The sequence below is a fragment of the Azospirillum sp. TSH64 genome (assembly GCF_003116035.1).
GTDB lineage: Bacteria > Pseudomonadota > Alphaproteobacteria > Azospirillales > Azospirillaceae > Azospirillum.
In genome coordinates, this window is the sequence record NZ_LGQW01000015.1 from 5,927,218 (window position 1) to 6,026,987 (window position 99,770).

Genomic DNA, 99,770 nt, shown 5'->3' on the forward strand with positions numbered 1-99,770 from the left:
ATGGCTGTGCTCCTCGGTCTCCAGCCGGTGGGGCCAGCCCTGCTCGACCGCATCGCGGAAGCGGTGGAGGGAGCCGACGCCGGGGTTGCCGCCCCAGGAGAAGATCAGCTTCGCGGCACAGCCCATGCCGATCAGCTGGTCGTAGATCAGGTCCGGCGTCATGCGCACCAGCGTCAGGCCGCGCCGGCCCTGCCGGATGATCTCATGCCCGGCGGCATGGGGGATCAGGTGGGTGAATCCTTCCAGGGCGACCGTGTCGCCGTCGTGCACGAGGCTCGCCACCGCCTCGCGCAGGGGCGTGATCTTCGCCATTGTTTCCTTCCTTTCTTGCTCAGGTCTGATGAAACCTCAGAAGACCGATTGGCCGGTCCGACGCAGATCAGTGCGCCGCGGACAAAGCTTCTCGCCCGACGGGCTCCTTACGGGTGCGGATCAGCCCAACGGCCAGCGCTGCAACCAGCAGTGGGATGGCTATGGCGACGTAGTAGCCGGTGATCCCCCCAGCTTGGAGGAACCAGCCGCCGGCTGCTGAACCGATGATCGAGCCCACGCGCCCCATGCCGATCGCCCAGCCCGTGCCAGTGGCACGCAAACTGGTCGGGTAAACGTTGGCAATCAGATAGTTGAGCGCGATCTGTTGGCCGCCGACACCAAACCCGGTTGCCCCAACCAGCACGAACACCAGTGCCCAGTTGTCGCCGGCGGCGAAAGCCAGAGCCAAGCAGGTGGCAACACCGCAGGCAAACATGGCGAGGAGGATGCGTCGGACATCAAGCCGCGCCAGCGCGATCGACAGCGGAATGGCGCAGGCGATGAAGACGCCATTGACCGTCACCGTCCCAAGAGCAGCCCGTTCGGTCGCCAAACCGGCGGAGATCAGCACGGTCGGCAGCCACAGCAGCAACATGTACCAGGCGATCCAATTGAAGAAATACGTCGCCCAGATGGCCAACGTCCGCAGCCGCCATTCCGGCGCCAGCAGGGCTGACACACGCGATTTCTCCAGGCGCGCCGGAACGACAAAGCTGGTGTCCGGCGCAGGCCGCTCACCGGTCGTCCTCTCCAGCAGCCGCAGGATTTGCTCACGGTTCCGCTCCTGATCCTGGGCCACCAGGAAGTGCGGCGATTCCGGGAGAAGAAGGCCTGCCACCACCAGAAGCGCAAGGGGGGCCGCTCCGCCGGCAAAGAAGATACCTTCCCAACCGATCGCCGGCAGCCAGGAGGAAGCCAACAGCCCACCCAGCATCGCCCCGGCCGGGAGGCCCAGCAGAATACCGGTCATCACGGTTCCGCGCCGGCGAACCGGGCTGTATTCGGCAACCAGCGACAGCAGAACCGGCGTCATTCCGCCCATTCCGAGGCCGGCGAGGAAGCGCAGGACGACGACGTGCTCGGGAGCGGTGGCAAAGCCAGTGGCCAGTGAGCTGATGCCGAATAGAAACAGCGCGGAGAGAATGGCAGGCTTGCGGCCGAGACGATCACCGATCGGACCCAGCGTCATCGCTCCCACCATCATTCCGATGGTGCCGGCCATCAGAATGCCGGCCAACCCGCCTTTGGGGGCAAGCCCGAACGTTTTGGCAACCGACGGGCCGGTATAGGCAATCGCCTGTGTATCGAACCCGTCCAACAGCGCGCAGAGAAAGCAGAGAAGATAAAGGCGCCATTGGAAGAAGCCGATCGGCGCCGCGTCGATGTAATCCTGTAGGTTCTTTTGCAACGATCTCGTTCCTCAACAAGAGAGGGACGACGTCCCGCACCGCTAAGGCCGGGACGCCGCTGTTGTGGTTGGCGGGAGCAGCAGCCCGGTCAGTCGATGCTGCTCGCGGCCGGCAGTGGGCCGGCGAAGGACGAGGAGGCAGCCGTCCGATGAGCTGGCTGCGGAGCCAACCGGCCTTTCACCACCATGAACAGCCCGGCCAGGATGGCCGGGATACCGACGATGGCGAAGGCGGTCGGCAAGCCGAGGCCGCTGGACAGAACGGTGCCGCCGACCATGGAGCCGAGAACCGATCCGCTGCGCCCGACGGCGTTGGCCCAGGCCACGCCGGTTGCCCGGTTCGCCGTCGGGTAGAAGCCCGCCGCCAGCGCGTTCACGCCAACCTGCGCACCGGCCAGGCAGAAGCCGGCGCCGAACACGGCGGTGGCAAGCAGGGCAGGGGAGGTGGTGGCGCTGCCGATCAGCGCGATGAACAGGGCGGCGGTCGCGTACGCGATTCCCAAAACCTTGTGCGGGTCGACACGATCCATCGATGCGCCGATCACCAAAGCGCCGACGGTGCCGCCGAACTGCAGCATCATGGTCATCAGCGAAGCATCCTTCAGGGTCATGCCTGCGCTGCTGATCACCGTCGGCAGCCAGCTCGACAGCAGGTAGAAGACGAGCAGACTCATAAAGAAGGTCAGCCACAGCAGCAGCGTCCCGGCGACCAGCCCTGGCTGGAACAGCTGCCCCACCGGCGAGCCTGCCGGCCTGTGCACGCCAATGAAGCGCGTGCCGGTCAGTTCCGCCTCCGGAGCGATCCGCTTCAGGATTGCTGCCACCCGCTCTGCCGGGGCATTCCGCAGAACGAGAAAGCGCACCGATTCAGGCAGAGCCAGCAGCAGGACCGGCACCAGCAGCAACGGCACGACGCCGCCGAGCAGCAGAACCGACGACCAGCCGTAGCCGGCCACCAGCTGTGCCGCCGCCAGCCCGCCCAGCGCCGAGCCGAGCGTGAAGCCGCAGAACATCAACGTGGTCAGGAAAGACCGCCGCTTGTCCGGGCAAAACTCTGAAGTCAAGGTGATGGCGTTGGGCATCGCCCCACCCAGCCCCATGCCGGTCAGGAAGCGAAGCACCGTCAGTTCGGTGATGTTCGTCGCCCAGGCGGACGCCAAGCTGGTCAGCCCGAAGAACAGGACGGTGAGGATCAGCGCGCGCTTGCGCCCGATCTTGTCGGCCAGAGGCCCAAAGATGAACGCCCCGATCATCAGCCCGAACAAGCCGGCACCGAACAGTGGCGCCAATTGGGCCGGCGCCAGCTGCCATTCGGCGCGCAGCGCCGGAGCGATGAAGCCGATCGCCGCCGTGTCTAAGCCGTCGATGGCGACGATCAGGAAACAAAGGCCGATCAACGTGACCTGGAATGCGGAAATCTTGTGGGCATTGATGAAGTCCTGGACGTCGATGACGCGTGGTGTCGATGACACGGGCGTTCCTCCCTGTTGACGCGATGGACCGGAAAAAAGGCTGCGTCGTTGCGCAGTGGACCCACCCGCGTGCTCCCGCGGAGCAGGGCAACGCTTTAGGGTTGATGGGTCGGGATGCCGACGGTTCGGCCGACGCCCACTTGGCAGTGGGCGCCCCTCACGTCATTTGGCGATGGGTTTGTCTTCCGCTCTCGGCGGTCAGCCGAGGGTGTTCAGCCGATGCTGCCACCGGCAACGAAGCAGGTTTGGCCGGTGATGTACGATGCGTCGTTTGACGCGTAGAAGCAGATCGCAGCGGCGATTTCCTCTTGGGTGCCCATCCGTCCCATCATCGTGTCGCGCATGACCTGGTCGTAGGTTTCACGTTGCCAGATCGTTTCCTGTTCACTCATCGGCTTTGGATTGCGCGGGATGGCACGTTGTCCATTGTCGACGGCGCCCGGGGAGACCGCGTTGACGCGGATGCCCTTGTCCGCCAGTTCCATCGCCATACAGGTGGTCATGGCATGCACCCCGCCCTTCGCGGCGGAGTAGGGGACACGGTAAATTCCGCGGGTGGCGTTGCTGCCGACATTGACGATGCTGCCACCGCCTTGCGCGATCATCACCGGGATCACCGCCCGGCAAGACCAGAGGGTTGGCCAGAGTGAACGGTTAATCTCCTTCACCATCTCCTCCTCCTGGTATTCCCAGAAGGGCTTCATCCAGATGGTGCCGCCGACATTGTGGACGGAGATGTCGATGCGCCCGAACGCCTCGATCGCGGCATCGACCATGGCTTGAGCGCCGGCATAGGTTTCCAGATCGGCGGTGAGTGCCAGTGCCGACGCCCCCTGGCTCGCCAGCTCCTCCGCCACCTGATGCACCAATTCGGAACGGTCGACCAGCAGCAGCCTGGCTCCTTCACCTGCCGCCCGTGCGGCAACCGCTCGCCCGATGCCCTGGGCGGCACCGGTGACAATCATCACCTGATTGTCGAAGCGTCCGCTCATGGTCATCGGCCATTCCCTTCGCTGGCGGCGAATTTCTCATAATGGAAGCTTGCCGGGGTCAGGCCGCAGTCGCGGAAATGGGTGCGCACGGCCTCAACCATCGGCGGTGGGCCACAGAGGTAAACGTCGACATTCCCGCCGTTCAGATGCTCCGGCTGGAGATGGTGGGTGACGTATCCCTTCAACGGATGGCTGCTGCCCTGGTCGGCCACGCAGGTGGTGAAGGTAAAGCCTGGGATTCGCTCTGCAAATCTCTGCAGCGCCTCGACCTCAACGAGATCGTGGTCCAGGGTGACACCGTAGATGAGGTGAACCGGGTGCGAATTGCTGCCTTCCACCGCAGCGATGCGGTCCAGCATCGACAGGAAGGGCGCCAACCCTGTACCTCCGGCCAACATCAGTACCGGCCGTCGGACCTCGCGCAAATAGAAGCTGCCGAGCGGTCCGGTCAGGGTCAGACGGTCGCCCGGCTTGGCCCTGCCTGTCAGGTAGCCGCTCATCAGCCCGCCCGGCACGTTGCGGATCAGGAAGGTCGCAAGCTCTGCCCCTGGCGGCGAACTGAAGGAGTAGGAGCGCGTCTGTCCCGTGCCAGGCACCTCGATGTTGACGTACTGTCCGGGCAGGAAGGCCAGGCGCGCGGCATTGTCCAAGGCCAGGGACAGTCCGATGCTGCTGTCCGACAGGCGGGTGACGGACACCACCTCGGCCGAGACGTTCATCGCCCTTGTTTTGCAGATGTCCGACGATGCGGCGATGCGCAGGACGATGTCGGATGCCGGACGCATCTGACAGGTCAGACAGTAGCCCTCCTCCGCCTCCGCGTCTGTCAGGGCATCCTCGATGTAAGAGCCGCCGTCATAGCGCCCGGCCTCGCAAAAGCTCTTGCAGGTGCCGCAGGCGCCGTCGCGGCAGTCGAGCGGGATGTTGATGCCTTGCCGATAAGCAGCATCCGCGACCGTTTCACCGAGGTTGGCATCGATGAAGCGGGTCAGCCCGTCCTCAAAGGTCAGCGCGATGTGAAAGCTCATGAGTCGTCTCCCTGGCTTTGAGACGCACAGAAGGGCGTCGGGCCAGTTGTCGCCCGTCCGGGATGATCGATCCCGCCCGGCCGATCAGATGTGGTAGATGTCGATGACGTGGTGGATGTAGTCGTTTTTCAGAACCACCGTCTTCTCTTTGATCAGTGGTGTCTCACCCGAAACATCCAGCGTGTAGAAGGACGTGCCGAAATAGGTGTCGGTCGCCTTGTAACGGAAGCTCAGCGTGAACCAGTTGAAGCGCAGCTTGCAGACACCGTCACGCTGCTCGATGACTTCGAGGTTGCTGATATTGTGCGAGGTGCGCGGTTCCGGCAGACTGGTGGCGCTCGACCGTTCCGTCTTGATGCGGAACACGCGATCCTCAAGGCCGCCGCGGTTGCCATAATAGATCAGGGAGATCTCGCGCTGCGGGTCGGTGGTCAGCGCGCCGTCATCATCCCAGGCGGGCATCCAGAACACAGCGTCCGGTGCGTAAAGCTGCACCCAGTCGTCCCATTGTTTTTCATCGAGCAGGCGGGCCTCGCGGTGGAGGAAGGCCTGCAGAGTCTCAGGAGTGATGGTCATGCGTTCCCCCGTCAAGCCAGCGTCTTCAGGCCGGACGATGCCTCTTCCACCGCCACGGCGCGGCGCATGGTGTCGAGCCAGTGCTGGTGCTGGACGACGAACAGCCCCTCGTCTTCGGTGCGCAGGCCGCTCATCAGCGGCTGCAGGTCGATGGCCTTGGCCGCCTCGTCGGCACCCTCCACCCAATGGGCCGCTCCGCGTGACAGGTCGTTCCAGGGGGCAGCGCTGCCGAGATAGCCGGTTTGGCAGGAGCGGAACTCCTCCAGGTCATCGGGGGTGGCCATGCCGCTGGCGTTGAAGAAATCCTCATACTGGCGGATGCGGCGGGCGCGGGCCTCCGCACTCTCGTTCTTCGGCGCGATGCAGTAGATCGTGACCTCAGTCTTGTCGACAGACAGCGGCCGATAGGTGCGGATCTGCGAGCTGAACTGGTCCATCAAGTAGACGTTGGGGTAGAGGCACAGGTTGCGCGAATTGCCGATCATCCAGTCGGCCCGCGCGGCCCCGTACTGTGCCGCCAACTCGTCCCGGCGCTCATAGAGAGGGCGGTCTTCGGGATTGGCCCAGCGGCTCCACAGCAGCAGATGACCATTCTCGAAGGAATAGAAGCCGCCGCCCTGCTTGGCCCAGCTTCCGGCGTCCATCGCCCGCACGCTGTCGCCGGCGGCGGCCGTCTTGCGGTGGTTGGTGGTTGCCGCATAGTTCCAGTGCACGGCGCTGACGTGATAGCCGTCGGCTCCATTCTCGGTCTGGAGTTTCCAGTTGCCGTCATAAATGTAGGACGAGGAGCCGCGCAGCACCTCCAGCCCATCCGGCGACTGGTCGACGATCATGTCGATGATCTTGGCGGCCTCACCCAGATGCTCGGTGAGCGGTGCCACATCGGCGTTCAGGCTGCCGAACAGGAAGCCGCGGTAGGATGCGAACCGGGCAACCTTTGTCAGGTTGTGCGATCCCTCCCGATTGAAGGCGTCAGGGTAGCCGGCGGACTCCGGGTCCTTGACCTTCAGCAGCTTACCAGAGTTGTTGAAAGTCCATCCGTGGAACGGACAGGTGTAAGTTGCCTTGTTGCCGCGCTTGTGCCGGCACAGCATCGCGCCACGGTGGCTGCAGGCGTTGATGAAGGCGTTGAGCTCGTTGTCCTTGTTGCGGGCGATGATGATCGGCTGCCGGCCGATGAAGGTGGTGAAGTAGTCGTTCTTGCCGGGGATTTGGCTTTCGTGGGCGAGGTAGATCCAGTTCCCCTCAAAGATGTGCGTCATCTCCAGTTCGAACAGCTCAGGGTCGGTGAAAATGTCGCGCCTGCACCGATAAATGCCCTGCTCTTTGTCCTCAACGACAGCGCCGTCCAGCCGCGCCATGAGATTGGCAGTCATGATCTGGTCCTCCACAAGATGGCGGGAATGGGGCCGGGCATGGCCCCCCGGAAGATCAGGCGGCCGTGGCGCGCGGACGCTCAGGAAGCGTGTTCAACACGCCATCCAGTGCGGACGGGAGAACGAAGTCGAAGGTGATGGTGGCGAAGGGCCGGTTCACGCCCATGTCGTGGAGGGCGGTCGGGTCCGTGTGGTGCTCGACCCCGGGGATCAGGCCGTCGCGGGTGGCGAAGGCGAAGTCGTCATGGACGTAGGGATCGTCCTTGATGTTGATCTGCGTCGTCAGCGTCCGATAGCCCGGTGCCGACACGAAGAAGTGAATGTGCGCCGGACGATGACCGTGGCGGCCCAGTAGGGTCAGGAGTTTTTGGGTCGGCCCGTTGGGCGGGCAGCTGTAGCCCGACGGCATGATGCTGCGGAAGCGGTAGCGCCCCTCGGCATCGGTGACGATGGTGCGGCGCAGGTTGAAGTCGCTCTGCGACTGGTCGAAGTAGGAGTAGTTGCCACGGCTGTTGGCGTGCCAGACCTCGACCTGCGCACCGGCAACCGGGTTGCCACGGGTGTCGAGGACCCGGCCATCCATGAACAGGATTTCGCCGTCGTCAGTGTCGTCGTCGAGCCGGGCTTCGCCCTGGCAGACGGGAGCACCGGCCACATAGAGCGGACCCTCGATGGTGCGCGGGGTGCCGCCGTCCATTCCGGCAGCACGCTCCTTCTCATCCTGGCGCAGGTCAAGGAAATGCTCGACACCAAGACCCGGCACCAGCAGTCCGACTTCATTGGACTTCCCGAGCTCGGTGACATAGCTGCAGGCCGACCAGAATTCTTCGGGCGTGACGTCCATCTCGTCGATCAGCACGAAGAGATCGAGCAGCATGCGGTCGACGACCGCTTTCACCCGCTCGTTAGCCGGAGCAATTTGGGTGCCGGAGATGCGCTTCGCGAACTCTTGGATCTGGTTCTTGTTCATCGTTTTCTCCCTAAACTTCGGTTATGGGTGCCTCAGCGGCGGGTAGGCGGCGACCGGCTCAGCGGTCATCGTCGCGGATGGACGAGGGATGGCGACACAAGGCGGTAACCGTCATCGCCATGTAGGGGAAAAGCGGCAGCGAGGTGAGCAGCGCGTGAAGTTCGTCCGCGCTTTCGACATCGAAGATGCTGACATTGGCGTAGCGGCCAGCGACACGCCAAAGGTGCCGCCACTTGCCCTCGTGCTGCATCTGTTGGGCGCGTTCGCGCTCGACCCGCTTCAACTCGTCTGCCACCTGTGGCGCCATGTCAGGCGGCAGGCGGACATCCATTTCGACCTGGAACAGCATGGTCTTGGCCTCGATCAAGGGGGGTGTGCGAGTGTTACCGGCCGTCACGCCGGAAGAAGGCGATGCGGTCCTCGTCCAAGTCGATGCCGAGGCCCGGCTTGTTGGGGATCTGAAGGCTGAAATCGCCATAAGCCAGGGGTTCGGTCAGGATTTCCTCGGTCAGCAGCAGCGGACCGAACAGCTCCGTGCCCCAGGCGAGCCGCGGGAACGTGGCGAAGAGGTGAGCGGAGGCGATGGTGCCGATCCCCCCTTCCAGCATGGTGCCGCCGTAAAGCCCGATCCCCGCCGCATCCGCAATGGCACTGACGCGCGCTGCAGCCTGGAGACCGCCGGACTGGGCGATCTTGACGGCGAAGACATCGGCTGCCGCCTGCGATGCGATGGCGAAGGCATCCTCTGGCCCGTGAAGACTTTCGTCGGCCATGATCGGCACGATGAAGCGTGCGGCCAAGCGTGCCAGTGCCGAGCGATTGCTGCGCGCCACCGGCTGTTCGATCAGATCGACGCCTGCGTCCTCCAACATTGCAATTCCGCGCGACGCGGTGGCTTCATCCCAGGCTTGGTTGACGTCGACGCGCACGCTTGCTCGGTCGCCCAACGCGCGTTTGATCTCAGCAACATGCGCGACATCGTCAGCCACCGGACGCTTGCCGATCTTCAGCTTGAAGATGTTGTGCCGCCGCAAAGACAGCATGCGCTCGGCTTCGTCGATGTCCTTGGCCGTGTTGCCGCTGGCGAGCGTCCAAGCGACCGGCAGCGTGTCACGGTGACGCCCACCCAGCAGTTCGGAAACCGGGAGGCCGAGCCGCTTTCCCATGGCGTCCAAGAGCGCCGTCTCGACCGCCGCCTTGGCAAAGTGGTTGCCAACAACGGCTCTGCCGACCTGCGCCATGGTTGCGGCAACGCGGGTGGGGTCGCTGGTTCGCAGCACCGGGGCTATGTAAGTGTCAATCGCCAGCTTGATACCTTCGGGGCATTCTTCGCCGTAGCTCAATCCCCCGATCGTTGTCCCCTCACCGATGCCCACAACGCCGTCGGAACAGCGAAGCCGGACTACGACGATGGTCTGCCGGTGCATGGTGGCCATCGAGAGCACATGCGGCCGAATGGTCGGCACATCGACAATGAGGGTCTCGATGCCGTCAATTCTGGTCATCCTGCGGCTGTCCTCGGCAAAACTTTGTTGTGCCACCACGCTATCTGTTGCCATGCGCATTGTGAAAGACCGTGTTGGTCTGGTTTGATACCCTCCAGGTATGGTATGGCGCGGCGGCCTTATCTCACGGCCGCCGTGCTCAATGAGGGAGAGGCTCGTTCATGGAACTTCGGCATCTCCGCTACTTCATGGCAGTCGTGAACGAGCGGAACTTCACGCGTGCGGCAGAGCGCCTGAACATGGCGCAGCCGCCGTTGAGCCGACAGATACAGCAATTGGAAGAGGAGCTTGGCCTTCAACTCATCGAACGGGACAGCCGTCCCCTGCGTCTGACGGAGCCAGGGCGCTTGATCTATGAACAGGCGGTCCACGTGCTGGAGCGCGTCGATGAAATCAAGGCGTTGGCTCGCCGCCTGCGCCACGCCGAGCATAGCCGCTTCACCATCGGCTTTGTGGCGTCCACACTCTATGGCTGGCTGCCAGAGATGATCCGCCGTTACCGCTCGATCCGTCCGAATGTGGAAGTCTCGTTGGTGGAGTTGACAACGGTCGAGCAGGTCGCGGCGCTCAAAGAGGGTCGCATCGACGTCGGCTTCGGCCGCATTCCGCTGGAGGACGCCGCCATCACGCGGACTCTGCTCCGCTACGAAGCCATCATTGCCGCCATACCGTCAGGGCACCGACTGCTGGAGCAGGAGCGCCCGCTCCGTCTCGACGACCTGACAGCCGGAACACTGGTTGTTTACCCCAAAACTCCGCGACCGAGCTTTGCCGATCAGGTGCTCGCGCTCTATCGCTTCCGAGGGTTAAAGCCAGACACCATTCTGGAAGTGCGGGATGTGCAGACGGCGTTGGGTTTGGTGGCAGCCGATGTCGGGTTTAGTTTGGTGACCGCTTCCGTACAGCATTTGCGGCGGGACAAAGTCGAGTATCGTCCACTTGAAGAAGCACATGCTGTCTCGCCGCTTTTCATGAGCCACCGGGTCAACGACACGTCTCCAGAAATTGCAATAATGCTTGATGCGATCCGCGATGTTTATCGCGCCAACCACGTTGAAAACGAACTTGGTGTCTGAGTGTGAAGTTGCTCAGTGCAGAATGTTGTGCCGGACATCAGGTGTACATCGCCCATCAAGCGGCCGATCAGCCGCTCGATGTGACCGCCAACATGCGGAATCTTAAGGGGCTGCGGCACCGTCCTGATCCCATGCCGCATCAACCTCCGAGCGGGAGCCGGGCCGATGAGGGCGGTACCGCGCGGCGGTGTCATTTGGCGCTCGGCATCTCGAACAACTTCGGAATCGGCACCCCGGCCCGGATGTTCCGGATCCAGCCTTCCTCCTTGAGCAGGTGGGCTTGCGCGGCCGCCAGCACCGTAGCGGCCTGCTCAAGGGGGACGACGACCACGCCGTCGTCGTTGCCCAGCACGATGTCGCCGGAGCGCACCGGGACGCCCGCCACCGAAATCGTCCCATCGATGATACCGCCGAAGCCGTGATGCGGCCCGCGCGGCACGACCGACCGGCAGAACATCGTGAAACCGGCTTTGCGCATGTCCGCGACATCGCGGATGGCACCGTCGATGACGGCGCCCCCCAGCCGGCGATGGATGGCTTCCTCCGCCATGACGCCGCCCCATACCGCCGTGTCCTCGACACCGCCGGCATCGACCATCACGATCTCGCCCGGCCGGGCGCTGCTGATGAGCGCGCAGATCGGGCCGCAATCCCCGACCATGGTCGTCACCGTCCGGGCTTGGCCGCACAGGACCTGACCATCCGCGATCGGCTTGATCGCGGCGTTCATCACCTGGGTGCGGTTCATGCAATCGGAGGCGACCGCCGGCGGGATCGCCCGCCAAGCGTCGAGTTCCTCGTCGCTCAGGACCCGGAACTGGGTGTCGTGCTGCTGGAAGGCCATGGCTCGTTCCTGATGATGGAGGGCGGGATCCTGCTTAGGAAGCCTTCGCGTCCCAGCCCGGGTTGACGTTGTTCCGCAGCCGTCCCTCGAACAGGAAGTCGAGCAGGATCTCGGCGGAGAAAACGCGCATGTCGCGATAGCCGGCCTCGGAGTAGAAGGCGGCGTGCGGCGTCAGGACGAGACGCCCGGCAAGCCAAGCCTCCTCCGCCTGCCACGCCGCGATCAGCGGCGGCGGCGGCATGGGCGGTTCCTTGGGCAGCACGTCGAGACCGGCGGCGGCGAGATGCCCGCTCTTCAGCGCGTCGTGGACCGCGTCCACGTCGACGAGGCCGCCGCGCGCGATGTTGAGCAGGATGCCGCCGGGCTTCATCGACGCCAGTTCCGGCTTGCCGATGATGTTGCGGGTCTGTTCGGACAAAGGCACGTGCAGGCTGACCACGTCGGAGCGCGACAGCAGTTCCGGCAGGGTCTTGACCCGCTCGATCCCGAGGCCGAGTTCGTGGCCTTCCGGGAGATAGGGATCGACGTAGATCACCTTCATGTCGAAGGCGGCGGCCCGGCGCATGATCGCGGTGCCGATGCGGCCCATGCCGATCGCGCCAAAGGTGGCGCCCCGGATGCGGCGCACCACGGGGACGTCTTCGGCCAGGAAGCCGGCCACGAGATCGGCCCTCAGCCGCGCCTCGTAGGAGCCGAGCCCGCGCACGAGGTGCAGCAGCATGGCCAGGGCGTGGTCGGCGACCTCCGAGGTGCCGTAATTGGGCACGTTGCAGACCGGAATGCCGCGCGCCCGGCACGCCGCGCCGTCGACGTTGTCGAACCCGACGCCGACCCGCACGATCACGCGGCATTTGTCGAGCTTCGCGACAACCTCCGGCGTGATCCGCATGCGGTGCCAGACCAGGATCGCGTCGCAGGAGCGCCAAGCCTCGTCCGGGATGGTCGCCGGGTCGGTCTCGTCGAACACAAGGTAGTCCAGCCGGTCTCCCGATACGCCGCGCTCGATGTCGAGGTCGCGGAGATGAACGTCGGGGACCAGGACCTTGAGAGGGTGGGTCATGGGGTTTCCTTGAGGAAAGGGCCGTCACAGGACCTTTTCGAGAAAGGCTTTCAGCCGTGGGTCGGTCGGATTCTGGAAGAGCGTCCCGGGAGGGCCGTGCTCGACGATCACGCCACGGTCGGTGAAGAAGACCTCGTCCGCGACCTCCTGGGCGAAGCGCATCTCGTGGGTGACCAGCACGCAGGTCATGCCCTCGCGCGCCAGATCGCGGATGACGTTCAGGACCTCGCTGACCATCTCGGGGTCGAGCGCGGCGGTGACCTCGTCGAACAGGATGACCTTGGGCTGCATGGCGAGCGCGCGGGCGATGGCGACGCGCTGCTGCTGGCCGCCGGACAGTTCGCCGGGATAGGCGTCCTGCTTTCCGGTCAGCCGGACCTTGGCGAGCAGGGCGAGCGCCCGCTCGCGCACGGCGGCCGGGTTCTCGCCCAGCACCTGCACCGGCGCCATGGTCAGGTTCTGCAGCACCGTGCGGTGCGGGAACAGGTTGTACTGCTGGAAGACCATGGCGACCTGATGCCGCAACGGCACCAGCGCCTTGTCGCTCGTCAGCGTCTCGACCGCGAAGGGGCCGACGCGGATCGTTCCCCGGTCGATCGACATCAGGCCGTTGATGCAGCGCAGGATCGTCGATTTGCCCGAGCCGGACGGCCCGATGATGCAAACCACGCCGCCGTCGCGGACGGACAGCGACACGCCCCTGAGGACCGTGACGGGGCCGAAGGATTTGTGGACGTCCCGGATCTCGATGAGCGGGGCGGATTGCTGGGAATGCCGGTGATGGGTCATTGGCGAACTCGCACCCGTTGCTCCAGCCACCGCGTCAGGATGGCGATCGGGAAGCAGAAGAGGAAGAAGAGGAACAGCACGTAGAGATAGATTGCCGTCGCGTAATGCGCGCCGTCGCTGGCGATGACGGTGCGGGCGACCGAGAGGATGTCGTTGGCGCCCGTCACCACGACCAGGCTGGTGCCGATGAACAGCATGGCGTAGGTCGTCATCAGGTTCGGGGTCATGAACTGGATCGCCTGGGGCACCACCACGCGGCGCAGGATCTGCAGCCGGCGATAGCCCAGCGAGCGGGCCGATTCCCATTGGCCGGTCGGAACCGCCTCAACGCCGCCGCGGAACACCTCGGCGATGTTGGCCGTCACCGGCAGCGCCAGCCCGATGATCGCCTTGATCACGGGCGAGAACGAGAAGATCGTCCCGAACGCCTCGATCTCGAACGGCAGCAGATAGAGCATCGCGTAGAGCACGACGAGCCACGGCGAGTTCCTGAGCACGTTCATGAGCAGGACCGACGGGGCCCGGACCAGGAGGGATTGGGAGATCATCCCGATGCCGAGCGCGGTGCCGGCGACGGCGGCGATCATCATCGCCCAGATGCTGATGACGATGTTGGCGGCGAAGCCGCCCTCGAACCGGCTGAAGTCCGGGGAGCCGCTGAGAAGCAACGGCGTCCGCGCGGCGAGCGCCTGGAGGACGCGTCCGGTCTCCGCGCCGTAGACGGTGACGAGAAGCGCCGCGAGGACCAGCGTGACACCGGCGGTGCCCAGCGCGAAGAGCTTGAGTTCCGCGTTCATGGCCGTCACGACCCGTAGCCGGGGATGCGGAAGGCGGCGGCGATACGGCGCACCACCAGCACGGCGAGGCTGGCGATCACGAGGTAGATGACCCAGATCAGCAGCATGACCTCCAGGTTGCGGAAGGTTTCCAGCATGATCTGCGTCGCGCCGTACATGATGTCCGCCACGGCCACGAGCACGGCCTGGGACGAGGTCTTGATCAGGCTGACGATGTTGCTGGTCATGGGCGGGATGCTCATCCTGAGGCCGATGGGCAGTTCGACGTGGCGGAAGGTCTGCAGCCGCGAATACCCCAGCGAGCGGGCGCCCTCGACGGTCTGGGCGGGCACGGCGAGCAGCCCTGAGCGGATGATCTCGACGGCGATCGCGCCGTTGTAGAGGCCGAGCGAGAGCACCACGCAGGTGAAGCCGGTGAACAACGGGATCCGTCCGCCCGTCACCGGATCGGTGAGCGTCAGGCCGATCTCCGACAGCATGAAGTACAGGAAGAACAGCTGGACGAGCGGCGGCGTGTTGCGGAACAGTTCGACGAAGATCGTGACCGGCGATTGCAGGAACCGCACCTTCAGATGAAGAAGGGCGGCGCCGGCGATGCCGATTACGAACATCAGGACCATGCCCAGCAGGCTGAGCAGGATCGTCGTGCCGACGCCGCGCAGCAACCATGTCTGATAGAGGGGATCGAACAGCCAACTGAAATCGAGCGTCATGCCGGAATCCACACTGTCTGACGTTTGGCGGGTTTCTGCATGCGTTCAGTCCCGGCCGTTACGGATGAGCGGAACCGCGTCGAACTCGTCGAGCCGGTTGATGCCCAGCAGCGCCATGGTCCGGGTGATCTCGTCCTTCATCAGGGACAGGGCATGCTCCACGCCGATCCGGTCGCCAGCCGCCGCCGCCAGCAGGAACGGCCGCCCGACGAAAACCAGTTGGGCGCCCAGCTTGACCGCCTTCAGGACGTCGCTGCCACGCCGGACGCCGCCGTCGAACATCACGGTCAAGCGGTCAACCTGATCGGCGATGCGCTCCAGCAGGTCGAGCGAGCCTTGGGCGCAGTCGATCTGCCGGCCGCCATGGTTGGAGACGATGACGCCGTCGACGCCGATCTTTTCCGCCATTCGCGCGTCCGGAGCGGACATCACCCCCTTGAGGACGAGCTTGCCCTTCCAGCGCTGCCGAAGCCGTTCGATGTGCGTCCAGGACAGGCTCGACCGCCGGCCGATGTCGCGGACGAGCGTCCGGGAGAACACGGGCGGCCCCCGCTCCGCATCCATGTTCTCGAAATGCGGCGCGTTGCGCGTCAGCAGGCTGCGCAGCAGCACGCGCCACAGCCAGACCGGCCGCGTCACCCCCTGCCACGCCAGATCGGCGGTCGGCCGCACCGGCGAGCGGAAGCCGTGGCGCGCGGCGAGTTCGTGCTGGCCATGCACCGCCGTATCGACGGTCACCACCAGCGTGTCGAAGCCGGCGCGCTCCACCCGCTCGACCAGCGGAAGGATGCGCGCCTCGTCGCCGGGAATGTAAGCCTGGAACCAGCTCGTCGCGCCGGCTTGGCGCACCTCCTCCAACCGGGTCAGCGAGGCCCCGCTCAGGATGAACGGAAGCTTCGCCCGCGCCGCCTCCTGGGCGAAGAGCACGTCGCAGTCCGGCGCCACCAGCCGGCTGAACCCCATGGGCGCGATGCCGAACGGGCTGGCGTAATCGACCCCGAAGATGCGCGTCGACGCGTCGGTCCGGGAGACGTCGACGAGAACGTTCGGGATGAAGGACCGCTCGGCGAAGTTTTGCAGGTTCCGGCGATGCGTCGCGCCGTCCTCGGCGTGGCCGGAGACGTATTTGAAGATCGCCCGTGGCAGCCTCCGTTCCGCCATCGGTTCGAAGTCGTTCAGGCACAGGGCCTGCTCCACGACCCGTGGCGTTCGCCGCGACGTGACCTCGATCTTGTGCATGCTGTCTTTCCGATCATGCGGACGAGCCGGCCGCGGTGGAGGGCCTCAGTTCGCCGCGGCGGCCTTCACCTTCGCGTCGGCGGCCCGCTTGGTCACGTAGTCGCTGACGCCGAGCTTGTACTTCTTCTCGCCCTCGACCATCAGCCCCGACGCCTCGGCCCGGATGATGGCCTTGTTGACGGCGTTCAGGAAGGCGGGTTCGTTCTTGCGGACGCCGCCGCCGATGGGGATGTAGTCGAAGGTGTCGAGCGCGATCTTGTACTTGTCGCTCCAGCCCTCCTCGGCGACCTTCATGTGAAGGTTCGGGCCATCATACGCGATCGCGTCGCACCGGTTGTCCTGGAAGGCCTTGTAGATCTCCGAGGTTCCGGTGAACAGGACCAGATCGGCGCCGTATTTCTCGATCAGCGTCCGGTTGTAGACGTTGCCCTGGCTTCCACAGAGCTTGTGTCCCTTGACGTCTTCCCAGGATTTGTACTCCGCGCTCTTCGGCGTCAGCAGCACCATCCCGGCCATCAGATAGTATTCCGCCGTGTAGTCGATGATCTTCTCGCGCTCGGCCGTCTTGCCCAGCGTCGCGAAGATCACGTCGATGCGCCCGGCGTTCAGCAGCTCGATGCGGTTCGAGGCCACGACCGGAACCAGTTCGATCGCGGTCTCCGAGCCGAACATGTCCTTGGCGACGGCGCGCGCGAGATCGATCTCGAAGCCGGTCAGTTCGCCCTTCTGGTCGAGGAAGCCGAAGGGCACGTAATCGTTCCGGATGCCGGCGATCAGCTTGCCGCGCTGCTTGACGCGGTCGAGCTGATCGGCCTTTGCCTCGGCGCAAAAGACGAGGCTGGTCGCCAGCAGGGAGAGGAGGGCAAGCGGCTTGGCGAAACGAGGCGTCATGAAGATCCCCTTTTGCTTGAGCGCACGAGAAATCGATGGGATCGGCGCTTCGGAGCTTATGATCGCGTTGTCTTTCATAATGTCATAATAGATAATTTGCCCCTGAGAATAAGCTGAACTTATGGCTGGGTCCGATGAACGTCCGACAGATCGAGGCCTTCCAGGCAGTCATGGCGAGCGGCAGCGTGACGCGTGCGGGGGAGCGGCTGAGCATCTCGCAGCCCGCCGTCAGCCAGTTGATCGCGCAATTCGAACGGAGCTGCGGCTTCCGCCTGTTCAACCGCCAGGGCAGCAAGATCACGCCGACCCGCGAGGCCGAAGCGCTCTACAACGAGGTCCAGCGCATGTTCATCGGTGTCGGCCAGATCGCACGGGTGGCGACGGCGCTGCGCGACCAGAACTGGGGCTCCGTCAGCGTCGGCGCCTTCCCGGCTATCGCCCGGCGTGTGCTGCCAGAGATCGTGTGGAGCTTCTGCGAGGCGCATCCAGACATGCGCTTCCGTCTGGAAAGCATGCGCTCACGCAGCCTGATCGACGCGGTCGCGGCCCAGCATGTGGATTTCGGCCTGAGCATCCTGCCGGGCGACCGTCCCGAGGTGGTCAGCGCGCATCTGCACCGCCTGCGCGGGGTCTGCATCCTGCCGGCCGGGCATCCTCTGGCCGAGCGGCACACCATCCGCGCCCACGACCTCGCGAACGAGGATTTCATCTCGCTCGGTCCGCAGGATCATTCGCGCTTCATGATCGACCGTGTGTTCGACGAACTCAAGGTGCCCCGGCGCAGCCGCATCGAGGCCGGCCAATCGGAGACGGCCTTTTCCTTCGTTGCGGCCAAGGCCGGCGTCGCCGTGGTCGACCCGATCAGCGCCTTCAACAACGACGACACGCGCATCGCCGTCCGCCGGTTCGAGCCCACCGTCGAATTCGACATCTGGCTGATCCGGCCGAAGGCGGCGCGCTCGTTCAATCTGGTGGACAGCTTCGTCTCGTTCACGCTGGAGCGGCTGGCGGTGTTCGCGTCGACCCTCAACGCAGCTTGAAGGCCGCTCCAGCGCCCGTCCGTTCGGCGGCACTACGACCTCTTCCGCCCCGGGGACCGCGACCTGCACCCCCGCTGGTCGCGGTCCGGGACCGGCTGCTGGAGGTGACCGCGCCGGACCGGTAGCGGACCCTCATTCCCCACCGGAATGGGCCGGCTTACGGCGCCGGACGGGCGCCGCGTCCGAAACAGAGTGCGGACCGCCTTCATCAAGGCGGACAATCGGCAGCGGTCAGCCCACCGGGACGGCGATGAGCATCAGCGGGACATGATGCTGGCAGCCGTACATGTCGCCATCGCCGGACGAACCCTGGGCGCGCGGGCGCCTGATGGTGATCTTGATCGCGTTGGCCATGTCGATCTCGAAGAAGGACGACACCTGCGAGACGTCGATGCCGTAGGCTCTGGCGACCGACTCCGCGCTGATCGCACCGGTCGCGCGAACGGCCTCGTAGCGATCCTTGTCCTTGAACAGGATGTCGAAGGTGATCCGGTAGGGGCCCGCATTCTTGCTGCGGACGATGTCGGCCAGATCCTTGAGCGGGCGCGTGTTCATCTCAGAGATCCTCGTAGCGGACGGGGAACAGTTCGGTCGGGGTGTCGACCTTCATCAGGTGGTAGGCGCTGAACTCGTAGACCGGTCCCAGATCCAGGTCCGAAGGGGAATAGGGGAAGGCGAGGTTGCCGGATGTGTTGATGATGCCCGGATAATGGTAATGCAGCATCGCGCCGCTGATCTGGTGGCACGCCGCATGGGCCAGTTCCTGGTCGGCGGCCGTCACCTCGATCACGAGGCCGATTTCGCGCTGGGGCGCCGTCTCCGGCTCCAATTCCTTCATCACGCCGTTGCCGCCGTAGACGTGGAAGGCCACGGCGACCGGCGCCGGGGCGAAGTAGTCCAGGGCCTTCCGGCGGACGTCGTCCAGGATCGCGTCGAGCGCCCGGATCGTGGTCGGGCAGCGGATGCCGGCGATGGCAATGGAGCGGTAGCCGGCAAGCCTGGCCCCTTCGAGCTTCACGTAGTAATCGGTCGTTTCCGTCAACGTGGCGCCGCGCACCCGGACCTGACGCTCCCCGACCTGCTCGAACGAGCAGCCGGACAGATCGATCTCATGGCCAGGGCCGGATTGCTTGAAGGGGTTCTCGCGTTCGTACAGCGAATGGGCGGCGACGGATTTGACCGAGGCGCGCCTCGCCGTGCTGCCGGGCTCCAGCAGGAAGCTGTCCTCATCCACCGTGCCGAGCATCACGTCCATGGCGAAGGGCTCGGCCGAGAAGGCACCGCATTCGAGAATCTTCCCCATATGGATCGCCAGCGCCGGATCGGCCCCGCGCCAGATCGGGAAGGCGGCGATCACCGAATCGTCGCAGGCCCGGCCGGCGATGACGACGTCCGCGCCGCCGTCGAGCGCTTCGCAGATCGGCTCGTGCCCCATCTGCGCGACCAGCGTCACCGTCTCGTCCAGAAGCTCCGCGGTCAGGGGGGTACCGGCTTCGAAATCGACGATCTCGCCCGCCGTGACCGCCCGTTTGGCCCGCTCGATCGGGATGTCCGAGCGGATGGTCGCGAGCCTGAAGTTCAGGCCCTGCTCCTGGGCGATCTCGCGGACCAGCCGGGCCGTCCGCTCGACCTGGACGCCCGACCCGGCACCGCCGACGCTGCCGACGATGACCGGGATGCCGGCCGCGCGGCCGGCGCGGATGAGCGCGGTCAGTTCCCGCTTGATGCTGACGTCCGACACCAGCGGCTTGCCGGAGCCGAGATAATGCGGTCCCGGATCGGTCGATCCGGCGTCCACCGCAATGACGGCCGGTCCCAGCGACATGCCGCGGGCCAAAGCGTCGTCGCCGAAACCGTATCCTAGCGTCCCCGTCGGGGTGAGCACTGTAATTGCGGTCATCAACCACCTCGAATCGTCAACGAAGGGGGGATCGGGCAGGCACTTCGTTCCTGCCGGCGATCCGGTTGCTCCGCTGGAATTGAGGGCTCGGGCGCCGGTCGGGTCAAATCGCTTGTGGCGGCTCAGCCATAACCAGGGGATATGCCCGCCGCAGCGCTATTCCGGCGCGCCGATCAGCTTCGCGAGCTCCGCGATCCTGGCCGCCAGCCGGGTGCGGACATGCGCGATCAGTGCTTGCGAACTTAGCGAGATGTCGCGGAAGCTCGGCGTGACGACCCAGATGTCGTAGGTCACCAGCGGCCGGAATGGGCGCACGACAAGCTGGGACGGAGCGAAATCGACCGTGCTCAACGGATCCACGATGGCGACGCCGACACCGGCGGCCACGAAGGAGCAGCAGGCTTCGGTCAACTGCGCCTTCAGGACGATGTCGCGTGCGGCACCGCATTCGGAAAAGGCCTGATCGACCTTGAGCTGGGCCCGGTCCTCCTCGGCCATCGCGACGAAACGCTCGCCATGCAGATCCCCGGCTTCGATCACCGGGCGACCGGCCAGCCTGTGACCGGCCGGCAGGATGCAAACCGCGTCCATCGAGCACAGCCTGTCGAAACGGACCCCGGGACGCTCGGACGCGACCATGCCGAAGCCGACATCGACCCCCTGCGAGGCGACCCGGTCGACGAGAAGCCAGGAATTACGGCTCGACAGCGTCACCCGCAGCCCCGGCTTCGACCGCAGGAAGTCCGCCAGGATCGGCGGCAGGACGCGGGTCGCGAGCGACGGAAAGGCGACGATCTCGATCTCGCCATAGTTGAACTGCCGGATGGCGCGGGCCCGTGCCGACACGGAATCGACGCCGAGAAAGACCCGTTCGACCTCGGAGTACAGCATCTCGCCTTCGGCGGTCGGAATGACGCCGTTCTTCTGCCGATGGAACAGGGAGAAGCCGCAGGAGCGCTCCAGCAGCAGGATCAGCTTGCTCACCGCAGGCTGGGACAGATGCAGCTTTTCCGCCGCCCGCGTGAAGCTTCCCAATTCGACGATGGCCTTGAACGCTTCGAGCTGCCGGATGTTCATAACCGGAGGTTATCGTGGATCGCCGCGCGGCACGAGCGTCCCTTTGGGTAGCGTCGAGCGGTTGTTCCGGTGCTCCGTAGGGCACCATGGGGGCTCTGTTGCAAAGTTTGCCGGCAGGCGCGAGACGAGGCGTTGGTGCACGGATGGCAGCGGGCACACTGGGCCTCTCTGCGACCTTGGTTCAGGTGGGGCGGACGGAGTTCGGGCGCGCTTGATCGATCATCCGATTCAGGATGGTGACGCCGATGGTGGCCTCGGCTTGCTGGCCAGGCAACATGCGGGCACGAAGCTGGTTGCCAAGGATGCGCTTGTAGCGCGCCATCGCGGTTTCCGCCTTGCTCCGCTTCCCATAGCCGGTGTGCCCTTGCCATCCCAGGCGACCGTGCTCGGCGATGCTCTGGATGTGGCGGTCCCGCTGTGTCGGCTCGGTGGCGGCTGTTACCCTGGGCACCGCCGTAGCGCGCGGAGGGATGACGACCGTGGCGCCGGCATCCCGGGCGGCGATGGTGCCGCTGGTCTGGCCAAGCAACGGGCCGACCTGGGAGGCGTCGCCGTCGTCGGTGGTCGTCAGCGTAGCGGCGACGATGGTGTTGGTGGTCGCATCGACGGCCAGATGGAGCTTCCTTCAGCTCCGGCGCCCGCGCACGCCATGCTTGTCGCGGTGCCACTCGCCGGCCCCATAGACTTTGAGCCCGGTGCTGTCGATCACCAGGGTGACCGGACCCGCCGGCAAAGCCGTCGCCAACACCGATTTCCGGCGGGCCGCCCGCCGGCTGATCGTGGTGTGGTCAGGCACCGGCAGGTCCAAGCCCAGGAGAGCAAGTAGCGAACTGAGCAGCCCTTCGGTCTGGCGCAGCGGCTGATGGAAAACCAGGCGCACCATGACCGCAGTGTCGATCGCGGTCTGCGAATAGCGCGCCTGACCGCCTGGCGTCTTCCGCGGTGGCGCTCGCCACGCGGCGATCGCCGCGTCGCTGACCCACAGCGTCAGGCTGCCGCGCCGCCGCAGGCCGGCCTCATACGCCGCCCAGTTCGTCACCTGGAACCGCATCTTCGGGATGTGGTGCCGCCGGTCATCGTTGTGTTTGTTCGGCATGCCGAGGATGACCAATTCACGGGAGATCGTGGAGACACCCTTTTACAGGACTACCCGCGATCAGCAAATCCACCCTTCGCCGCCTCCGTGCACCAACGCCGGTTAGAGCTTCAAACCTTCAAAAAAGGTCTTGAGTTCCCGAGCGAGGGCATCGGGTTGCTCTTCCGGAATATAGTGGCCGCTCTTCGCTATGACACCACCTCTAACATCCTTGCCCAATGGTTGCATGGCCTCGAAGATGTTTGGCGCACTGCCCACATCTCCGCCAAGCGCCAAAATTGGAAGTTGGAGTTTGTGAGCGAACAGTTGCTTGTTCTGCTCCATATCCTCAATGACCGCCCGGTAATAGCCCAGCATACCGCGCATGCCGCCAAGCATCCCGTAGACGCGTTCATATTCCTCAATGTCGGTGGCATCGAAAGTTGCCATGGCGTTTGCCGTTTTCCGATTGAAGAACCATTCGATGAGGACACGTTCCCGACCCGCCAACAACGCTTCCGGCAGGTCCTCGATCATGTTGAACAGGAAATGCCAATTCCGCCAGTAATCGGGATCAGCGACCTTGATCGTCGGCTGCAGGGTGACGCCGGGAATGTTCGCGTCAAGGAACACGACACCGCCCAGCTCCTTTTCAAATTCATGCGCATAGGGATAGGCAACCCAGGATCCGACGTCATGGCCGACGAGAAAATGTCGTTCGACGCCCAACGTCTTCAACAGGGAATTGACGCGACGGGCCGTCGTTTGGGTGTCGTAACCCCCAATGGGTTTGTCGGAATCTCCTTGTCCGGGAAGATCGAGTGCGATGACGTGAAAATCCGACGCAAGCAGCGGCATGACCCGGCGCCACGCGTACCAGCTCTGCGGGAAGCCTGCGATCAGCACCACCGTTGGTCCCGATCCGCCGACCACGCAGTGGAAACGCAATCCCGATGCCGCGATCAGCTTGCGCTGGAACGGCACCCCTCCCAATTCCATAGTCCTCGACATGATGGCCCTTCGTTGGTTGGAACTCACAGCGGGTCGCACCCGTTCTGTGGCGGGGCAGGTTGATCAGACCGACTGAACGATTGCGATCAGTTCGACCTCGACGGGAGCGTTGTGCGGCAACTCCGCGACGCCGACGGCGCTTCGCGCATGAGCACCTGCCAGTGAGCCGAAGCGCTCCAGGAACACATCAGACGCCGCGTCGATGACGGCACCCTGGCTGTTGAAGCCTGGAGCGGAGGCGACAAATCCCGTCAGTTTGATGACACGCTGGATGTTCGCCTCGCCCACACTGTCCGAAAGCGCGGCGATGCACGCCTCGGCGCAAAGCCGAGCGGCAAGGCGGGCGGTGTCCAGATCGACTTCCGCCCCGACCTTTCCACGAACCTGCAATTCTCCGGCGATGCGGGGCAATTGTCCGCTCACATACGCGACACCAGCATGGACGACGACGGGCGTGACGCGTGCGCTCGGTGTGGCGGTTGCGGCACCGGTTGTCTTGTTCATGACCATGTTCCGTGTGACTTGGAGTGCATCAGTCGAAATGGGTCATATCGGCTGGAAGAGGTTGGCCGAACCATTTGACGAAGATGGTGTTGAGCTTGCCGTTCTCGATGTTCTTGCGAACCCAGTCATTCACCCAGCCAAGAAGTTCCGGCTCTCCCTTGCGCACGCCGACACCCATCGGGTAGGTCTTCATGGTGAATTTAAAGTCGAGATCGAGCGACTTGTTCTGCTCCTTGATCACGGCAAGATCGGAGAGCGTCGATGCCAGGTATTTCTGTTGACCGGTTAGCATGGCGGTCTTCGTCGTCGCCTCATCGGCGTATCTCACAACGGTGACGTTCGGGACGCCCTTCGTAATCCGCGCAAGCTCAATGTCCGCGGTGACGCCGCTGGCGACGGCAATCGCCTTGCCTTCGAGGTCGGCCGGATTGCGAATGGTCTCCTTGCTCGGTCCGGCAATGTTCAGGGGTATGGTGCCGTAGGGTGCGGAAATGTCGATTACCTTTTTCCGATCCTCGGTGATGGAAACCGCGGCAACGACGATATCGACCTTGTTGCTGATCAGGAAGGGGATGCGGTTGGGCCCGGAGACATTGACCGTCTCCAGCTTCACTCCGAGATCTTTCGCCAACAACTCAGCGGTTTCAAGATCGGAGCCGATGGGTTCGGCCTTGTCGTTGATCGAGCCGAACGGCGGGTGTGAAAAATCAATTCCAACGATGATGCTGCCACGGCTTTTGATCATGTCCAGTTTGCCGGCGGCCGACGCTGGCAGCGCGGCGACCAGCAGAGCCGCCATTCCCACGCCCATGCAGGAAAACCATTTCAACATCTTACTCTCCTGTTCGTAGGTTGTTGTTGCAAGCCGTCTCCAAAACAGCGGGAAGAGCTTGCTTGTTTTTCGAGATACAGAGTATCTGGCCGACGATTTGGCCGGAAAGGCAGGGATCACTCAAATCGTTGATTAAAGATCGCTCTCGACGAATTGCGTGAGTTCTTGAGTCTGTGGGTTGGCGAGCAGACTTCTGTCTCCCGTTTCCCAGACCCGTCCCTGATGCATGAACACGATCTGGTCGGCGACCTTCCGCGCAAACCCCATTTCGTGCGTCACCAGAATCATGGTCATCCGTTCGCGTGCGAGCGATTCAATCACCCGCAAAACCTCGCCGGTCAGTTCGGGATCAAGCGCCGAAGTAACCTCGTCGAGCAGCAACACACGTGGCTGCATCGCCAGGGATCGCGCAATCGCGACACGCTGCTGTTGCCCTCCGGACAGCTGTTCCGGATAACAGGACAGCTTGTCGGACAGACCGACACGATCCAACACATGCTCCGCCAATTTCCCGGCATCGCTCTTGGAGAGCTTGCGCACCCGGATCGGCGCCAACATGACGTTCTGAGCAACGGTGAGATGGGGGAAGAGGTTGTAACTTTGGAAGACGATGCCGACGTCTTGCCGAAGCCGACGGAGATCGACGTTCATCTTCCCCAGCTCCCGTCCGCAGACGGTCAACGAGCCGCTGGCGATTTTTTCAAGCCCGTTGACGCAGCGCAAGGCCGTGCTCTTCCCCGACCCCGAGCGACCAAGCAAGGCGACAACTTTGCCCTCTTCGACCGACAGCGAGATGCCCTTCAGAACTTCGAGGGTGCCGAAACGCTTGTGAACGTCTTCAAACTTGACAATCGGATCCGTCATTTCGCAGCCTCTCGTGTTTTCCCAAAAGAGCGTTCCAGTCGTCTGCTGAGTTTGGAAAGAGGAAAGCAAATAAGGAAGTAAAGGGCTCCCGCGATTGTGAATACAACAAACGGTTCATTGCTGTTATTGTTCACGATGCGGGCTGAGTAGGTTAGTTCCATGAAGGCCAACACCACTGCATAAGAGGTGTTTTTCACGATTTGGACAAAAAATCCGATGGTCGGAGGCGTAGCGATCCGTACCGCTTGCGGCAATATGACGAGGCGCAGGGTGTCGAGGCTGGTCAGAGCAAGGCAATCCGCCGCTTCCCATTGCAGACGCGGCACTGCGCGGATGCAGCCCTTCCAGATCTCGGCAAGAAACGCTGCCGAGTAGGCCGTCATGGCCAAGGCGGCGGCTGCCAAGGTTGGCGGGTCGAAACCGGCGAGCCCCGCACCGAAATAGACGGCAAACATCAAAATCGGCAATGGGATGCCTTGCACGACGTTGATGCCGAAGCCGGTGGCCAGGCGTGTCGCCATCGATTTTGCGGTCAGGCCGAGAGCCAAGGGAAGCCCCAGCAGAGAACCGCCGACAAAGCCGATCAAGGAGAGCAGGATCGTCCAGCCAGCGCCTTGCAGGATGAAGAGTGATTGTTGCGTGGTCAGGTTGAGCATTGCGGCCTCACAAGGGGGTTCGCAGGCGGCGGTAACGTGTGAAAACCAAAAGACCAACACTGGACAACGCTGCACGCATCAGGCCCGTCATTCCGATGTAGAGCGCGGCAACGATCATGTAGATCTCAAAACTTCTGAATGTGAACGACTGGATGTACCAAGCAACACCCGTCAATTCCTCAGCCGAAATTTGATACATGATTGATGTTGAAAGCATCATCAGGATCGATTGTCCGACCAATGCCGGAAACACCCGTTCAATCGCCTGAGGCAACTCGATGGCTGTGATCCGCTGCAGAGGCGACAGCCCAAGGCAGTCCGCCGCTTCGATCTCTCCATGTGGCGTCGCTTCCAACCCGGCCCGGATGATCTCTCCAACATAGGCGGCAAAGTTGATGCTCAGCGCCAGGACGGCGGCCATGAAGGGAGACAACCGCAGTCCGAGGGATGCGAGCCCGAAAAAGAGCCAGAATGCTTGAATAAGGGATGGAGTGTTGCGGATGACCTCCACATACACGGCCGCGATGCGGGCGATTGTTGGGGATCCATAGACGCGGGCCAAGGCGCACAACACGCCAAACGCGGCCCCAGGGATCAACGACGCGACCGTCATCACGAATGTCCAGACGACACCCCAGGCGATTGCCGGCCAATAGTCGCTGAGGAAGCCGAAATCAAGCTCTCCAGCCATCGGAGCCTCCCGGTGATGAGCCGGAATGGCGCGCGGAACCCAACCGTCCGAGCGGTTCCAATCCGGCCGCCAGGAAGGCTTCGGCGGCCGGTTCACCCGTCAGATGATCGAGGAAGCGATGAGCCAGCTCGGGCTGGTCGGTCTGCGCGAACACCGCTGCGGCGAAATGGGTGTAGGCACCGTAGGGTTCCGGAAAGGGGCCGACGATGTCGGCCCCGGCGACCACCATAAGCTCGCTCATCTGCTGCACGGCCAGTTCAGCCTCACCGGAAATCAACAGTTCGGCCGTGAAGCCCTTGGGTATGACGATCGCCTTCCGACCGATTTCCCGGGAGATGCCAAGTCTCTCGACAAGAGATTTGAAGAAAATGCCGCTGGCACCGGATTGCGAGTAGACGATCGACTTTGCCGCGAGCAGCGCGTTGACGAAGGCGTCCGGTGTCGAAACATCGATAGCCTCGGTGCCGGCCCGCTTGGCCAAACCCACTGCCGTTCGCGCGACGATCACGCGGCTGTCCGGCAGCAGGGTTCGATTCCCGGTGAGTGCGTCGAGCGCCGTGTCGATCGCGACAATGACATCCGCCCTCCGCCCCGCCGCGATTGTCTGAAGAAGGACGGTGGTGGGATCGTATATCATGGCCAACCGGTGGCCGGACTGCGCTTCAAAGGCGGGCCCGATCCTCTCCTTGAGCGGACCGAGGATTCCAAGTGTGCTCATCACCGAGAGTGACCGGTTGTTCATGGTGAATCATCACCTTCCAATGTGGTGGGTGTGCCGGTGCATTGCGCAGGTCGATGCGCGGAATGGACTGAAGACGCAGCTGGTTGCCGGATGGAGCGAAGACCCGTTTCGCCCGTCGGCGTTGCCATCACCGGTTAAATATCCATGACATATACGAGTCCGTCAAGACGGAAGATCATGGTCGATAAGAATCTTAAGTAGACGCATGGATCACACAGGCTGAATGCCCGCAGAAGGCTGCTCGGGACAAGGCTGATGTCGCGTCCCCGCCGCGCCGGAAACGGAGGGACGCGTTGAAGCGCCAACGTGCAAATGCGTACGAAACGCAGTACGCGACGTGGATCGGCGACGTGGGTCGGCCGTCCCCGGAGGCTGGGTTCGGCGGAAAGGCCGATCGATCGTCGGGACCCGGCCCGTCAGGCCAGGGGTGATCTCAACTCGGACAGGTTGGGGCGCAGTGGACCAACCGACTTGTTTTGCAGCAGCCGAACCAGGCGACGTTGGGTGTATTTGGCATGATCCGGCAGCAATTCGATGAGCGCGGGCCGGTCACGCCTGGCGACAGCTTCGATGATCTGATTGTGCTGGTCGAGATTGGCGGCGAACTGTTCGGACTGGAATTCGGGATCCGCTTGTTCTGCTTGGTAAATATACACATTCAACCTGCGGACATGCCGATGCGTCGATTCGGCGAAGTCGTAAAACAGCGCGTTGCCGATGGTGTCATGCATCCGCAGATGAAAATCCTGGTTGAGCTGCGTGATCGCGAGAAAATCCCGACGCTTCACGCTGTCGGTATATCGGCGCTGGATCGCCATCAGGTCAGGAGCCAGCGACGGATCGTCCAGACGGCACATCTGACCGAGAATGGACTCGGCAAGCTGGTGCGCGACGACGATCTCGCCCATTTCGTCGAAGTCGAGTTTGCGCACATAAGTACCGCCGCGCTGCGGCATGATCTTCACGAAACCCTCCGCCACCAAGCGGTTGATGGCTTCCCGGGCCGGCGTCCTGCCCAGTTTGAAGCGGTCGATCAGGATGCGCTCGTCGATGCGGCTCCCCGGTTCAAGCGTCATGTCGATGATTCGCGAGCGGATCACATCCAACGCGGCGTCGGTCTGCGATATCAGGCGTGCGTCATCGGATGCGCTGCTGAACACCGTCCGGTGAGAGTCCTCGGTCACCGGTATGTCGGCCATCACCTTCCGCCCCCCTTGCCCGCGCCGTTTCGTGGTCGATTTCGGAGTTGTTTCTTTGGTCATGCCTGCCTCTTAGGGGCGCGTATATGTGTGCATCGCAAACGCCGGTCAAATACGGCAATTGCCACCATTCCTGTTGTGCCCGAGCCATCCCTGTTTGTCGATCATCAGTTTATTGCTGCCGCCCAACGGTGCGGGACGCGCTTGACGCTCTCGCTACGGAGGAATATACGTCGCATATACGAACCACATTCTGAGGCGAACATGCAAACCGCTTTCGAGTTGTTGGAAGCCGCAGCCGGGCGGACGGTCCGGCGCGATATCGGACGTCTTGTCGCTTTTTCGCAGGGCAACCTGGAGAAAGCCGCCAAATCCATTGCCGAGCATCCAGCGCCACATGTCGGAATCATCGCCGGCTTCTTCGTCCGTCATGCGGAACCGCCGTCGCCGGAAACCGACGGGCTCAATGGCCTGGGCCAGTTGGCCGCCGGGTTGACGGAAGCCGGCATCAAGGTGACGGCCATTTCCGACGCTCCCTGCGCCAAGGCTGTGTGGGCGGTAACCAAGGTCCTGCCGCACGATGTCGGGCTTGAGATCGTGTCGGTGAGTCCCCAGTCCGTTCGTCAGCTCCGCCACAAGCTGGAGGCGGACGAGTCACCGATCACCCATCTGATCGCCATTGAGCGTTGCTCCCTTGGTTCGGATGGCAAGCCGCACCGCGAGCATGGTTGGGATATATCGGGCGACACCGCGCCGCTCGACTATCTGTTCGAAGATGCCGGATGGAAGGCGCCCTGGAAGACCATCGGCATCGGCGATGGCGGCAACGAGATCGGCATGGGTGTCCTGCCCGCCGACATCGTGGAAAAGGATATTCCCAACGGGGCCTTGATCGCGGCGCGCACCGGCGCCGATTTTCTCATCGTGGCCGGTGTCGCCAACTGGGGCGCCTATGCGTTGCTGGCAGCAGTCGCCGCTGCACGTCCCGATCTCGCTCCCGCCCTGCTCAAGCATTTCAACGGGAAGACCGAACACGACATTCTGGACGCCGCCGTCAACATTGGCCAAGCCATCGACGACAGCCGCGTCGACCGCCCCGGTCAGCTCCAGATGACGATTGACCGCCTGCCGCTCGCCGATCACGTCGCGGTGGTGGAGGAGATGGCAGCGATCGTCAGGCCGTCCTAAGGCAAACCGCCGTCTGGCACCCGTCCACGCCGGCCCTTGGGATCGGAATGGACGGAGCTGGACCCACCAAGCCGGAGTTGCGCATGTCCATCCCCTGCCTTCGTTCCTTCGACGGGCGTCTCAGCGCGCACATTGGATTTCTGTTCACGGAACAAGCGTTCGCCGAGCGCCCGGAGGCGGCCCGCCGCGTCGGCTTTGGCGCCGTGGAGCATCCGAACCCGTTCGACACTCCGGCGCCGGAATTGGCGCGTCGCTTGTCGGATGCCGGGCTGCGCTTCGCGCAGACGGGGTTTCCCGCCGGTGACGTGACACGTGGCGAGAAAGGGTTCGCGGCGCTTCCCGAACACGTCGCCCGGTTCCGCTCGAGCGTCCAGCCGACCTTGGATTATGCCGAAGCCATCGGTTGTCGCCTTGTTCATGCAATGGCCGGCGTCAGGCCCGCCGACGTGGCGAACCCGTTGCTTTGGGAAACCTATCTCGAAAACCTGGCCTTCGCGGCCGACGCGGCTGCCACCAGAGGGATCGACATCCTGATCGAGCCAATCGGCCCGGGCTCCATCGCCAATTACATCATCGACGATCCCGGTTTGGCGATCACGGCGATCCATGACCTCCGGCGTCCCAACGTGGGGCTGCTGATGGACATCTATCATTGCGTGTCCCTGGGTCACGACCCGGTTCGGCTGATCACCGAACACGCGGCGATCATCAAGCATGTCCAGATCGCCGATTTTCCCGGCCGGCACGAGCCTGGTTCCGGCACCATCGCCTTCGATCCGATTTTCGAGGCGCTGAAGGCCGTTGGCTACAGCGGCTACATCGGCTGCGAATATCACCCATCGCTGACGACGGCCGCCAGTTTTTCATGGTTGCCGGCCGCTCCCGGCGATGCGGGAGCTCAATTCACAGGAGTGCGATGATGAGTTCCCCCCGCATTGCGTTGCTGCACGCGACCCCGGTGGCCATGGAACCGATCCATGACGCGTTCGCCCGTCTGTGGCCCGACGCCGAATTGGTCAACCTGCTTGATGACGGGCTGAGCGTCGATCGAGCGAGGATGAACGAACTTACCGAGCCGATGACCGAACGGTTTGTCAGCCTCTGCCGGTACGCCGAGAGCACCGGAGCGGACGGACTGCTCGTGACATGCTCGGCCTTCGGCCCGGCGATCGAGCGTGCCGCGCGCGACATGAGCATTCCTGTCCTGAAACCCAACGAGGCCATGTTCCAGGCGGCGATCAAGGCCGGGAACCGGATCGGCATGATCGCGACCTTTCCGCCTGCCCTGGCGACGATGCAGGAGGAATTCGCCGAGGAATCACAACGGCTGGGAGCATCGGCCCAACTCACGTCCATCGTCATTCCCGAAGCGATCGAGGCACTTCGCCACCATGACGTCGAGACGCACAACGGGCTGATCGCGGAGCGCGGGAAGCAGTTCGAGGGGTACGATGCCGTGATGCTGGCGCATTTCTCGACCTCGCGGGCGGCACCGCTCCTGCGAACGAAGATCGGTGCGCCCGTCCTGACCGCCCCGGACGCGGCCGTGGCCAGGATGCGTCAGCGCGTGCTTGGAACGTCGCCTCAAACCTTGGGAGGCCGGTGATGCTTCTTGGCGTGATTGCCGACGACTTCACCGGTGCCACCGACATCGCCAACACGTTGACCAAGGGGCTCCCCGGGTCATGTGGCCTGATGACGACCTTGTTCCTGGGAGTTCCGTCGAAGTCCGCCGATCCGGCCTGCCAAGCCGGCGTGGTGGCGCTGAAAAGCCGATCGATTGGTGCTGCGGATTCGGTTCGGCAATCCGTGGACGCATTGCGGTGGTTGCAGGCGCAAGGGTGCCGTCAGATCTTTTTCAAATATTGCTCGACTTTCGATTCCACCCCAGCCGGCAACATTGGGCCGGTCGCGGACGCTCTCAGCGATGCGCTCAACGTCTCGGGAATCGTTGTCTGCCCTGCCTTTCCTACAGCCGGACGCACGCTCTATAACGGGAACCTCTTCGTCGATGGGGTTCCGTTGGCCGAGTCCAGCATGCGCGCCCATCCGCTCACCCCGATGACCGACAGCAATCTGTGCCGCTGGCTTGGTTTGCAAACGGAGCATCCGGTCGGCCTAGTGCCATGGGAGATCGTGCGGCGTGGCTCTGGAGCAATCCGCAACGCGTTGGACGCCGCCGCTGCCCGTGGTGAGAGATTGATCGTCGTTGACGCGATCACGGACGAAGACCTTGTCGCAATTGGGCGATCCTGCGCCGACGCGCCGCTCCTGACCGGCGGCTCCGGGTTGGCGCTTGGGTTGCCGGACAACATCCTTCGGTGGTCGGATGCCGTGACGGACAGGCGGGATTTCCCGTTGGTCAGCGGCCCGGAGGCAATCCTCGCCGGCAGTTGCTCGAAGGCGACGTTGGCGCAGATTGCGCGGCATCGGATCAGCCACCCCGCCGTCAATGTGCCCGTGGCCGACGTCATGACGGGCAAGGTCGACGTGGAGCGCCTTGCTGCGTTCGTGCGTGAGAATTCCGGTCGGGCGCCCCTGATTTACTCGTCCAGCGAGCCGGAACAGGTCGTGGCGGCGCAGACGTGTTACGGCACGGACGCCGTGGCGAAATCGCTTGATGCGTTGTTTGCCGATTTGGCGTGCCGATTGGTTGAGGGCGGTCTCGCCCGTCTTGTTGTTGCGGGTGGTGAGACATCGGGGGCGGTGGTGTCGGCACTTCATCTCGACGCCCTGAGGGTTGGACCCGAGATTGCCCCAGGTGTTCCCGTCGTCGCGACCCACACCGGCCCAACGCTGGCGCTTGCCCTCAAATCCGGAAATTTTGGCGGACCCGACTTTTTCGAACAGGCGCTGCGGATGATGGACGTGGGTCCAGCGGTATCATTGACATCTCCAGGGAGCATGAGATGAGGGAGAGCGGATGGCGGGAAGAAATTTGTCGGTTTGGCCGATCTCTGTTTGAGCGCGGCCTGACGCCCGGCTCCTCGGGCAACATATCCTTGCGGTTAGACGACGGGGGCTGGTTGGTGACACCGACCAACGCGTCATTGGGCTTTCTTGATCCGGCCCGTTTGTCGCGGCTGGACTCCAGCGGCCGGTTGCTTTCCGGTGACCCGGCGACGAAAGAGATTCCACTGCACAGCGCCGTCTATGAGACCCGCCGGGAGAGCCGAGCGGTCGTGCACCTGCATTCCACACACGCCGTTGCCGTAACGATGTTGCCCGAGATAGACCCATCGGCGGTTTTACCGGCGATGACACCCTATTGTTTGATGAAAGCGGGCCAAGTCGCGCTAATCCCCTACCATCGGCCTGGAGACCCCGCCGTCGCCGACGCCATCCGCGGGCTGGCAGGGCGGTATTCATCCGTTCTTCTGGCCAACCATGGCCCTGTGGTGGCCGGAGAGTCGCTGGAGGCGGCGGTTTCCGCCGTCGAGGAGTTGGAAGAAACGGCGAAGCTTTATCTCATGCTGAGGGGGCTAAATCCGCGCTATCTTACTCCGCAACAGGTAGAAGATTTGGTGTCCAGCTTTGCGTTGGACCTTCCCGTGCATGATCATTCTCCTCACACATTGACTTGATACTTAGATTTTTAGTCGGCACCGTCAAGTTCGAGTTGGCAAGGTGGCCGGGGTGACGGTACAGGGCGGGGATGACGACGCGCCCCGATCCGATGTACGCCGGCTACCGCTTCCCTGCCGAGGTAATCAGCTTTGCGGTGTACCTGTACTTCCGCTTTCCGCTGAGTCTGCGCATGGTGGAGGAGTTGCTGGCCTTGCGCAGGATCACGGTCAGCCATGAATCCGTGCGCCAGTGGGGCCTGAAAATCGGCCGAACGATTGCCAGCCGCATCCGGCAACGGCGCCTCGCCCGCGGTGACAAGTGGCATTTGGATGAGGTCGTCATCAGCATCGCCGGCAAGAAGCATTACCTGTGGCGGGCCGTCGACCAGGACGGCTTCGTGCTCGACGCGCTCGTCCAGAGCCGGCGCGACACCAAGGCGGCCAAGCGTCTGCTGCGCAAGCTGCTCAAGAAGCAGGGCCGCGCTCCCCGTGTCATAGTGACCGACAAGCTGAAGTCCTACGCCGCCGCCAAGAGGGACCTGAAGCTGCGCTGCGAGCACCGCCAGCACAAGGGCCTTAACAATCGTGCCGAGAACAGTCATCAGCCGACCCGACGACGCGAGCGGCAGATGAAGCGCTTCAAATCACCACGGCATGTGCAGCGCTTTCTGTCCATCCACGACCCGATCAACAACCTCGTCCATCTCCGCCGCGATCATCGCTCAGCCTCCGAGTACCGCGCCGCCCGAATCTACGCGTTCGCCGCCTGGGCTGAGGTGGCCGGCGCGCCGCTGGCCGCGTAATCGTCCCGCCCAACGCACATTCCTGGTCAAACCGCGCCCCGCCCTCATCACCAGCGCCAACAACTTGACGGTGCCGCCCCGTCATCCACCCGGTCTCGGCAATCAACTGGATGTGGCAGTCGCGTTGGGTGGGCGCGGTTTCAGCCATGTTGCTGAGCACGGCATCGCGGTGCGGCGGCGCCACCACCGCGGCCTCAAGATGGCGTTCGTGGACCGCCGCATAGACCCCGCTTCGGTCATAGCCGCCGTTGTCGGTTACCGAGGCCATGGGCTCGGCGACGTGATCGAGCAAGTGGGGGCGCCGCTGCCTGCTCCCGGGCTGCCGTTATGAGGCTTGATGCAATCGGCATAGCTTCAGCCGAAAAGATCCCAGATCCCCACCGTCAGGAACGGGAAGGCGCACACTGCCGCCAGGACCACCAGCACGGCCGCGACGAACACGCCGACCTCGCGGAACACGGCATAGGGCTGGACCTTGGCGATCTGCGCCGAGATGAAGACCAGGATACCGACCGGCGGGGTCACGCCGCCGAGCTGGAGGTTGATGATCATGATGAGGCCGAGCTGGATCGGATCGATGCCCGCCTGGGTCATCAGCGGCAGGAACAGCGGTGCCGCGATCAGCATGGCCGGCGTCAGGTCCAGGAACATGCCCGCCACGAACAGCGTGATGTTCATGATCAGCAGCAGGCCGAACTGCCCTTGCGCGGTCTCACGCGCCCAGCCGATCAACTCCTGCGGCACACCCTCGGCGATCAGGATCCAGGCGAAGGGAACCGATGTCGCGATCAGGAAGCCGATCAGTGCGGAGTCCGTCGCGCAGTCGATGATGGCCCGGTAGAAGCTGCGCCAACCATAGGCACGATAGACGAATTTTCCCAGGATGAAGGCCCAGACCAGAGCCATGACGCCGGCTTCGGTCGCGGTGGTGATGCCCAGGCGGATGCAGCCCAGGATCAGCACGGCAATGGCCAGGGTCGGGGCTGCCTGCAGGAAGCTGCTCCAGACCACGCTGGCGGGCGCCCGTTTCTTGCCTCCCTCATAGCCGCGGCGGACGGCAAGGATGTAGACGACCACCATCAGGGCAATGGCGACCAGCAGGCCGGGAACGATGCCGGCGGCGAACAGGCGGGAAATCGACACATTGGAGACAGAGGCATACACCAGCATGGCGATGGCCGGCGGAATGATGTTCGGCAGGATCGACGAGACAGCCGTGATCGCGCAGGAGAAGGCCGGCGAATAGCCGCGCTTGATCATCTCCGGCACCGCGACCTTGGTGGTGCTGGCCGCGTCGGCTCCGGAAGACCCGGAAATGCCGCCGATCAGCACGCTGTTGACCACCACGACCTGGGCCAGACCGCCCCGGAAATGGCCGAACAGCGATTCGGCGAAATCGATCAGCCGCTCCGACAGGCGTCCGAGATTCAGAAGATAGCCGGAGGTCAGGAAGAACGGGATCGCCAGCAGGATGAACTTGGTCGACCCGGCGATCATGTTCTGCAGGATCGCCGGAGCCGGCAGCAGATCGGCGCTCCAGGTCGTGATGAACACGCCCAGCATCATGCAGAAGGCGATTGGCACACCGATCAGCATGGTGAGGAAGAACACCAGCGTCATCAGCAGGCTGGGCGACACATCCTGGAACGGCGACAGCGCCGTATCCTGCACGACCAGATACATGGCGCCGGCCAGCAGGACCGACCCGGCCCGCCGCAGCAGCCCGGCCATCGTCGTCTCGCCCAGCAGGAGGAACAGCAGCCCGATGCCGCCGGCCGCCGGCACGACACCATAGCGCAGGGCATTCGGCCATTGCAGCGTGGTGCTAACGCCGCCGATCCGGTCGGCCAGCTCGTAACCGCTGAAGGTGAACAAGAGGAGCGTCAGCGCCACCAGACTGTCGCGCAGGAAATCCACCGCCGGCCGCGCCGATGCAGGCAGATGGTCGACCAGCAGATCGACATGCACATGCCGCTTTTGCCGAATCCCGGTCGCGGCACCCAGGAAGATCAGCCAGGTGAAGGCCCAGATCGAGAACTCCTCGGTCCAGGTGAAGCCGCTGTTGAAGATGTAGCGTGCGATCACGCCCGCGAAGACGACGAGCGTCAGCGCGATCAGAACCACGAAGTTGACGGCTCCGACGGCGTTTTCGATCAGGCGGCAGACCGTTTCTCCCCAGGCCGGAGACGACCGGCCGGGCATTGTTTCAGAACTGGTGGCTTGGACTTCCGACATGATCGGACCTTTCCGATTGGCCAAATCCTTGGCCTAACGTCCCTGGGGGAAGCGCGGCGGTGCAGAACACCGTCCGCGCAAGCGATACCCCGCCCCGTCACTTCACCGCTTCGATTGCCGGGATCAGCGTGTCGGAACCCGGAATCTTCGGCGTGAACTCCGCCCAGACCGGCTTCATCAGTTCACGCCATGCCGCCTTGTCCTTCACCTCGTGGATGGTGGCGCCCTGGGCGACGGTCTTGGCGAGCGCCTCCTCGTCCTGCTTGGCCTGCAGCGGCACGATGTCCGCCTGCGCGTCATGCGCCGCCTTTTCGATGGCGGCCTGCTGGTCGGCGGTCAGCTTCTGCCACCACGGCTCGGACACCACCCAGGCGCCCATCGCGTAGATGTGGCTCAGCTTGGTGTAGTGCGGTGCCACTTCATAAAAGCGGAAGGTCAGATAATTGGTGGCCGTGTTGTCGAAGAAATCGACGACCCCGGTCTGCATGGCGTTGTATACCTCCGGCGCCGGGATCGGCACGGGATTGGCACTGACGGCCTTCCACAGCGCCACATGGATCGGGCTCTGGATCACCCGCATCTTCTTGCCCGCCGCATCGGCCGGGGTGACGATGGGGTCCTTGCTCATCAGCTGGCGGGCGCCGTTGACCGAGAAGCCCAGCAGATGGAAGCCCTTCTCGCGGAAGCTCTCGGACAGCGCCTTGGTCAGCACCGCGTTGGCCGCGACGGCATGCTGGTCGTCGCGGAACAGGAAGGGCAGGTCGAGCACCTGCACCTGCGGAACCCAGGTCGTGAACACCGAGCTGGTGATGATTCCCATCTGGATCGACCCGAGCCGGATGCCTTCCGCCGATTCCGACTCGGCACCCAGCAGGCTGTTCGGGAATATACGGATCTTGACCGCCCCCTTGGTGGCGTCCGACACCGCGTCGGCGAAGCGGGTCGCGGCGATATGCTTGGGGTTGCCCTCCTGAACGTCGAGCGACATGCGTGCAGTGGTGGCGGCGACGGCCGGCATCGAGATGCCGAGGGCGACGGCTGTCAGAGCCAGCCCTGCCAACAGAGCCTTCTTCATGGTTTTCCTCCTTTTGGGATTGTTTTGAGCGCGACTGGTCGCGACCGGAGTTCCGTCGGCAACGCGACCTGCCCGCCGGGAAGTGGTTCCGGTCACAAGGTGAAGAGCGGCTCGACGCTGCAATCGAGCAGACGCGGGTCGATGCGGGCTTCCAGCTCGTCGAACATGGCGTCGACGAACTGGACGATTTCGTCGGAAGCCTTGACCGCATCGTCGGCGCGGCGGTTGGCGATGGCGTCGGTCAGTGCCAGATGGCAGTCCACGCTGCGGTGGAGCGTCGCCTCGCCGCCGATGTGGTTCTGGTGCAGGAAGCCGATGCGCCGGAAGATCGTGTGCAGCGGACGCAGCGCATTGCCGACGAAGGGCTCGTTGCCGGCCGCCAGGATCAGGTTGTCGATGCTGCGGTCGAATTCGTTGAACTGGTCGATGGTGATCGTCGCCCGCCGTTCCCGCAGCACCCGTGACAGGTGCATCATCTGGTTGCGCTGCGTCGGCCCCGACCGTTCGGCGGCGAGGCGCACGACGAAGCGCTCGATGTCGCGGCGCAACTCCAGCAACAGCCGGTCGCGCGCAAGATCGATGGGAGCGATCTGGATGCCGTTGCGCGGGTTGACGATCACCAGCGTGTCGCGGGCCAGCATGCTGACCGCCTGATGGACAGGCGTGCGGCTGAGACCGGTGATATCCTGCAGATCCTGGATCGACAGCAACCGGCCGGGCGCCAGCGTGCAGTTGACCAGCAGCTCCTCGAGCTTGCCGTAAGCCAGCTCCAGCAGGTTGGCTTGATTGGCCCGCGCCTGCTTGCGGTCGATCGCGTCCCCCGGCCCGATCAGCACCGGCTTGCTGCGTCCACGTCCCATAACGCCGTCCTCCTTTACCGTAAGCTGCCCGCCATCGCTCATGCTCGGCATGCGAACAGTGGTACATTAAAACATGTTGTGAAATATCACAAACGGAAATAGGATGCCCTTGCATGCATGGCCATGGGCACGCGGGGGTCGCATCCTGCCCTGATCCTCTGCCATGCCTTTGATTTCCCGAAACTTCTTTCCTTACTCATCGCGGGACGGCTCATGAAAATCACCGCCATCGAAACCCTTCGCACCGAAGAGTTCGCCAACGTCCTGTGGGTGCGGGTCCACACCGATGCCGGGATCGTCGGGCTGGGCGAGACGTTCTACGGGGCCGGTGCGGTCGAAGCCCATCTGCACGACACGCTGTCCACGCGGCTGCTGGGCCGGGACCCGCTGCGCATCGAGGCGATCAACCGCGACATGGTCAACCTGCCTTTGGCGCAGTCTTCGACCGGCACGGAATACCGGGCGGCTTCGGCCGTCGACATCGCGCTGTGGGACCTGTTCGGCAAGGCCTGCAACCAGCCGGTCCACCAGATGCTGGGCGGCCTCTGCCATGACCGGGTGCCGGTCTACAACACCTGCGCCGGCTACGGCTATGTCCGCTCCCATCGCATCAAGCCGGTCGACACCTGGAACCTGGGCGCCAGCCCGGGTCCGTACGAGGATCTGAACGCCTTCATGTCGGACGCCGGCGGACTGGCCGAAAGCCTGCTGGAGCAGGGCATCTCGGCGATGAAGATCTGGCCGTTCGATCCCGCGGCGATCGAGAATGACGGTCGCTTCATCACCGCGGAGCAGATGAAGCGCGGCGTCGAGCCGTTCGAGAAGATCCGCAAGGCGGTCGGCGACCGGATGCAGATCATGGTGGAGTTCCACTGCCTGTGGAACCTGCCGACGATCAAGCGGATCGCCCGCGTTCTGGAAGACTACGAGCCGACCTGGTACGAGGATCCGATCCGCATGAATTCGGTCAATGCGCTGACCGAACTGGCTGCCTCGACCAGCGTGCCGATCTGCGCTTCCGAAACGCTGGGATCGCGCTTCCCCTACAAGGACATGCTGGAGGCCGGCGCCGTCGGCGTGGTGATGACCGACTTGGCCTGGACGGGTGGGCTGACCGAAGGACGCAAGATCGCCGCTCTCGCCGACACCTACCACCGCCCCTATGCGCCGCACGACTGCACCGGCCCGGTGGCCTATGCCGCCGCGGTCCATTCCTCGCTGTCGCAGCCCAACACGCTGATCCAGGAATCGGTGCGCGCTTTCTACACCGGATGGTACAAGGAACTGGTCACCGAGGTCCCCCGCATCGAGGGCGGTTATGTCTATCCGATGGAAGGGCCGGGACTGGGCACAGACCTGCTGCCCTCGGTGTTTGAACGGTCCGACCTGACCCGTCGCATCAGCTCCCTGGATTGAGGCCCCGCCGCCCGATGGAGACCCACCCCATGAAGACATCCCCGTTCGACCTTTCCGGCCGCACGGCCCTGATCACCGGCTCCGTCCGCGGAATCGGTTTCGCCTTCGCCCAGGGACTGGCGGAGGCCGGCGCCCGCGTCATCCTGAACGGACGCGACGAGGAGACGCTCGCCGGGGCGGTGACGCGGCTGACCGATCTGGGCCATGCGGCGGACGGCAGCCTGTTCGACGTGGTGGACGAGGCGGCGGTCGCCGCCGCCTTCACCGCGCTCGACGAGCGGGGAATTGCCGTCGACATCCTGATCAACAACGCCGGTATCCAGTTCCGCAAGCCGATGGTCGATCTGGCGCTTGCGGACTGGCAGCGCGTCATCGACACCAACCTGACCGGCGCCTTCATCGTCGCCCGCGAGGCGGCGCGGCGGATGATCGCGCGTGGGAGTGGCGGCAAGATCATCAACATCGGGTCGCTGACCAGCGAGGCGGCGCGGGCGACGGTGGCGCCCTACACCGCCGCCAAGGGCGGTATCAAGATGCTGACCCGGGCGATGGCTGCCGAATGGGCGCGCTTCGACATCCAGGCGAACGCCATCGGGCCGGGCTACATCGCCACCGACATGAACGCGGCCCTGCTTCAGGACGCCGCCTTCGATGCCTGGGTGAAGAACAGCAACCCGGCCCAGCGTTGGGGCCAACCGGAGGAACTGGCCGGGACCGCGGTGTATCTGGCGTCTTCGGCGTCGAACTACGTCAACGGACAGATCATCTATGTGGATGGCGGCTGGCTGGCCGTCCTGTGACACAATCGTCCTTGTGGCGTTGTCACGGGAATAGAGCCGGCGCGTAGACCCCCCAAATTTGCAGTTTCGCTCACGCTGCGGTGGTTGCGGCTTCCCAGCCGGCCACGGCCTGTACGCGGGGTGCAGCGAGAGATCAGGCGGAAACCAATGGCGGGCAAACGAGAGCTGCTGCATCCGAAGAAGATGATGTCAAGACCAGAGATCCGCCACTACTCCTGTGACAATGCCCAAACACCTGTCACGAAGGTGAGGAACTTGCAAGGCCGGATTGAACACGAACCCAAGACGTAAATCACCGCCGGATGCGCCTATAATCCTATCAATCCGGTTTGCCAACCGGAAGCTTCGCGCGGCCAGGAGGATCAGTTGCTGAAACCCATTAGCCGCTCACGGTTACTTGCGGTGCTGAGCGCTGATCCGATGGCACCCGTCCGGGTCTGGTCGGCACAACACCGTGACGCGCTGAGCGTGGCACGACAGACCGGCTGGCTGTCCGGTAATCACCAGTTTGCTTTTGGCCGACACACTGACGCCAGAGGACCAGCCGACGATCCTGATCACCCCAGCCCTTATGATTGGATGCGTGAAAGATTGGCGGAGTTGATGCCCCGTTTCTCGGGTGATTATCCCGTCTGGGGGTGGCTGAAGAGGCCGTCCACACGGCCGTCGATCTGGGGGAAAGCGGCGGGTGAGGCGACGGTCCTGGTCAGCGCCATTGTTCCTCGCCATCGCATCCTCCTCTCTGACTTCGACGACTGGCACGCTGTGTTGAACGACTGGTACCTTAGCCGGACGGAAGCGGAAGATAACGAGGTGGAAGCGGCCGGCGGGGCAACGCCGTCGCAGCGGCGGAAAAGTTGGCTGCGGGTTTTCGAGACCGGCCACCCGCGCTCGCCGGAGGAGATGCAGTGGCGTGGCCCAGGCCATTACGTACAGGCCTGCATCGACCGCGTTCATCTCAGCGAAATTGTCCACGTGTATGAACAGGTCCAGGCGCCACGGCCCCACGAACGTGGGGTGAACGGTCCTGCGACTGGTTGCGTCGGCGCAGAGCTTGAACGCATCGGGTAGAATGCTGAAGCGGTGAGCACGAGCACTGAGTGAGCCCGCGTGCCGTCGGCTGCGGAAGACAGGAGTTTGATCGTATGGCCGCTGTGCGATCGATCCGAAACGGCACGATCATCATCGCCGAGCACCATGAACCTGATCGGATCATGGACGCCACAGACCACCTCGCTCTGCTGAGCCATGTCCGCTCATTGCCGGCATTCGAACCGGGTTTGACCGTAGCAGAGCTTATACGATGCCTCAGGCCTTGGGCTGACGTGTTGTCGCGCTTGGGGTGGTGCGATTTCAAAGCCTGGGACCGCGCGTTGGCACTGCCTCACCTGGCAGGCTGCGGAAAAACGAACATATTCTGGCCTTTTTCCTCCGTTGAGGCTTAAAAATGGCGTTTCTAACGGCCGTTTTTATCGGAAATTGGGCGCCTTTTCGCGCTCCGAGGCCCCGGAACCGCCGTTTAGGCGGACTCCGGGCATGATTATGCCGCCGCCAGCAGCTTGGGCAGGCGGATCAGGTTGTAGGCGGCGGTCAGCGTGAACATCCAGCCGACACGGCCCGTGCCGCGATGGCGGGTCTTGCGCAGCCCGGCCGTCGATGGGCGAGCGGCGGTTGCGAGTGTTCTGGGCGACATGCGGAGCGGCGCCCAGTTGGCGCAGGTCGGCCACGAAATCCTTGGTGTCGTAAGCCTTGTCGGCACCCACCGTGATGCGGTGGCGGCCGGGGATGGCCTCGACCATGGACACCGCCGCTTCGCGTTCAGCCAGGCCGGTGGCCGCGGTGAGCCGGACATCCACCACCAGGGCGTGGCGGTTCTCCATCAACGCATGGTCCATGAAGGCCAGCTTCGCCGGTTGCCCGTTTCCCTTGCGGTACAGCCGCGCCTCGGGATCGCTGGTCGAGGCATGGGTCTCGTTGGACCGCTTCTCGCCATGGAAGTCGCGGTCGCTGTTGCGCCCCGGCCCCGGCGGCTCGCCGCTGCCGTCCTTGGGCCGGAAACTCTTCACCGACGCCCCGTTCGCCACCGGGTTCGAACCGGTGGCGTCTCGATTGCTCACCGATCAGCGTGCCGTCCACCGAGAAATGCTCGTCCGACAGCAGTGCCTGGACCTTCGGCCGGCCCAGCACGGTGGCCAGGAACTTGGCCGCCACATCGCCGGCCAGCAGGCGCTCGCGGTTGTTGGTGAACACGGTAACGTCACACACCGGGGCGTCCATAGAAGGCCGCAGCAGCTTCTCCGGCGCGATCGACGGCCGCCCGATCTTGGAGTACAGCCTCTCGAACGCCGACGACATCACCTCCAGCGCCTCGTCCACGATGGCCCGGATCGCCCGCAGAGGATGATCGGCCGGAACCCGAGCCTCACAGCTCACGTGGCTGAAAAGACCCTCGCTCCGCTCATCCGTGCCCCGCATCGTCCCCTCGACACCCGTATTCTCAACAACCACAAAGAATCACGACTCGCCGGCCGGGAGCAGCCCTTTTCCCGCAGCCTGTTAGATCTCCTCCTCCAACCCTCCCTCCCCTCTCGATGCGTCATAGGCTCGCTGTGCTCTTTCCATCGCGGAGCCGTTGGCGAGCGACCAGTTGTAAAGGGCGGCGAAGGGTTCGCGCAGCGAGCAGCCAAGATCGGTAATCGTGTACTCGACGCCGATCGGCTGCGTCGGCAGGACTTTGCGACTGACGAGGCCGTTGCGCTCCAGACGCTTCAATGCCTCGGACAAAGCCTTGTGGGTGATGCCGTCGAGACGGCGCTTGAGGTCGTTGAACCGCGCCGGCTGCGTGCAGAGGACGCTCAGGATCAGCACCGTCCACTTGTTGGCGATATGTTCGAGGATGGGCCGCGTCGCGGTGACATCGAGCGGCAGATCGAGCACGTCTCTGGCCATGGGTATACACCTCAATATCTAGGCACTATCTGGTATCTGAGCACCATCAGGTGCCTTCTTGTAATTAGATATAGGAATGATAGCTGTTCGTCATCACCAGCGATGTGAGGACGTATGAGCGGGCTTTCAGGAAAAATCGCCATCGTGGTCGGTGGCCATGGCGGCATCGGTGGCGCCATCGCAGAGCGGTTCGCGGCGGAAGGCGCCACGGTTTACGCCACCAGTCGTCGCGCCGAAGAGGGAGAGGTTGAGCTTGGGGCCGGCAGGCTGCACTCGCGCCGCGTCGATGCTTCCGATCTGACGGCGCTCGCCGCCTTCTTCGAGGCGGTGGGCAGCGAGGCCGGGCGGGTGGACGTGCTCGCCGTCAACGCCGGCATCTCCGAGTTCGCGACCCTCGACGGCATCGGCGAGGATCATTTCGACCGGACCTTCGGCCTCAACGTGCGCACGCTGCTGTTTGCCGCCAAGGCTGCGGCGGCGATCATGCCGGATGGCGGCTCGATCGTGCTGGTGGGCTCGATCGCCGGCGCGATCGGCACCAAAGGCTATGGCGTCTACGGGGCCACCAAGGCCGCCGTACGCTCGTTCGCGCGGACCTGGGCCAACGAGCTGGCGCCCCGCAACATCCGCGTCAACGTCGTGGCACCGGGGCCAACCGACACCGCCATGATGGCGGCGGCGTCAGACGAGGTGCGCGAGACGCTGACGACGCTGATCCCGCTCGGCCGTATGGGTCGTGCCGACGAAGTGGCCTCGGCCGCACTGTTTCTCGCCAGCGACCAAAGCAGCTTCATCACCGGGGCCGAGCTGCCGGTCGATGGCGGCATGGCGCAGGTCTGATCCGTGCGCCGCCGGGAGGATCTGAGACTGTGGCGCTGACCCGGCCTCAGATCCTCCCGGCGGTCGAACCGGGTGCTGCCGTCGGCTCAGACCTGGTGCGACGCCTGACTGGCCCGCGCCGCGACGTTGTTGCAGCGAGGTGAGGATTGCGGATGGCGGGGTGGCATCGTAGGGGAGGCGTCGTTGACCTTTCCCTGTTCTGATCCAGCCGATGCCGTTCAAAGGCAACGCCGCGCGCCGTCATCACATCCCCAAGCAGCGATACAGGGTTCGCAACTGGCAGAAGTATGATGCTGCGCTGCGAGCGCGTGGCAGCCTGACCGTGTGGTTCAGCGACGAGGCCGTGCCGCCGCGCTCCACCGCGGTGCCGAGCGATAGCGCGCAGAGCGATCCGACACCGCGGGACCGGCATCCGCAGGCCATCGCTGACGGTGGTCGCAGGGCATGGCAGGCAACATCCGGCTAAAACTTGCGCGCGCTCGTGGAGGCCATCTTCAGCCGCTACAAACACGTGATCGGGGATGGTCCGCGCTTCCATACCGACGACCGGCGGCAGACCGGGATCGGCGTCGCCGTCCCGGTCCTGAACCGCATGCTCGACCTCGGACGCCCGGACTCCATCCGCATCGTGTAATCAACAGCGTCAGCCACGCCGTCAGAAGCTCCACCGCCTCGATGCTGCAACGTCACCTGTCGCGCTCCCCTCGATTGACGTTGCCCTTGGCAGTCAGCGCAAGACTGGCAGGCCTTCCGCCAGCAACGCCCCGGCGCCAGGAACTGCGGGGGTCAAACCCAGACGGGAGAGCATGCCGTACACGGTGCAGACCGCCGTGGAAACGGTAGGAATGCCAAGCATCTCCTCGATGGGGCGGATCGCCGGCAGGGATGGCATCTGCACGCAGGCCGAGGCAACGACGACGTCCGCCCCGGCCGTCTTCAGCGAACGCACGTCCTCGACCAGCCGCATGGGGTCCCGGCGGCCGACCTCCAAATTGTCGGCGATCTCGAAACAGCGCCAGTCGATCACCTCGATCCCTTCATGCTCGATGTAAGCCACCACCAGTTCGGTCAGGGGACGGGTGTAGGGTGCCATCAGGGCGATGCGGCGCGCGCCGAGCGCCTTCAGCCCTTCGACCAGCGCGCCGGCCGAGGTCATCACCGGCGCCGCGCAGTGGTTCGCGTGGGCGATTTCAGCCAGTTCGCGCTCCACTATGCGGTGGTGGCCGAGGCCCATCGCCATGATGGCGACGAGGCAGGCCGTGCTCATCACGTCGACGCGGGCGTCGGCGAGTTCGGCGGCACAACGCAGCCCCTCGCGGTTCATCGCCTCCAGCTCCTCCTTCACCACCCGGTGCATGCGCATCCGGCTGGAATGGAAGGTGAAGCGTTCCGGCAGCACCGCCTCGCGGGCGCGCAGCATGGCCGGGATTTCGGTTTCCATGGTCGTGTTGGAACTGGGCACGATCTGCCCGATGCGGTAGGTGCGGGTCATGATGCGGGCTCCTCAGCTGCGGGATCGGGCGGGTTGCGGGGCAAGAGCGCCGGCCGTGCTGCCGGCCGTGCGCGGCAGCCGGCCAAGCGCCCAGAGCAGCAGGTTGCCGGCCAGCGCGATCAGGCAGGGAATGGCGGCCACCACCAGAAGGTCGGCGGTGGACCAGTTCAGCCGCATCAGTTCTCCGCCGATGACCGGCCCGAAGATCGATCCCAGCCGGCCGATGCCGAGCGCCCAGCCCGCCCCCGTCGAACGAACCGGTGTCGGGTAGAAGGCGGCGGCGAGCGCGTTCAACGCGGACTGTCCCCCCAGGATGCAGAAGCCGGCCACCGCGATCACCGCGCCCGCGATCCCCAGCGAGCCGGAGACCTGTCCGATCAGCGCCACGCCGAGTGCGCCGGCCAGCAGATTGATCGCCAGCGTCGGGCCGAAGCCGTGCCGGTCGACCAGCCAGCCGAGCAGCAGGTTGCCGACCAGCCCGCCGACCCAGAAGATCGTTCCCACCATCACCGCTGCCGAGGCGGGATGACCGGCCTCCGTCATGATCACCGGCAGCCAGTTGGCGAGGAAATAGGCCGCAAGCAGGTTCATGAAGTTCAGCAGCCACAGCAGCGGCGTTGCCACCGCCATCGTGCCGCGGAACAGCTCCAGGATCGGCGCACCGCGCGCCGGACGGTCGTCTGCGACCAGAACCGTGTCGTCGCGCATGGTCAGGTCCGGCTCGATCCGGGCAAGCCAGCGCCGCACCTGATCCAGCTTTCGCCCCCTCACCGTCAGGTATTGCAGGGATTCCGGCAGCAGGGCCAGCATCGCCACGCCCAGCAGCAGCGGGGCGGCCGCACCGGCGAGGAACACCGCATGCCAGCCATAGGCCGGGATGAGCAGGCCGGCGACGACCCCGCCCAAGGCTCCGCCGAGGATGAAGCCGGATGAGGCGACCATCATCAGCGTGATGCGCACCCGCGCCGGGCTGAACTCCCCGGCCAGCGCCACGGCATTGGGCACGATCGCACCCATGCACAGGCCGGTCAGGAAGCGCATCCATCGCAACTCCTCGACGCTGGCGGCCTGCGCGGTCGCGAAGCTGGTGAGTGCCAGACACAGCATGGCGGCGATCAGCACCGGGCGGCGGCCGAACCGGTCGGCGATCATGCCCATGACCAGGGCACCCAGGGTCATGCCCAGCAAAGCGGCACCGAATACGGTGCCGAGATCCGCCTTCTGGATGCCCCAGTCGCCGATGATCGCCGGAGCCACATAGCCCATGGCCTGGACATCGAATCCGTCGACGATCATGCACAGGGTGCAGAGCGCGACGACGCGCAACTGCAAGCCGCCCAGCCGGCTGCGCCCGATAACGTCGGAGACGCTGACAATGTTCATGCCGTCCTCCCCAGGGGTTCGTCGGTGTTCTGCGCCTCGTAGGCGGCGGTGAAATGCGGATCGCGGCGGCGCAAATCCTCGTGGCTGACCTGCCCGGTGCGCCGCATGTAGTCGTAGGCGAAGCCGACGGGGTCGAGGTGGAGCTTGCCGGCGACCGTCTCGTACCAGTCCAGGCTGCGCGCGGCGGCGCCCTGGAAGCTGGAGGAGGACCGGCGGCGCTGCGCCTCGAAGACGGCGAAGGCGGCGGTCAGGTCGCCGGGATGGTCGACGATCCCGCGGTGAAGCGCGATGGCGTCCTGCATGGCCATGCGGGTGCCGGACCCCAGCGAGAAGTGCACAGTGCGCAGCGCGTCGCCCAGCAGCACGACGTTTCCGTGATGCCAGCGCTCGTTGCGCACGATGTTCGCCTCGAACCAGTGCGACCGGTTGGTCAGCAACGGGTTGCTGCCGAGGTCGGCTTGGAATATCTCCGTGCAGGCGCGGCTGCTCTCCTCCTCGCTCATCCGGTCGAAGCCGGCACGCAGCCACGTCTCCGGATCGACCTCGACCAGGAAGGTGCTGAACTCCGGGCTGTACTGGTAGCTGTGGGCGATGAAGACGCCAGCCGCGGTTTCGCGGAAGATCAGCGAGACGGGATGGAAGCGCTGGCGCGTGCCGTACCAGGCGAACTTGTTGCGTCGCCGTTCAAAGCTGGGGCGGAACTGTTCGGCGTAGTGCAGGCGCACCGCGCTGTTGGCGCCGTCGGCCCCGACCAGCAGGTCGGCATCCTGCGCCAGCGCGTCGATGTCGGTGATGCGTTCGCCGTGGCGGATCTCCACACCCACCCGCAGGCAAGCCTGCTCCAGTGTTTCAAGCATGGCGAGCCGGGCGGTGCGGGAGAAGTGATTGCCGTGGATCTGCACGCGGGTGTCGCGGTGCACGATCTCCATGTAATCGCAGCATTCATGCCCGGCGGTGAATTCGGCGAAGAAGTCCGGGTCCGCCTCCTTCAGAAAGGAAAGGCCGACGTCGGAAAAGACGACACCCCAGCCGTAGGTGGCGCCCCGCGGGTTCTGTTCCAGGATTTGGATGTCGTGCGCCGGGTCGTGCTTCTTGGCGAGCAGGGCGAAATAAAGGCCGGCCGGCCCGCCTCCGATGATGGTGATCTTCATGCCGGGCCTCCTTCCGCCGCACGGCCTTCTGCCGCACAGGCGCCTTGGTAGCGTTCCAGCGCCTGCCGGAATGCCGGGGGGATGTCGATGGAGCGGCGTTCGCCGCGGGCGACGCAGACCGGGGTCAGATGTGCCAGGAACGCGATGTCGCCATCGAGCGTGCGGGCGCAGATCCGCAGCACGTAGGTGCGGCTCCGGATTTCCGCGACCGTAACGGTCATCTCGAACTCCTCGTCCGGCCGCAGCGACCGGCGGAAGTCGAAGTCGAGCGCGCGGGTGGGCGTGCCGAACCCCTGCTCGTCCTTGGCGCGCTGCGGGGTGGTGCCGAACAGGCTGCCGTAGAACAGCTCCGCGGCCGAGATGACGTATTCGCTGAAGGTGACGGTGTAGACGACGCCGGCCGGGTCGCATTCCCCCCATTTCACCCGGCGGCGGATCACCAGGGGGTTGGTGCCGACGATGTATTCGGTTGCTGTGAAGTCGTTGGGAGTCATGCCGCACCTGCCGTGGATTCAGCCGCCAAGATGTCGGCGATCAGTGTTTTCAGCGCCGGCTTGTTCAGCTTGCCGACGCGGGTGAGGGGGAACTCGTCCAGCACCTCGACGCGTTCCGGGCATTTGTATTTCGCAAGCCCGCAACCGGTCAGGAAGGCGCCCAGCTCCTGCACGTTCGGAGCCGGCATGCCTGGCCGCGTGATGATGAAGATGCAGCCCTTCTCGCCATAGACCGGATCGGGCATGGCGACCAGCTTGGCGTCGGCGACGCTGGGATGGCGGCTGACATAGGCCTCCACCTCTTCGCAGCCGATCTTCTCGCCACCGCGGTTGACGTTGTCGCGCAGGCGCCCTTCAAAGGCGTAGCAGGTCTGTCCCCCCACGACATGGGCCGTCATGATGTCGCCCGTGCGGTAGAAGCCATCGGACGTGAAGGCCCCGGCATTCGCCGCCGGGTTGTCGAGATAGCCGCGCAGGCTGGACGGGCCGCGGAAGCACAGCTCGCCCATCTGGCCGGGCGGCACCGGGGTCTCGCTTCCCGGTTCGAGCAGCCGGATCTCGTCGAACGGACAGCCGGATGTGCCCTGCGTGCGGTGCCGCCGCTCAGTCGGGGCGTCCGCCGGCGAGCCGAGAAGCAACCCCTCGGTGATGCCGTAAAGGTTGGAGCAGGGCACGCCGATGTGCTCCTCCAGCTTGTCGGCGCGGCTCATCGTCGCGAACAGCCGGAGGGAGGACAGGTCGTGCCGCCGGATGTCCGCATAGCCCATCAGCTGCGGCGCGATGGGGCCGACCGACAGCGCGTGGGTGACGCGGTGCTCCTCGATCAGCTCCAGCATGCGCCGAATGTCGACTTTCGGCATCAGGACGACGGTCGCGCCGCCGAGCATCATCGGCATCAGCGCATAGACCTGGGCGGCATTGTGCAGCAGGGGCAGCGACCACAGGATGCGGCTGTCGGCCGTCATCCCGTAGAGCCCCATCAGGTGCCGCACATGGCCGAGATATTCGGCATGGAAGCGCGGAATGATCTTGGGCAGTCCGGTCGTGCCGCCGGACAGCTGGAAGGCCAGGACGTCCTGCGGACCGAAGGGCAGGCCGGCCAGCCGGGCGCGCGCGGTTTCCGCCGGAACGGCAGCGATCAGATCCTCCAGCGCCAGTCCGGCGGACCTCCCGCCCCGCGCAACCACGAGATGCTGCAGGCCGGTGTGCCGTTCCATCATGGACATGGCGAAACCGACAAGGTCGAAACGGCTGAAGTCCGCCTGGACGAAGTAGCCGCGGGCGCCGCTCTGCCGGGCCAGCTCGCCGATCTCCACCTCGCGGTGCTGCGGCAGCGTGCAGACGGGGACGATCCCCGCCTTGAAGCAGGCGGCGAGCGCGATGACGGTCTCGACCGTCGTGCCCATCTGGAATATCGCGCGGTCGCCGGCGGCAAGGCCCAGCGCCAGCAGCGCCGCGGCCAACCGGTCGCTCGCCCCGTCCAGTTCGGCGAAGGTGACGGTCCGCTCGTCGCCGATCAGGGCCGGCTTGTCAGGATGGCGCGCTGCGGTGGCACGCAGCGCGTCCCCGACGGTGGACGGGATCCAGGCTCCGTCGGCAAGGTATCGCTCGGCCTGATCGGCCGGCGTGTAGACGACTCCGCTTATGGGATTGCGGATTCCTGTCATCTCTGTCCTCCCCTTGATGCGTTTCGATGCGCGGGCCGCCTTAAGCAGCGGGGGCGATGACGACGCGGTCGCGGTCGAAGATCTCGATCCGGCCGCGGATGCCGCCGGTGAAAAGTCCGTACCAGACCGCCGGCTTCAGCCCGAGCGCACGACGCTGGAACTCGACCGGCCCGGCGGCGTCGATACGGTCGTGGGTGTCCAGCGCGGTGACGGTGCAGTCGCCGCGCCCGCGGGCCGCGCGGGTCAGGCTGGCGAATTCCTCCAGCCGCGGCACGAAGATGCTGACCGCCGCGGCGGGGCCGCCGTCCGCATCGAGCAACCTGGACTTTCGTGTCCAGATCTCGTCGATGGCGGCGACGCGCCGGCCTTCGGCGGATGCCGCGTCTTCGGCATCCAGGGCGGCCCGCAGGGTCAGGGCGGCGTCGGTGGCATCGATGGCGTTCAGCGGCCGCAGCTTGCGGGTGATCTCAACGAAATAACCGTTGGGATCGCGCACGTAGATGGACTCGATCACCTCGTGCGTGGTCTCCACCGAAACGGTCAGACCCTCGGCTTCCAGGCGCCGCTTCCAGTCCTTCAGTTCCTCTTCGCTGTCGACGAGCCAGGCGGTGTGGGTCGCATCGAAGACGTGGTCGTCCGGCAGCGGCGGCATCGCTGCGCGCCCTTCCAGCGCCTCCGGCTGGTCGGACCCGAGATAATAGAAGAAGGCGATGGTGCTGCCGTTGCCGCTGTCGAAGAAGAAATGCAGGAAGTCGGGATGGGTGGCCGGGCCCCAGCCGCGCGCCGAGATGACATGGACGAGCGGCAGGCCCAGCTTGTCGCGGTAGAACTCCACGGTTTCGCGCAGTTTCCAGGTCGGGCGGGCGCTATGGTCCACGCCGCGCAGGCGGAGCCTGGTCGCAGATTGGTCAAGCATGCTGGTCTCCTTGAATTCCTATTCGTTCGCGGCGCTCAGCCGCCGAAATGGTCGCGCAGCCACCCGCCGACCGCCCGGCCGGCGGCGTAGCGCCCCGGCTCCTCATCCGGGGTCAGTGCGCGGCCGTGGTGATCGCCGCGGATGCGCAGATGCGTTTTGCGTCCTGTGGCGAAGCCGTCGAACAGAGACGCGACCCTCGACGGGAAGGTCGAGACGTCGCCGGTGTACTCGACCAGCAGCAACGGCTGTTCGACGGCTGCCGCGGTCTTGTGCAGGGAGGCGTTCGACGACAGGCCCGACCAGGTCGACAGCCACGCCTCAGGGGAGCAGACGCGGGCGAAGCCGACCGCGCCGTAGTTGGAGGCGAAGGGGTCCCGCCCCCACAGGGAGCCATAGCCGCGGTCGGACGGATCGAGGCTGGGGTCGAAACAGTGCAGGTCGGCATCGGTCCGCCAAACGGTCATGAGTGGCGTGTGGGCGCCGCGCCGCCGGTCGTCGATGCTGCCGGTCTCCTTGGCGCGCTTGCGCGCCGCCAGCCGTTCCCCGATCAGGGCATGCGCCCGTTCGTCCAGGCGCGCGACCCGGGCCTGCTGCGCGGAGCGGTAGCGTTCAACGAAGTCCGGGGAGTAGCGGGACGGTCCCGGAGGCTCCGCGAAGCCGTTCGCCGGACTGAAGGGATCGAGGGCTGGATCCACCGACAGCGCGTCATCCTCGTCGGTCACCGACGGGTCGATGCATCCCATCAGCAGCATGCCCTGGCCGGGGTGTGGCGCAACCAGCACCAGCCCATCCGCCACCGGCATCTCAAGCGACGCAAGATTGGTCGGCCGCCCGCCGGGCGTGCGGGCGATCCGCCGATCCGGCGTCAACTGCGACTGCTGCATGTAGAAGGCGTAGAGACTGCCGCCGCCGGAGTTGCCGAGCAGGACAATGCGGCGGAAGCCCTGAGCGCGCAGGAAGGACAGCCCTGCGGCGACATCGAACAGAGCCGTCTCGTGCTCAAGCCGGCTGTCGTTGCCGACGGAGCGCGGCGACTGGGACCAGGCGGCGAAGCCGGCTTCCACGATGTCCGGGACAAGGTAATGGCAGGCCATGAATTCCCGCGGGTGCATGATGCACACGACCGTGTCGCTGCGCCCGCTGACATAGAGTGTGCCCCCCGTTGCCGCCCGGTCGGCCGTGCGCAGCGCCACGTTGCGCGTCAGCGTGCCGTCGGGAAGGTCGCGCGGGTTCCAATCGGTGTTGAGAAATCCCGCCGTCGCCGCCTGATCCGCCGACTGATGTGCGGCAGGCGCGGGTGTGCCCGAAACCGGCATGTCCATCGTCTCCCTTACGAAGGGCGGCGCGATCCGCCCGTATGTTGGTCTTGAGGCAGGCCGGCACGGCCATTCATCGATGCTGCCCGCCCTGCATATTTGACATGGTGACGAATAATTGACGGTACCGTCAATAGGTGGAAATTCCTGTCAAGGCGCGCTTTGTCGCACCTGCATTGTGGTCATTGCCGTTCAAGGCAACGTTTTCAAAGCCTTCGATGCCCTTTGGGATTGGGAAGCTCCCGTCAATCAACGCTTCAAAAATTTGACGTTCGCGTCAAAACCTCCCATCCTGCGGCATGGAGAAACCGGATAGGAGGACGGGGTGGGCAGAACATCGGCCAAAGCGGAAACCGGCCGGAAGGCGCTGCTGCGCCAGAGCGTGCTCGACGCGGCGGCAAAGCTGTTCGCAGAACGCGGCTTCGCCGGCACCAGCTTCCAGGATATCGCCGACGCGCTGAATGTCGGGCGCACGGCGCTCTACTATTATTTCAAAAGCAAGGAAGAGATCCTGGCTTCGCTGGTGGAGGAGGTCACCGTCGTCAGCGATCGGCAATCCGCCATGCTCTCGGCCCGGACCGACGACGATCCGGTCGAGGTCCTGCGCTCCATGGTGAGCGGCCATGTCGAGCTTCTCCTCTCGCACGCCCTTCATTTCCGGGTCGTGGATCGGACCGAGGTGGAACTGCCCCCCGACCTGCGCGCGGTGCACGAGCGCTCCAAACGGGCCGTGCTCGACCATTTCACGACGCAGATCGCGCGAGGGATCCAGCAGGGCGTGTTCCGTCCTGTCGACGCCCGCGTCGCCGCTTTCGCGCTGATCGGCATGTGCAGTTGGACGACCTGGTGGTTTCACGATGGCGGGCGCAAGACGGCCAGGGAGGTCGCTGGGATTCTGGCGGATCTGGCAGTGCATGGCCTTTTGCGGACGGACGATCAGCGCAAGGCGGCCAGCGATCCCGGCAATCTGTTTCGCCAGTTGCACGAGAGCCTTGATTGCCTGGAACTCCTCTACAAGCGGCAGGATGCGGGACCGTGAAGGGGTTCCGTTGACTTTGGCGGCACCGTCAAGTTGTTGGCGCTGGTGATGAGGGCGGGCGCGGTTTGACCAGGAATGTGCGTTGGGCGGGACGATTACGCGGCCAGCGGCGCGCCACCTCAGCCCAGGCGGCGAACGCGTAAATTCGGGCGGCGCGGTACTCGGAGGCTGAGCGATGATCGCGGCGGAGATGGACGAGGTTGTTGATCGGGTCGTGGATGGACAGAAAGCGCTGCACATGCCGTGGTGATTTGAAGCGCTTCATCTGCCGCTCGCGTCGTCGGGTCGGCTGATGACTGTTCTCGGCACGATTGTTAAGGCCCTTGTGCTGGCGGTGCTCGCAGCGCAGCTTCAGGTCCCTCTTGGCGGCGGCGTAGGACTTCAGCTTGTCGGTCACTATGACACGGGGAGCGCGGCCCTGCTTCTTGAGCAGCTTGCGCAGCAGACGCTTGGCCGCCTTGGTGTCGCGCCGGCTCTGGACGAGCGCGTCGAGCACGAAGCCGTCCTGGTCGACGGCCCGCCACAGGTAATGCTTCTTGCCGGCGATGCTGATGACGACCTCATCCAAATGCCACTTGTCACCGCGGGCGAGGCGCCGTTGCCGGATGCGGCTGGCAATCGTTCGGCCGATTTTCAGGCCCCACTGGCGCACGGATTCATGGCTGACCGTGATCCCGCGCAAGGCCAGCAACTCCTCCACCATGCGCAGACTCAGCGGAAAGCGGAAGTGCAGGTACACCGCAAAGCTGATTACCTCGGCAGGGAAGCGGTAGCCAGCGTACATCGGATCGGGGCGCGTCGTCATCCCCGCCCTGTACCGTCACCCCAGCCACCTTGCCAACTCGAACTTGACGGTGCCTGGCAAACTTTGCAACGGAGCGCCTCATATCACCGTTCCGCGTGCCGGCGCAGCAGAACAGTGACCCAGAATTCTGCGGATGCATCGGGCGCATAAAGCCACGTGTCCCGTCGCCCCGTACAGCGCTCCACCATGGCGTCGATGGCCGACCCACAGACCGGCAGCATGCACCACATGGCAATGTCCAACTCCCACAGCCAATCCCTCTGTTCTCGGTAGGGGAGCCATGCCAGATGGGGTGCGATGCCTCCAATCGCGCTCCAGGCCCCGCCGCCATCCACGGCTGGATGGCAATGAAGCGGACCGCTGCCGGATAAGCCGGCGATATCGCCCAGCGCATGAAACTCGATAGGCAGGCTGCGCCGGTTGACGATGTCCACCACCTCGGCAATCACCCCGCTCCCTTCCGCTTGGCCCGCATCGCCGATCAGGAGCACTCGCAGGGGGTCTCCGGCTCGATGAACGAAAGGCTGTACGCTCCTGTGTTCCAGGGGATAGCGCTGGGTAAGCGGCTCGCACTGGACCGGGGTTCCTGGGAAGCGGCCGCGCAGCAGGGTGGCCAGAGCCGGCGAGGGGGTCAAGATACGCCGTGATCGATGGATTGCTTCGTCGACCGGAACCATCGAATGGTCGGCCACCACCATGTCGAAAGAAACGCGTAATTGCCCTGCGAGGATGGGCACAAGGGCTTCAACGCCCCGCACGTCATGAGCCTGGATGACGGACACGCCGACGCGAAGCAGGGCCTGCTGCAAGCCGGCGAATGAGTCCGGAAGCGGAAAACGCAGGCGCAAAACCCCTTTGTCAGCCGCCGGGAACAGCGATAGCGCTGGCGCATCCCCGCTTTCGATCACGGCCACCAGCTTGTTCGGGTCACGTCCGGCCGACTCGATCCACCGCATCAGGTACGAGAGGGCGATGGTGCTGTCCATGCGTGTGATCAGCAGGATGGCGGGTCGGTCCGCAGCCATCCGGTCCCGCCATTTGTCGAGCAAGGAGAGTTGGTCGACTTCCCACGTAAAATCCCAGCCATGCGGAGGCAGAAGTGCGCGACGGGGAGGCGGGCTTCTTTCCGGTTCCTGTAACGGGTACTCAACCAATCCGGTTTTCACGGGGACGGAACCGACCATCTCGACAAGTCCGGCCAGCGATCCGTCGGCATCGCGCCGGAATGCGTGGCGGTCGATGGACAAAGCCGCAAGCTTCCGCTCCCGAGGACGAGCCACCCTGGCGTCGGTGCACAGAAGGGCCTTCAGAGCCTCGGCGATCTGATCCTCTTCAGGAACGGTTGTGGCGGTTATGACGATCCCGTTGCAGGCTAAGGACGCGATGGTTTCCAGAAATCCGGAGAGTGTCGGAGAGACCGGTGCCGCGACGGTGGAGTCGGACCACGGCGCGAGCATCCGTTCGACCAGCCCGCGCTCACCTGTGATGCCAAGGTCGATAACCAGAACCTGCTGCGGCCGGATCCGTCGGGCATCCAACCGAGCCAATTGCCGGGCAAGGTCCGAGGCCGGAGCGGCACAGATCAATGCGAGAGTGAAGGGGTGCCGTTGCAGCGCACCGTCGACCCGGTGCCGGACATAGGGAAAGATGCCGGGATAATCGGGCAACGTTTCCATCGACTTCCAGAAATAGGCAGGCTCAGAACCGCCATAGGCGAACACTGTCTCCTGAGTCAGCCTGTCCAGCGCGTGGACGAAGCACATCCCCGCCTCGTCCAGCATCACATCGTCCCGCGACCCCTGCCCCGGATGCATCCGGTTGCTGACGCCGATTCCCTTGCAACGGACAAATGGAATGACACCGAGCAACTTGAACCACAGGAAATTATCCTGGGTCCGCGGCAAACCGGGATCGAAACTGTTATCCGACAGCACCGAACGGGGGATCAGCATGGCGCAGCCGTTGAAGGCGCCGTGGAAGAAGGCCTCGAAGGGGCGCGCCGTCATGTCGAGATGCGAGAGGTCGGGCAGAACATCGGGACGGGGCGTGCCGTTCTCCTCCATAAGGGTCCAGTCGCTTACCACCACGCAGGGCCGGCCGAAGCGGCGCCAGACGGCGATCTGCGATGCGATCCGGTCCGGCAGATAGATGTCGTCATGGCTGAGCCAGCTGAAAAAAGACCCCCGCATCAATGCGATGCCGAGGTTCAGCGCGGTCGACACGCCCCCGTTGGGTTTCTGGACGTAGCGTATCCGCGTCCCATACCCCATAGCGACGGCGCGCGTCGCCCCCTTATCGTCAGACCCATCGTCAACAACGATGATCTCGATGTTGCCGTAGGTCTGCGCCAACGCACTGTCGATCGCTTCGCCCAGGAAGCGGGCGCCGTTGTAGACGGGAATGATGATCGAGACGAGAGGTTCGGCGTTCATCGTGGCAGGGTCCGGGAGCAGGGACGGGCCATCAGGCGCCGTTTTCGTTGATGACGGGCGTCAGGCGGGCGGAGACGAGAGCGGCACCGGCTGGACCCGCGAGCAGGCCGGGATCGATGGCGGCGACGCGCGTACAATTCATGGCGCGCACGAGGTGGAATGCGTCGTCCAGTGTCATCGTCACCGAAACGGCATTTTCCTCCATCCGGTCGCGAAACTCGATCCGGTCGGCGGCACGCATCACCATGAACAGTGCCGTCTCATGCAACGGGAGCGCCCGCGCCGCATCGCGTGCACGCGCCACCGCATCACTGGCGTCCGGAGCAAGCAGCAGCACAGCTTGGGTGGCAGGCGGCTTGCGGCGCAGCAGAAGCAACGCCCAGTCCTCGACCATATCGATACCAATAACGGGTGCATGGCTCCTGCCGGAGTTACGCAACGCCCACAGCCGCCGGATCAGCGCCGCGCGCTCGCTTGCCGGTGTTTCCCGAAGCACCGAGCGCAACCCCGCCCCGTCGAGAGCCGGGTCGGGGACCAGCCCTTCGGCCAGACCGGATGTCACGAAATGGCGTAAGGCCTCGGCGCTGGGGTGGCGCAGACCGAGATACCGTTGCGAATACCAAACGGTATCGAATTCGGGCGTCGGGCGAAGTCCGGCAGTGGCTCCGTCGACGATGAAATGCTCTAACGGCGAAACGTCCCGAAGCTGACCACCCATGGCGGTGTCGCGATACCAGTGAGCAGAGAACCAGGGACCAGGCGAGCGGTTCTCCTTCCAGCCATGGGACAAGTAGTGCCAGAAGGGATCCACTCCCGCCTGGACCACATCCGGATACTGGGCAAGGTACCAATCCCGATCCACCAGCGTCTTGGCAGTTTCAGCAACCTGTCTGATTCGCGCTTCGCGCAGGCGGCCAAATTCCTCCGCGCTGCGGCGGAGGTTCGGCAAGCGCTGAATCGTACGCCGTACCCATGGGTCGTTCATCAACGGCTCCGGAGCAGCGCCACTGTAACGGCCGATGTCCAGGAAATGCCGCAGGGCTCGATGGTCTGGCTTCGAAGCCAGATACCGGCTTGCGTACCAGACCAGATCGAAGTGAGGGTGAGGCTGTCGCCCCTCTCCGGCTCCGTTCTCGATGAAATGCAGAAGCGGGCAGCGGTCCCCACCTTCCAATTGGTTGGCCGCAGAGTACCAGGCTGTCAGGAACCATGGGTTAGGGTTAAGCCCCTCCTTCCATCCGAAGCTGAGATAATGTGCTGCCGGATCGATATCGGAGCGCAATCGGTCGGGATACTCCTGCGCGTACCAATCCTCATCGACGAGTGTCTTGGCCTCCCGCAGCAGGCCTCTCGGTGTCAAGCCATCTCCTGCCCGCTCGGCCGCGGACTGACATGGACCGACAGTCAGAACGCCTCTGCGCTGCAACGCGTACCAGAAGGCACCTTCGCCCCGCTGCAAATGCCCGAGAACGTCACGGGTGAGGGCGTCGCGGCGGAACAGTGTGCCAACGACGAGGGCGGTCGAGGCAGTCAGATGGTCCAGTGACGCAGGCGGGAAGCAGGCGACGCTGCGCAGCGCCAGTTGCTGGAGCAGTTGGCCGGCAAGGGTGGGAACCGCCGGGGGGGCGCCCGATTCGACCGCAACGACATATGGAGAGTCGCAGGAGGCCAAGCCGGCCATCAGATCGACCGTCGATGCCACTCCGCGGATCATCCGCGCGCCCGGCACCCCAAGTTCCGACGCAGCAATGTCAGACGGCCCGAGGATGGCGACGGTCAGTTCCCCCGGTTCGATCAGACGGCTCATCCGCCATGCGAGCAGCGCCGACAGATCCGGCGACGGCGACGGCTGGAAGCTGCGCTGAAGCTCGATCAGCGCTGCGCGCTCAGAGCGCGGGGCCTTGTCATCGGATTGTGCGAGCCATGCGGCGGCAATCCTTTCGCGGTCCTCCCGCCACAAACGCGGCTCCGCCGCGGGGGGGACGGAGGGAGGGACGGGGCGGTATCCGGCTGCGGGCACATGGCGGACCGTCAGCCGCCGCGACAGCCGCGCCAGCATGTCAACCTCCGGCAGAAGGCAATCGGACCGGAATCCACCGGCCAACTGGATTTCTGCGTGTGGAACCAAGAGACCTCCCGACTGCGCCCGGCCTCCCAGAATGCGTCCAAGGAGTGACTGCACGTCGGCATCGGAACCGCCGCTGTCGGCCGCATCGCCATCATCCGGCACCTGGGCGCATAGGCTCAGCGCCGGGGAAGCCTGCTGGGCCTGCGTCTCGAGAAGGTAAAACAGCGCCAGCGGGTCGAGACTGTCGCCCGCCCGCAGCCAGCCGACCCAGCGGCAGTCCGTCAGCGCCAACGCCCGCGCCATGGTCCGGCCCGCCGGCTCGCGATCCTCCGCCGCGACCCAGTGGACGCTGTCGCCGAAGCCGTCCGGCAGGCTGGCCGGTCTCGCCTTCTCGCCCGCCATGGCCAGCAGCAGAACGGACTCGATGTCCACCCTCCGCTGCAACAACAGGCTCTGGATGGTTGATGCCGCGGCGGCTGCATCGCCGTTGCCCAACACCATCATTGCGATGCCGTGCCGTTTCATGGAAAGCCTCCCATGTCGTCATGCGAGCCGGTCACCGTCCGATCGCAGAAGGCGACCAACACCGCACGGTAGGCATTCGCGGCGAGGACCGCATTCGTCTCCTGGTTCCAGCGCTCCTCGACGAGCCGGCGGTTCCGTTCGACGCAGCCGTCCACCAGGGCGTCGTCGGTCGCGGCACGGACGATGCGTTCCGCCAGCCCGACGATGTCATGGGGCGAGACGATGAAGCCGGTTTCCCCGGAGACAAGCCACTCCGTCGCCGCCGACGTGTCGCTCTGAATGGGAAAGGCCCCGACACTCATTGCCTCCAGCATGACGGTGGGGGTGCCGTCGGAAATTCCCAACCCGATGATCGTGCGTGCACGGCCCATCCGCATGATCACGTCGCGGTAGGTCGGGAGCGAGGGAAGACACGCGATCCGGAGATCGTCCCATTCGCCGAGCGTCCGCGCGGTCTCGGCCACCACCGCAGGCGCATTCAACAGGCTGATTGAAAATCCCCGCAATTCCGGCGCCGCAAGGTGAATCGCATTGAGGATGTTCAGCGCGCGACCGGACCAGCCATGCAGGCCCTTGACCATGATTTCCCGACGCTGAGACGGGGGGGCCAGGTTTTCAAGCCTGGGCAATGCGTCAATGTTCACCCCGCCCGACGCCGGCATCGCCGGAAATGTCATGCCCTTGAATCCGAACTCCCGGAACAGGGTCACATCGCGCTCGCCGTCCGCCATGTATGCATCCACCGATCCGGCAATTTCGCGAAGCCGGTCGATCTGGTCGGGTACCTTGCGATAGAGGTAGAAATCGCTTCCCCAACTGGAGAGCATCCAGGTTGGCATGGCAGCACCCAGGAAGCGCTTGACCTCCATGCAGAGATAGCCGGCGAATTGAGTTTCCAGCGCGTGGACGATGCTGGGCCGCAGGGAGGCGATGGCCTGAGCCACATGGGCCGGCCTAGCGAGCAACTCGCCGCTGTCCAGGAAACTCGGCAGCCAGGGCGAATAGCCCAGATAGGCGTCCAGACCGGCCACCCTGGCCGGCTCTACAGCCGCGAGCGGGAACACAGCGACCTGATTCTCCGGCAGCGCGTCCAGTTCGCTCCGGCTCCGCACCTCGGGCAGGCCGACAAGCTCGCGGCAGGGTGCGGCGTTGATGACGGGGAGCAGGACGAACCTCATGCCACGTCCACGGACCATGTCGAGCCAGCGCGCCGTGTGGACGCTGTTGAACATGCCCACGACCAGGACCACCGGCTGCGCCGTCTTTGCGCGATTTGTCGGATTGGCAGGCATTCTATCCCCAGGAGCGGACGGCATCGCGGAGCCGTTCACCGAAAAGCTTCGGATCGAAGGCGGCGTTGCCCAAAGCAAGAATCGGCGCGCTCATCCATTCCGGAGCCGGGAACTGGATGGCGACCAGCGTCGGCACATCGTGCCTTGCCGCTTCTGACAGCCGGAGATGCGCCGCCGACCGGAAAGCTATCCCGCCATAGAGCGCGGCGTCCTCCAGTCCTTCGGCATCGGGCCGCACAGTCAACCTGACGCCCGTATCCCATTGGAACACGTCCAAAGCCAACTGCACGTCACGACTGGTGACGTCCAGAATGCGGACATCAATGCCCTCAAGGGCCTCGACACACCAGTAAAGACTGGAAACGACGAGGAAACCGCGCCCATGGATGGATTCCGAACCGTCGAGTGCCAGAATTTTCGTCATGACCAGTCCGGTGGCAGGGGGCGGCGGGGTGGATCGGCAGGATGCGAAATCGCGAAAAGCCGCGGCTGAAGCCTTTTGGCAGCTTGGGCCGATTGGATAGCGTACCGGTGAAAGCCAGACCAGCCAATTTTCGAGCGCGCCTCCTAAAGAAAATCATCGTCAAGTTGCGTCTCGGCAACGGTCGAAATCGAAAGGCAGAGTTTCGTCGATGTCGAAAGCCGCTGGCAGCGTCCGCAGGCGTCCCGATACGATTCCCAGCGAGTCGCAGCATGAAGAAATTTCGGCCAAATCCCATAGTCACGGTCAAGTAGATTCTCTGCAATGAAACGTCAGTTCCCAGCGCGTCACCAGTATCAACCATAGGGCTTTTATGTTGCAGAAACGGGATGAAACAAAAATCACCAAAAGGTGACTTCTGCCGGACCGTACATCCGTTGGGACGCGACCAGCTTGCCACCTCTCATGGGTCTCCGGTAGGATCGCCGCCGAACACGTTTCATGATGGCGTACCTGATGCTTGACCAAACATCAAATGAGACATTGTCCGGAAAAGCAGAAAGCGACGGACAGTGTTCGACGTTGTCTGCATTGCAAAAGGTTGCGCAGTCACACGGCGTGCATATCGCAGTCGATCAGATCATCCGAGACTATGGGCTCGATGGCCGGGAAACTCCGATACGCACACTCATGAAGATTGCGGATGAGAACGGCTTGGTGGCGCGTTCCACGCGATTGTCCTGGCGGCAACTTTCGCAACTTGGCCAATCGCTCCCGATCATCCTGCAATTGCGCAACGGCGCGGCCATGGTGCTGGTCGGCTATCGGCCGGGAGAAAAGGGCCAAGCCGACGTCGCCCTGCTGCGTCCTGCCAACCAGTCCGACGAATCCTGTCTGGCCATCGACGAGATCCGGTTGGCCGCCGCCTGGGACGGGCAGGCCATCTTCATCAAGCGCCGCCATAAGCCGAGCATCGACGAAAAGCCGTTCGGCTTCCCCTGGCTTCTCCAGCAGGTCGCCCGCGAACGGCGGATCTTCCGCGATGTCGGCATCGCCGCCCTCATCATGAGCCTGTTCGCGATCGTTCCGCCCTTCACCTACCTGATCATCGTTGACCGGGTCTTGGTTTACCAGCGGCTCTCGACCCTCTATGTGCTGGTCGTCGGGGTTCTCTTCGTCATCCTGTTCGACACGGTCTTCGGCTATCTGCGCCGCTATCTGGTGGTGACGGGCACGGCACGGGTGGATGCGCGGATCAACACCTACATATTCAACCGCATGGTCCGGCTGCCGCTGGACTTCTTCGAGCAGACGCCTGCCGGAACGATCAGCTACAAGCTGAACGAGATCTGGCGGGTGCGGCAGTTCCTCACCGAACAGATGTTCGGGATGATGCTGGACATGCTAACTCTGCTGGCGATCATACCGGCAATGTTCCTGCTGAACAGCACCCTGACTTTCATGGTGCTGGGCATTGGGCTTGTGATGTGTGTGATCGTGCTCGCCTACATGCGCCCGCTCGGGCGCCTCCAGCAGCGCGTGATCGCGGCCGAGGTGGAGAAGGGCAGTTTCATGATCGAGGTGCTTCACGGAATGCGGACCGTGAAGTCGCTGGCGCTGGAAAACCGCAAGCAGATGGGATGGGATGTCCGCGTCGCCGAGGCCGTGCGCGCAAAGACGGCTTTCATGCTTTTCGGCAACCAGCCGCAGACCATTCTCCAGCCGCTGGAGAAGCTGATCTATGCCGGCGTTCTGATGACGGGTTCCTATATGGCGATTACCCAGCAGGTGGAGATGTTCGCCGGCACGCTGATCGCCTTTACCATGCTGTCGGGCCGCGCCACCGCGCCCCTCGTCCAGATTTCCGCCATGATCCAGCACACCGAGGAAATCCGTTCGGCGATCGCCCAGGTGGCATCGGTCGTCAACATTCCGCCGGAGCAGTCCGTGAAGAACGGGGTGCGCCCGGTCATCAACGGGACGCTCAGCCTGTCCGACGTCCGCTTCCGCTATCCGGGAGCGGTGACCTTCGCGCTCGACGGCATTTCGCTGGACATCGAAGCCGGCACGCTGGTTGGCATCATGGGGCGGAGCGGCTCGGGCAAGACCACCGTCACCCGCCTTCTCCAGGGTCTACATCAGTCCTACGAAGGGCTGATCAAGATCAACGGTATCGATCTGCGCCAGTTCGACCTGCATCATCTCCGCTCGAACCTCGGCGTCGTGCTTCAGGACAATTTCCTGTTCCGCGGGACGATCAGGGAGAACATTCTGGTGACCCGGCCGAACGCTTCCTTCGAGGAGGTCACGGAAGCCGCCAGACTGAGCGGGGCGGAGGAGTTCATCGACCGTCTTCCCCAAGGCTACGAGACGCCCATCGAGGAAGGCGGGACGAACCTGTCCGGCGGCCAGCGCCAGCGCATCGCCATCGCGCGGGCTCTGCTCGGCAAGCCGTCGGTCCTGATCTTCGACGAGGCAACCAGCGCGCTCGACCCCGACAGCGAAGCGATCATCAACAACAACCTCAAGCGGATCGCACGCGGACGAACGGTCATCGTCATTTCGCATCGTCTCGCGTCGCTGGTCGACTGCGACAAGATCGTCGTTCTCGAACGTGGTCGCCTCTACGACAGCGGCGCGCACCAGGAACTGATGGGCCGTTGCGACATCTACCGCCATCTCTGGTTCCAGCAGAACCGGCATCTGGCCGCCGATCCCTCGATGCATGTGGCAAATCATTCCGTGACGGCGATCAATGGCTAAGTCCCATTCCGAACAGACGATCAACGACTTTCAGTCGGAAACCGCGGAGCTGACCGGTGCCGCCGATCCGCTGGCCGCCCGTCTGACCGTGTGGCTGCTGGCCACCCTCGTCATCGTCGCCGTGGGACTTGCCAGCGTTGCCCGACTGGAACGGGTGGTCAGCGCGCGTGGCCAAGTCGTCTCGCAAAGCCCGACGATTGTCATCCAGCCACTGGAAACCTCCATCGTTCGCAGCACGCTGGTGCGCGAAGGCCAGATCGTGAGGAAGGGAGACATGCTGGCGTCGCTCGATCCAACCTTCTCCGCCGCCGATGTGGCGCGCTTCGAACGCCAGCGCGACAGTCTTGCTGCGGAGATCGAGCGGCTCCAGATGGAACTGGACGGCAAGACCTACGTGGAGCGACCGGGCGACGCGGACAGCATGCTCCAGGCCGCGATCTGGAAGGCTCGAAAGACCGAATACGCGTCCAGCATGGTGAATTTCAGCCAGAAACAGGATGCCGCGCGTGCGACCCTCGCCCGCAGCCGCGATGACGCCGACCATTACAAAACGCGCCTGCGCCTTATCAGCGACATCGAAAGCATGCGGCGCACCCTGGAGGAGAATAAGACCGGCAGCCGCCTGAACTCGCTCCTCGCCAGTGACGCTCGGGTCGAGGCCTCCCGCAACATGGCAGCCAGCGAGAGCGCCATCCAGTCCGCCAGGCACGAACTGGAGGCGCTGCAGTCGGAGCAGGAGGTATATGTCCAGCAGTGGCGCTCGCGCATCATGCAGGAGCTTGTCGCGAAGCGTGTCGAGCACGACCGCGTTAGCGAGGAGTACGCCAAGGCGGTCAAGCGTCACGATCTGGTGGAGATGCGGGCCGTCGAGGATGCCGTCGTGCTGGATGTTGCGCCGCTTTCCGTCGGCTCGGTCATTCAGACGGCCGAAAAGATCATGACGCTCGTCCCGCTGAACACCGCCTTGGAGGTCGAGGCGGAGATCGATGCCGCCGACCAGGGCTTCGTCAAGGCGGGCGACATCGTGCAGCTCAAGTTCGACGCCTACAAATACGTCGAACATGGCATGGGCCGGGGGATCGTCCGCACCATCAGCGAGGATTCCTTTACCCGGCGCGACGGGGTGGGATCGGGCAAGCCGTTCTACCGGGCCCGCATCGAATTGACGGACATCAAACTGCACAATGTGCCGTCCGATTTCCGCCTTGTCCCTGGTATGCCCCTTACCACCGACATCGTGGTCGGCTCGCGCACCATCCTGTCCTACCTCGTCGAAAAGGCCATCGTCAGCATCTCCGAAGGAATGCGTGAGCCGTGACCGGGAAGGGATCATGGAGCGAGACCGTTCGATGAAGGGCGTCCTGGAAATCGCCAAGGGAACTGTCGGCCTTCTGCGGTCGGGCGCACTGGCGCGCCAAGTCGCAAGCGGACTCAAACGGTACGAGAAGGGCGACGTGAAGGGTGCCCTGACCTGCTGGCTCGCCGCGGCAAAAGAAGGAAACGCGGAGGCGCAGTATCGCATAGGTCTGCTTTACGAACAGGGCAAGGGCGTGGTGGGTAGCGCGATCGACGCCCTGAGCTGGTACAGCAGGGCCGCTGGAAGCGGGCATGCGCAGGCTCAGGAAAGGCTGGCGATCATCCACGCCAACGGTTGCATCCGCCCTCCCGGCATGAGTGACCGGGATCCCGCCATGCTTGCCCTGTTCCCTGCCGGTCTGGAGGTCAAGGCGGATCCGGAAGCCTCGCTCCGCTGGGCACTCGCCGCTGCCGAACAGGGACTTCCCACCGCCCAGGCGCTGGCCGGCAGCCACTATGCCTTTGGCGAGAGAATCGATTACCTCGAAGCGGAACGCTGGTACCGCAAAGCTGCGGAAGCCGGCAATCCTCAAGGTCAGCTTGGGCTTGGGACGCTGCTGGCCGGCGGCTACCTGGGAATGGCGGATTACGGGCAAGCCTTCGACTGGTTCGAACGCGCGGCCCGGCAGGACGTTGCCACCGCTTGGTTTTATCTTGGCCAGCTGTGGGCACATGGGTTTGGTCGGGAAGCCTCGCTCGCCGAAGCCGCGGCCTGCTACGAGAAGGGAGCGCTGCTCGGCAGTGCCGCCGCCCAGCGACATTTTGGATTGCTGCTATTGCACGGCCTGTCCGTGGTGAAGCACATCCAGAATGGCGAGACTTGGCTACGCCGCGCCGCGCTGCAAGGCGACGGCGAAGCCATGACCCTTCTCGGAGACTTGCACACGCAGGGGACGGAGGAATTCGAACCCAACCTGTACGAAGCGGCGAATTGGTATCGCGCGGCGGCGGAAGCCGGACATCGCAACGCCCAGAACATCCTGGGACAGCTCTATCTCTCGGGCCGGGGGCTGCCGGTCGACCCGCAGGAGAGCCGGGTTTGGATGGAGCGGGCCGCACAACAGGGAGACCGGCAAGCCCAACTGACGATCGGGCGTTTTTACGCCGAGGGGATCGGCGGTGAATCCTCCTTAGAACGCGCCATGGAATGGTTCACAAAGGCGGCCGACCAGGGGGACGACCATGCCCTGCACAACATCGGACAGCTCCACTTGGCCGGCTATGGCGGCAAGGTCGATTTCGCGGCGGCGGTGGCGGCTCACCGCGACGCCGCGACGGCTGGCAACGCCGCGTCCCAACTCTGGTTGAGCGCCATCTACGCCACCGGCGACGCAGGGGTGGAGCAGGATTATGGCGAAGCGGTCCGCTGGGCCCGCATGGCTGCGGAGCAGGGGGTCGTGGGTGCGCAGATCAATCTTGGCCGCTTCCTCATGCAGGGGTTGGGTGTCGAGCAGGATTTCGCCGAAGCTGAACGTTGGTTGACGGCGGGAGCGGGGGCAGGCGAGATCGCAGCGGTCACCGCATTGGGCGAGTTGCACGCAGGAATTTGGGGCTCTCCATGCAATCCGGGTCGCGCCCGCGAACTGTTGAGCAAGGCTGTCGAGGCCGGCGAACCTCGTGCCATTGAGGTTATGCGTGAAATCGACAAGGACGTGCCATAGGAGGCTCTGTCAAAAATCCCGCTGTAGGCGAGAGATGATGGTCACCGGCATCCCTGCCGATGCTAAAGGCCTAGAGTTCGAGCTGCGGGCCGATGAACTGCACGACTTCGGCCAGCATGCAGAGGCCGACGTTGAAGGCGCGTCCGACAAGGCGCGCTTCGCCTTTCATGTCATGGGTGAATTTGACGCTGGACGCTTCTTGGCCTTTGCTAAGGGCCCGCATCACCGCAAAATCCCTTGATCGTCGCAGTGGCCGTTTTCAGGGTCTTGATGAGGCCCCGTGCCGGGCGGATCAACTGCTTCAGCTCGCGGTGGTCGGCCTCTGCGCGAGATCGTGGCAGCCGATGCCATATCGCTGGTACCAGCGCGCAGCGCAGAGCATGATCTCACCTTCGGGGTGATGTCCCTTCAAGTCCGACACCGCTTGGTTCTATTTAACATCCAGCCATTCCGCCGCCGGCCTGTCAACTTTGCAACAGAGCCTTTTCCTGCGTCAGGCTGCGGCAGTGACCCGCGATCCGTTTTCCCCCAGAAGATGCCAGCAGAAATCGAGAGCCTCATCCCACAAACCATTGTACCCCTGCCAGTTACCAGGAATCAGCGGTATGCTGCGGTACACGATGTTGCCTTCCACGCTGTTCTCGTCGATCAGTTCCGAGGCGACGAGCAGTACGAAGGTCAAACCGGGAAATGCGCGTTCGATGGTGGATGCGATCTCCCTGGCGCCGTGGCCGGAGTAGCGGGTTTGCCGGACAAAGACGATTTTCTTTCCACTGTGCAGGGTTTCCCGCCAGTTCTTTAGAGATTTTTCGAACTTCGCGGCAACTATTTCATAATCTTTCAGGAAGTTCTCATTTCTGTCAAAAAAATGATAGAAAATGGTCCCGTATCCTTTGTCGAGGATATAGGGTGCCGGTTCAACGTCCACGAATTCGAGATTGTCGCGAAGCAGGAAGCCGCTGAAATCGCTGTCGATCGCCTGCAGCAGGGACTGCAGGGGGGTTATCAGCCAATCCAGCGGAAAGGGAATGAAGCCCTGGGGTGCGCTCTCCGACGCGGTATCGATCCAGCCACTTGGAACGGGAACATGTTCCTTCAGATAGCGCCTGATCTGGAAGGTGCTCTGGCAATCCTCGCCCAGACTGACGGCTGTGATCCTGGGGGACATGGTGCTCTGGGCGGGCATGTGCTGTGAGGGAAGCAATCCGGGGACACGCCGGTAGGCGTCCCTGAAGGCGGACCAGCTGTGGCGCGTCATCAGCAGATCCTGTGCCGTCGAGACTTTCAGGCGCACCAGATCGGGCTTGGCTTCGATCTCGCGCAGGGCGGCCACATATTCGTCGACGGCGTCTGGGCCCGAGACAAGCCAGCCGGTATCGGATGTGATCATGTCCGAGATCCCGCCGACGTCCGGGGCGATGATCGGCAATCCCATGGCTGTCGCCTCGATCAGCGCAAGCGGTAGACCGTCGGCATCGGAGGTGTAGACGAAGGCGTCGCAGTTCTGGAACGCGACGGCCGTCAGGTCACGGAAATATCCATGGACCGTGACATTCGGAAGCTCCCGCAGGAAGTCGATGTCGACTGGCGGCAGAAATGGGTTCTGCGCACCATAGACCGCGTATTCGCGGTCCGGCGTTGCGGCGGCGATCCGTCCGAGAACGTCCATGCGCTTTTCGCTGGAGAAGCGGCTCATCCACAGAGCCCGCCGCAGCCGTCTTCTCGGGTTGGGGGCGTGCAGGTCCAGGTCGGTGGAGCGGGGGGTAAAGATCGTGTGGATTTTGGCCGCATCCGCCGGCAGCATCGGCAGCAGTCTCGGCAGCAGGCCGGGAAAGCGCGTGTTGTCGGTGATCAGCGCGGTCATGGCGTCCAGGCATTTTCCGAGCCGGTTGTGGAAGCCGACCGGGCCGGCATCCTCGCTGAAGCCCGCTCCGAACAGGAAGGCATACAGCGCGGTTACGGAACGCAGGCGCTCGGCGCGTTCCGCCAGCAGCGTCCAGGCAACATCCGAATTCTGGACGAAGGTGACCTTCGGCCGCCGCTCCACGATCAGGCGCTCGATGATCTCAACGCGCTCGGTCACCGTGAGCGTGGCGTCATAATCCATGAGCGAGAGGATCGTCACACCGGCAGGCAGCGGGAAACCGTCCTGGCCCGGACGGTCCGTGCCGATGGCGACCACCTTTCGCGGACCCAGCTCTTCGGCGAGCAGACGCAGGACATGGGTGCTGACGCGGTCGGCCCCGCCCGGATGGGCGACCCATGGCACCAGCACGAGATGGGTGAAGCCGTCGGGAAGATCCCGGTCGAGGCGTCCGTAGACCTCTCCCTGCCGCTTGGCCGCGATGAGGAAAGCGGGTGGGGCGGTGTCCTGGCCGATCAGCCAGTCCTGGGGAAACAGCGCTCTGTCGTACAGAGACAGCGCCTTCATGCCGGTCAGGACATGCTCGGGCAGCGCGCCGAAATAGCCTCGGCTGTCGGCGTCCTGCGCGAGGAATTCGTTCAGCGGATTGGCTGTGCTTCCCTGCAGGTCTGGCCGCTGCCGCAAGAAACGGTCGCTCTCGAAATGCGGTCCGGGATCGATGCCGTTCGGTGCGCCGTCCAGGACGTAATGGACCAGCGGGTCCAGGTGGCCCATGTCGGTGCGGGCCATATGATGGGTGTAGAAGCCGTTGTTGAAATAGCGGTTGGCCTCGCCGTCCGGCCGGCGGCTGCCGATCCTGATGTAATGCTCGACCGCCGACAGGCCGCTTCTCGGGAGGTCGGCACAGCGGCGGCTGTAATGGTCGGCGTCGAACAGATGGGGATAGGTCTCCAGAACCTTGCGCAGCAGGTCGCGGCGCAAAGTTTCCATGGCCGTCGCGGTTTCCTCGGCCAGCCGCCGCAATTCGCCGTCTGCGACCACCCGGCGGGGCGGGCTGCCTGCGGAAGCGGGGGGCTGGACCGACAGCCAGCTGCGCGGCTTGTTCAGTCCCGCCAATTTACCGGCGATGTCGTAACCGCCGTCTTCGACGCCCTCCAACTCGTCGAGAACGGCCAGCGCGAACTTGGTGGCGTTCGCATGGGTGAGGCTGTCCACCAGTGCGTCGAGCAACCAGTTGCGCGTGCTGCCAGGTGGCGTGGTGGCGACGATGGCGCGTCCGGCATGCAGGACCGGGTCGACATCATGATGCATGACGCTGAGCCGCCCCAACTCATGCAGATAGGACGCGTCCTGGACGCCGTGTTCCATCCCGTCCCTGAGGGCCGCCAATGCGTCTTCCGGAGCGTGACGGCGCAGATGGATGTCGGCAAGCAGGCTGCTGCGCTCCGTGCCGCGGGAAACCGGCTCCAGCAGCGCCGCCGCCGCCTCAATGCTTCCGGCTTCCAGATGGATCCGCGCCAGGTCCAGCCGCAGAGCTGGCATCCGTCCGGCTTGGCCGGCTTCGCCATTCTCGATCACGTTCTCGATCTGAAGAACGGCGACGCTCCGGTTTCCCATCATAAGCTGGATCCGGCTATCTACCAGGAACCAGAAGGGTTTGAAATACAGTGAGCCGCTTTTGTGCCGTTCGACAGAGGCGTGGGGCGGCCTGCCGATGGCCGCCGGATCGGTATCGTAGCCGAACACCGAAAAATCCCCGCCATAAAGGCGCAGGATGGCGTCCCGTGTCGGTGTCGGGCAGGAGAAACCCGCATCGAATCCGTAGCGCACCGTGTGATCCGCCGCGTCAGGGGCGGAGATGCGGGCGGTGATTGCCGCATAGTCGGCGTCGTAACGCTCGATCGCGCCGATCAGGTGATAGGGAATGTCGTCGGTGAGCAGCCAGTCCGACTGCGGCGCGAAGGCCGGGAAGCGCTTGTGCTCGGGCATGGCTTCCAGCAGTGCGACGAAAAGGTCGAATCCGATCTCTTCCGTCGCCGCCCGTCCGGCAATCCTGCGGAAAGCGCGGCCGACGACGGTATCGGTTGCGATGTGTGCGCGATAAGCGGACAGCAGGCGCTGATAGGGATTGCGAACGAAGGCGAAGCGCACCCCTCCCTCGCATCGTTCGACGAAGCGGTGCGGCTCGCCTCCGACGATGCTGGTCCAGGGCTGCATCCCGGCATTCCGGTCCTGCAGGCTGCGGTAATCCGCCGGCGCCGGCGCTCCTACCAAGCCGTAACGGTGTTCCAGCGACCACAGGCGCCGCATCGTGCCCGAGGAGGCGGCATGGGGGACGGCGGCGTAGAGATAGGGAGCTGCCTTGCTCGCAAGGAACGCCGTCTTCAAATGCCCAAAGCCGAAAAAGGAAGGGACACGCATCATCGATCCTGTTGCACCCGCTGTGCCGCCCATTGCAAGACGTGCGGCGTCGTTGTCATTGCTTCCGCGACGCGGCTTCAGTCCCGCCGCACCGGACCCAGGCGCATTCCCTCCGGCGGCGGCCCGAAATTGATGCGGTCCGGAGGCGCGTCGGGGATAAGAGCGACCATGCTGCGTGGAATGGTCAGATGTGGCACGTCGGCGCGGATGGTCTCGCTCATCCACAGCCAGTCGCCCCCAAGATAGCCGTTGACCAAGTCATGAGGGCGGAAGGGGAACTGCAGATGGAGGCCGCGCGGGGCGATCATCGCATAAGGATAGGGCGGCGCCCAGAAATAGGTCGCCGGCTCCCGGCTGGCGTCCACACGGTCGTGGCAGGCCGTCACCGCGAAGCTCTCCGCCAGCAGGACGCAGTGCTCGGGATGCCACACGATGCCCCGGTCGTCGTGGATCGTTCGTTCTGCGGCGGCGCGGAGCCAGCCGCTCGAGCAGACATCGCCCGCATCCAGCCAGGCGATTGAGTAACCGGTGGCGGCCTGCACGGCGGCGTTCCGGGCTTCGGTCCGGTCGACGGCGCCGAGATCGATCACCCTGGCTGTCGTGTCTCTGCGGTCATGGGCTAGGGCTGCCGTCCGTTCGTCCGCCCTGTGCAGGGCGATCAGCAATTCGCACCGGAAACCGCCCAGCGTCGCATCGGCCATGGCATCGGACAGGGTTGCCAATGTGCGGTGCAGCAGGTTGCCCTCGCGGCTGGCGCAGACCACGATGCTGAGATGGTGATCGTGAATGGCGGAAGGAAACATTCGGCTGCCTTCGGCTCGCGTGGTTTCAGGGCGTCGGCTGGAAGGGAATGGCGCTGGACTGCAGCACCGGCACCGGGGCATCCTCCTCGCCGTTGCCAAGCGGGCATCCGTGCTCACGCATCACCGCCAGAAGGTCGGCGTCGCGCAGCGGCGGAGCCCGCCATCCGGTCAGCGAGGCGGCGAGACTTGGATCGCCGTAAGCGATGTCGGTCATGCCGTCGCAACTGTTCGAGATGTCGGCGTTGACCGCTTTGCCGCTCAGGTGGATCATGCGGTCGACCACGTCACCGATCCGGTAGGGCCGTCCACCGCAAAGATTGACGACACGGCCATGGATGCCCGGGCATTCCAGTAGGGTCGCCAGGGCCTCGGCCGTGCTTTGGACGGAGATGAAATCGCGAACCGCGTTCAGGTTGCCGGCCGGCAGCGGCCGTCCCATCGTGTCCGCCGCCGCGATCCGCTGGGCAAAGCTGGGCAGGCTCAACATACTTGGCATTCCGGCGCCAATTACATTGAACGGGCGCGCTACCACCACGGGCTGCCCACATCTGGCGGCGGCAAGCCCGATCCGGCTCTGTGCCAGCTTGCTGATGCCGTAAAGGCTGCGGGGCTCTGTGGGCGCCGTCTCATCCAGGGGGACGAGGCTGTTCGGCAAGGGCCCATACTCGGCCGCGCTGCCGACCAGGACGAGCGGGCACCGGCGAAATTCCGACCGGGCCAGCGCCTCGAGCAGAATAGCCGCATAGCCGGCATTGAGTGCGAACAACTTTTCCGGTTTGGAGGCATCAACGGTGCCGGCCAGATGAAGGATGCCGTCCGGCCGCCAGTCCGCCAATAGGACGGCAAAATCCTCCCCTGGCCGGTCTATGGACAGGATGCCGTCATAGCGCGCCTCCGGTCGGGGCATACGGCTCGGAGTGTTGATGCCAACCGTCAGAACCTCATGGCCGCGGCGCCGGAGTTCCGCCGTCGCCCATGTCCCGATAAAACCGTGCGCACCGGTTACGATCAAACGCATCCGTCACATCCGAAGCGATATGGAACGGGAAAATCCCAGAAGTGTGGGGCAGGCGGGCGGCATCAGCGCGCGGCGGTGTCGACGGTCCATTGCTCGGCCAATGTCTGGGCAGACTCGTAATCGTCCGGCCGACCGATGTCGAGCCACATTCCGTTGGCCTTGTAGCAATGGACGATCTCACCCCGCTCCGCAAGGGCGCGCACGAGATCCGGCATGTCCAGATAATGGCCTGAGATCAGCAGCGGACGGATCTTCTCGCGCTGGAGAATGTAGATGCCCATGCTGATGCGATGATGGTAGACGGGCTTCTCCTGATACTCGACGAGCCTGTCATTTTCATCGGTCAGCAGGACGCCGAAATCGACTTTGGTTTCACGTTCGAAGGTGGCGATCGAGGCCGCCGCGCCCACCCGCAGGTGGCAGTTGAAAAGATCGATGTAGCTGATGTCGCTCAGCACATCGCCGTTCATCACCAGGAACGTTTCCGGTAGGGTGTTCAGAATGTTTGCAAGCGGTCCGGCTGTGCCGAGCGCCTCGGTTTCCTCGCTGTAAACGAGGTCGAGTCCCAGCCGCTCTCCGTCACCGAAATAAGCTCTGATGAGGTGGCGCAGATAGCCGACCGCGAGCGTTACGTCGCTGAATCCGTGGGAACGCAGTTGCCGGAGAATAAGTTCCAGGATGGGCATCTGGCCGACCGGCATGAGCGGCTTCGGCAGAATCGTGGTGTAGGGAGCCAGCCGCGTTCCCCGCCCGCCCGCTAGGATGACTGCATGCATCGATGTCTCACTGTACCGCTAATTGTCTGACAAGAAGGCTGTGATGCTCAAACCACATAGTGTCCAGTGGAGTAGAGGGCAGAATTGCGACGGATGAAGTCGATGGTCAGCGACAATCCCTGGTCCAGATCGTACCGTGGGGTCCAGTCCAGCATGGTGCGCGCCTTCGAATTGTCCGAGATCAGCTTGTTCACCTCGCTGGCGGCCGGCCGGATGCGCGCCTCTTCCTCTTGGAGGCTGTTCTCTCCGCGTCCGGACAGCGCCAGGATGCGCAGGGCGATCTCACGCATGGTGTAGCCCGTACCAGTGCCGAGATTGATCTCTTCCCCCTCCACCCCGGCGGCCGTCGCTGCGGCGATGAAGCCGGCCGCGGTGTCTTCGACGAAGGTCATGTCGCGGACCGTGTCCAGCGAGCCGACCCGCACCGATGAGAGATCGCTCAGCGCCTGGGAGGCTACCGATGGAATGAAGGCGCGCGCCGATTGGCGGGGGCCGAATGTATTGAAAGGCCGAATTGTCACCACAGGCAGGTTGAAGGAGCGGAAATAGCTTTCGGCGAAACGGTCCGCACCGATCTTGGATGCCGAGTAGGGGGATTGGCCCCGGCATGGATGCTGTTCGTCCATTGGGGTGCGGATGGCGGAGCCGTAAACCTCGGAGGTGCTGGTGTGGATCAGGCGGCGGGTGCCGTGCCGTCGGGCCGCCTCCAGGATGTTCAGCGTTCCTTCGACATTGGTGCGCAGATAGCTGCGCGGCGCCGCATAGGAATAGGGGATGCCGATCAGGGCGGCCAAATGGAACACGATGTCCGCATCGCGCACCAAGCCATCGACGAATTCGGAATCTTCGACATTGCCGAAAACGATCCGCATGTCGCGGACCGTATCGGCCGCCGCGTGCGACAGGTTGCCGATCGCGCCCTGCGCATTGTAGCGAACCAGGGCGGTCACTGATGCCCCCTCCCGCACCAACGCCTCGGCAAGGTGGCTTCCGATGAAGCCGCCGGCGCCTGTCACTAGACATTTGATCGTGCTAAGAGATGGCATCTCTTGTTTTCCGTATTGTGAGCCAAAAAGACGAGAATAACCCTAATAACAATACGAAAAACAAAATATAAAATATAATCCACATCGCATTGCGCCGCTCCTATCTTTTTTCATTACGCCCATTTATGATTGTTGTTTGGATTTTTCATTCGGTCGGCGAAAGAGCAGCGGAAGCTATAAGAATTTCGTTGTATCATACCCTGATAGATTGCCAACAGAAACATTTTGTATCAGTTCTAGTTGTCGTGGAAGCGTTACGAGCTTCACGTCGTAATTTTGGACCGCATATTGACGCGCGCGGTCGCGCATATCCCGCATGCGGTCCTCGTGGCCCAGCACTTCGCCGACCCGCCCGGCAAGAGCATCGGGGTCGAAAAAATTGAACAGCAGGCCAGTCTCGCCATCGACCACGGCCTCCTCGACCGGGATGGTCGCTGAACCGATTACCGCGCATCCAGCCGCCATCGCTTCCAGGCAGGACCAGGACAGCACGAACGGATAGGACAGGTAGACATGGGCCGCAGAAATCTGGAGCACGTTCAGATAGCGTGCGTAGGGCAGGCTGCCGACGAAATGGACGCGTGAGAGGTCGATCGAACCCAGTTCGCCCAGCATGAGTTCACGGAACGTCTTGCCCGGGGGAGGGGGGGGACCATAGCTGACGCCGTCGCCGCCGACGATCAGGACCTGCGCGTCCGGCCAGTCGTGCAGGATCCGGGGCAGGGCGCGCATGAAGATATGGAAGCCGCGATAGGGCTCCAGGTTGCGGGCGACATAGGTGACGATCCGGTCGGACCGCGTCAGCCGCCGTCCGTCAGCGAGCATGATCCAGGCGTCCGGTTCGGGGCGGACGATATCGGTGTCGACCCCCTCATGAATGATGCTGATGCGTCTGCGCATGCGGTCCGGATAAAGCGACCATTGCCAGCGGGTGGGGGTGAGTCCCCAATCGACGCTGTCGAAACTCAGGTGGTTGATGGCGTTCTTGGTTCGGATCCGGGGGGCGTCGTTGATATGGATCGGTGTGGTGGGGTCGAAGCCTATGTCGCCCCCGCTGAACAGATAGTAGAACTCGAAATAGCCCAGCACTGGCACGTCGGGCCAGACGTCCTTGACGTACAAGGTCTCGCCCCAGCCGCAATGTCCGATCACAACGTCAGGCCGGTACCCGTTCTTCTTCAGGCCAAGCCCGATCTCATAGACGGCTTGGCCGGCGATGACGCCCCGTTCGAGGTCGGATAGGTAATGGTGGGTCTGCGGCGAGGATTCGCGGAAGGTCTGATAGACGATCAGGTCGACGCCGTTGATGCGATTGCCGTTGGACTGCGTGATGAAGGTGACACGGTGGTCCTCCTGCTGAACCAGGTGCCTCACGAGATGAAGGAACTGCCCAGGGAAATTCTGGTGGATGAAAAGGAAATTCATGCGGCGCCGGAAGCCGAGGAGAATGGACCGTTGATGTACCGCCCGTCGGAGGACGGACGGTAGGCGACGGCATAGAGTTCCAGGATGGACTGGCGGCGCACCAGGATCGGATCGAAGCCGGCGCCCTGCAGGTCCCGGCACAGCACGGTCGGCGTGAAGCCGCAGCGATGAGCCATGAAGCTGTTTCCGGATGAGATGGCGGTGCCGAAGCCGAAAATGATGTCGTGCGCCGTGATCGGACCGGCCGGGACGGTGTAGATCGTTTCCTCCAGCCGGTCGGCCGCCACCAGTTCACAGACGCGTTGCAGATCCGGAACCGCCGCGACCAGGGCGCCGCCGGGCATCAACACCCGCCAGCACTGGCGCAGCGCCCCGAGGATCTCGTGACGGTACAGATGTTCGAGCAGATGCGAGGCCCAGACCGCATCATATGAACAATCCGGAAGCATCGACAGGTCGGTGATCGAGCCTACGATGTCCGGACCAGTCCGCCGGTCCAGGTCCATGCGGGTTTCCTGCCAGTCCGGAGCGGGAAACAGACGGTCGACGCGCGAAGGCCCAGGGGGACCGCAACCGATGTTCAGCAGCCTCATCACCGGAGCCCCGCGTTTGTCGTGCTTCGGGGCCTTGCCTGTGCCTTCGCGGTCGTCCCATGCATCAGGAAAAGCTCGGCGCTGGCAGGGCGGGAGCCCGTTCGACAATCCGAAGCGTGAAAGCCAGGATGGGGTCCGCGCTGATATCCGACCGATAGGGCTGGCCATTGGTCAGGACCGGGCTGCGGGCGCCGCTCAGGAAGACGATCTCATAGGCGCAGTCGAAGCGTTCAGCGAACATACCCTTCAGGCGGATGGCCAGCCCGGTCAGCGGAATGCCCAAGCCACGGCTGCCGCACAGGCTGCCGCCGCCGACCCAGGGGGTTTCCTGCCCATTGAGGTTCAGGCTCTTGTATTCGATGAAGTCGGCCGGCATCCCATCAAGAGGCGTGATGGAGAATCCTTCGATGGCGAACTTCTGATCCGGCGCGCCGGCCCATCCGCCGTCCGGTGCCTCGATGTCGCCACGGTTCTGCACATGGGCCAGCATTTTTGTGCGGATCACCGCAGGGGGCTTCGGCTGCGTTTGCGGTGCCTTGGACGGGCTGCTGTCGATCCGAGTGATCTGCACGCCCAAACTGCGACCGTCGCCCGTCCTCTGATAGGAGGTGAGAAGAACATCCGAAGGCGAGCCGGAAACCTTAATCGCGACCGCGTCGGCGGTTTTAAACAACCATCCGTCTCCAAGCATCTGGACGTTCGCGGCCGTGGCCGGAAGCGGAGTCAGGTGGATGCTGGGAATCGGCAGCATACCGTTCTCGCCGATCCCCGTGGCTTCCCCGCGCACCACCGTGACGGCATAGACGCCAGGATGGAAGGTGATCAACTGGGCCGAGGCCGCATACTGTGCCGGTGCCTGGGTATCGGAAGTCTGGAACGGTGGCATGCTCGCTAAATCCTTCGCGCTTGAAAATATGATGCGGATGTCCTGCACAAGTGATGACTCGCCGGAGAAGGAATGGAGCCCGGCAGCATCCAAGGCAGCGTTCTCGGCGATCTTGCCAATGGATTTTCGATTGTCCATTCGGCCGGGCAGCAGCGGAACGGCTTCCGCCAGGATCGCCATCAGCCGGTCATTGATTGCCTCGGCGGTCAGGTCATAAGGCATGACATAGCCGTCTGACTCCCTGATACGCTCCGCTATGGTGCCGATATCGAAACCCACCGCCGTCAGGCCGGAGGCCCACGCATGGGACAGCGCGTAGCTCCAGGTTTCCGGGCACAGGGACGGGAAGAGGGCCAGATGCACGCGCTCGCGACGGACGAGGTCCGTCACCTCTTCTTCGGAGAAGGGGCCCGTGACGAATACGCGTTCCGTTTCAAAAAGCGCCGTATCGTCCAGGGTATAGCCGACGACGACGAATTCGAGGGGAAGGTCGCGCCTTGCCGCATCCAAGGCACAATCGAGCAGCACCGAGTGGCCCTTGTGAGCGCCGATGGCGCCGATGACACAGACCCGCCACCGACCGTTGGCGGCCGATGCCTGGACCGGAGCGGGACATGTTGGCGGACGCACCGCATCCCAGGGCACCACCGACAGACGCGCGGCGGGGGCGTGGCGGCGGACGCGGCCGGCGACGTCGTGGCTCGGCACGACAACGCGCCGGGCACCGTGCAGGACATGCGCGGTCCGCTTGCGCAACGCCGCTACGGAAATCCTCTCGCCGGTCGCGGGTGGTGTCGTCAGGGCGCAATTTTCGCAGGCCGCCAAGTCCGGCTCGCCGCAATAGCGGTTAGATGCGTCGATCATGACGATCTGCGGACAGAACCAGCTGTAGTCGTGAACATAGACGTCGTAGGGAACTCCCAGCCGACCCAGCAGGTCCAGCACGGCAGGGTCGTGGTCCAGGTAGTGCTGCACCTCGACGGAGTCCAGGCGAAGTCCTTTGAGAAAGTCGGTCAGCAGGTCGAATTCGTTGCTGGTTTGGAAGACCAGATCCTGGAGGTCGGGCTGGTCCCGATCCTCTACGCGGCACCGCCGCACATCTCCGGGCAGACTGCTGGCAGTGGTCAAAACCACGACGCGCCGCCCCTCGTTCTTGAGGGTCTCAATCCTGCGAGAAACGAAATGCGCCACGCCCCCGGCTCTGCCGAAGGTGACGATCAGGACCGTGGGCTTAGCGGGAGGGCTTTCCCTAAGGCGGGCACGATGACGGGCGAGATCCAGGCGGCGGCGGACCCCGGACAGAGGATCGTCGCGGTGGAATTGCCGGATCAGCCCGTCATAGCCCGGATGTAGCCGGTTGAGCGTGTCCAGGTTCGTTTCGGACAGGACCGCCTTCCGCCGCCCGAAGGAACGGCCGCCGACATGGGCGACGAAGACATCGGCTGCGGCCAAATGGCGCCATCCAAGCGCGCTGGCGCGGAGGCAGAAGTCGTTCTCCTCGCCATAGCCCCGGCCAAACAGCGCGACGTCCAGCAACCCGGTCGCGGCGAGGCAGTCGTGACGAATGTAGGTGCAGAACCCCACCGCGGTCGGGACTTCGATCCTGATGGCATCATTCTGGCTGCGGGCGAGGCGATGCAGCGCCGCAGCTTCTTCTGTGTCGGGAACGCGGCGGTGGGCCGGCGCCAATGGATAGCTCAGGATCTCCGCATCGTTCGACAGCGGCGTGACCGTTCCGATGTCGTGGCGGGAATAGGCGGCGAGACGAAGGCGCGCCAGCCAGTCGCCGCTGACCGCCGTGTCGCTGTTCAACAGCACAACGTCGTGTCCGCGATGCAGCGACAATGCCCGATTGACGGATCTCGGAAAGCCGAGATTCCGGTCATTCACCAAGAGATGGATGACGCCATCTCCAGCCAGGCGCCTCAAATCGTCCGACAGCGCCGCGTCCGGGCTGGCATCGTCGACGACGATGATCTGCACCGGTCCGGTCACGCTGCCTCGAACCGACTCGATGCAGGCCAGCGTCTCTTCCCGCCCTCGGTAAACCGGAATGATGACGTCGATGTGCACGGCAGGCGGCGGCGCCATCCGGTCGGCGTGCCGGGCCGGACCTGCTGTCACCTCTGGGCGGGGCGTCAGTGCAATCCTTGCCGGGCGAGCCGGCGTGGCGCTCCATGGCAGAGCGTCGCCGATCGCCATGCCGGCAGCCCCTCCGGACCATTTTCCGGAACCCGGCGTCAGGCCATCGATGCCTGCGCAGGCGGTGATCTGGCCCGGTCGCAGCCCGGCCTGACGCAGGTCCAGGGAGAAGCCGTATCTCCCGTCACCGATGTTGTTGCGGCGCAAAAGCGGGTTCAGGCGGTCGGCCTGAATCGTGACTTGCCGTCCTCCCTGGTCCGAAACCCGGACTGCCAGCCGCTTGTCCGGCAAGGACGGCAGCCAAACCCAGCCTGAAAGCAGATCCTCGACGATCGAGCAGTCGCCTTCCGGCCGAACGTGATCGGGCGCCTCACCTGAACCGAGCAGGCGCCGCCCGTCGAAAAACAGCGCAAATCTGCTTCCTGGATCAACCCGGTGATCGGCAATGTGGAAGGGCAGGGCGGAGCCCGGCGGACCCATGTCGCCGAAGCGGCTGGCGAATTCGTCCGTTGGCAGATCGAAAGCGACTGTTCCCTCGATCACGAGCCGCAAGATGGCGAATCGTTCCGACGGTGAAAAGACGGACGGGTGCAAGGTTCCCTTCAGCCTACCGTCAAGATCGGGCGTTACCCAGCCGGGAGAAGCGCAGGCGACGGTGACCTCGTTCAGCAGGTCGACGCACAAGGGAGTCTGGAAAGCAGGAAAACGCTGCAGGATCAGCGCCGCGTGGTCGAGTGCCTCGTCTTGTTTGCCGAGAAGCATCAATGCCCGCGTGCGCGCAACCACAGCTTCCGCGCTCAGGCACTCTGCCGGGAAATCGTCGAGCGCCTGGAGGGCCGCGGCGGCGTTTCCGCGCGCCAGTTCGATCACGCTGAGGAAGCAGGCGAAAGACAGGCGCTTGGGCTCAAGGCGCCGGTTACGGTCGGCGAATGATAAGGCGGCTTCGTAATTTCCACGGGCCAGCGCGCAGCGCGCCAGGACGGTCAAAGCCTCTTCATGCCAGCGATTCTGTCCCAAACGGCGGGTCGCCAGGGATTCAGCGTCGGCCAGACGGCATTCGGCGAACAGTCTCTCGAAATCCACCATCTTCTATAAAACGGTCGCACAAGTCTCAAGACAAACAAGGTTGCCGGACGCTCACGTGGACGCTTCCTGCCAAGGGCGGTCCTTTGCCGGTAACGACTGAAGGACCGCTACAGTGGACTTACTGTACGATGATCGAATTCTGGGACAGGTTGGTCACGCCGGCGACGGTGATGGTGGTGTTATCCGTCAGCGTAATGACGGTGTTGCCGCCGGTGACGGTCGCGTTCGACAGAAGCGACGCTGATGTCACACCCGAATAACCCTGGATCAGAATCTTGTTGTTGGCGCCGCTGGCGTTGAAATCGCCAATGACCGTCTGCCCGCCGCCGAACACGGTGCTAAAGGCAAAGAGGTTCTCACCGCCGCCGCCGAACATCACGCTCTTGCCGGTTCCGCCGAACAGCGTGTCGTTGGCATTGCCGCCGACGATCGTGGCCGTGTTGGTGGACGAACTGCCGCCGACTGCGTAAAGGGCATTGTTGTCGATCCCGAAGACCTGGTTGACGCCGGAGCCGGCGAAGACCGTCGACTGGCCGCCTTGAGCGAAGATGTTGCTGGTGCCGTTGCCGCCGAAAATTGTGTTGGTGCCGGACGACGCGACGATGGTGCTGTTGCCGGTGCCTCCGCCGATCAGGTTGGTGCCGCCAGTAGCAAACACAGTGTCGTTGCCGGCCGCGTAAACGGCGTTGTTGCCGCCAGCCAGGCCGAAGACATTGGAACCAGCGCCGCCGGTGATCGTGTTGCTGCCGGAGGAGGCGAGGACGGTGTCATTCTGCGGTCCGCCATAAACGACGTAGCTGCCGCCATTCCCGTTCTGGTCGCCGACCAGACCGACCTGCGTGCTGGCATTGCCAGCGATCACGGTGCCGGTCCCGGTCGTCGTGTTGATCGTGGTTCCGGTGACGTCGTTGCCGGCGATGATTTGGTTCGTCGCCGCCGACCCCGTGACAGTAACAGCGAGGACTCGCTCCGTCACGACGAAGGCGGAGCCGTCGATGTTGGTGGAGGTGACGCTGCCCTGTCCGGTCGCGACGTAGATGGGACCCTGCTGGGTCTGTGGAATCAGGGCGGGGTTCGACAGCACGGCTCCGATGACGGAGGAACTCACCCCAATGGTTTCGGGGTTCGAGACATTGCCGCCAGAGAGGGTAACATCCACCGCCATGCTATCTTACTCCCCTTGGATCAAAATCAACTCGGTTCAACGCGTCTTCAAAACTATATAGCGTCCAATGGGTATCAGCGCTCCCTCGTATCTGCAAGAAAAATGATCGTTTTGCAAGAAAGTCGCACCGCATAAGAAATTGATCAAGTTGTAACAATTGTAAATTATATAGCATCATGCATGAATATCTGAATAGGTAGATATAATAAATTTGGGAGAAATTTTGAGATACTGAACGAAAACAAAATGTATTCAGATTAATCTCTTGGTGATGAACTATGAATTCATGAAGCGGAGAGGGCTGAGACTCCCAGATCGTTTAACGGCATGCCCACCGCATATTAAGTGCATTGAAATCGGGAGGTGCATAAGTTTGACTGACGCATCCTCAAGCAACACTACCGGACGTTCGAATAGCGCTTGCGTGGCACCATGCGTGGCGCTGACCGAACGGCGCCTCTTCGATCTGCCCAATGTGTTCAAACTCAACATAAGCCAGGCGATTATAACCGACTGGTCAAGGTCACGCTGGAATTCTTCGAGCTAAAATGGGTTTTAGCTCTACCTGCCGAGGCTCTCATGTCGTATAGTCCGCCCACGATTCGCGGAGGTCATGCATTGTTACTTACCGCCATTGAATATTGAGCTGAGTATCGACTGTACTTTCTCTGATGGTTCCAAGTTTATTCCGTGTATCTCAGTAAAGAATTTTGCGAGATTGTGGATGACGTCAAGAAATGGCGCGTGCATTTGCTCTGAATAAATTTCATCTAGGTTTGTGCGGCGCAAGAAGACGTTTTGGAGTTGAATTTTCCCTAGGTTCGCTTTTTGTGTTCCGTCACTACATCGGCCGCTGGGGAAAAAGCTTTAAGAAACCACCCTCCCTATTACGCGGAATGAGGGGAACTGTGGTAGGAAACGGAACTTAATTTGTAGGGGTTTGATGATAGTCCAACCGAGAAAATTGTGAAGGAAAGGACATCCGGCATCGGATGGCAAGGATGGACAATAATCGTATGGAAGAAAAAGGAGTGGTGAGGAAATGAATATACTGATTCTCGGTGGAAACGGAATGTTGGGACACCGAATGGTATTGCATTTTCTTAAAAATCACAATGTCGCGTATACCGTTCGCGGCAATGCCCCGCCCGATGCGCTGCCGTCAGACATGTGTTTTCCGAATGTCGATGTATGCAACTTGACGGATGTCATGGACGTCTTCATTCGGTTCAAGCCGGATGCCGTCCTAAACTGCGCGGGCTTGGTGAAGCAGAAGCCGATGGGGCAGTCGGTCGTGGCGTCTAGCATCGTCAACAGCGTAGCCCCCCATCAGCTCGCCAGTCTTTGCCGGACGGCCGGCGCGCGATTCGTGCATATCAGCACCGACTGCGTCTTCTCAGGTCGTCGCGGCAACTATACCGAAGATGACCAGCCCGATCCTGTCGACGTCTATGGCATGACCAAGCTGCTGGGCGAAGTCAACGCTCCTGGGTGTTTGACGCTGCGGACCTCGATCATCGGGCGCGAACTCAACACCAGGCATGGGCTTCTTGAATGGTTCCTCCACCAAAAGGAGGCGGTAAAAGGCTTCAGCTCTGCGATATTCTCCGGCGTGACCACTGTCGAATTGGCGCGGATCGTCGAAAATCTGCTGGTCGGGTACCCGCAGGCGGAGGGCCTTTACCATGTGTCTGCGGCTCCGATAAGCAAATATGATCTGCTGCGGCTCGTTTCTGCAAACTATGACCACTCAATTCCGATCATGCCTGACGATTCGTTCCTCTTGGACCGATCGCTCGATTCCAGCCTCTTCCGCCGGACCTTCAGCTATGCCCCTCCCGGATGGAGCGATATGATACAGCAGGCCCGCGCCGAGGAGAACAAGTCATGCCGTTGACTGGCAAGGCGGTCCTGATCACGGGCGGCACCGGATCGCTCGGCAAGACCCTGGTCCGCCGCCTGCTCGAGGATGTGGACCGGCGGCCGCGCAAGATCGTCGTCTTCTCCCGCGACGAGGCGAAGCATCACTCCATGCGCGTGCATTACGCAACGGCACGGACCCCAGGCGAAGCGGCGCTGGCTCTCGCCGCCCGTGAATGCCTGCAGTTCCGCATCGGCGATGTGCGCGACTTTCACAGCGTTGCCGGGGCCTTGCACGGAATCGATGTGGTGATCCACACGGCTGCGCTGAAGCAGGTGCCGAGTTGTGAGTACTTCCCGTCCGAGGCTATTGCCACCAATGTCGGCGGCGCCGAGAATATTGTGCGGGCGATCCGCGATCTGCGCCTCGACGTGGAGGCGGTGGTTGGGGTGTCCACCGACAAGGCGGTCAAGCCAGTCAACGTCATGGGCATGACCAAATCGCTGCAGGAGCGCGTGTTCATTGCGGCCAATCTCAGCTGTCCCAGCACCCGTTTCGTCATCGTTCGCTATGGCAATGTTCTAGCTTCGCGCGGCTCGGTCGTTCCCCTGTTCCATCATCAGATCCTCACCGGAGGCCCGCTGACCGTCACCAGTGCGGAGATGACACGTTTCCTCCTGAGCCTCGACGATGCCGTCGATATCGTCTTCTCTGCTATCGAGCACGCGAAGGCCGGCGAAATCTATGTGCCCGAGGTAGCGTCGGCCAGGGTTGTCGATCTGGCGGAACAGCTGATCGACGGCCGTGAGGTCGAGATCGAGGTCATTGGTGTGCGGCCCGGCGAGAAGATTCATGAAATCCTCGTGTCCGAGGAGGAAGGGATGCGCGCCTTTCGACACAGCAACGGCAAGATCGTCATTCGTCCCGACATTCCGGAGATCCCCTCCAGCGGGGTGGGCCAAGAGCCTGCCTTGGGCGAATACAGTTCGGCAGGGGCGCTGATGGATGCCGCTCAGGTCAGAAAACTCCTCCTCAGCCGCGGGTTGATGGTCGGAAACGACTCGGCAATGAAAGGTGAGCTGCTGCGATGAAGGTCATCACCGTCCTTGGCACTCGTCCTGAAATCATCCGCCTCAGCCTGATCATCCCGAAGCTCGATCGGCTGTGCGATCATGTTCTCGTCCATACCGGGCAGAACTCCGATCCCGGACTGAGCGATATCTTTTTCGAGCAGCTCGGGCTCAGGCAGCCCGATCTCTATCTCGGGGTTCAGGGAAAATCGCCGGCCGACCAGATTGCCCAGATCCTGACGGGGTGCGAACGCGCATTTCTCGAACACCGCCCCGACCGCCTCCTCATCCTGGGCGACACCAACTCGGCCTTGTCCGCGATGGTGGCGAAGCGCATGGGCATCGCCGTCTTCCATATGGAGGCTGGCAACCGCTGTTTCGACAGCCGGGTACCGGAGGAGGTGAACCGGCGCATCGTCGATCATTCCAGCGATGTGTTGCTGCCCTATACCGAACACAGCCGTGCCTATCTGCTGCGCGAGGGCATCCAGCAAAACCGCATCTTCGTCACGGGAAATCCGATCTGCGAAGTGCTTGAGCACTGGCGTCCCCGGTTCGAACAGGCCGAAGCGCTTGGTCAGCTCGGGCTGGAGCGCGGCCGCTACATGCTGGCGACCATGCATCGTGCCGAGAACGTCGACCGCGAGGAGAGGCTCGGCATCCTCATGAATGCGCTCGCAGCGCTGCGCGAGCGGCATGGAATGCCAATCGTTGTCAGCACCCATCCACGAACCAGAGCCCGGATGACGGCTTTCGGATTGAAGGAGGAGGACAGCGGTGTTCGCTACCTGCCGCCCTTCAACTTCGTGGATTTCTTGGCGCTTCAGAAGAACGCCAGATGCGTGATCAGCGACAGCGGAACCGTCCAGGAGGAATGTGCGATCCTTGGCACGCCGAACGTCACGCTTCGCGACACCACCGAGCGACCGGAGACCCTGGATTGCGGCAGCAACATGATCAGCGGCCTGACCCGAGACGGAATCCTCCAGGCTGTCGACGTCGTCCTGGCGCTTGCTCCGGCCTGGGAGGTTCCCGAACCTTACAGGCGCAGGAATGTGAGTGATGCCGTTGCCCGCATACTATTGAGCCACCATGATTTTCCTCCGCAATCCGGCGTCGTCGCGAGAGGATGATGCATAACCCTGAGGCCGAGGACGCCGGAACCGGAACGGGCGCTTGGTTGCGCGGTTCTGCGCAATCTTCGGCGTTGTCATTTTTTTTGGCGATCCTCGGATAGGGCAAACCATTTCGGAAAGAAGCCGGTCGATTTATGCAGAGTGTTCATGCAGTGCAGAGCGAAGCGGAGATCTGGTCGCAGTTGGATGTCTTTCGGAATACGGGCGATGCCGCGCCGGCGCATGAGGCCATCACGCGCCTGCTCGGCGAAAATGAAACCCGGCTGGCCGAGCGTCTCTGCAAGGCGCTTCTTGCCGATTCTCCTGAGGACGTGGTGGCGCTCGACGCGCTCAGCCAGATCGCTGAACGGGCGGGAGACATCCCGGAGACAATCCGATGGATCGAGCGGCTTATCGCGACCCCGAAGCCCCCTGCTTTCGCTTTCACGCGCTGCATGTATCTTTACCGGTCGCTCGGCGACTCCGACAAGGCGCTGCGGACCATTTTTCATGGCCGGGCCCATCATCCCAACTCGGAGGATCTGCGTCTGCAGACCCTGAGCTTGCTGATCGAACGGGGTGCTCTGAACTGGGCCAGGGCCGAAGCGGAGCTTGTTCTGCTCCTTGGCATCACCATGCCGCCGCTCGTGCGTCTTGTGACGCATGCGCTTATTGAGGGAGGAGCACCCAACCATGTGCTGGCCGCGGCTGCGTCCGTCGTCCAGGGTGTTTCCGACCCGGCGGGGGCGCTGTGCGGCTACCGCCTCCTGATCAAGGCGGAACTGCCGAAGGAGGCCGCAGCTGTGCTCATAGCCGGCCTTGCAGCATTTCCGGGGAATGTGGAACTGGTCAAGGACGCACTCGATGCCGTACGTCGTGACCCCCAGCTGCTCGCACCTTTCGGACTGTCCGGAATGGACGGTGCCGAAAGCTTGAGCCTGTCGGGCAGTATGACCGACGTGGGCACGCTGGGCGATGCCCTTGCGCTGGTCATGGTCGATCCGGCACAACCCGCCACGACTCCCGACGTGAAGGTGCTTGAACAGATCGTACGCAACAGTCCCCTCGCTGTACCGAGACCGGACGGGCCGATTGTATTCGTCAGCTGGACTTTGGCGCGCGGCGGTGCCGAGCGGCTGGTGGCCATGGCGTTCAAGCGCCTGCGTGCCCGCCTTGCACCGCGTCCTGTGGAACTCCTGCTTTTCGATTGCTCGGACGAACGGGGCAGCAGCTTCTATCTGCGGGAAGCCGGGCTCACGCGTGCGGACGTGATCGTTCAGCCGGAACTGCAGAACATCGACGTCCCTTATGCCTGGCTTCAAATGCCCAACGCCCAGCAATGGCTGATCAATCATTTCCGCAATAGGAAGCCATCGGTCGTCTATGCCCATCTCGAGGTGCCGAACCTTCTCGCCGGTTTAGCTGGGGTTCTGACCGGCGTTCCCCGCCTGCTGATCGGCACCTACAATATGAAACCGCCGGACTTCATCGACGATGAGGACGCCTGTCATTGGTACCGCGAGGGCTATCGGCAGCTTCTGACGCGGCCGGAGGTCCATCTCACCGGATTGGCTCAGACCTGTATCGACGATTACCAGGAATGGCTGGGCGTAGATCTGTCCACCAGATCTTCCGTCATTCCCAGCGGGTTCGACATGTCCGGCTTCCGCTCCGCCCTCGATCCGGACGACCGTGAGCGGGCCCGCCGAATCCTCGGGATCGCAGGCGATACTCCCGTGGTCGGTGTGATGATGCGCATCGTGCCGCCGAAGGACCCTTTGCTTTGGGTGAAGGTGGCATCTGCCGTTCACCGGAATCGGACGGACACCCGCTTCGTCGTCATCGGTGACGGTCCGCTGGCGCAAGCCATGAAGGACGCGGTCGAGGAGGCCGGGCTGACTCCGGCATTCCTGTTTCCCGGAGTGGTCGCCGACGCCTATTCGGTTCTGCCTGCGTTCGACGTGTTCCTGATGACATCCCACAGCGAAGGCGTGCCGAACGTCGTCATCGAGGCTCAGGCGAGCGGCCTTCCGGTCGTTGCCCGGCGGGCCGGCGCTGTGGCGGATGCCATGCTTCCGGAGCAAAGCGGTGTGGTGCTCGACACGGCACATCCGGATCAGCTTGCCGCCGCGGTGCTCACCTTCCTCAACGACAGCATTCTGGCCCGCAAGGCCGGTGCGGTGGCTCAGGCTTTCGCACGGCAGAATTTCGACATCGAACGCATGATCGATGAGATCGCGGCGTTGATGGACACCTGAATGGCATTCCGGTGAAGGCTGCCGGAATCCTTGCCCCCGGTGGTGGAGCGGGAAACGTGTCAAAAAATAACAAGTCTATGATCGCAAGCGTCGGGGTGGTTGATTATCCTGTCGCGCCTGTGCGTTTCGTCAGGCGTATATTATTCGATAGGAAACGTTTCATCCGACTCCTGCCCGGATGCCGAATGCCGAGGATTTTCCATGCTGATTGATTGGACTGCAGGGGCGGACGTGACGACGGCCTGTCCGTTGTGTCGGGCTGACGGGCCGAAGCCCCGCCGTCTGGTGGCATACGACCGCGCCAATGGCGGAGCTGCCCATGCCCTGTATGGCTGTCCCTCCTGCGGCGGCGCCTTCTTCGATCCGCTGCCACAGCCGCGCTACGAAGAAGGCGGCAATCCGGAGGCGGCGATCAAGTTCTATGTCGAGCAGGGCGCCGGTCCAGACGTCATGCTGGAGCCGACCGCCATCCTCGACCAGCTGCCGGTGCGGCGCTATCTGGAGATCGGCTGCGGTTTCGGGTTTTCGCTGGACTATGCGCAGCGGTCGCGCGGCTGGCAGTGCCGCGGCTACGATCCAGGGCTGCTGGCGCAGGCCGGCCGGACGGCGCTGGGGCTCGACATCCGCTCGGAATATCTGACGGCCCACACTCCTCTGGAGGACGGGGCCTGGGACGCCATGCTCTGTTCGGAGGTGATCGAGCATGTCCATGACCCGGATGCTTTTCTTTCCGTAATCCGCCGCGCGCTGGCGCCCGACGGCGTGCTGGTGATAACGACGCCGAACGCTGCCGGCATCGACCCGTCGACCGATTTCGGCGTGCTTCTGCCGCTGCTCAGCGCCGGCTTCCACACGATGCTGTTTTCCGCAGCCGCGCTTGAAGGCGCGCTGCGGCGAGCGGGTTTCACCGAGATCCGCATCGGCGGCACGACTCACCAACTCCAGGCGGTGGCATCCCGCCGGCCTCTGCCCGCGCCGGCGCCCCTCGACCGAGCCCGCTATCGCGCCTATCTCGCGGACCGTGTGATGCTGCACGATGCCGATACACCGCTCGGCACGGGCTTCCGCCACCGTCTCATCAAGGAATATGTCAACGCCGGCGACTATGATGCGGCACGCGCGCCGCTGGCATCGCTGGCGGAAGGCTGGTCGAAGGCGTACGGAATCGACCTCTCGGCGCCGCAGGATATCCGGTTTCCGGAACCGGGGGCTTTGGACTTCGAAACGCTGGCGATGCATTTTCCGCTGGATCTGTGCAGTGTCCTCTACGCGCAGGGGATTCTCCAATTGAATGCATCCGGCGACGCAGCGCATGCGGCACACTGCTTCGCCGCAGCTTCCGCTTTCGGTGCGATCCTCCGCAAGGCGCTCCAGGCGATGGGCACGGACGACGGTGAAACCGCGGACCTCGGCGCCCGCGCCCTCTGCGAGGAGGTTATTGCACTGGCGCGCTTCGACGCGGAAAAGGCTATTGGTCTCCATGCACGCCTCGGCACCGGTCCCTGGGACAAATCGGTCAGCCTGTCGGCTGCGTTGCTGGAGCAGACCCGGCAGCGGCTGATCGTCACGCTGGTGAACGCCGGTTCCTATGATGCCGCGCAATCGTTGGTCATGGAAACCGACGGTGATCCGATACCTCAGGACGCCGAGGCCATCGCTTTCGCCGACCGGCTCTCACTCCTTTTCGTCGTTGGCGTGCTGGCGCTCAACCATCAATCCGACCATGGGCGTGCGGCGCAGGTTTTCAGGCGCCTGTACGACGCGTGCCGGATGCGGCCCGGAACGTCCGGCGCTTGGACTCTGCTATGGCCTGCCCGTTACCATGAGGCGCTGGCCCTCAGCCAAGCCGGGCGGAGCGATTCGGCGCAGAACGCCGCCATCGATCTGCTGGCTCCGGTGAAGGAGGGTCAACCCGAGGTTCCCGCTCCCTACAGGGCCTGGGCGGCCCAGCTGTTGGGAGTGCAGTAATGACCGGCGGTTCTTCCATTCTGGGGCAAGTCGGCCGCTTGGCATCCGCCGGATGGTGGTGGCTCCGGCGCACTGCGCCGCGGGCGGTAGCCTATGCCGCTTACGGTCTGAGCTGGTTGCGGCGGCGAGACAACTACATAGCGGAGCGTTGGGAGGGCGAACGGTCGCTGGAGGGTACGAAGAAGATAGCACTGTTCGTCCATTACGACCGCGCAGGCATCGTCCATGACTATGTGGTCTATTATCTGCGTCAGCTGCGCCTTGCCGGGTTCGAGGTGATTTTCGTCAGCAACGCCCCGACGCTGGCCGAGCGGTCGCTCGCCAATCTGCGGGAACTGTGCGTCACCGTCATCCGGCGCCGCAACATCGGCTATGATTTCGGGGCTTTCAAAGACGGGCTGGGTGTGCTCGGCCCGCTCGACCGTTTCGATGAACTGCTGCTGGCGAACGACAGCGTCTACGGCCCCTTCCACAATCTGGATGCGATCCTGAAGCGGACCGACTCCGGACGGGCGGCAGTGTGGGGCATCACCGACAGCTGGCAGTTCGGCTATCACCTGCAAAGCTATTTCCTGCTGTTCAAGCGCCCGGCGCTGCTCAGCCCGGCCTTCGTGCAGTTCTGGCAGCGTCTGCGGTATGTCCAGTCCAAGACCTGGGTGGTGCTGCGCTATGAGGTCGGCCTGTCGCGGGCGTTGATCAAGTCCGGCCTGCGCTGCGCGGCGCTCTATCCCTACAGGCAGGCTGCGTCCGGCATCAGCGAGGCGGTGCGAGACCGCGACATGCTTTCCTCACCATCGCTGGGCCGGCGACACAAGGACTATCTGGACATGCTCACAGGGGCGGTCGACCGTGGCGACCCGCTCAACGGCAGCCATTATTTCTGGGACTACCTGATTGCCGACATGGGATGCCCGTTCATCAAGCGCGAGCTACTGCAGAAGAACCCGGCCCGTGTGCCGTTCGTGAACTGTTGGGACACGGTCATCGAGCGTTCCAGCACCTATGATCCCGACCTGATCCTCCGTCACCTTGAGGTGTCGCAGAAAGATCATTGCGTTTAAGGCGGTGCTGCCACCGGCCCAGTTGTTTCCGAGAGCCCGCGAGGGATGACGATGCACGCCCCTGTGATTGAGGCGCAAATGCTAGGCAAAGCCTATGCGATCTTCAAACGGCCGCAGGACCGGTTGAAGCAGATGCTTATGGGCCACCGGCGCAAATATTACGACGAGTACTGGGCGTTGCGGGATGTCTCGCTGGAGGTTCGCCCCGGCGAGGCGGTCGGGCTGATCGGCCGCAACGGCTCCGGCAAGTCGACTTTCCTGCAGCTTCTCTGCGGCACGCTGACGCCGACCTCCGGCCGCATCGCGGTAAATGGGCGCATCGCCGCACTGCTGGAACTGGGTGCCGGCTTCAACCCCGAATTCACCGGCCGCGAGAACGTTCATCTCGCCGCCTCGGTGCTGGGCCTGTCGAGCGAGCAGATCGCCGAGCGCTATGACTCGATTGCCGAGTTTGCGGGTATTGGCGACTTCATCGAACAGCCGGTGAAGCTCTATTCCAGCGGCATGTACGCCCGCCTTGCCTTCGCGGTGATGGCCCATGTCGATGCCGACATCCTGGTCGTCGACGAGATCCTCGCGGTCGGTGACGCTGCCTTCACTCAGAAATGCATGCGCTTCATCCACCGCTTCAAGGAGCACGGCACCCTGTTCTTCGTCTCGCACGATATCGGTCAGGTCAGCGCTCTCTGCGACACCGCCGTGTGGCTCGACCAGGGAAGCGTGCGGGCGGCGGGACCAGCCAAGGAGGTCTGCCACGACTATCTGGCCGACCTGTACCGGCAACAGGACGACGCTGGCCGGTTCCAGATCGGCGGACGTCGGGCACCGCCACCCTCGCTGCCTCAGCGACAGGCGGAGCGGTCTCCGGGACGGGACATCCGGCACGAGCGGCTTCAGGCATCGGAGTGGTCGAACAGGATCGAGTTGTTCGATTTCAATCCGAACGCCCCGTGGTTCGGCAACCGTGGCGCAACCGTGGAGGGCGTGCAGGTCACGACGCCCGAAGGCGTGGTGCTGTCGAGTTTCCATGGTGGAGATGATGTGGTGCTTCGCATCGTCTGCCAAAGCCACGTTGCCCTGACCCAGCCCATCGTCGGATTTCTGGTGAAGGACCGGCTGGGCCAGCCCTTGTTCGGCGACAATACATTCATCACGTTCCAGGAGGACCCGCCCGTTATTCCTCCCGGCCGTACTTTTTGCGCAGCCTTCCAGTTCCAGTTACCGTATCTGCCTGTCGGCGACTATGCGGTGACAGTGGCTATCGCCGAGGGAACTCAGAGCGATTGTGTCCAGCATCACTGGCTGGATGAGGCGTTTTTCCTTAAAGTGGTGTCAAGCCATGTTGCCCGCGGGCTGGTTGGCGTGCCTATGCAGCGCATCGAACTGAAACTGATATAGGGAGCAACTTTTTGAGTGTCTGTTTGTAGCAGTCACACGCTGACTCCTGAGGAACGAGCCGCTTCAGGCGTCTGGAGAGGATCGAGATGAAGGCGATTTGAAGGAAGGCGAGGAGATGCTCCTTCGTCCGCTCGACGATGGTGTTCAATCGGCAATATCGACTGATCGGCCATCCGATCCCGGAAACCCTCCACCCGATCCTGAGCCACCGCCCGCCGCGTCCGGAGGGGAGCGCGACCCGAAGCCCCACCTATTCCGCCACTTGCGCCAAGGCGAAGCACTGGCGCTCGAATTCCCGCGCGAAGGCGGCGGCGTCGCACAGGCGGGAGGTGCGCATCAGCGGACGCAAGCCCTTGCGCTGGGCCGCCAGCCCTTCCCGGTCGGCGGCGAGCGCTGCGGCCTTCCGGATGTAGTCCTCGGGGTCGGCGGCGATCAGGTCCGGCCGGCCCAGTGCCGTCAGCAGCGAGGCGCCGACGCGGGCGGCGTGACGGTCGCTCCGCAGGGTCAGCAGCGGCACGCCCATCCACAGCGCCTCGCAACTCGTCGTCGTCCCGTTGTAGGGGAAGGGGTCGAGCGCGATGTCCATCCGGCCGTAGGCCTTCAGGTGCCCGTCATTGTCGGGGACCCGCGCCAGCAGTTCGATCCGGTCGGCGGCGATGCCGTGGGCGGTGAACAGCCCGCGCACCCGCTTGCGCACCGCAGCGTCGATCAGCGGCCCGGCCTTCAGCACCAGCCGGCTGTCCGGCACCGCGTGCAGCACCCGTGCCCACAGCGCCGCGACGGCGGGATTCACCTTGTTCAGCGTGTTGAAGGACCCGAAGGTGACGAACCCGGCCTCCAGGCAGGGCGGCGGCGCCGGATCGGGGGTCGGCCCCAGCGGGCGATAGCACAGGAAGCCGCCGTCCAGCCGGACAAGACGCTCGGCATGGTGACGGTCGGCCTCGCCCGGCGGATCGGCGACGGCGTCGGTGAAACGGGCGCCGATCGCCGGCAGCCCGGTGGTCGCCGGATAGCCGAGCCACGAGATCTGCACCGGTGCCGGCCGAAGGGCAAAGACACCCAGCCGGTTGCGGGCCGTATGTCCGGTCAGGTCGACCAGCACGTCGATCCCGTCGGCCCGAATCCGCTCCGCCACCGCGGCGTCCGATGCGGCCTGGATGTCGCGCCAGCCGTCGACCGACCGCCGGACATGGTCGGTGATCACGTCCGGCATCTCGACGTTCGAATAGGCGAACAGCTCGACCCGTGTCCGGTCATGCGCCTCCAGCAGGGGCAGCAGGAACATCGCCACCGAATGCAGCCGGAAATCCGGCGAGACGTAACCGATGCGCAGCCGCCGGCCGTCCAGCGGGCGTGGTGCCGGCGCCGGCAGGGGAGACAGCGCGCGCTCGAACCGTTCGCCCCAGCGCCGGTGGGCGGCGCACAGCTCGGCCGGCGCCAGCGGCTCGCGGTAGTTCAGCGCCATCAGCCGGTTGCTGTCGGCGCCGGGATCGTCGGGGCGCAGCTCCGCCACCTTGCGATAAGCCTCCAGCGCCTCGTCGGCATCCCCCTGCGCCTCCAGCGCCGCGGCCAGACCGAACCAGGCCTCGACGTAATCGCTCCTGATGGCGACTGCCTGCCGGAAGCTGTGCACCGCCTCGCCGACCCTGCCCAGCCGTCCCAGGACCAGACCCAGATTGTTCAGGATGCCCGCGTCGCGGGGGGCGCGCAGCAGCGCTTGGCGCAGCAGCCGGTCGGCCTCCTCCAGGAAATCGGCGCTGAGCGCGGCGGTCCCGGCCAGGAAGAGGAAATGTCCGTTCTGCGGCTGTCGGGCCGACAGGTCGCGGTAGACCTCGAAGGCCGCCTGCGGCTGGCGGTGGTTGGAGAGCACGGCGGCGAGGTTGAGGCGGGCGTCGATCCAGTCGGGCCGCTCCTCCACCGCCCGGCGGAAGGCGGCGGCGGCGTCCTCGCCATCGCCGCGCGCCGCCAGCGTCACCCCAAGCCCGTGATAGGCCTCGGCGAAGCGTGGCGCGCGCAGGATGGCGGCGAAGAAGCTCCGCTCGGCCTCGGCGAGCGCGCCGCTCTGGTGCAGCGCCAGCGCGAGGTTGTACAGCCGCTCCGGCGTCGCCCCGCCGGCCTCGATGCTGCGGCGGAACAGCGGCACCGCCTTGGCCGCCGCCCCGGCCATCGCGGTGGCGCTGGCCAGGATGAACAGCGCCTCGGGGTGGCCGGACGCGTCGGCGAGCACGGATTCGGCGAGGGCCTGCGCGCGGGCCAGATCGCCCTTGGCCAGGGCGTCGCCGGCCTCCGCCAGCTTGTCCGCCAACCTGTCCGCCGTCATGCGCCGGTTCCCTTCGTCTGCCCGTTTTCGACGAATGCCGCGAGCCGCGCGGCCACCGCCGCCGTCACCCCTTCCCAGTCGCCGGCCCGTCTCTGGCGGAACAGGGTCATGGACGGGTACCAGGGGCTGTCGTCACGGTCGAGCAGCCAGCGCCAGTCCGGGCTGAAAGGCAGCAGCAGCCAGACCGGCCGTCCCAGCGCGCCGGCCAGATGCGCGACGGCGGTGTCGACGGTGATGACGAGATCGAGTGTCGCCACCGCGGCCGCCGTCTCGGCGAAATCATGCAGCAGCCCGTCCAGCGGTACGATGCCGGCCGGCAGGGCTTCCGCCTCGCCTCCCGGCCCGTCTCCAGGCCCGATGCCGCCCGTCAGGGCATCGGCCTTCTGCAGGGCGAAGAACTGGATGTCCGGCAGGGCGAGCAGCGGGGCGAGGGCGGCGGGCGGCATCGACCGCTCGCGGTCGCGGGCATGGGCGGGGCGGCCCTTCCACACCAGCCCGACCTTGCACCGCGGGCCGGCGGCGGCGGCCAGACGGTCGGCCCACAGCGCCTGCCGGGTCGGTTCGGCGAACAGGTAGGGAAGGGCGTCGGGGATGGTCGTCAGCGTCGTGCCGAAGCGGGCGGGCAGGCTCAGCAGCGGCACATGGCGGGCGAAGGGCAGGTCGTCGTGGACGCGGGCCGGGCTGTCGGCTCGCGGCACCACCCGCACCCCGAAGCGGCCCAGGCTGTGCCACAGCAGGGTGAAGAGCGGCAGTTGCGCCTCGAAGACCACCGTGAAGCCGCGCTCCACCAGCAGGGGGAGGTAGCGCACGAATTGCAGCGTGTCGCCGAACCCCTGCTCGGCGGTGACCAGCAGCGGACCGCCGACGGCCAGCGGCCCTTCGCCCTGCCACACCGGCTGGGCGAAGGGCCGGACCTGCTCGCCGAAGCCCTCCCAGCGCCAGCGCCATTCGTACTCCGCCCAGCCCCGGGCGAAATCGCCTTGCAGCAACAGGCACAAAGCGAGGTTCCAGTGGGCGGCCGGGAAGTCCGGGCGCAGTTCCAGCGCCTTCTCGTAGCAGCTCCGCACGCTCAGCGCCGGGTCCAGGCTGCCGCGGGCATTGCCGAGATTGACCAGCGCGCCGGCCACGTCCTGGCTGGACGGGACAGGCGATGCGTCGTCTCCGGCCTCACCCCCGTCAGGTCCGTGCTCCCCGGTCGCGGGCGGACGCTGCATCGCCAGGGCGAGGCCGAGGTTGCTGTAGGCTTCGAAGTAATCGAGCCGCAGGGCGATGGCCCGGCGGTAGCTGGCGATGGCTGCCTCCAGATCGCCGGCTCCCATCTGGGCGTTGCCCAGATTGTTGTGCGCCTCGGCCTCGTCGGGGTTCCCCTCCAGCAGGGCGCCCAGCCGCTCCACCGCTTCGGCGTGGCGGCCCAGCGCCTGAAGCGTCGCGCCCAGATTGGCGTTGGCCCCCAGATGACCGGGAACCAGGACCAGCGCCTTGCCGAAGATGCCGAGCGCGTCCTCGTAGCGTCGCGCGGTGTAGAACAGGCTGCCGAGGCGGTTCCAGCCGTCGGCAGCCTCCCGGGTCCGGCCGGCCTGCTCCAGCGCCATCGCCAGATTGTTCACCGTCTCCGGATTGCCGGGAGCCAGCCGCTCCGCCTGCGCCAGGAAGGCGAGCGCCTCCTCCAGACGGCCCAGCTGCGCCAGGACGGTGCCGAGCAGGGCGTTCACCTCCGGATCGGCCGGACGGGCCGCCTGCACCGGTCCGTAGAGGGCGAGCGCCTCCTCCAGCCGGCCTTCCCGGTGATGGGCCGCGGCCAGGGCGACCGCCTCCTCGATGCGCAGCGTCTGCGTTTGCGGGGACGGGGGCGGGATCGGCGTGCCGGACATGCTGTCGCTCCGCGGGAAGGCTCAGTAGGCGATGGACAGGCCGAGATGGGGGCGGCCGAAGCGGTTCTCCCCCATGTTGGTCTGGCGGAGCTGGAAACCCCAGTCGAGCTTCAGCGTCACGTAGGGCGGCAGGCTGTAGCGGAGCCCGGGCCCCACCCCGAGCACAACCGTGTGCCGGTCGTCCCCGGCCTGGCGGTGGCGCTGCGACGCCACGCCGTAATCGGCGAAAACCAATCCCTGCAGGCTGTCGCCAAGGTCGCGCTCGCCGAACAGCTGCGCCAGGCTCGTCTCCGGAGAGCGCAGCTCGGTCGACAGCAGCAGCCCCTGGTCGCCCAGCACCTCGGACTCCGCATAGCCGCGCACGCTGGCGTTGCCGCCCAGGCTCAGCTGTTCCGACGGCAGCAGGTTGCCGCTCGACAGCTGCGCCTGCCCCCGCACCAGCCAGGAGAGGTCGGCCGGCAGCCGGGTCAGCCGGTCAACCCCCAGCCGGGCGTAGCTGTAGCGCGCGTCCGCCCCGGCCCGGCTGGTGCGGAACACCCTGTCGCTGTTGCGGTCGCCGATGCCGCCGGGGCTGTGGAACAGGCTGGCGTTGAGCGCCGTCGCCCCGGACTCGTCGGGGCGCGAGGCGCTGTAGGCCAGCACCGCCTGGGCGATGTCGGTGCTGCTGCGGAACACCGAACTGCCGCCGAAATCCAGGTTGTTGTTCGACCGTTTCCAATCGACGCCGCCCTGAAGCTCATGGCGGATCGTTCCCAGGTTGGGCAGCGGCACCGCGTAGCGGGCCGAGATCTGCGACGAGCGGCCGGTCTGGTCGAAGCCGCTGCCGAGGTCGGGGTGGGTCTCGGTGTAGCTGCCGAAGACGGTCAGCGTGTGGCGCCAGGGCAGCGGCACGAACCAGCTGCCGGCATGGGTGACGGAGCGCGGGTCGCCGCCCGGCCCGCGCAGGCCGCGGTCGAGCAGGTCGGGGCTGGCCGAGATCTGGTAGGAGATCTGCTGGTCGGCCCAGAAAGCGTTGCCCCAGTTGAAGCCGGCGAACAGGCGGTCGCGGCCGGTGGCGGCGGTGCCGGTGTTCTCGTAGCCGCCGAAGACGCGGACGGGGAAGCGGTCGGCGGTGCGCAGGACCACGTCGGTGGTGCCGGGCTCGGCGCCTCGCTGGTAGACGAGGTCGGTGTGGCGGAAGGGGTTGCGGTTCAGCCAGTCGATGTCCTCCAGCATGGTGGAGGCGCGGACCCGCTCGCCGGGACGGGTGCGGATCTGCGAGGTCAGCAGGTCGTCGGAAAACCAGCGGTTGCCCTCGGCGGCGACGGCGCCCACCCGGAACTCGACGACGACGATCTGGACGGTGCCGGAGGTGACGTCCTGTTCGGGAACGACGACGTCGACCAGCGGGCGGTCGTGCTCGCGGAACCACAGCACCGTGGTGCGGACGATGTCGTTGAGCCCGTCCAGGGTCAGCGGCCGGCCGAGACGGGAGGCCAGGGCCGCGCGGAAGGCCGGGTCGTCGGGGATGTCGAGGCCGGCGGCGGCGACACCGCGGCGGTCGCTCCCGCCGCGCCGGACGTCGGAGCCGGCGGGGACGAAGAGCAGGCCCTTCAGGTCGGCGGTGACGACGCTGTCGCCGGCGGGGACCGCCGGTGCCGGTGCCGGCAGGGCCGGGGCCTCGGCCGGCGGGTTGGCCGGCGGCTGCTTGGGCGCCACCCGCTCCCAGTCCTGGGCCGCTGCCGGGGCCGCCGCCAGCAGAAGGGCGAGGGAGAGGGAGACGGGGGTGGCGGCGGAACGGCGGGTCATGGGGCGGTCTTCTTGTCGTCGGCGGTGCCGGTGGACGCGCTGGCGCCGTCGATGATGGCGACGGCCGGCTTGTCGTCGGCGCGGAAGGTGGAGAAGCTGGAGGCGGTGGCGAGCGCATTGCCCGTGCCGTCCGTGCCGGCGATGGAGGCCGATCCGCCTCCCGCGCCGGGGCCGGCGCCGGGCCGGGCGTTGGCCGGCTGGCTGTAGACGACCTGGAAGCCGCCGGCGCTGACCGACGCCTCGACCCGGCCGGCCGGTTGCCCGTTCGGCGGCGGGGCGGCGGGCGGCGGCGGGGCGACGAAGGACGTCACCGGAGCCATGACCACGCTTCCCGAACCGGCATTGCCGACGGTGCCGGACGCCGTGCCGCCGATGACCGTGGTCTGCGGCACCAGGGCCGGCGGAACCGGGGCGGGAGCCGGCGGAGGCGGAGCGACCACGACGGGCGTGGTGGGCGTGACGGGCGGCGCCACCACGACCGGCGGGGAAACCACGACGGGGGGAGACACCACCACCGGAGGCGAGACCGGCGTCACCACCACGGGCGGCGGCGAGACCACCACCGGGGGCGAGACCGGGGTTTCCACGACGGGCGGCGAGACCACCACCGGAGGGGAAACCACCACCGGCGGAGGCGGCGGAGATACCGGAGGCGGCGGGGGAGGCGGGGGAGGTGGGGGAGG

Annotated in this window: 83 protein-coding genes and 3 pseudogenes; 26 read left to right on the forward strand and 60 right to left on the reverse strand. The window is 64.3% G+C overall.

All coding sequences use genetic code 11. The annotated features are described in order from the left end of the window. From TSH64_RS28290 to TSH64_RS28335, 10 genes are all read right to left on the reverse strand, one after another. Positions 1-312 (reverse strand): CoA-transferase (locus tag TSH64_RS28290; protein ID WP_282188127.1); only part of this gene is annotated, 312 nt, incomplete at its 3' end. A 67-nt stretch (positions 313-379) separates the two neighbouring features. Next, positions 380-1,720 carry an MFS transporter gene (locus TSH64_RS28295; protein ID WP_109450196.1) on the reverse strand — a complete coding sequence of 447 codons (1,341 nt, stop codon included), beginning with the start codon at positions 1,718-1,720 and terminating at the stop codon, positions 380-382. A gap of 89 nt (positions 1,721-1,809) precedes the next feature. After that, positions 1,810-3,192 carry an MFS transporter gene (locus tag TSH64_RS28300; protein WP_109450198.1) on the reverse strand — a complete coding sequence of 461 codons (1,383 nt, stop codon included), beginning with the start codon at positions 3,190-3,192 and terminating at the stop codon, positions 1,810-1,812. 212 nt (positions 3,193-3,404) lie between these two features. After that, on the reverse strand, positions 3,405-4,190 hold the full coding sequence (locus TSH64_RS28305; RefSeq protein ID WP_199237684.1) for a 1,6-dihydroxycyclohexa-2,4-diene-1-carboxylate dehydrogenase: 786 nt from the start codon (positions 4,188-4,190) through the stop codon (positions 3,405-3,407). Next, positions 4,187-5,212: a benzoate 1,2-dioxygenase electron transfer component BenC gene (benC, locus tag TSH64_RS28310; RefSeq protein WP_109450201.1), complete on the reverse strand. Its 1,026-nt coding sequence runs from the start codon at positions 5,210-5,212 to the stop codon at positions 4,187-4,189. The genes TSH64_RS28305 and benC overlap by 4 nt, the downstream gene beginning before the upstream one ends. Before the next feature lie 84 nt (positions 5,213-5,296). Next, positions 5,297-5,788, reverse strand: coding sequence for a benzoate 1,2-dioxygenase small subunit (benB, locus tag TSH64_RS28315; protein WP_109450203.1), 492 nt, complete (start codon positions 5,786-5,788; stop codon positions 5,297-5,299). 11 nt (positions 5,789-5,799) lie between these two features. Next, a complete protein-coding gene (gene benA, locus TSH64_RS28320; protein WP_199237685.1) occupies positions 5,800-7,164 on the reverse strand; it encodes a benzoate 1,2-dioxygenase large subunit in 1,365 nt (454 codons plus the stop codon). A gap of 55 nt (positions 7,165-7,219) precedes the next feature. Further along, positions 7,220-8,134, reverse strand: coding sequence for a catechol 1,2-dioxygenase (catA, locus tag TSH64_RS28325; RefSeq protein ID WP_109450205.1), 915 nt, complete (start codon positions 8,132-8,134; stop codon positions 7,220-7,222). A gap of 58 nt (positions 8,135-8,192) precedes the next feature. After that, positions 8,193-8,483, reverse strand: coding sequence for a muconolactone Delta-isomerase (catC, locus tag TSH64_RS28330; protein ID WP_109083992.1), 291 nt, complete (start codon positions 8,481-8,483; stop codon positions 8,193-8,195). A gap of 34 nt (positions 8,484-8,517) precedes the next feature. Further along, positions 8,518-9,639 (reverse strand): muconate/chloromuconate family cycloisomerase, encoded by a 1,122-nt coding sequence (locus TSH64_RS28335; RefSeq protein ID WP_109450207.1) that lies wholly within the window; start codon positions 9,637-9,639, stop codon positions 8,518-8,520. 161 nt (positions 9,640-9,800) lie between these two features. On the opposite strand from TSH64_RS28335, the gene TSH64_RS28340 reads away from it, so the two are divergent. Continuing rightward, positions 9,801-10,715 carry a LysR family transcriptional regulator gene (locus TSH64_RS28340; protein ID WP_109450209.1) on the forward strand — a complete coding sequence of 305 codons (915 nt, stop codon included), beginning with the start codon at positions 9,801-9,803 and terminating at the stop codon, positions 10,713-10,715. A gap of 190 nt (positions 10,716-10,905) precedes the next feature. Here TSH64_RS28340 and TSH64_RS28345 read toward each other — a convergent pair whose 3' ends face one another. From TSH64_RS28345 to TSH64_RS28375, 7 genes are read right to left on the reverse strand one after another with little or no spacing between them, the layout of a single operon-like run. Beyond that, positions 10,906-11,559, reverse strand: coding sequence for an RraA family protein (locus TSH64_RS28345; RefSeq protein ID WP_109450211.1), 654 nt, complete (start codon positions 11,557-11,559; stop codon positions 10,906-10,908). A gap of 34 nt (positions 11,560-11,593) precedes the next feature. After that, entirely contained in the window at positions 11,594-12,619 is a 1,026-nt protein-coding gene (locus TSH64_RS28350) for a C-terminal binding protein (protein WP_109450213.1), read from the reverse strand. Between the two features lie 24 nt (positions 12,620-12,643). Next, on the reverse strand, positions 12,644-13,408 hold the full coding sequence (locus tag TSH64_RS28355) for an amino acid ABC transporter ATP-binding protein (protein ID WP_109450215.1): 765 nt from the start codon (positions 13,406-13,408) through the stop codon (positions 12,644-12,646). Beyond that, complete coding sequence (locus TSH64_RS28360) at positions 13,405-14,205, reverse strand: ABC transporter permease subunit (RefSeq protein ID WP_109450217.1); 801 nt, start codon at positions 14,203-14,205, stop codon at positions 13,405-13,407. Before TSH64_RS28360 ends, TSH64_RS28355 begins: the two co-directional genes overlap by 4 nt. Before the next feature lie 5 nt (positions 14,206-14,210). Then, positions 14,211-14,918, reverse strand: a complete 708-nt coding sequence (locus tag TSH64_RS28365) for an amino acid ABC transporter permease (protein ID WP_109453124.1) — start codon at positions 14,916-14,918, stop codon at positions 14,211-14,213. Between the two features lie 45 nt (positions 14,919-14,963). Further along, positions 14,964-16,157 carry an alpha-hydroxy acid oxidase gene (locus TSH64_RS28370; protein ID WP_109450219.1) on the reverse strand — a complete coding sequence of 398 codons (1,194 nt, stop codon included), beginning with the start codon at positions 16,155-16,157 and terminating at the stop codon, positions 14,964-14,966. Between the two features lie 45 nt (positions 16,158-16,202). After that, a complete protein-coding gene (locus TSH64_RS28375; RefSeq protein ID WP_109450221.1) occupies positions 16,203-17,048 on the reverse strand; it encodes a transporter substrate-binding domain-containing protein in 846 nt (281 codons plus the stop codon). Between the two features lie 134 nt (positions 17,049-17,182). On the opposite strand from TSH64_RS28375, the gene TSH64_RS28380 reads away from it, so the two are divergent. Next, positions 17,183-18,088: a LysR substrate-binding domain-containing protein gene (locus TSH64_RS28380; protein WP_109450223.1), complete on the forward strand. Its 906-nt coding sequence runs from the start codon at positions 17,183-17,185 to the stop codon at positions 18,086-18,088. Between the two features lie 231 nt (positions 18,089-18,319). Here the strand turns inward: TSH64_RS28380 and TSH64_RS28385 are convergent, their stop codons facing one another. The 12 genes and pseudogenes from TSH64_RS28385 to TSH64_RS28440 all read right to left on the reverse strand — a co-directional run bounded on the left by TSH64_RS28385 (position 18,320) and on the right by TSH64_RS28440 (position 28,702). Continuing rightward, complete coding sequence (locus tag TSH64_RS28385; protein WP_109048626.1) at positions 18,320-18,643, reverse strand: DUF4387 domain-containing protein; 324 nt, start codon at positions 18,641-18,643, stop codon at positions 18,320-18,322. 1 nt (position 18,644) lies between these two features. Continuing rightward, on the reverse strand, positions 18,645-19,988 hold the full coding sequence (locus tag TSH64_RS28390) for an acyclic terpene utilization AtuA family protein (protein ID WP_109450225.1): 1,344 nt from the start codon (positions 19,986-19,988) through the stop codon (positions 18,645-18,647). Between the two features lie 156 nt (positions 19,989-20,144). Beyond that, positions 20,145-21,065: a LysR substrate-binding domain-containing protein gene (locus tag TSH64_RS28395; protein WP_109450227.1), complete on the reverse strand. Its 921-nt coding sequence runs from the start codon at positions 21,063-21,065 to the stop codon at positions 20,145-20,147. Between the two features lie 181 nt (positions 21,066-21,246). Beyond that, positions 21,247-22,161: pseudogene (locus TSH64_RS28400) on the reverse strand (IS5 family transposase). A 102-nt stretch (positions 22,162-22,263) separates the two neighbouring features. After that, a complete protein-coding gene (locus TSH64_RS28405; RefSeq protein ID WP_247873199.1) occupies positions 22,264-23,124 on the reverse strand; it encodes an alpha/beta hydrolase in 861 nt (286 codons plus the stop codon). Positions 23,125-23,214: 90 nt separating this feature from the next. Continuing rightward, the gene (locus TSH64_RS28410) at positions 23,215-23,655 is read right to left on the reverse strand and encodes a RidA family protein (RefSeq protein WP_109450229.1); all 441 of its coding nucleotides are present in this window, start codon (positions 23,653-23,655) and stop codon (positions 23,215-23,217) included. 28 nt (positions 23,656-23,683) lie between these two features. Continuing rightward, positions 23,684-24,487, reverse strand: coding sequence for a transporter substrate-binding domain-containing protein (locus tag TSH64_RS28415; RefSeq protein ID WP_199237687.1), 804 nt, complete (start codon positions 24,485-24,487; stop codon positions 23,684-23,686). A gap of 132 nt (positions 24,488-24,619) precedes the next feature. Continuing rightward, on the reverse strand, positions 24,620-25,351 hold the full coding sequence (locus TSH64_RS28420; RefSeq protein WP_109450233.1) for an amino acid ABC transporter ATP-binding protein: 732 nt from the start codon (positions 25,349-25,351) through the stop codon (positions 24,620-24,622). Continuing rightward, positions 25,348-26,007 (reverse strand): amino acid ABC transporter permease, encoded by a 660-nt coding sequence (locus TSH64_RS28425; protein ID WP_109450235.1) that lies wholly within the window; start codon positions 26,005-26,007, stop codon positions 25,348-25,350. Before TSH64_RS28425 ends, TSH64_RS28420 begins: the two co-directional genes overlap by 4 nt. Positions 26,008-26,014: 7 nt before the next feature. Then, positions 26,015-26,698 carry an amino acid ABC transporter permease gene (locus tag TSH64_RS28430; RefSeq protein WP_109450237.1) on the reverse strand — a complete coding sequence of 228 codons (684 nt, stop codon included), beginning with the start codon at positions 26,696-26,698 and terminating at the stop codon, positions 26,015-26,017. Next, positions 26,682-27,440 carry a substrate-binding domain-containing protein gene (locus tag TSH64_RS28435; RefSeq protein WP_109450239.1) on the reverse strand — a complete coding sequence of 253 codons (759 nt, stop codon included), beginning with the start codon at positions 27,438-27,440 and terminating at the stop codon, positions 26,682-26,684. Before TSH64_RS28435 ends, TSH64_RS28430 begins: the two co-directional genes overlap by 17 nt. A 416-nt stretch (positions 27,441-27,856) precedes the next feature. Further along, the gene (locus TSH64_RS28440; RefSeq protein ID WP_199237688.1) at positions 27,857-28,702 is read right to left on the reverse strand and encodes a GntR family transcriptional regulator; all 846 of its coding nucleotides are present in this window, start codon (positions 28,700-28,702) and stop codon (positions 27,857-27,859) included. A gap of 201 nt (positions 28,703-28,903) precedes the next feature. Here TSH64_RS28440 and TSH64_RS28445 point away from each other — a divergent pair, with 201 nt between their 5' ends. The 6 genes from TSH64_RS28445 to TSH64_RS28470 all read left to right on the forward strand — a co-directional run bounded on the left by TSH64_RS28445 (position 28,904) and on the right by TSH64_RS28470 (position 34,196). Continuing rightward, the gene (locus TSH64_RS28445) at positions 28,904-29,827 is read left to right on the forward strand and encodes a glutamate cyclase domain-containing protein (RefSeq protein WP_109450243.1); all 924 of its coding nucleotides are present in this window, start codon (positions 28,904-28,906) and stop codon (positions 29,825-29,827) included. An 83-nt stretch (positions 29,828-29,910) separates the two neighbouring features. Further along, complete coding sequence (locus TSH64_RS28450) at positions 29,911-30,747, forward strand: TIM barrel protein (protein WP_109450245.1); 837 nt, start codon at positions 29,911-29,913, stop codon at positions 30,745-30,747. Beyond that, positions 30,744-31,433 (forward strand): aspartate/glutamate racemase family protein, encoded by a 690-nt coding sequence (locus tag TSH64_RS28455; protein ID WP_109450247.1) that lies wholly within the window; start codon positions 30,744-30,746, stop codon positions 31,431-31,433. Before TSH64_RS28450 ends, TSH64_RS28455 begins: the two co-directional genes overlap by 4 nt. Then, complete coding sequence (otnK, locus tag TSH64_RS28460) at positions 31,433-32,740, forward strand: 3-oxo-tetronate kinase (protein ID WP_109450249.1); 1,308 nt, start codon at positions 31,433-31,435, stop codon at positions 32,738-32,740. The genes TSH64_RS28455 and otnK overlap by 1 nt, the downstream gene beginning before the upstream one ends. Continuing rightward, positions 32,737-33,411 carry an aldolase gene (locus TSH64_RS28465; RefSeq protein ID WP_109450251.1) on the forward strand — a complete coding sequence of 225 codons (675 nt, stop codon included), beginning with the start codon at positions 32,737-32,739 and terminating at the stop codon, positions 33,409-33,411. Before otnK ends, TSH64_RS28465 begins: the two co-directional genes overlap by 4 nt. A 71-nt stretch (positions 33,412-33,482) precedes the next feature. Next, positions 33,483-34,196, forward strand: coding sequence for an IS6 family transposase (locus TSH64_RS28470; protein WP_109450253.1), 714 nt, complete (start codon positions 33,483-33,485; stop codon positions 34,194-34,196). 354 nt (positions 34,197-34,550) lie between these two features. Here TSH64_RS28470 and TSH64_RS28475 read toward each other — a convergent pair whose 3' ends face one another. The 3 genes from TSH64_RS28475 to TSH64_RS28485 form a co-directional block, all read right to left on the reverse strand. Beyond that, positions 34,551-36,431 (reverse strand): TRAP transporter large permease subunit, encoded by a 1,881-nt coding sequence (locus TSH64_RS28475; protein ID WP_109450255.1) that lies wholly within the window; start codon positions 36,429-36,431, stop codon positions 34,551-34,553. 97 nt (positions 36,432-36,528) lie between these two features. Further along, the gene (locus TSH64_RS28480; protein WP_109450257.1) at positions 36,529-37,506 is read right to left on the reverse strand and encodes a TRAP transporter substrate-binding protein; all 978 of its coding nucleotides are present in this window, start codon (positions 37,504-37,506) and stop codon (positions 36,529-36,531) included. 92 nt (positions 37,507-37,598) lie between these two features. After that, positions 37,599-38,366, reverse strand: a complete 768-nt coding sequence (locus TSH64_RS28485) for a GntR family transcriptional regulator (protein WP_109450259.1) — start codon at positions 38,364-38,366, stop codon at positions 37,599-37,601. Positions 38,367-38,579: 213 nt separating this feature from the next. Here TSH64_RS28485 and TSH64_RS28490 point away from each other — a divergent pair, with 213 nt between their 5' ends. The 3 genes from TSH64_RS28490 (at position 38,580) to TSH64_RS28500 (ending at position 41,653) form a co-directional block, all read left to right on the forward strand. Next, the gene (locus TSH64_RS28490) at positions 38,580-39,782 is read left to right on the forward strand and encodes a mandelate racemase/muconate lactonizing enzyme family protein (protein ID WP_109450261.1); all 1,203 of its coding nucleotides are present in this window, start codon (positions 38,580-38,582) and stop codon (positions 39,780-39,782) included. Positions 39,783-39,811: 29 nt separating this feature from the next. Continuing rightward, on the forward strand, positions 39,812-40,582 hold the full coding sequence (locus TSH64_RS28495) for an SDR family oxidoreductase (RefSeq protein WP_109450263.1): 771 nt from the start codon (positions 39,812-39,814) through the stop codon (positions 40,580-40,582). A gap of 366 nt (positions 40,583-40,948) precedes the next feature. Continuing rightward, the gene (locus TSH64_RS28500) at positions 40,949-41,653 is read left to right on the forward strand and encodes a DUF3841 domain-containing protein (RefSeq protein WP_146208078.1); all 705 of its coding nucleotides are present in this window, start codon (positions 40,949-40,951) and stop codon (positions 41,651-41,653) included. A gap of 469 nt (positions 41,654-42,122) precedes the next feature. On the opposite strand, the pseudogene TSH64_RS28505 reads toward TSH64_RS28500, so the two are convergent. Both TSH64_RS28505 and TSH64_RS28510 read right to left on the reverse strand, forming a co-directional pair. Then, positions 42,123-43,057 (reverse strand): annotated as a pseudogene (locus TSH64_RS28505) (IS5/IS1182 family transposase). 81 nt (positions 43,058-43,138) lie between these two features. Beyond that, on the reverse strand, positions 43,139-43,531 hold the full coding sequence (locus TSH64_RS28510; protein ID WP_109450266.1) for a helix-turn-helix domain-containing protein: 393 nt from the start codon (positions 43,529-43,531) through the stop codon (positions 43,139-43,141). Between the two features lie 114 nt (positions 43,532-43,645). On the opposite strand from TSH64_RS28510, the gene TSH64_RS28515 reads away from it, so the two are divergent. From TSH64_RS28515 to TSH64_RS36035, 3 genes are all read left to right on the forward strand, one after another. After that, positions 43,646-44,371, forward strand: coding sequence for an SDR family oxidoreductase (locus TSH64_RS28515; protein ID WP_109450267.1), 726 nt, complete (start codon positions 43,646-43,648; stop codon positions 44,369-44,371). A gap of 211 nt (positions 44,372-44,582) precedes the next feature. Continuing rightward, positions 44,583-44,837 carry a hypothetical protein gene (locus TSH64_RS36030; protein WP_199237690.1) on the forward strand — a complete coding sequence of 85 codons (255 nt, stop codon included), beginning with the start codon at positions 44,583-44,585 and terminating at the stop codon, positions 44,835-44,837. A gap of 3 nt (positions 44,838-44,840) precedes the next feature. Continuing rightward, complete coding sequence (locus TSH64_RS36035) at positions 44,841-45,005, forward strand: hypothetical protein (protein ID WP_199237691.1); 165 nt, start codon at positions 44,841-44,843, stop codon at positions 45,003-45,005. 93 nt (positions 45,006-45,098) lie between these two features. Here TSH64_RS36035 and TSH64_RS28525 read toward each other — a convergent pair whose 3' ends face one another. The 7 genes from TSH64_RS28525 to TSH64_RS28555 are packed head-to-tail and all read right to left on the reverse strand — an operon-like array spanning position 45,099 to position 52,790. After that, on the reverse strand, positions 45,099-45,863 hold the full coding sequence (locus TSH64_RS28525; RefSeq protein ID WP_282188128.1) for an Asp/Glu racemase: 765 nt from the start codon (positions 45,861-45,863) through the stop codon (positions 45,099-45,101). A gap of 12 nt (positions 45,864-45,875) precedes the next feature. Next, entirely contained in the window at positions 45,876-47,246 is a 1,371-nt protein-coding gene (locus TSH64_RS28530) for an MFS transporter (RefSeq protein ID WP_109450269.1), read from the reverse strand. Beyond that, on the reverse strand, positions 47,243-48,397 hold the full coding sequence (locus tag TSH64_RS28535; protein ID WP_109450270.1) for an FAD-dependent monooxygenase: 1,155 nt from the start codon (positions 48,395-48,397) through the stop codon (positions 47,243-47,245). The genes TSH64_RS28530 and TSH64_RS28535 overlap by 4 nt, the downstream gene beginning before the upstream one ends. Further along, positions 48,394-48,891: a thioesterase family protein gene (locus tag TSH64_RS28540; protein ID WP_109450271.1), complete on the reverse strand. Its 498-nt coding sequence runs from the start codon at positions 48,889-48,891 to the stop codon at positions 48,394-48,396. Before TSH64_RS28540 ends, TSH64_RS28535 begins: the two co-directional genes overlap by 4 nt. Beyond that, complete coding sequence (locus tag TSH64_RS28545; protein WP_109450273.1) at positions 48,888-50,558, reverse strand: AMP-binding protein; 1,671 nt, start codon at positions 50,556-50,558, stop codon at positions 48,888-48,890. Before TSH64_RS28545 ends, TSH64_RS28540 begins: the two co-directional genes overlap by 4 nt. Positions 50,559-50,598: 40 nt before the next feature. Beyond that, the gene (locus TSH64_RS28550; protein WP_109450275.1) at positions 50,599-51,474 is read right to left on the reverse strand and encodes a VOC family protein; all 876 of its coding nucleotides are present in this window, start codon (positions 51,472-51,474) and stop codon (positions 50,599-50,601) included. Positions 51,475-51,509: 35 nt separating this feature from the next. Beyond that, the gene (locus TSH64_RS28555; RefSeq protein WP_109453126.1) at positions 51,510-52,790 is read right to left on the reverse strand and encodes an alpha/beta hydrolase; all 1,281 of its coding nucleotides are present in this window, start codon (positions 52,788-52,790) and stop codon (positions 51,510-51,512) included. 325 nt (positions 52,791-53,115) lie between these two features. On the opposite strand from TSH64_RS28555, the gene TSH64_RS28560 reads away from it, so the two are divergent. After that, positions 53,116-53,829 carry a TetR/AcrR family transcriptional regulator gene (locus TSH64_RS28560; protein WP_109450277.1) on the forward strand — a complete coding sequence of 238 codons (714 nt, stop codon included), beginning with the start codon at positions 53,116-53,118 and terminating at the stop codon, positions 53,827-53,829. Between the two features lie 28 nt (positions 53,830-53,857). Here TSH64_RS28560 and TSH64_RS28565 read toward each other — a convergent pair whose 3' ends face one another. The 5 genes from TSH64_RS28565 to TSH64_RS28585 form a co-directional block, all read right to left on the reverse strand. After that, complete coding sequence (locus TSH64_RS28565) at positions 53,858-54,634, reverse strand: IS6 family transposase (protein WP_247873200.1); 777 nt, start codon at positions 54,632-54,634, stop codon at positions 53,858-53,860. A gap of 83 nt (positions 54,635-54,717) precedes the next feature. Next, positions 54,718-57,066 (reverse strand): glycosyltransferase family A protein, encoded by a 2,349-nt coding sequence (locus TSH64_RS28570; RefSeq protein WP_109450280.1) that lies wholly within the window; start codon positions 57,064-57,066, stop codon positions 54,718-54,720. Positions 57,067-57,097: 31 nt separating this feature from the next. Beyond that, positions 57,098-59,659, reverse strand: a complete 2,562-nt coding sequence (locus TSH64_RS28575) for a hypothetical protein (RefSeq protein ID WP_109450282.1) — start codon at positions 59,657-59,659, stop codon at positions 57,098-57,100. Beyond that, positions 59,656-60,951 carry a glycosyltransferase gene (locus TSH64_RS28580; protein WP_158285422.1) on the reverse strand — a complete coding sequence of 432 codons (1,296 nt, stop codon included), beginning with the start codon at positions 60,949-60,951 and terminating at the stop codon, positions 59,656-59,658. The genes TSH64_RS28575 and TSH64_RS28580 overlap by 4 nt, the downstream gene beginning before the upstream one ends. Position 60,952: 1 nt before the next feature. Continuing rightward, a complete protein-coding gene (locus TSH64_RS28585; protein WP_109450287.1) occupies positions 60,953-61,375 on the reverse strand; it encodes a hypothetical protein in 423 nt (140 codons plus the stop codon). 498 nt (positions 61,376-61,873) lie between these two features. On the opposite strand from TSH64_RS28585, the gene TSH64_RS28590 reads away from it, so the two are divergent. Genes TSH64_RS28590 through TSH64_RS28600 form a run of 3 tightly spaced genes read left to right on the forward strand, consistent with a single transcriptional unit; the run spans position 61,874 to position 67,152 of the window. Beyond that, positions 61,874-64,135 carry a peptidase domain-containing ABC transporter gene (locus tag TSH64_RS28590; protein ID WP_247873201.1) on the forward strand — a complete coding sequence of 754 codons (2,262 nt, stop codon included), beginning with the start codon at positions 61,874-61,876 and terminating at the stop codon, positions 64,133-64,135. Continuing rightward, a complete protein-coding gene (locus TSH64_RS28595; protein ID WP_109450289.1) occupies positions 64,128-65,453 on the forward strand; it encodes an HlyD family type I secretion periplasmic adaptor subunit in 1,326 nt (441 codons plus the stop codon). The genes TSH64_RS28590 and TSH64_RS28595 overlap by 8 nt, the downstream gene beginning before the upstream one ends. 31 nt (positions 65,454-65,484) lie before the next feature. Continuing rightward, positions 65,485-67,152, forward strand: coding sequence for a tetratricopeptide repeat protein (locus tag TSH64_RS28600; RefSeq protein WP_158285423.1), 1,668 nt, complete (start codon positions 65,485-65,487; stop codon positions 67,150-67,152). A 70-nt stretch (positions 67,153-67,222) separates the two neighbouring features. Here TSH64_RS28600 and TSH64_RS36455 read toward each other — a convergent pair. From TSH64_RS36455 to TSH64_RS28650, 10 genes and pseudogenes are all read right to left on the reverse strand, one after another. Then, positions 67,223-67,475: pseudogene (locus tag TSH64_RS36455) on the reverse strand (IS6 family transposase); the annotation flags it as partial. Between the two features lie 170 nt (positions 67,476-67,645). Then, on the reverse strand, positions 67,646-71,440 hold the full coding sequence (locus TSH64_RS28610) for a glycosyltransferase (RefSeq protein ID WP_158285424.1): 3,795 nt from the start codon (positions 71,438-71,440) through the stop codon (positions 67,646-67,648). Positions 71,441-71,514: 74 nt separating this feature from the next. Next, positions 71,515-72,240: a glycosyltransferase gene (locus TSH64_RS28615; protein WP_158285425.1), complete on the reverse strand. Its 726-nt coding sequence runs from the start codon at positions 72,238-72,240 to the stop codon at positions 71,515-71,517. Positions 72,241-72,265: 25 nt separating this feature from the next. Beyond that, the gene (locus TSH64_RS28620; RefSeq protein WP_109450297.1) at positions 72,266-73,258 is read right to left on the reverse strand and encodes an NAD-dependent epimerase/dehydratase family protein; all 993 of its coding nucleotides are present in this window, start codon (positions 73,256-73,258) and stop codon (positions 72,266-72,268) included. Positions 73,259-73,320: 62 nt separating this feature from the next. Beyond that, a complete protein-coding gene (locus TSH64_RS28625) occupies positions 73,321-74,034 on the reverse strand; it encodes a sugar phosphate nucleotidyltransferase (RefSeq protein WP_109450299.1) in 714 nt (237 codons plus the stop codon). A gap of 47 nt (positions 74,035-74,081) precedes the next feature. Then, positions 74,082-75,080 carry an SDR family NAD(P)-dependent oxidoreductase gene (locus tag TSH64_RS28630; protein WP_109450301.1) on the reverse strand — a complete coding sequence of 333 codons (999 nt, stop codon included), beginning with the start codon at positions 75,078-75,080 and terminating at the stop codon, positions 74,082-74,084. Between the two features lie 174 nt (positions 75,081-75,254). Continuing rightward, positions 75,255-76,505 carry a glycosyltransferase family 4 protein gene (locus tag TSH64_RS28635; protein ID WP_109450303.1) on the reverse strand — a complete coding sequence of 417 codons (1,251 nt, stop codon included), beginning with the start codon at positions 76,503-76,505 and terminating at the stop codon, positions 75,255-75,257. Further along, positions 76,502-77,011 carry a methyltransferase domain-containing protein gene (locus TSH64_RS28640; protein WP_158285426.1) on the reverse strand — a complete coding sequence of 170 codons (510 nt, stop codon included), beginning with the start codon at positions 77,009-77,011 and terminating at the stop codon, positions 76,502-76,504. The genes TSH64_RS28635 and TSH64_RS28640 overlap by 4 nt, the downstream gene beginning before the upstream one ends. Positions 77,012-77,162: 151 nt before the next feature. Beyond that, complete coding sequence (locus tag TSH64_RS28645) at positions 77,163-81,212, reverse strand: glycosyltransferase (RefSeq protein ID WP_109450307.1); 4,050 nt, start codon at positions 81,210-81,212, stop codon at positions 77,163-77,165. 118 nt (positions 81,213-81,330) lie between these two features. Beyond that, a complete protein-coding gene (locus tag TSH64_RS28650; RefSeq protein WP_146208080.1) occupies positions 81,331-82,377 on the reverse strand; it encodes a calcium-binding protein in 1,047 nt (348 codons plus the stop codon). A 1,042-nt stretch (positions 82,378-83,419) separates the two neighbouring features. Here TSH64_RS28650 and TSH64_RS28655 point away from each other — a divergent pair. From TSH64_RS28655 to TSH64_RS28685, 7 genes are all read left to right on the forward strand, one after another. Then, entirely contained in the window at positions 83,420-84,274 is an 855-nt protein-coding gene (locus TSH64_RS28655) for an SDR family oxidoreductase (protein WP_109450311.1), read from the forward strand. Beyond that, positions 84,265-85,329 carry a polysaccharide biosynthesis protein gene (locus tag TSH64_RS28660; protein WP_109450313.1) on the forward strand — a complete coding sequence of 355 codons (1,065 nt, stop codon included), beginning with the start codon at positions 84,265-84,267 and terminating at the stop codon, positions 85,327-85,329. Before TSH64_RS28655 ends, TSH64_RS28660 begins: the two co-directional genes overlap by 10 nt. Further along, positions 85,326-86,441, forward strand: a complete 1,116-nt coding sequence (wecB, locus tag TSH64_RS28665) for a UDP-N-acetylglucosamine 2-epimerase (non-hydrolyzing) (RefSeq protein WP_109450315.1) — start codon at positions 85,326-85,328, stop codon at positions 86,439-86,441. Before TSH64_RS28660 ends, wecB begins: the two co-directional genes overlap by 4 nt. 137 nt (positions 86,442-86,578) lie before the next feature. Next, complete coding sequence (locus tag TSH64_RS28670; protein WP_109450317.1) at positions 86,579-88,681, forward strand: glycosyltransferase; 2,103 nt, start codon at positions 86,579-86,581, stop codon at positions 88,679-88,681. A gap of 201 nt (positions 88,682-88,882) precedes the next feature. Next, positions 88,883-90,649: a class I SAM-dependent methyltransferase gene (locus TSH64_RS28675; protein ID WP_109450319.1), complete on the forward strand. Its 1,767-nt coding sequence runs from the start codon at positions 88,883-88,885 to the stop codon at positions 90,647-90,649. Positions 90,650-90,765: 116 nt separating this feature from the next. Beyond that, a complete protein-coding gene (locus tag TSH64_RS28680) occupies positions 90,766-91,710 on the forward strand; it encodes a rhamnan synthesis F family protein (protein ID WP_158285428.1) in 945 nt (314 codons plus the stop codon). Positions 91,711-91,755: 45 nt separating this feature from the next. After that, on the forward strand, positions 91,756-93,108 hold the full coding sequence (locus TSH64_RS28685; RefSeq protein ID WP_109450323.1) for an ABC transporter ATP-binding protein: 1,353 nt from the start codon (positions 91,756-91,758) through the stop codon (positions 93,106-93,108). 250 nt (positions 93,109-93,358) lie between these two features. On the opposite strand, the gene TSH64_RS28690 is transcribed toward TSH64_RS28685, so the two are convergent. From TSH64_RS28690 to TSH64_RS36125, 4 genes are read right to left on the reverse strand one after another with little or no spacing between them, the layout of a single operon-like run. Further along, complete coding sequence (locus TSH64_RS28690; RefSeq protein WP_109450325.1) at positions 93,359-95,428, reverse strand: tetratricopeptide repeat protein; 2,070 nt, start codon at positions 95,426-95,428, stop codon at positions 93,359-93,361. Further along, a complete protein-coding gene (locus TSH64_RS28695; protein WP_109450328.1) occupies positions 95,425-97,299 on the reverse strand; it encodes a tetratricopeptide repeat protein in 1,875 nt (624 codons plus the stop codon). Before TSH64_RS28695 ends, TSH64_RS28690 begins: the two co-directional genes overlap by 4 nt. Positions 97,300-97,320: 21 nt before the next feature. After that, positions 97,321-99,087, reverse strand: a complete 1,767-nt coding sequence (locus TSH64_RS28700) for a ShlB/FhaC/HecB family hemolysin secretion/activation protein (protein WP_109450330.1) — start codon at positions 99,085-99,087, stop codon at positions 97,321-97,323. Continuing rightward, positions 99,084-99,407, reverse strand: coding sequence for a hypothetical protein (locus TSH64_RS36125; RefSeq protein WP_211099168.1), 324 nt, complete (start codon positions 99,405-99,407; stop codon positions 99,084-99,086). Before TSH64_RS36125 ends, TSH64_RS28700 begins: the two co-directional genes overlap by 4 nt. Between TSH64_RS36125 and TSH64_RS36130 the strand changes: the two genes are divergently transcribed. Next, on the forward strand, positions 99,406-99,770 hold a 365-nt coding region (locus TSH64_RS36130), incomplete at its 3' end, for a hypothetical protein (RefSeq protein WP_211099169.1). The two genes, TSH64_RS36125 and TSH64_RS36130, sit on opposite strands and share 2 nt — an antisense overlap.

Coding starts and splice junctions, on each gene's coding strand:
- TSH64_RS36030 (WP_199237690.1), top strand. CDS start 44,583: ATGCCGTTCAAAGGCAACGCCGCGCGCCGTCATCACATCCCCAAGCAG.
- TSH64_RS28430 (WP_109450237.1), bottom strand. CDS start 26,698: ATGGCTGGAGAGCTTGATTTCGGCTTCCTCAGCGACTATTGGCCGGCA.
- TSH64_RS28350 (WP_109450213.1), bottom strand. CDS start 12,619: ATGACCCACCCTCTCAAGGTCCTGGTCCCCGACGTTCATCTCCGCGAC.
- TSH64_RS28700 (WP_109450330.1), bottom strand. CDS start 99,087: ATGACCCGCCGTTCCGCCGCCACCCCCGTCTCCCTCTCCCTCGCCCTT.
- TSH64_RS28335 (WP_109450207.1), bottom strand. CDS start 9,639: ATGACCAGAATTGACGGCATCGAGACCCTCATTGTCGATGTGCCGACC.
- TSH64_RS28675 (WP_109450319.1), top strand. CDS start 88,883: ATGCTGATTGATTGGACTGCAGGGGCGGACGTGACGACGGCCTGTCCG.
- TSH64_RS28670 (WP_109450317.1), top strand. CDS start 86,579: ATGCAGAGTGTTCATGCAGTGCAGAGCGAAGCGGAGATCTGGTCGCAG.
- TSH64_RS28445 (WP_109450243.1), top strand. CDS start 28,904: ATGCAAACCGCTTTCGAGTTGTTGGAAGCCGCAGCCGGGCGGACGGTC.
- TSH64_RS28415 (WP_199237687.1), bottom strand. CDS start 24,487: ATGTTGAAATGGTTTTCCTGCATGGGCGTGGGAATGGCGGCTCTGCTG.
- TSH64_RS28585 (WP_109450287.1), bottom strand. CDS start 61,375: ATGACGAAAATTCTGGCACTCGACGGTTCGGAATCCATCCATGGGCGC.
- benC (WP_109450201.1), bottom strand. CDS start 5,212: ATGAGCTTTCACATCGCGCTGACCTTTGAGGACGGGCTGACCCGCTTC.
- TSH64_RS28470 (WP_109450253.1), top strand. CDS start 33,483: ATGACGACGCGCCCCGATCCGATGTACGCCGGCTACCGCTTCCCTGCC.
- TSH64_RS28355 (WP_109450215.1), bottom strand. CDS start 13,408: ATGACCCATCACCGGCATTCCCAGCAATCCGCCCCGCTCATCGAGATC.
- TSH64_RS28620 (WP_109450297.1), bottom strand. CDS start 73,258: ATGCGTTTGATCGTAACCGGTGCGCACGGTTTTATCGGGACATGGGCG.
- TSH64_RS28370 (WP_109450219.1), bottom strand. CDS start 16,157: ATGCACAAGATCGAGGTCACGTCGCGGCGAACGCCACGGGTCGTGGAG.
- TSH64_RS28465 (WP_109450251.1), top strand. CDS start 32,737: ATGAGGGAGAGCGGATGGCGGGAAGAAATTTGTCGGTTTGGCCGATCT.
- TSH64_RS28590 (WP_247873201.1), top strand. CDS start 61,874: ATGATGGCGTACCTGATGCTTGACCAAACATCAAATGAGACATTGTCC.
- TSH64_RS28485 (WP_109450259.1), bottom strand. CDS start 38,366: ATGGGACGTGGACGCAGCAAGCCGGTGCTGATCGGGCCGGGGGACGCG.
- TSH64_RS28365 (WP_109453124.1), bottom strand. CDS start 14,918: ATGACGCTCGATTTCAGTTGGCTGTTCGATCCCCTCTATCAGACATGG.
- TSH64_RS28475 (WP_109450255.1), bottom strand. CDS start 36,431: ATGTCGGAAGTCCAAGCCACCAGTTCTGAAACAATGCCCGGCCGGTCG.
- TSH64_RS28385 (WP_109048626.1), bottom strand. CDS start 18,643: ATGAACACGCGCCCGCTCAAGGATCTGGCCGACATCGTCCGCAGCAAG.
- TSH64_RS28555 (WP_109453126.1), bottom strand. CDS start 52,790: ATGCCGGTTTCGGGCACACCCGCGCCTGCCGCACATCAGTCGGCGGAT.
- TSH64_RS28575 (WP_109450282.1), bottom strand. CDS start 59,659: ATGAAACGGCACGGCATCGCAATGATGGTGTTGGGCAACGGCGATGCA.
- TSH64_RS28565 (WP_247873200.1), bottom strand. CDS start 54,634: ATGACGACGCGCCCCGATCCGATGTACGCTGGCTACCGCTTCCCTGCC.
- TSH64_RS28340 (WP_109450209.1), top strand. CDS start 9,801: ATGGAACTTCGGCATCTCCGCTACTTCATGGCAGTCGTGAACGAGCGG.
- TSH64_RS28525 (WP_282188128.1), bottom strand. CDS start 45,863: ATGACCCGCACCTACCGCATCGGGCAGATCGTGCCCAGTTCCAACACG.
- TSH64_RS28595 (WP_109450289.1), top strand. CDS start 64,128: ATGGCTAAGTCCCATTCCGAACAGACGATCAACGACTTTCAGTCGGAA.
- TSH64_RS28545 (WP_109450273.1), bottom strand. CDS start 50,558: ATGACAGGAATCCGCAATCCCATAAGCGGAGTCGTCTACACGCCGGCC.
- TSH64_RS28635 (WP_109450303.1), bottom strand. CDS start 76,505: ATGAATTTCCTTTTCATCCACCAGAATTTCCCTGGGCAGTTCCTTCAT.
- TSH64_RS28625 (WP_109450299.1), bottom strand. CDS start 74,034: ATGCATGCAGTCATCCTAGCGGGCGGGCGGGGAACGCGGCTGGCTCCC.
- TSH64_RS28390 (WP_109450225.1), bottom strand. CDS start 19,988: ATGACCGCAATTACAGTGCTCACCCCGACGGGGACGCTAGGATACGGT.
- TSH64_RS28660 (WP_109450313.1), top strand. CDS start 84,265: ATGCCGTTGACTGGCAAGGCGGTCCTGATCACGGGCGGCACCGGATCG.
- TSH64_RS28450 (WP_109450245.1), top strand. CDS start 29,911: ATGTCCATCCCCTGCCTTCGTTCCTTCGACGGGCGTCTCAGCGCGCAC.
- TSH64_RS28530 (WP_109450269.1), bottom strand. CDS start 47,246: ATGAACATTGTCAGCGTCTCCGACGTTATCGGGCGCAGCCGGCTGGGC.
- TSH64_RS28410 (WP_109450229.1), bottom strand. CDS start 23,655: ATGAACAAGACAACCGGTGCCGCAACCGCCACACCGAGCGCACGCGTC.
- TSH64_RS28535 (WP_109450270.1), bottom strand. CDS start 48,397: ATGAAGATCACCATCATCGGAGGCGGGCCGGCCGGCCTTTATTTCGCC.
- TSH64_RS28580 (WP_158285422.1), bottom strand. CDS start 60,951: ATGCCTGCCAATCCGACAAATCGCGCAAAGACGGCGCAGCCGGTGGTC.
- TSH64_RS28360 (WP_109450217.1), bottom strand. CDS start 14,205: ATGAACGCGGAACTCAAGCTCTTCGCGCTGGGCACCGCCGGTGTCACG.
- TSH64_RS28570 (WP_109450280.1), bottom strand. CDS start 57,066: ATGAACGCCGAACCTCTCGTCTCGATCATCATTCCCGTCTACAACGGC.
- TSH64_RS28305 (WP_199237684.1), bottom strand. CDS start 4,190: ATGACCATGAGCGGACGCTTCGACAATCAGGTGATGATTGTCACCGGT.
- TSH64_RS28345 (WP_109450211.1), bottom strand. CDS start 11,559: ATGGCCTTCCAGCAGCACGACACCCAGTTCCGGGTCCTGAGCGACGAG.
- TSH64_RS28600 (WP_158285423.1), top strand. CDS start 65,485: ATGAAGGGCGTCCTGGAAATCGCCAAGGGAACTGTCGGCCTTCTGCGG.
- TSH64_RS28650 (WP_146208080.1), bottom strand. CDS start 82,377: ATGGCGGTGGATGTTACCCTCTCTGGCGGCAATGTCTCGAACCCCGAA.
- TSH64_RS36125 (WP_211099168.1), bottom strand. CDS start 99,407: ATGGCTCCGGTGACGTCCTTCGTCGCCCCGCCGCCGCCCGCCGCCCCG.
- catA (WP_109450205.1), bottom strand. CDS start 8,134: ATGAACAAGAACCAGATCCAAGAGTTCGCGAAGCGCATCTCCGGCACC.
- TSH64_RS28380 (WP_109450223.1), top strand. CDS start 17,183: ATGAACGTCCGACAGATCGAGGCCTTCCAGGCAGTCATGGCGAGCGGC.
- TSH64_RS28640 (WP_158285426.1), bottom strand. CDS start 77,011: ATGGACCTGGACCGGCGGACTGGTCCGGACATCGTAGGCTCGATCACC.
- TSH64_RS28695 (WP_109450328.1), bottom strand. CDS start 97,299: ATGTCCGGCACGCCGATCCCGCCCCCGTCCCCGCAAACGCAGACGCTG.
- benA (WP_199237685.1), bottom strand. CDS start 7,164: ATGACTGCCAATCTCATGGCGCGGCTGGACGGCGCTGTCGTTGAGGAC.
- TSH64_RS28510 (WP_109450266.1), bottom strand. CDS start 43,531: ATGGCCAGAGACGTGCTCGATCTGCCGCTCGATGTCACCGCGACGCGG.
- TSH64_RS28490 (WP_109450261.1), top strand. CDS start 38,580: ATGAAAATCACCGCCATCGAAACCCTTCGCACCGAAGAGTTCGCCAAC.
- TSH64_RS28440 (WP_199237688.1), bottom strand. CDS start 28,702: ATGACCAAAGAAACAACTCCGAAATCGACCACGAAACGGCGCGGGCAA.
- TSH64_RS28685 (WP_109450323.1), top strand. CDS start 91,756: ATGACGATGCACGCCCCTGTGATTGAGGCGCAAATGCTAGGCAAAGCC.
- TSH64_RS28515 (WP_109450267.1), top strand. CDS start 43,646: ATGAGCGGGCTTTCAGGAAAAATCGCCATCGTGGTCGGTGGCCATGGC.
- TSH64_RS28690 (WP_109450325.1), bottom strand. CDS start 95,428: ATGACGGCGGACAGGTTGGCGGACAAGCTGGCGGAGGCCGGCGACGCC.
- TSH64_RS28655 (WP_109450311.1), top strand. CDS start 83,420: ATGAATATACTGATTCTCGGTGGAAACGGAATGTTGGGACACCGAATG.
- TSH64_RS28480 (WP_109450257.1), bottom strand. CDS start 37,506: ATGAAGAAGGCTCTGTTGGCAGGGCTGGCTCTGACAGCCGTCGCCCTC.
- TSH64_RS28615 (WP_158285425.1), bottom strand. CDS start 72,240: ATGTTTCCTTCCGCCATTCACGATCACCATCTCAGCATCGTGGTCTGC.
- TSH64_RS28550 (WP_109450275.1), bottom strand. CDS start 51,474: ATGCTTGACCAATCTGCGACCAGGCTCCGCCTGCGCGGCGTGGACCAT.
- TSH64_RS28495 (WP_109450263.1), top strand. CDS start 39,812: ATGAAGACATCCCCGTTCGACCTTTCCGGCCGCACGGCCCTGATCACC.
- benB (WP_109450203.1), bottom strand. CDS start 5,788: ATGACCATCACTCCTGAGACTCTGCAGGCCTTCCTCCACCGCGAGGCC.
- wecB (WP_109450315.1), top strand. CDS start 85,326: ATGAAGGTCATCACCGTCCTTGGCACTCGTCCTGAAATCATCCGCCTC.
- TSH64_RS28540 (WP_109450271.1), bottom strand. CDS start 48,891: ATGACTCCCAACGACTTCACAGCAACCGAATACATCGTCGGCACCAAC.
- TSH64_RS28455 (WP_109450247.1), top strand. CDS start 30,744: ATGATGAGTTCCCCCCGCATTGCGTTGCTGCACGCGACCCCGGTGGCC.
- TSH64_RS28645 (WP_109450307.1), bottom strand. CDS start 81,212: ATGGTGGATTTCGAGAGACTGTTCGCCGAATGCCGTCTGGCCGACGCT.
- catC (WP_109083992.1), bottom strand. CDS start 8,483: ATGCTGTTCCAGGTCGAAATGGATGTCCGCCTGCCGCCTGACATGGCG.
- TSH64_RS28435 (WP_109450239.1), bottom strand. CDS start 27,440: ATGAACAACCGGTCACTCTCGGTGATGAGCACACTTGGAATCCTCGGT.
- otnK (WP_109450249.1), top strand. CDS start 31,433: ATGCTTCTTGGCGTGATTGCCGACGACTTCACCGGTGCCACCGACATC.
- TSH64_RS28425 (WP_109450235.1), bottom strand. CDS start 26,007: ATGCTCAACCTGACCACGCAACAATCACTCTTCATCCTGCAAGGCGCT.
- TSH64_RS28395 (WP_109450227.1), bottom strand. CDS start 21,065: ATGAACATCCGGCAGCTCGAAGCGTTCAAGGCCATCGTCGAATTGGGA.
- TSH64_RS28375 (WP_109450221.1), bottom strand. CDS start 17,048: ATGACGCCTCGTTTCGCCAAGCCGCTTGCCCTCCTCTCCCTGCTGGCG.
- TSH64_RS28610 (WP_158285424.1), bottom strand. CDS start 71,440: ATGATGCGTGTCCCTTCCTTTTTCGGCTTTGGGCATTTGAAGACGGCG.
- TSH64_RS28630 (WP_109450301.1), bottom strand. CDS start 75,080: ATGCCATCTCTTAGCACGATCAAATGTCTAGTGACAGGCGCCGGCGGC.
- TSH64_RS28420 (WP_109450233.1), bottom strand. CDS start 25,351: ATGACGGATCCGATTGTCAAGTTTGAAGACGTTCACAAGCGTTTCGGC.